Raw genomic sequence first — 115,343 nt, 5'->3', positions numbered from 1 at the left:
AGGCCGAGTTCTTCCGCATGCTCGGACATCCGGTGCGGATCAGGGTCCTGGAGCTTCTCCAGGAGGGGCCCACCTCGGTGCGGGACCTGCTGGCGGAGATCGAGGTGGAACCGGCGGCGCTGTCGCAGCAGCTGGCGGTGTTGCGGCGCTCCGGCATCGTCACCTCGCGGCGTGAGGGAACGACGGTCGTGTACGCGCTCGCGGGCGGGGACGTCGCCGACCTCATGCGGGCCGCGCGACGCATCCTGACCGAGATGCTCGCGGGCCGGAACGAACTCCTGGCCGAGCTGCGGGAGTCCGAGGTCGCCGAGGGATGAGCGGCACCTCCGCCACCCGGTCCCTGGTGGGCCGGGTCGTCTCGCTGATGCCCACCCGTTCCGATGTCGCGGAGATGGGGCGCTCCCCACGCCGCGACCTCATCGCCGGGCTCACGGTCGCCATCGTGGCGCTGCCGCTCGCGCTCGGCTTCGGCGTCTCCTCCGGGCTCGGCGCGGAGGCGGGGCTCGCCACGGCCGTGGTGGCGGGTGCGCTCGCCGCCGTCTTCGGCGGGTCCAATCTCCAGGTGTCGGGGCCGACCGGCGCGATGACCGTCGTCCTGGTCCCGATCGCGGCGCGGTACGGCCCCGGTGGCGTGCTGACGGTCGGGCTCGTCGCCGGCGTCATGCTCGTGCTGCTGGCGGCGGCGCGCGCCGGCAAGTACATGCGGTACGTTCCCGCGCCCGTCATCGAGGGCTTCACCCTCGGCATCGCCGGCGTCATCGCCCTCCAGCAGGTGCCGAGCGCCCTCGGCGTGGAGCCACCGGAGGGCGAACAGGTCCTCGTGGTGGCCTGGCGCGCCGTCGAGGAGTTCGCGAAGTCACCGAACGGGACGGCCGTCGGCCTCGCCGTGGGCGTGGCCGCGGTGATGCTCGCGGGGGCGCGCTGGCGGCCCACCGTCCCGTTCTCCATCGTCGCCGTGATCGCGGCCACCGTCGTCGCGCAGGTCTTCCATCTGGACGCCGCGGCGCCCATCGGCGACCTGCCCGCCGGGCTCCCCGCGCCCTCGCTCGGATTCCTGGACCTGGGCGCCCTCGGCACGTTGCTGCCCTCGGCCGTGGCGGTGGCCGCGCTCGCCGCGCTGGAGTCGCTGCTGTCCGCCTCGGTCGCCGACGGGATGACGGTCGGCCAGAAGCACGATCCCGACCGGGAGCTGTTGGGGCAGGGCCTGGCCAATGTCGCGGTTCCGCTCTTCGGCGGCGTGCCCGCCACCGGCGCCATCGCCCGCACCGCCGTCAACGTCCGCGCCGGGGCCTCCTCGCGGCTCGCCGCGCTCACCCACGCGGCCGTCCTCGCCGTGATCGTCTTCGCCGCCGCGCCACTCGTGTCGAGGATTCCCCTCGCCGCGCTCGCCGGCGTGCTGCTGGCCACCGCGATCCGCATGGTCGAGATCGGGTCCGTGCGGGCCATGGCCCGCGCGACCCGCGCCGACGCGGTCGTCCTGACCCTGACCGCCGCGGCGACCCTCGCCCTCGACCTGGTCGCCGCCGTGATCATCGGCCTGGTCGTGGCCGGCGTGCTCGCCCTGCGCGCGGTGGCCATCGAGGCCAGGCTGGACGAGGTGCCGCTCGACCGCGGCGACCACAGCGCCGAGGAACACGCCCTGCTCGCCGAGCACATCGTCGCCTACCGCATCGACGGCCCGTTGTTCTTCGCCGCCGCGCACCGCTTCCTGCTGGAGCTGAGCGAGGTCGCCGACGTCCGGGTGGTCATCCTGCGGATGTCCCGGGTGACCACCATGGACGCCACCGGCGCGCTGGTGCTCAAGGACGCGGTGGACAAGCTCGAACGGCGCGGCATCGCCGTCCTGATGTCGGGGATCCGGCAGCGGCAGGTCCTCGAATCCGTCGGAGCGCTGCCGGCGCGGGGCGAGTACCCGACCACCCGCGACGCCATCCAGGCCGCCCGCCAACACCTCAGCCGCGCCGGCCTGTTGCCCGACAGCTCCGGCGGTTGAGCGGCACCTCGGGGAGCCCGGCGCGCGGCGACGCGGCCGAGGCGGACCCGCCCGGACGCGTCGCGCGCACCACTGCCCCGCCGCACATACCGGCGGCCCCCGGCGTCCTGGCGGGACGGCGGGGGCCGATGCGGTGGGTGGGTCAGCTGGCGGGTGTGCCGACCACGTCCGGGTGCTCCTCAAGCCACTCGGCCACGCCGGCGGCCGGGTCGTCCGGGTGCTGGTTGACCACGAGGTCCTCCAGCGCGCCGTACTCCTCGTCGGAGAGCTGGATGCTCTCGATCCACTCGGCGACCTCGGGGAACTCCCCGGCGAAGCCGTCCTTGCCCAGGAAGTGCAGGGCCTCGGCCTCGCCGAGCGCGCCCTCCGGGTCCTCCAGGTCACGCACGTTGTACTCGGCGTTCGCCCAGAACGGACGCCAGAGCGTGACGACGATCTCCTCCTGCCCGTCGATCGCGTTGCTCAGCTCGGTGAGCATCGTCGAGGTGGAGGACGTCGCCAGGGAGAAGCCCGCGTCATCCAGGCCGTAGGTCGGGAACACGCTCTCCTGGGTGGCCTCGGTCAGGCCGGCGCCCGGCTCGATGCCCACGATCCGGCCGTCGAGCTGGTCCACGTAGTCGGGCAGCTCGGCGATCGAGGTGATCTCGCTGTACTCCGGCACGGCGAAGGTGAGGATGGCGTTGTCGTAGTAGGCGCCGATGTCCTCGATCCGGTCCCCGTACTGCTCCATGTAGGAGGCATGGGTGACCTCGGGCCACGCCGAGGGGAACATGTCGACATCGCCCTCGGCGAGCGCGGTGTAGAGCACACCGGCCTCGCTGATCTCCTCGTGCTCGACCGTGTAGCCGGCCTCCTCAAGGACGTGCTCCAGCAGGTAGGCGGTGCTCAGGCCGTCCGTCCAGGACGGGATGTAGCCGAGGGTGATGGTGCCACCCGCACCGGAGCCACCGTCGCCACCGCCGTTGTTGTCGCCGTCGTCGTCGTCCGAATCGCCACAGGCGGCCAGGGTCAGGCCGAGCGCGGTGACAACGGCCACGGCGGCCAGCTGGCGACGGCGAGAGGTGGGGGTTCTCATGAGATCTCTTCTCTTGTCGGCAATAGGGAGGGTCAGGCCGCTGTCACGGCCTGGGAGTTCTGCTGTTCGTCCGCCGCGCGCCGGGTCGCCGTGCGGCGACGACGCAGCAGGGCGCTGAGCGAGCGCCCGGTGGGCTGCCCGATGGCCGCGGTGCTCCGGTCCAGGAAGATGGCCAGGATCACGATCGCCAGACCGGCCTCGAAGCCGAGCGAGACATTGACGCGGGCGAGCGACTCGACCACGATCTTCCCGAGCCCGTCGGCGCCCACGAAGCCGGCCATCACGGCCATCGACAGGGCGAGCATGATCACCTGGTTGACGCCGGCCATGATGGTCGGCAGCCCCAGCGGCAGCTGGATGCCGCGCAGGATCTGCCACGGCGTGCCGCCGAAGGCCTCCCCCGCCTCCACCGTCTCCTTGTCCACCTGCCGGATGCCCAGCTCGGTGAGCCGGACGCCCGGGGCCATCGAGAACACGATGGTGGCCACCACACCGGGGGCGTACCCGATGCTGAAGAAGATCACCACGGGCACCAGGTACACCAGCGCCGGCATGGTCTGCATGAAGTCCAGCACCGGCCGGACGATGGCGCTCACCGTGTTGTTGCGGGCGGCGAGGATGCCGATCGGGATGGCGATGACCACCGCGATGAGGGTCGCGATGAGCACCATCGCGAGGGTCTGCATGGCCGGCTCCCACAGCTCCATGCTCACGATGAGGGCCATGCCCAGCAGCGCGAACACGGCGAACCTGACCGACCGGATCCCCAGGGCCAGGAGCGCGAAGAGGATGACGACGATCAGCGCGGGAAGCGTGAGCAGCCAGTCGCTGAGGCCCTCGACGAGGAACTCAAGGGAGTCCTTGATGCCGTCCAGCACCACGGACAGGTTGTCCTTGATCCACCGGATGCCGGTGTCCACGCGGTCCCCGAGGGGCAGATGCGGCAGCGTGTCCATCATCGGGTGCCTCCGGTGGTGGTCTCAAGGACGGGTCCGGCACCGTTGTCGCCCGGCTCCTCCGAACTGGGCGGCGTCAACGCGCTGAGCAGGGTCACCCGGGGGATGATGCCCACCAGCGCACCGGCCTCGTTCACCACGGCCAGCGGCGCGCGGTTGGCCGCCGCGTGCTGGAACAGGTCGGCGAGGAAGTCGTCGGGGCTGACCCGGGCGACTCCGTCCCGCTGGAGCGGCAGGGTCTCCGAGCCCGCGCGCACGGCGTCGGCGACGTCCTCCTCCCAGACCACGCCCTGCACCCGGCGGTCGTTGCTGACCACGAGCAGCGCCTGGGTCTGGTGCTCGCGCATCAGGCGGTGTGCGGCCTTGGGGCCGGTGTTGGGCTTGACCACGGCGACCGGCCGCTCCATCACCACGCCCGCGGTGAGCACCCGGGTCCGGTCCACGTCGGCCACGAACTGGGAGACGTAGTCGTTGGCCGGCTCGTTGAGGATCTCCTCGGCGCTGCCGACCTGGACGATCCGCCCGTCGCGCATCATCGCGATCCGCTCGCCGAGACGCATGGCCTCGTTGAGGTCGTGGGTGATGAACAGGATCGTCTTGCCGAGCTCGGACTGCAGTTCGAGCAGCTGGTCCTGCATCTCCTTGCGGATCAACGGGTCGAGCGCGCTGAACGCCTCGTCCATGAGCATGATGTCGGTGCCGGCGGCCAGGGCGCGGGCGAGACCGACCCGCTGGCGCATGCCGCCGGACAGCTCGGAGGGCATATAGCCGCCCCAGCCCTTGAGCCCCACCATGGCGAGGGCCTCATCGGCGGTCTTCTGCCGGTCGGCCTTGTTCACCCCGCGCAGCTGGAGGGCGTAGGCGGCGTTCTCGCCCACGGTGCGGTGCGGCAGCAGGGCGAAGTGCTGGAACACCATGCTCACCTTGTTGCGCCGCACCTCCCGCAGTCCGGCCGGGGAGAGATGGGTGACATCCTCGCCGTCGATCCGCAGGGTGCCGTCCGTCGGCTCCAGCAGACCGTTGATCATGCGGATCAGGGTCGACTTGCCAGAGCCTGACAGGCCCATGACGACGAAGATCTCGCCGGGCTGAACGTTGAACGTGGCGTCGATGACCGCTGCGGTCAACCCCTCCCGGCGCAGCTGATCGCGGTCGGCGCCCTCAGCCAGCATGCGCACACCACGCCGTGGCTTACGGCCGAAAATCTTGGTCAGGCCTGTCGCTTCTATGACGGGCACGATGCTCCTGGGTCGGGGTCATGGACAGCCGCACCTCACGCATCACACGCCGGGGCGGTGGCGTCGCGGGCTCTCAGAACCGGTGACCGGCGGGCCCGGCGACGCCGTCTACCCTTACATGTGCGCCGCATAAGATGCACATTGTGGGGTTTCGAGGCCGTAACGATCGCTCCCTCATGCGGCGGGGAGGGCACACGCGCGGTGGCCGGCGGCAAACAGGCCGGCGTCCTCGGACTGCCCAGTGTACTCCTGGGTTCACACCACCTTGACAGCGGGTCCATGATCGGAGCCTCTGAGCGACGCCGACGCCTACCGCTTGCGCAGCAGGTCGGCCCGGCCTGTCGGGCCCCGCATGGGGACCCTCGCCAGACAGCCGACGAGGAAGAACCCCAGCACCCCCGCGACCAGTGCCGCGATCCCGGCCGGGGCGAGCCAGCCGGCGAACGGGCCCAACCGGTCGTCCTCCAGCGCCAGACCGGCCGCCGTGCCCAAAATGCCGACAAAGGTCAGCAGCCCAGGAATCCAGCCGAACCGGTGGATCGCGAGCCCGCCCATCAGGCAACCGATCAGCAGCGGAACGAGAACGGCGAGACCGGCCACCGCCACCCCGGCGATCAACAGCCCCCACACCAGGTTCCACCGCGGGTCCTCTTCCGCGACATCGCCGTCGAGGATCCCGCCGAGGCCAAGACCCGACAGCGCCAACGCAGCGCCCACCCCGAAGCCGACGAGGATGATCACCGTCAGCCGCTTCTCCCAGCGCCGGATGACATCGGGGCCGAATCGGTAGGGGTTCGACGAACGGTTGGCACCACGCCTGCGTTGGGACATGGGACTGACCATAGAACTGACCACTGGAGCCCGGTGGAGGACGCCCGCACCGACGTACATGCCTGGTGGCGGAACCGCTGCCCCCGCGGAGGGACCCGCGCGCGGCACACCGGACGAGAGGGCCGCGCACCGACGGCCGGTGACACCGCGTCACCACCAGCGCCCTCCCGGCCGGAAGTCCGTGCGGGAGCGGCGGCCAGTGCGTCACGGAGTGTCGTCGCGGCAGTAGTATCTGGCGGGTGAGCGAGAAGGTTACGCTGCGGGATGTCGCCGCGCACGCGGGTGTGTCGCGGGCGACGGCGTCGCTGGTGCTCCGGGGCACGGGCCGGGTCTCGCCCCGGACACGGGAGCGGGTCCTCGCGTCCATGGCCGAGCTCGGCTACATCTACGACCAGGTCGCCGCCTCGCTGCGCACCCGTCACGCACGGGTCGTCGGCGTCGTGGTGACCAACATCGGCAACCCCAACCTCGCCGAGGTCATCCTGGGCCTGGAGGCCGAGTTCCGGCAGGCCGGCTACCTGCCGCTGCTGACGGTCACCCGCGATGACGCCACGCAACAGGACGAGGCCCTCGCCGCCCTCCAGGAGCACAAGATCGCCGGTCTCGCGATGGTCCCGGCCAGCGGTACGGACCCCGCGCTCACCGACCGCCTGACGGCGAGCGGCCTCGGCCATGTCTTCGTCACCCGCTATGTCGAGGGCGCGCGGACCAGCTTTGTCGGCACCGACGACGTTCGCGGGGGCGAGCTCGCGGGGGCGCACCTCATCGAGCGGCACGGCTGCCGGCGGCTGGCGTATCTGGGCGGTCCCGCGTGGATGCTGTCGCGGCACGAGCGGCTGTCGGGGGTACGCCGGGCGGCGGACGCCTCGGGCCGCGTCGAGGAGTTGATCGACCTGCCCAGCGAGACCAGTGGTGGCGGCGGCCTGGCGGCCGGGCGCGAGCTGCTGGAGCGCGGGGAGTTGCCCGACGGCGTGGTGTGCCACAGCGACTCCGTCGCCTTCGGCCTCTACCGGGCGCTGCGCGAACGCGACGGCGGCGAGGGGGTGCGGGTGATCGGATACGACGACATCCCCGGGGCCGCCCTGTGGGAGCCGCCGCTGACCAGCGTCGCCGTACACGGCCGCCGCCTGGGGCAACGCGCGGCCCGCCTGCTGCTCGACCGGATGACGGACCCGTACGCCGCCCCCGTCGTGCACCGCTCCGCGCCGGAGCTCGCCGTCCGCGAGTCCTGCGGATGTCACACCTCTTGACATCACCGAGGGTGAAGTATTTCATTCTGTCGACTTGCTAGATCGATCTAGCACCACAGACCGTTACTGCTAGATCGATCTAGCATGTGGTGTCGAATGTCTGCGAGGGAGCAGCAATGAATCGTCGTACATGGCTGAGGCTCGCCTCAGGCGGTCTGGTGAGTCTGCCGCTTGCCGGATGCGGCCTCGACCTCATGGCCTCTTCAGGGGACAACCTGACCATCTACGCCGCCAGGCCCGAGGCCATCACCGATGGGGTCATCGCCGCGTTCGAGGAGAGCCACCCGCACTGGCGGGGCAAGGTGCGCATCCTCACGATGGGCGCTCAGGAGGTGGTCGCCAGGATCGGCGCCGAGAAGGCCAGGCCCCAGGCCGACATCTGGTGGGGCGGCACCCCGCAGCAGTTCGAACAGGCCGTGGCCGAGGAGCTGTTGACCCGCACCGCCGGGGATGTCGTCGAGGGGATCCCGGCGGAGTTCAGGGGCGAGGACGACCTGTGGCTCGGCGAGATGCGCGTGGTCCAGATGATCTTCTACAACCCCGAGATGCTCACCCCTGACCAGGCGCCGAGGGACTGGGACGATCTGATCCGCCCCGAGCACCGGAACAACATCCTCATCCGTGACGTGGCGTCCTCCGGCACGATGCGCGGCATCCTCTGCGCGATGATCTGGCGCCTGGGGCAGCCCGACGGCGACCCGGGCCCCGGCTACGAGTGGCTGCGGCAGCTGGACGCCAACACCAAGGCGTACACGGCCAATCCCACCGACCTCTATCTGCGGGTGAACCGCCAGGAGGCGGCGATCAGCGTCTGGAACCTCCAGGACACGCTGGTCCAGCGCGACCTCGGCATGTCGATGGAGCCGGTGATCCCCGCCTCGGGCGCCCCGATGCTCCTGGACGGGGTGGGGAAGATCCGTGGCGGTCCCAACAGCGAGGGCGCCGACGAGTTTCTCCGCTTCCTGATGAGCCCGGATGTACAGCAGGGCCTGGCCGACAACTCCTTCCAGTACCCCACCATTCCGCTGGAGCGCACACCCCAGTGGCTGGACGACCTCGATGTCACGGAGATGCCCGTGGACTGGACGGAGATCAACCGCCATCAGGACGAGTGGTTCGCGTACTGGGCCGAGAACATCCAGGGCCGGGGCTGATGAGGCCGGCGCCCCGCCACGGGCCTTGGCCGCCCGCCCGCTCGAAGCCGCCGCTCCCCGCGCCCGTCCCCCCAGGGCCGGCACCGGCACAGACAGACAACGGTTCATCGGTTTCCCGACGCGCACACGTCGTCACACGCACCCCGGAGCACGCATGATTCCCGTCCGACTCGACCATGTCACCAAGGTGTACGGGGAGGATTCCCCACCGATCTCCATGGACCTGACCATCGGCGCGGGTGAGTTCTTCACCCTCCTCGGCCCGTCGGGTTGCGGCAAGTCGACGATGCTGCGGATCATCGCCGGCTTCGTCCAACCGTCCAGCGGGCGGGTGTTGTTCGGCGACCGCGACCTGACCCGGATACCGCCCAACAAGCGGGACACCAGCATGGTGTTCCAGAACTACGCGCTCTTCCCGCACCTGTCGGTGGCGCAGAACGTGGCCTACGGGCTGACCGTCCGCAGGGTCGGCAAGCAGGAGAAGGCGGACCGGGTGGCGCGGGCGTTGGCCGATGTCGGGCTGACGGGGTACCAGGACCGGCGGATCAACGAGCTGTCCGGCGGCCAACAGCAGCGCGTCGCGCTGGCCAGGGCCGTCGTGGTGTCCCCCTCGGTGCTCCTGTTGGACGAGCCGCTCTCCAACCTCGACGCCCAGCTGCGGGAGGAGACCCGCGCCCAGATCCGGCGGGTGCAGGGCGACGCGGGCATCACGGGGGTCTATGTGACCCACGACCAGGCCGAGGCGATGGCCATGAGCGATCGCATCGCGGTGCTCGACGCGGGCCGGGTGCACCAGGTGGACACCCCGCAGGAGATCTACCACCGTCCGGCGACCGCGTTCGTGGCCCGCTTCATCGGGCGCAGCAACGTGCTGCCGGCCGAGGTCACGGCGGTGGGCGAAGAGGGGGTCACGGTCGCGCTGCCGGGCGGTTCGGGGGTGAAGGTGTCCCGCCGCGACGATCTGGAACTGGCCGTCGGCGACCGCACATCCGTCTCCCTGCGCCCCGAGACCCTGCGCTTCGTCCCCGCCGACGCGGGGGTGCTGCGCGGCACCGTGGCGAGTCGGGAGTTCAACGGTGCCACCAGCTCCTATGACGTGACCGTCGGTGCGCACACGGTCCATGTCACCATCCCCGACCAGTCCGCCGGTCCTCGTCCGGGTGACGAGGTCTCCCTCGCGTGCGAGGCGACCAGGGCCTGGCTGGTGACCGCGTGACGACCGTCGACTCCTCCCCCCGCACGCCCGACTCCCCGCCCCGCCCGGCCGGTTCGGGCCGGCGGCGCCCTCGGCGGATCTCCGCCGCGAGCGACCGCTTCGTCTATGTGCTCGCCGCGCCCGTGGTCTTCGTGCTGCTGCTGTTCGTGGTGGTGCCCATGGCCGCGACGGCCGTGACGAGCCTCAGTGGCGAGGGTCCCGGGGAGAACTACGGCTCCTTTCTCTCCGGTGCCACCCGCGACGCGCTGCTGATGTCGATCGGGATCTCCCTTGGCTCCGTGGTCACCTGCGGGGTCATCGGCACGCTGCTGGCGGTGCTGCTGTCGCGCTTCGACTTCCCTGGGCGACGTGCGCTGGAGATCTTCGCCATCCTGCCGATGGCGCTGCCGCCGCTGATCGGCGCCGTCTCGTTCGTCCTGCTGTACAGCGAGACGGGCATCGTGCCGCGCACCCTGGACTCGTGGTTCGGCATCGCGCCCGCCTCTGTGGCGGTGAGCGGCGTGGCGGGGGTGCTCGTCGTCCACACCTTCACGATGTACCCCTTCTTCTATCTGACGGTGCGGGCGGGCCTGGCCGGGCTCGACTCGTCGTTGGAGTCGGCGGCGGCCAACCTCGGGGCGGGCCGGGCACGGGTGTGGTGCACGGTGCTCCTGCCGATGTTGACGCCGGCGCTGGTCTCAGGCGCGCTGTTGACGTTCATGATGTCGATGGCCTCGTTCACCGCTCCCCAGCTGTACGACGTGGGCACCCTCACCATGCGGATCGTCTCCACCAGGACCTCGGGCGACAGCGAACTCGCCGCCACCCAGGTCACGGTGCTCTCCCTGGTGTCGATCATGTTCCTGGTCGCGATGCGCTGGTACCAGGGCCGCCGCAGCCACCACAGCATGTCGCGCGGGGTGCAGCGGGACCGGGCCGTGAGCCGGGGGCCCGCGCGGTTCGCGGCGTTCCTGGGGAGCGCGGTGCTGAGCCTGATCCTGATGGCGCCGGTGCTGGTCATCGTCCTGGTGTCGTTCTCCGTGGACGGGGCCTGGACCACGCAGGTGCTGCCGCCCGACTACACCTTTGACAACTTCCAGCGGATCTTCTCCGAACGCGACAGCCTGCTGCCGATCTCGGTCAGCGTGCAGATGAGCTTGTTGGCCACCTGTGGTGCGATTCTGATCGGTGCCGCCGCGGCCTGGGTGATCGCCCGGTGGCCCACGCGGGGCAGGACCGTGCTGGACATCATGATCATGTTGCCGTGGGCGCTGCCCGGCACGGTGATCGGCGTCAACCTGGTGCAGGGCTTCAACGAACCGTCCGTCACCAACCTGGGTCTGCCGCTGGTCGGCACCCTGCTGATCCTTCCGGTGGCGTACTTCGTGCGGTATGTGCCGCTGGTGTTCCGCTCCACGTCGGCGTCCCTCGACCAGATCGACCCCTCCCTTGAGGAGGCGGCCAGGAACCTGGGGGCCTCGCCGCTGCGGGTGCTGCGGACGATCACCTTCCCGCTGGTCGCGAAGGGGGTGATCGCCGGTGCGCTGCTGGCGTTCGTGGACGGCGTCGGGGAGTACGTGGCCTCCGTGGTGATCTACCCGGCCGGCTACGCCCCGATCTCCGTGGAGATCTACAACCGCATCTACTCCTCGGAGTTCGGCACGGCCGCGGCCTATGGCACGTTCCAGATCGTCCTCATCTTCCTGGTGCTGGCGGTCTCGAACCGGATCGAGTCCGGGCGGCGCGGCAAGCGCGGCTCGGCGGCCACCACCGCCTCCCTGACGGCGGCTCCGACGGGCTGACGACAGGCCCGCGGGACACCCATCGACCACGCAGTTGACTAAGGCGGAATACGCATGACGTGCCGTTTCACGGCAGGACGAGTACCGGCGAGCGGGCTGGCCGAGCTGTTCGACACGGAGCGGCGGTGGCAGCGGTGGCTTGAGGTGGAGGCGGCGCTGGCCCACTGCCAGGCCACGGCGGGGCTGATCCCCGCCGAGGCGGCGACCGCCATCGTCGACGCCTGCCATCTCGAGAGGCTGGACCTCGACCGGGTTCGCGCGGACGTGGTGCGGATGAGCCATCCGTTGATGCCGCTCATCACGGAGCTCGGCAGGGCCGTGGGTGATCCGCACGGCGGCTGGGTGCACTGGGGGGCGACCACGCAGAACATCACCCAGACCGGGGATGTGCTGGTGCTGCGCGACGCGCACGGTCTGCTGCTCGGCACGCTCGCCCGGGTGCTGGGCTCGCTGGCCGACCTCGCCGAGCGCGGCGCCGACCTCCCCATGGCGGGCCGCACTCATGGACAGCACGCCGTGCCGATCACCTTCGGTCTGAAGGTGGCGAGTTGGATCGACGAGATCGACCGGCATGTCGAGCGCCTGTGGCAGTCGCGCCCTCGGCTGACCATGGCGATCCTCGGCGGAGCGGCGGGCACGTTCGCGTCGTTCGGCGACCACGGGCCGCAGCTCCAGGCGGCGGTGGCCGACCGTCTCGGCCTGACGCCGATGGCCGTCCCGTCCCGCGCGGTGACCGACCATCTCGCCGAGTTCGTCTGTGTGCTCGGGCTGCTGGCCGGCAGCTGCGGACGGATCGCGCGGGAGGTCTACGCGCTGATGTCGACCGAGCTCGGCGAGGCGGAGGAGCCGGTCCCCCTCGGGACGGTCGGCAGCTCCACGATGCCGCAGAAGCGCAACCCGCAGCTCTCCCAGGACGTGCTGAGCATCACGGCGGAGATCCGGTCCCTGGTGCCGCTGGCCCTTGAGGCGATGCACAACGAGCACGAGGCCGACCACTCCCCCACCGCGATGTTCGCGACGTTGGCCCGCGCCTGTGTCCTGACCGGTGACAGCCTGGAGCGGCTCGATGTGATCGTCTCGGGGCTGCGACTGAATCCGCGCCGGATGCGGGAGAACATCGACCTGTCCGACGGCATGATCGGCGCGGAGGCGCTGATGCTGGAGCTGGGCCGGTTGATGGGCCGGCAGGAGGCGCATCACGTCGTCTACCAGGCGGCGCAGGCGGCGGCCTCGGAGGGACGTTCCTTCCGCGAGCTGCTGGCGGCCGATCCCCGGATCGTGGCCAGGCTCGACGCGGGCACCGTCGCGGCCCTGCTCGACCCTGACCGCCACACCGGGGCGTCGGCCGCCATGGCCCGCACCGCCGCCGCGACCGCTCGGCGGACCGCGGCCGGCACGCGCGTCCGGCTGGCGCGGGGAGCGGGGTACCCGGCGGCGTAGGCGCCGGCTGACGGCAACAAGCGGACTCCCCGGCCCCGGATGGAACCGGCAAGCGGGTCCGCCCCGTCTCACGGCCTGTTCGGCACCCGCGCCAAGCGCGGTGCGCAGCAGTGTTGTTCGGGGGGATCCAAGGGTGTCAAGCGAAGAGGACCGCCAACCGGCGCCGGACGGGACGGCGGCGCCGGGGCGCCGGGCCAGACGGTGGGTACCGTTCGTCATCGGGGTGCTGCTGGCCTTCCTGGCCGGTTCCGGCGGTACCTGGTTACTCAGCCGGGAGGAGAGCGCGGACGTCGTCCTGGACACCGAACTGGAGCTGCCCGAGCTGGCGTTCCCCGATGCCGAGGCGCTGAACTACGCGGAGGGCCCGGAGGCGTTCTGCGCCGCCGTCACCGAGACGATGGCGGAGCGCAACTACCTGTTCCTGGAGGCCGAGGAGAGCAGGGACGGCATCGCCTGCACCTATGGCACCCCGATCGCCAGCAGGACCGAGGACGGCTCCTACGAGCTGTTCGCCACCCTCTTCGCCGTCCAGGGCGACACCGCCCACGACCGCTACGAGGAGCTGCTGCGGAGCGCCGACCAGCAACGCTCGTCGGACCTGCCGGTCGCCTTCGGCCCGCTGCACGCCTTCCCGGTCGGCGACGCCGGATGGGTCCGCCACGGGAGCGACCGGCACCGCCCCGGGGGCCAGGTCCAGGCGGCCTTCCGATCGGGGAACACGACCTACCACCTGGCCGTCAGCGGGTGGCAGCTCCAGCAAGGCGAACCGTTCGACATGTTCTCCGAGGCGAGTGGGCTGGCCGAGGTCTCCGGCATCGTGACCGCGCTCGGCGGCGAGGGCGTCCCGAGCGATCCGATGATCAACCGCTTCGCGGGCGACGCGTACCCGGGGCTCGGCAGGTTCGGCGACCTGACGCTGCCGCTGGCGGACCCCGACCGGTGTGCCGCGCTGACGGAGGTATTGGAGGCGGAGCGGCCCGTGCGGTTCGAGAGCGGAGGCGACCCGGTCGAGACGGACGCGCTCATCGTTGAGTTCGGCTGCCTGTTCGAGCCCGAGGACGGGGTGCACGAGGCGAGCAGCACCGACGAGATCATGCGGGTGTCCATCCGTGTCGAACGGACCGATCAGGAGGGGCGGCGGCCCCCTGAAGTCCTGCTCAACGGGCATTTGGCGGACCAGTTGGAAAGGCCCGGCACCCAGCTCTACGCGCCGGCCGCCGGTTCCCGGGGCTATCTGGTCACCCGGGAGGACGACACCTTCCGAGGGCGTTCCTTCCTACAGGCCAGCCACCTCGCGGGCGACGACCTGGTGACCATCGAGATCACCGCCTACCACGACGACGCCGCCTACACGGTCGTCCCCGAGGAGACCATGGTCGAGACCCTGCGACTGGTGCTGGAGGCCATGTCGGACTGATCACGAATCGCGTTCGCCATCGATGAGTTGACAGCCGAGTTCCAGGGGGAGACCGCCGTGTCCGGCCCGTACCAGAACCTGCCCGTGCCGCCGTCCGTGCCACCGTCCGTGCCGCCCACCAGCTCCGCCGGAGGGCGGCGGAGGAGGGCGGTGATCGTCGTCGGGCTGCTGCTCGCCGTCCTCGCGGCCGGTGGCTGGTTTCTCACCAGGGACGACGGGGAGGCGACCGCCCTCACCCCGCACCCCGACCTGGCGGAGCTGCCGTTCCCTGACGTGGAGGCCCTGGGCGCCCCGGACGGTCCTGGGTTCTGTGACGGCGTCACGGCCGTCCTGACGCATCGCCAGTACCTGCTGAGGAGGTACGGGGAGGAGAACCTGTTCTGCGGGTGGGAGTCCTCGGTGGCCAGTCGGCTCTCGGACGACTTCCATCTCCTCGACCTGGAACTCTCCGTGCACCAGGGCGAGGCGGCGGCCGACCAGTACGCGAGCCTTCTGCGGAGCGCCGAGTTGCGGCGTGAGCGGGACAGTCCCGAGACCCCGGGGCCGCTGTACGCGTTCCCAGCCGGTGAGGAGGGGTGGGCCGTCCATATCACCGACGAGTCCGGGTCCCGCGCGGAGACCAGTGCGGCCTTCCGGTCCGGCGACACCACCTTCGAACTGACATTGGGAGGGGGGCGGCAACGGGACGGCGCGGAGCGGACGGCGCTCGCCGAGGAGGACGGACTGGCGGAGCTCGCCGCCATCGTGACCGTCCTGGCCGGCGAGGACGCCCCGGGGGAGGCGCTGTTGACCCCGCTCGCCGCCGAGCGGCACCCGGGGCTCGGCACCTACGACAACCCCTCGCTGACGGCGGAGGTCACCGACCGGTGCACCGCGCTGACGGACGCCCTGAAGCCGACCTGGCCGGTGCGGTTGGAGCCGACGGGGGAAGCGGGGGAACTCAACGCCGAGGTCCGGCAATTCGGCTGCGGCTACAGCTCGGAAATGTCGTCGTCCGCCGACCGGGACGGCGAGGAATGGCTCACCCTGGCCGTCATCGTCTGGGAGGCGGTGGACCGGGAGCGGCCCGACCATGTCACGGCCGGGATACTGGACGGACTGCTGGAGTCCGATTCGCAGAACGAGAGCACCAGGTTCCACGCCCTGCCCTCGGGCGACGACGGCTTCGTGGCCGTGCGGCTGGACCCGGACGGGGAGCTCCAGACGCTCCAGGCCCGCTACCGGGTGGGCCCCGACATCGTCCAGATCACGATCAGTGGCTCAGTCGTCGACGGCTATGCGAGGGCCCCGCTCCCGGAGGAGCGCGCGGTCGAGGCCCTGGACCGGACGCTCACCGCGATGTCCGGCTGACACCGGGCCCGGCCCTCCCGACGGCCACGGGAACCCGCGGGTTCCCGTGGCCGTTGCGCACGATCACGGTGTGGCTGGTGTGAAGCCCTCGGCGGGTGGGGAAGGCTTGACCGAGTTGGCAGGTACACATGGGGGTCGGGGCGGGAGCGGCGGCGATCCGTGCGCCCTCTCCTGTGGTCCAGGAAGGGGGGCGGATGAAGCACTTCAGGCTGCTCGTGCTCGGCAACGGCATATCCGCGTACGGCAGTTATCTGAACATGGTGGCGCTGAACGTCTTCGTCTACGACGTCACGGGGAGCGCGCTGGCCGCCGGGCTCTTCATGGCGGTGCGGCTGGGCACGAGCGTGGGTGCGGGCTTCGTCGCCGGGCGTCTCGTCTCGGCGTACGACCGCAAGCGGCTGATCGTCGGCGCCGATCTCTGCCAGGCCGTCGCGCTGCTGGTGCTGCTGCTGGCACCGGACGCGAGCCGGGTCGTCCTGCTGTACGGACTCGCCGTGGTGACCGGGAGTTGCTCGACGCTCTCCCAGGTGGCCCTGCGCAGCAGCATCCCGGAGATCGTGGGGGCCGAGCACCGGACGCGGGCCAACAGCTGGCTGGTCACCGGCCGTTCGTTCGCCATGATCGCGGGCTTCTCCTCTGCCGGCGTCGTGGTGGCGCAGCTCGGCTACTCGGCGGCGTTCGCCCTGAACGTGAGCACGTTCGTGGTGTCCGCCTCGATCCTGCTGGCGCTGCCGATCCGCACCAGGGCGCTGGCGAGGAAGGACGGGGACGCCGACGAGGCGGCGGACGCGGCGCGTTGGTCCGTGCGGCTGCTGCTGGCCACCGCGCCGGTGCTGATGGCGATGATCGCGCTGCGGGCGGTGGACGGCCTCGGCTCCTCGTCGCACAATGTCGCGCTGCCGGTGTACTCCAGTGTGCTGGACCCGGATCATCCGGCCACGTTCATCAGCCAGTTCTGGGCGGTCTGGGCGGCCGGGGTCATCATCGCCCAGCAGGTGCTCGTCCGTTACACCTCGCGGAGCGGGCGCACCCCGGGCGAGCGGGCGTTCGCGATCGGCTCCATCGTCATGTCGGCGGCGTTCATCGTCGTGTTCAGCGGGCTGCCCACCGTGCCCACGCTCGCCGTCGCGCTCATCGCCGGCGCGGCCGACGGCGTCACCGAGGTCATCTATGTGTCCCGGCTCCAGGCCGTCCCCGACGAGCAGCGGGGACGGCTCTTCGGGCTCTCCGCCTCCGCCGAGAACGCCGGCTTCGGGCTCGGCATGCTGGTCAGCGGTTCGCTGTTGGAGGCCTTCTCCCCGCTGACGGTGGTCGCCTCACTGCACGGCCTCGCCATCGTCCTGTGTCTCGCCCTGCTGGTGGTGCTGGTGGTCCGAAGACCCCGGCAGCGGCGGGAGGAACCTGAGGAGCCAGGGAGACCCGAGCGGGACACCGGCACCGTCCGGGAGGGGAGCGGCTGATGGGCGGCGAGGGGAAGGACCCGCGGATCGCCGTGATCGGGACGGCCTTTCGGCTGCCAGGCGCCGATACACCGGAGGAGCTGTGGCGCCTCGTCCAAGCGGGCGAGGACGGTTTCACGCGGTTCACGGAGGCCGAGCTGAGCGCGGCGGGCGTGCCGGAGGAGCTGTACCGGCGCGAGGACTTCGTCGGCGCCTCCGCCGTCCTGGACGGTATCGACGGCTTCGACGCCCGGCACTTCGGGATGACGGCGCGGGAGGCCGCGCTGACGGACCCGCAGCAGCGCCTGTTCCTCGAATGTGCCCAACACGCCCTGGAGAACGCCGGGCACCCGGACGAGCGGGACGGCGGCCGGATCGGGGTCTTCGCCAGCACCGGCTACCACCTGTACCAGTTGCAGACGTATCTGCAGAACAACGTGCTGCCGAACGAGGACGTCGGCGACTGGCTGGCGGGCCTCCAGGTGCTGGTGGGCAACCTCACCGACTTCAACGCGACGCGGGTCGCCTACCGCCTCGATCTGACCGGCCCGGCCGTCAACGTGCAGACGGCGTGCTCCAGTTCGCTGGTGGGGGTGCAACTGGCCGCCCAGTCGCTGCTGATGGGCGACTGCGACATCGCCCTCGCGGGCGCGGTCGCCGTCCATGTGCCGCAGGTCCTCGGATACCACCATGTCAAGGGCTCGATCCTCTCCAGGACCGGCCGGCTCCGCGCCTTCGACGCGAGCGCGAACGGAACCGTCGGCGGCACCGGCGTGATCGCCGTGGCGCTGAAGCGGCTCGATCGCGCGCTCGCCGACGGGGACACCGTGCACGGCGTCATCAGGGGCTGGGGCATCGGCAACGACGGGGCCGACAAGAAGGCGTTCGCCGCGCCCAGCGCACGGGGTCAACAGACCGCGATCCGGCGGGCGTTGGACCACGCGGGCGTCCATGCCGACACCATCGGCTATCTGGAGACCCATGGCACCGGCACGCTCAAGGGCGACCCCATCGAGCTGGCGGGGGCCACCGCGGCATACCGGGAGGACACCGACCGCACCGGCTACTGCGCCCTGGGCGCGGTCAAGGCCAACATCGGGCATCTGGACGCGGCCTCGGGTCTGGCCGGGCTGCTCAAGGCGCTGCTGGTGCTCCAGCACGGGGTGCTCCCGCCGATCGCCGGGTTCGCCGAGCCCAACCCGCTGCTGGAGCTGGAGAACAGCCCGTTCTATGTGCCCCGCTCCCCCCGGCCGTGGCCGGCGACCGGGACACCCCGGCGGGCGGGGCTCACCTCGCTCGGGGTGGGCGGCACCAATGTGCATCTGATCCTCGAACAGGCGCCCGCCCCCGCGCCCCGCGTCGCCTCGCACGCCCCGCCCGATGTGCTGCTGGTCTCGGCGAGCTGCCGGGAGGCGCTCGCCGACAACGCCCGTGCGCTGCGCGACGCGTTACGCGTCCGGACGGAGCTGCCGCTGGCCGACCTCGTCACGACCACGGCTCTCGGCCGCTCCCACGGCCGGCACCGGATCGCCGTGCGCGGCGGCACGCCGGCGGCGTTGGCCGACGCCCTCGACGGCTGGCTCGCCGGCCCCCCTCCGCCGGATGAGCCCATGGACGGGCCCCCGGAAATCGTCTTCCAGTTCACCGGGCAGGGCTCCCTCCACCCGGGAGCGGCGGCGGAGCTGTACGGGCGGTTCGCCGTGGTGCGGGAGGTGCTCGACGCCTGCGAGGAACAGCACCGCCGGAGCACGGGCGCGCCGTTGCTGACCGGTCTGCTGACGGGCGAGGGACCGCCGGCGACCTGGCCGCCGGAGATCGGTCAGCCGGCGCTCTTCGCCCTGCAGTGCGCCCTGGTCCGGCTCTGGGCCGAGGCGGGCATCACCCCGGCGGCCGTGACGGGCCACAGCGTCGGCGAGTACGCGGCACTGTACGCGGCCGGCTCGCTCTCCCTCGCGGACGGCCTCGAACTCGTCATGGCCCGGGGGCGGTTGACGCGGGAGCTCTGCCCGCCGGGCGCGATGGTGGCGGTGGCGGTGGAGAGGGAAGCGGCCCTGGCGCTGGCCGCCACGGAGCCGGGTCTTGAGCTGGCCGTGGCCAACGGCGCGAACTCCCATGTCCTGGCCGGTCCGGTGGCCGACGTGGACCGGCTCCGCGCCGGGCTCGACGAACGCGGCCTGCCGCACCAACCGCTCGCCGTCGACCGGGCGTTCCACACCGCCCTGGTGGAGCCGATGCTCGACCCGTTCGGCACGGCGCTGGAGAAGACGCCGTTCACGCCGGCACGCGTCCCGTTCATCAGCGCCGTCGACGGCCGGCGCCGTCCGCCGGGATGGTTTCCCGACCGGGACCACCTGATCCGCCACGCCCGCCAACCGGTGCGCTACGACGAGGCGTTGCGCACCGTCGTCGACGGGCGGCGGGTCGTCCTGCTGGAGATCGGCCCCGGCAGCACGCTCAGCAATCTGGCCAGGGGCGCCCTGCCGCCCGGCGCGCGGGCGATCCCCTCGCTGCGCCGGGGCGCGAGGCTGACCGCGCTCTTCGGCGCGGCGGCGGCCCTGCACCGCGCGGGGGCCGACGTCCGCTGGGAACCGTTCCTGGCCGGCACCGGAGGGCGGCGCGTCCCGCTGCCCGGCTACCGCTTCCAACACCGTTCCCACTGGATCGGGGCCCCACCCAGGCCCCCCGCTCCCCCGGCACCCCCCGCAACGGCGAGATTGGAACGCACCATGACGACGGACAGCACCACGACCGCGCCCCTCGGATGGCCAGCACCGGCGGCGGAGGCAGGGCCGGCGGGGGGAGGCGGGCCCGTTCTGGAGGGCATCCTGGGCGTGCTCGCCCGAAGCCTGGGCGAGGACCCCGCCTCGGTGCCGGCGGACGCCACCTTCTTCGAACTCGGCGCCGACTCCCTCCTGATGATCAATGTGCTCCGGGAGATCGAGCAGGAGCACCAGGTCAGGGTCACGATGCGGGAGCTGTTCGAGGAGACGGGCACCCCTCGGCTCCTCGCCGGCCTCATCGCCACCCGGCTGCCGGCGGCCCCGGACGTCCCACCCGCGCCGCCCGTCCCACCCGCGCCGGCCGCCGTTGACGCCGTCGACGCCGTTCACGCGGTTGACGCCGCCGACGCCGCCGAGGGTGCCGCGCTGGTCACCCGGCAGGAGCTGCGCGAACTGGCGCTTCGCGTCCAGCAGATGTCGCAGATCCAGGTCCAGATGATGACCCAGCTCAGCCAGTTGCTCGCGCTCCAGAACACGGCGGCGAACGCCGGTCAGGACGAAGGGGTGGGCCGGTGAGCGACCAGGAGAGCCTCACCGCCGCGCTGGACCGGGATCTGGCGGCCATGGCCGGCCTCGCGCGGCGCATCACGGAGCAGTTGGAGACCACCCGGCCCGAGGCGTCCGGGCCGCCGCGCGCCCACGGCCCGCGCGTGGAGGTCGCCCCCGGCAGCGGCATGGTGCGCCCCTCCTCGCCCCGCCGCCAACAGGAGCATCTGGACGACCTGGTGCGCCGCTACACCGCGAGGACCGCCGCCTCCAAGCGGCTCGCCCAGCGCCACCGGCGGCGGCTCGCCGACAGCAGGGCCGTGGTCGGCTTCCGCGGGTCGACCAAGGAGATGCTCTACCCGGTGGCGGCCGAACGGGCCGCGGGCGCCCGGATCGAGGACATCGACGGCAATGTCTACACCGATATCACCATGGGTTTCGGAGTGCTTCTCTTCGGCCATGAACCGGACTTCGTCCAGGAGGCCGTGCGCGAACACCTCTCCCGGGGCATCCGGCTCGGCCCCCGAAGCGTCGAGACCGGCGAGGCCGCCGAACTGCTCACCGAGCTGACCGGGTTGGAGCGGGTGGCCTTCGCCAACTCCGGTACGGAGGCGAACGCGGCGGCGATCCGGCTCGCCCGCGCCGCCACCGGGCGCGACCGGATCGTCACCTTCCAGGGCGCCTACCACGGCCACGCCGACCAGGTGCTGGGTCGCGTCGCCGGCCGGGGCACCGAGGAGCGGACCGTCCCCGTCTCCCGGGGCATCCCCCAGAGCGCCGTCGCCGAGCTGACCGTGCTCACCTACGGCAGCGAGGAGGCGCTGCACGCGATCGAAGGGGACGCCGAGCGGATCGCGGCGGTCATCGTCGAACCGGTGCAGAGCCGCAACCCCTCGCTCCAGCCCGTGGAGTTCGTGCGCCGGCTGCGCGAACTGACCAGCCGGCACGGCATCGTCCTGTTGTTCGACGAGATGCTGACGGGGTTCCGCCCGGCGCTGCGGGGCGCGCAGGAGCTGTATGGCGTCACCCCGGACCTGGCCACCTACGGCAAGCTCATCGGCGGCGGGTTCCCCGTCGGCGCGATCGCCGGCCGCGCCGACATCCTGGACGGGGTCGACGGCGGGTACTGGACCTACGGCGACGACAGCGTCCCGCCGGCCGACACCACGTTCTTCGGCGGCACCTACCTCCAGCACCCGGTGTCGATGACGGCGGCCCGCGCCGTCCTCACCCATCTGAAGGAGCGGGGCCCGGGGCTTCAGGAGCGGCTCAACGCCCGCACGGCGGAGCTGGCCACCTCGCTCAACGGCTTCTTCGAGGCCGAGGAGTTCCCGCTGCGGATGCGCTGGTTCGGCTCGCAGTTCCGCTTCGAGCACCACGCCGACCTGGAACTCCTCTACTACCACCTGATGTTGCGCGGGGTGCATGTCTGGGAGTGGCGCAACTTCTTCCTGTCCACCGCGCACACCGACGGCGATGTCGAGCGGATCGCCGACGCCGTTCGGGGGTCGCTGCGGGATCTCAGGGCCGGCGGCTTCTTCCCCACCGACCGCGTGACGCCGGCCCGGCCAGCCGCCGCCCCGGTCCCACGTGCGACGGCCCCGGTGGTGAAGCAGCGCCGCGCGGACCTCGGGCTCTACTTCTTCGGCGACTATCCGGAGAACGAGGCCGAGGAGGGGCGCTACGAACTCCTCATGGAGGCCGCCCGGTTCGGGGACCGGCACGACTTCAGCTCGCTGTGGATGCCCGAGCGCCACTTCAACTCGTTCGGCGGCCTCTTCCCCAACCCCGCCGTGCTGGCGGCGGCGCTGTCCCGCGAGACCGAGCGGATCCGGCTCAACGCCGGCTCGGTGGTCCTCCCGCTGCACGACCCGATCCGGGTGGCGGAGGAGTGGTCCATGGTGGACAACCTCTCCGACGGGCGGATCGGCCTCGGGGTCGCCAGCGGCTGGAACGCCGACGACTTCGTCTTCTTCCCCGACCGCTTCGGGCGGCACAAGGAGGAGCTGTACGAGCAGTTGGAGCAGGTGCGGGCCCTGTGGCGGGGCGACGCGCTGCGTCGCAGGACGGGGGACGGCGAGCGCGAGATCCGGCTCTTCCCGCGCCCCGTCCAGCCGCTGCCGCCCTGCTACACGGCGGTGGTCGGCAACCCGAAGTCGTATGAGGGCGCCGCCGAGCACGATCTGGGGATCGTCACCAACCTGATGACCCAGTCCGTCGACCAGCTCAGGGAGAACATCGCGCGCTACCGGGCCGCCCGGGCGCGGCACGGGTTGGATCCGGCCGCCGGGCGGGTGGCCGTCCTGCTGCACACCTATCTGGGCGAGGACCACGACACCGCCCGCGCCGAGGCGTACCAGCCGATGGCCCGCTACATGCGGGCCTCGCTCGCCCTGTTCAGCGGCGTCACCAACAGCCTGGGGCTGACGACGGATCTGCGGTCGCTGAGCGAGGACGATCTGGATGTGGTGTTCCGGCGGGCCTATGGCCGCTACTGCGACCAGCGGGCCCTGATCGGCGACGTGGACTCGGCCCTCGCGGTGGCCCAGGCGGTGGCCGACGCGGGTGCCGACGAGATCGTCGCGCTGGTGGACTTCGGCGTCACCCCGGAGCAACTGCGGGCGGGACTCCCCCGGTTGGACGAGCTGCGCCGCCGACACCGGGACCTGGACCGGCCCGCGCCCACGCCCGCGCCCGGCGCCGACGCCCCCCTTTCGCCCGGCCAGGAACGGATCTGGTTCCTGGAGCGGTTGCTCCCCGGACGCACCGCCTACAACGAGGTGAAGGCGATCCGGCTGCGCGGCGCCCTGGACACCGGGGCACTGCACGCGGCGCTGCGCCGGCTGATCGCACGGCACGAGGGGCTGCGCACCGTCTACCACCCCGCGGGCGAGTCGGCCGTGCAACGGGTGACGGACGCGGTCGATCCCGACTTCGCGGTGGTGGACGGCACCGGGCAGCCGGAGGAGACCGTCCGGGAGGCGCTCGCGACGGAGAGCGCCCGCCGCTTCGACCTGGAACGTGGCCCGTTGTTCGTCAGCCGCCTGGTGCGCACGGGGACCGATGAACACACGCTGGTCCTGTCCTTCCACCACATCGCCGTCGACGCGGCGTCCGCCACCGTACTGAGCCGGGACCTCTCCGCGTTCTACCGGGCGGAACACGACGGCACGCCCGCCCGGCTCCCCGCCCTCACCCTCAGTTACGCCGACTACGCGCGGGAGCGGCGGGCCGCCGGCGAGAGCGCCGCCGGCGCACGGGATCTGGAGCACTGGACGCGCGCCCTCGGCGGGGACCTGCCCGTCCTCGCGCTGCCTACGGACCGGCCCAGGCCCGCGCGGATGACCTCGGACGGCCGTGCGACCTTCCACGCCCTCGATCCCGAACTGTCGCGGGCGATAAGGGAGTTGGCGCGGCGCCAGCGGGCCACCCCGTTTATGGCCCTGCTGGCCGGCTGGGCGGCGATGCTGCGCCGGGTCACGGGGCAGGACGAGGTGATCGTCGGCGTGCCCGTGTCGGAGCGGCCGAGGGAGGCGGAGGACCTCGTCGGCTTCTTCGTCAACACCGTCGCCCTGCGCGTCGACCTCTCCGGCGACCCCGGGTTCGCGGCGCTGCTTGAGCGGGTGCGCGGGACCGCGCTGGACGCCTACGACCACGCGGGGACGCCGTTCGAGCGGGTGGTGCGCGCGCTCGCGCCCCCGCGCGGGACGGACCGGACGCCGGTCTTCCAGACCTGTGCGGAGTTCCAGTCGGCGGAGCCGTTCCGCTTCGACCTCCCCGGCGTCGAGGCCGTCCCGCTGGACGCGGGCCCCGACAAGGCGCTGACGGATCTGACGGTCTACTTCACGGACGGTCCTGACGGCGTCCGCTGCCATCTGGAGTACAACGCCGACCTGTTCGACCCCGGCACCGTCGACGGGTTCTTCGCGGTCTTCCGCGATCTGCTGGCCGCCGCGACGGCCGCGCCCGACACCCCGCTCTCCCGGCTTCCCCGACCGGCGCCCACGGCGGTGGCCGAGGGCGACGAGGTGCCGGAGAGCTGGGAGCTGGGCCCGGTGCGGCCGGTCGCCGACACCACCGTCCACGCCTGGTTCGCCCGGCTGGCGGCCCAGCGACCCGGGCAGCCGGCGGTGCTGGCCGACGACACGGCGCTGACCTACGGGGAGTTGGACGAACGGGCCGAACGGCTCGCCGCCGCGCTCGGGCGGCGGCCCGGCGGGGTGGTCGCCGTGTGGCTGCCCCGCTCAGCCGACCTGGTGGTGGCGCTGCTCGCGGTGCTGAAGGCGGGCGCGGCCTATGTGCCGCTCGACCCGTCGCTCGGCGCCGCCCGCGCCGCGCGGGTGATCGAGGAGAGCCGGGCCCACACGGTGATCAGCGACCTGGCCGGCGCCGCCGCGCTGCGGCTGCCCGCGTCCGTGGCGGTGCTGGCGCCGGACGCGCCCGCCCCGGCGGGGGACGCCGAGGCACCGGCCGGGACGGGCGGCGGAGCCCCCGCCTGTGTCGTCTACACCTCGGGCAGCACCGGGGTGCCCAAGGGCGTGCCGCTCACCCACCGGAGCCTCGTCGACCTCTGCGCCTGGCAGCACGAGCGCTTCGCCTTCACGGCCGGGGACCGGAGCGCCGTGGTCTGCGGGCAGAGCTTCGACGCCTCCCTGCTGGAGATCTGGCCGGCGTTGACGGCGGGCGGCACGCTGGTGGTGGCCGGGGAGGCGGTCCGCAGGGACCCGCGCGCCCTGGCCCGCTGGTACGGGGAGCGGGACATCGCCTTCAGCATCCTGCCGACGGCGCTGGGCGAGCAGCTGCTGCGGCTGCCGGCGGCGGACCAACCACCTCTGCGCCACCTGCTGTTGGGCGGCGAGACGATGCGGGTGCGGCCCCGGGCCGAGGCCGTGTACGAGACGGTCAACGTCTACGGTCCGACCGAGGTGACGGTGCTCTGCCTGGCCGGGACGGTGGCGCCGCCCACAGAGGGGGACGAGGAGGTGATCGCGCTCGGCCGTCCGGTCGACAACGTGCGCCTGCGGGTGGTGGACGACTCGGAGAAGCCGGTGCGGGTGGGCGCGGTGGGCGAACTGCTGGTGTCGGGCCCCGGGGTGACGGCCGGCTATCTGCACCGCCCCGACCTCACCGAGGGGCACTTCACCATCGATGCCGGGGCCCGTTACTACCGGACGGGCGATCTGGTGCGCTGGACCACGGACGGGCGACTCGCCTTTGTGGGCCGGGTCGACGACCAGGTCAAGATCCGTGGGTTCCGGGTGGAGCCGGAGGAGGTGGCCCAGCTCCTCGGCCGGCTGGACGGGGTGCGCCGGGCGGCCGTGGTGGGCCGGCGCCGGGAGAGCGGCGAGACCGTCCTCGACGCCCATGTGGTCCCGGTGACCCCCGTCGGCAACGGTGGACGACGGGCCTGGGCGGGCCGGCTGGCGCGCCAACTGGCCGACCGGCTGCCGGAGTACATGGTGCCGCGCGCCTGGGGCGTCCTCGCCGAACTCCCCCTGACGGCCAACGGCAAGCTGGACCGGGAGCGGCTGCCACCGGCCGACCTCCGCGTCTCCCCCGACGACGCCCCGGCTCCCGAAGCCGAGGCTCACTCACCGGAACGGGGCGCGCGGCTGCGGGAGTTGTGGGCGGCCGAGTTCGATCTCGAACCGTCGGAGGTCGATCAGGACGCCTCCCTCTTCGATCTGGGTGGGCACTCGATCACCGTGATGCGGCTGGTGAACCGCTTCCGGGAGGAGTGGGGCGTCGAGTACCCGCTCTCCCACCTCTACCAGGAGCCCACGCTGCGGGCGGTGACGGAGTTCCTGACCGGCGGCGCCTCCGGGAGCCCAGCCGCCAGGAGGGTGGTGCGCCGGGGCCCGGTCACCGAGCAGCAGACCAGGTTCGCCACCATCCACTCCCGGCACTCCAGGCCCCAGGTCCTCAACGTGGCCCTGCGGATCACCCTCACCGGCGCGTTGGACCCCGAGGCGCTCCGCGCCGCGCTGGACGGGGTGACGGCACGTCATGAGTCGCTGCGCACCCGCCTGGTGCGGGCCGACGCCGACTCCTGGCGGCAGGAGGTGCTGGAGCCGATCCCCCTGGAGCTGCCCGTCCGGGACCTGACCTCGCGGCCGGCGGCGGAGCGGGACGCGCTGGTGCGCCGCCTCGCGTTGAAGGCGGCGGACACCCCGCTCGACCCGTTCGCGGGGGATGTCCTCGCGCCCTCGCTGCTGCGCGTCGGCGCCGAGGAGTGGGTGCTGCTGCTGGTCCTGCACCACTGCACCTGCGACGGCTGGGGCCTGACGGTGCTGCTGAAGGACCTCGCCGCGCTCTACCGCGCGGCCCTCGCGGGGACGGCGGACCACGGCCTGCCGCCCGAGCCTCCCCAGCAGGTGGAGTACGCGCGCTGGCAGGCCGAACATATCCGGGCGACCGGTGAGCGCCGCACGGAGTTCTGGCTGGACGAGCTGGTCGACGCGCCCTTCGCGGTGGACCTGCCCCTGGACCGGCCCAGGCCCAAGGCCCTGAGCGGCCAGGGCGGGGTGGTCGAGTTCACCGTCCCCGCCGAGGTCCGCTCACAGGTGGAACGGCTGGCCGCCCGCCGAAGGACCACGCCCTTCGTGGTGACGGCCGCTGCGCTCGGCCGGCTGCTGGCCGAGAAGGCGGAGCGCTCCGAGGTGCTGCTGAACATCTCCTACGCGGGACGCGTCAACCACGCGTTCGAGTCGCTGGTGGGCTGCACCGCCAGCGGCTTCGCCCTGCGGGTGCGCGACGCCAGGACGGGCTCGTTCACCGCGTTGACCGACCGGGTCGGCGGCTCCGTCCTGCGGGGCATGGAGCACGCCATGCCGCCGCGCCGGGTGGCACCGTTCATGCGGGAACGCCGGGGCGTGGAGATGCCGGACGCCCTGCCGTTCGGCCTGGCCTACGAGAGTTCGCTGGACACCGGGATGGACCTCCCCGGGGTGACCGCCCTGGTCGACGACATCGCCCCGGCCGCGTCCCGGGCGGAGTTCATCATGATACTGAGCCCGACCGACGACATCCTGAAGGGCGCCGTGGAGTACTCGGCCGACCTCTGGGACCGGGAGACGATCGCGTCCTGGACCGAGGACTACGTCGCGCTCCTGCGCGACGAGACCGGAAAGGCCCTCGACGAGGAGCCCCGCTGATCCTCCCGGGGGTGAGGGCCAGGCCGCCGCCGGCGTGGCCCTCACCCCGACGTCACAGGAACGCCTGGTCCTCGCCGCGGTAGGTGGGGGCTTCGGCGACGATCCGGTCGTCGTCGACCAGGTGGAACGCGTCGACGTGTTCGGCCAGTTCGCCCGCCTTGGCGTGGCGGAACCAGACGCGGTCGCCGATCCGCAACCGTCGGGCGGCGGGGCCCAGCAAGGGGGACTGGACCTCGCCGGCGCCCTCCATGGCGCGGAAGCGCAGGCCGGCGGGGAACACCGGCAGCGGCAGCCGGTCGGGGCCGGGCGGCCCCGACGCGGTCCAGCCGCCGCCGAGCACCGTGGCGACATCGGGGGCGGGCCGGCGCACCACGGGCAGCGCGAAGTAGGCCGCCGGGCGCGGCCGGAACGCGCGGTAGCCGTCGAAGAGGGCGGGGCCGTAGAGGCCCGAGCCGGCGGCCACCTCCGTCACCGCCGGCTCGGCCGCGGTGCGCTCCAGGCTGCCCGTGCCGCCGCCGTTCACGAACTCGAGGTCGGCGACCGCGCGGACGGCGGCCACCACCGCGGCGCGGCGTTCGCGCAGCTCCGTGGCGGACGCGCGCTGCATCGCCCGCACGGCGAGGCCGCGCAGCGGGGATCCGGGCGGGGCGTCCCCGACGCCTGCCGTCTGCGACTCGTAGGCCATCAGCCCGACGAGCCGGAACTCGGGGCGGTCTGCCACCGCGCGGGCCAGCGACAGGGCCGAGGCGGGGGTGTGGACGGGGGAACGGCGCGCCCCGATGTGCAGTCGGTCGCCGAACAGGCGTAGCGACGCGTCGAGTTCCAGACAGAGACGCAGCGGAAGGTTCGGGGTGGGGCGGGCGGCCTCCCGCAGGAAGTCGAGGTGTTCGACCGAGTCGACCATCAACGTCACCCGGCGGGCGAGCAGTTCGTCCCCGGCGAGGCGTCGCAGGGCGGCGCGGTCGGCCGTGGGGTAGCCGACCACCACATCCTCGTGGTCGGAGGCGAGCCAGAGGGCCTCCGGCAGGGTGAAGGCGAGGGCGCCCCGGAAGCCGCGCCGGGCCAGGACGCGTTCGGTCAGGGCGCGGCAGCGCAGCGATTTGCTCGCCACCCGGATCGGCTTGCCGAGCGCCCGGCGGGCGAGGTCGGCGGCGTTGGCGTCGTAGGCGGTCAGGTCCACGACCGCGAACGGCGGTTCGAAGGCGGCCGTGGCGCGTTCCAGCCGTTCGTGGGTCTCGTCGCCGACGGCCCCCTGCGGCATAGTGGCGGGTGCGCTCATCCGGGCCTCCGGTCCTGGCCGTGCACCGGCGACGGTCGGCCGGATGCCGACCACCGTAACGGTGTCGCCGCCAGGGGGAACCCGTGGTGCGGCGCGGAACCTCAAGGAGGAGCGGGAGATGACGGCTGCGACCGGGTGGCGGAACTGGTCGGGGACGGCGAGCGCGCGCCCGGCGCGGGTGGAACACCCGGCCACGGTCGAGGAGTTGTCGCTGGCCGTCCGGCGGGCCGTCGGCGAGGGGCTGCGCGTCAAGGCGGTGGGCAGCGGCCACTCGTTCACCGGGGTGGCCGTCACCGACGGGGTGCTGCTGCGGATGGACGCGCTGGACGCCCCGATCGACGTGGACACCCGCTCCGGGCTGGTCACCGTCGAGTCGGGTATGCCGCTGCACCGGCTGAACACCGTGCTGGCGGCACACGGCCTGGCCATGACCAACCTCGGCGACATCGACCGGCAGACGGTGTCGGGCGCCATCTCCACCGGCACGCATGGCACCGGGGCCCGTTCGGGCGGCCTGGCGGCGCAGGTGCGGGCGCTCCGGCTCGTCCTCGCCGACGGCTCGGTCGTGCGGTGCTCGGCGGACGAGCGGCCCGACGTGTTCGCCGCCGCCCGCGTCGGCCTCGGCGCCCTCGGGGTGATCGCGAGCGTCACCCTCCAGTGCGAGCCCGCCTTCGTGCTGCACGCCGCCGAGGGGCCCATGCGGCTGTCGGACGTCCTCGGCGGCCTCGACGAACTCCTGGAGCGGAACGAGCACTTCGAGTTCTACTGGTTCCCGCACACCGATCTCGCCCTCACCAAGCGCAACAACCGGCTCGCCGAGGGCGAGCGGCCCCGTCCGCTGGGCCGGGCGCGGGCCTGGTTCGACGACGAGTTCCTCTCCAACACCCTCTTCGAGGCGGTCTGTCGGCTGGGCTCGGCGGCGCCACGGGCGATACCCCGGCTCAACGCGCTCAGCGGCCGGGCGCTTTCGGCGCGCGCCTACACCCAGGAGTCGCACCGCGTGTTCGTCTCCCCGCGCCGCGTCGTCTTCCGCGAGATGGAGTACGCCGTCCCCAGGGAGTCGGTGACGGAGGTGGTGCGGGCGATCCACCGCTGGGTGGCGGACAGCGGCGAGCGGATCGCGTTCCCGGTGGAGGTGCGCTTCGCGCCGGCCGACGACGTCTGGCTCTCCACGGCCTACCGGCGCGACACGGCCTATGTGGCGGTGCACCAGTACCACCGGTTGCCGTACGAGCGGTACTTCCGCGCCGTCGCCGCCATCGCCGACGCGGTGGGCGGCCGGCCGCACTGGGGCAAGCTCCACTGGCTCGCCGCCGACACCCTGCGCGGGCGCTACCCGCGCTTCGACGACTTCCGGGCCGTCCGCGACCGCCTCGACCCGGCCGGCACCTTCGCCAACCCCTACCTCGACCGGGTCCTCGGGGCGGCGCCGGATCAGCGGGGGCTGACGTAGTCCCCGCTGATCGCGAGGCCGGCGCGGTGCATCCGGATGGCGATCAGCGGGATGCGGGGGCGCAGCAGCCGCTCGGACGGGGCGGCGACGGCGATGGCGGCGATCGGCGCCCGGGTGTGGTCGCGGATCACGACGCCGACGGCCGACACGTCCTCGGCGCTCTCCCCGTGGTTGGTGGCGTAGCCGACGCGGGCGACGGTGGCGAGATGTCGTTCGATGTCCTCCAGGCTGGCCAGGGTGCGGCCGGTGAGGGTCTGCACCCCGCGCGGGTAGAGGGAGCGGACCTGCTCGGGCGGGAGGGCGGCGAGGATGGCCTTGCCAGCCGAGGTGGAGTGGGCCGGCAGGACCATGCCGATCCGCAGCCCGACCCGCAGCGGCTGGGCGCTCTCCACCCCGTCGACGAAGCGGGCCCCGTTGCCCTCAAGCACCACCAGGTGCACCGTCTCCCCGGTGTCCTCGGAGAGCGCCCTGAGATGGGGTTTGGCCACCTGCCGCAGGTCGAGGCGGCCCAGGGCGCGCAGTCCCGCGTCCGCCAGCGCGGGTCCCGGGCGGTAGACGTGGCCGCCGGCGCGGGTGGCGAAGCCGCGGAAGGTGAGCGTGGACAGCAGCCGGTGGGCGGTCGACCGGGCGACGCCGAGCAGGTCGGCGGCCTCGTAGACGCGGAGTTCGCCGTGCTCCCCCAGGGCGTGGATCAGCCGCAGGGCGTTGTCCACCGAGGTGAGGCTGTAGGGCGGCGGGGCATCCTCGGCGGTGCCGTCCCCCGCGCCGTGCGAGGGGGGTGACCCCTCGACGGAAGGGGGGCGTCCTGGCGTGGCTGACACGTCACTCCTGTCGGTTGACGAGGTCCTTGTCATAGGCGGCGACCTTCTTGTAGCCGTCCGAGATCGCCGCCATCTCCTCGGTGCTGATGACGTCCTCGATGCGGTCGAAGGGACGGTCGCCGGTGCGCTCGTAGACCTCCTTGAGGATCGTATCCGGCGGCCTGATCCGGTTGGTCCTGACCACGGAGGTGGTGGCCGGCAGCCGTTCGGCCTCGTAGTGGCGCAGCGCGGCGCGGGGGTCGCCGGGGTTGTTCTCCAGTGCCAGGCGCAGGGCGTGGGCGTCGAGGACGGCCTGTCCGGCGCCGTTGGAGCCCCGGGGCACCATGGGGTGGGCGGCGTCGCCGAGGAGGGTGACGGCGCCGAAGGTCCAGCGCGGCAGCGGGTCCTGGTCGACCATCGGGTACTCCAGGATGGTGTCGGCCCCCCGGATCAGGCCCGGCACATCGAGCCAGTCGAAGCGCCAGTCGGCGAAGACGTCGATGAAGTCGGCCAGGCGCCCCGAGCGGTTCCAGTCGCGGCTGACCCGCTGGGGGCGTTCCACCTCGGCGACCCAGTTGACCAGCTGGTTGCCCGCCTGGTCGGCGCGGTCCCTGACCGGGTAGATGACCATCTTCCCCGAGGCGAGCCAGCCGGCGCGCACCATGCTGGCGCCGGTGAGGAACGCCGGCCAGGGGGTGACGCCGCGCCACATGGTGACGCCGGAGTACCGGGGGGTGCCCTCGTCGGGGTAGAACTGCGCGCGGACCGCCGAGTGGATGCCGTCGCAGGCGATGACGACGTCGGCGCGCTCGGTGCCGGTGGCGCCGGTGGTCGCGTCCGTCACGGTGACCGCGACGTGGTCCTCCCGGTCGGCGACGGCGGTGACGCGCCGGCCCAGCTCGACGGCCCCCTCGCCGAGCCGTTCGCGGACGGCGGCCAGCAGGCCCAGCTGTGCGTCGCCCCGGTGGATGGATATCTGGGGCTGCGCGTAGCCCGCGTGCCGGCCGACCGGCTCGCGGTAGACGAGCTGGCCGAAGCGGTTGAAGAAGACCGACTCGCGGGTCTCGACCCCGGTGGCCTCCAGGCTTTCGGCGATGTCGAGCCGGGCGAGGTCGCGCACCGCGTGCGGCAGCAGGTTGATGCCGGCGCCGATCGGCTGGATCCGCGGCGCCGCCTCCAGGACGCGGCAGGGGATGCCGGCCTGATGGAGTTCGAGGGCGAGGGTGAGTCCCCCGATGCCCGCGCCGACCACGAGAACGTTCATGGGCTTTGCCTTTCTTGGTCACGACCACGGTGGCGGTCGTCCGTGCCGCGCGCCGTGGGGGCCACCACAGGGGGTGACCGTTTCCCCTTCTGGGGGGTGCGTGGCCGGTGACGTCGCCACCCGCCCGCTCGCGGCGGGGAGTGGCCTGCCAGGCTCGTCTGCTGATCCTGATTCTTCCTTGCGGAACGGACGGATTGTCCCCGTCCGGCCCGGGATCTCAGCTGTTGCAGCAGTAGATCGGCTTCTGAGACTACGGCTCCGCACCCCGGCGACCGGCTGGCGGAAAGCCAGATTCGTCATAGAAGAATCCTGATGGCAGAAACCCCCGAGGTGTCGTGGCGCACTTATGTTGCTTGGACCCGCACCAGCCCATCGCGGTGCGTGACGTTGGAGGTGCTCCACGGTGAACGACACAGCGGTCGTGGGCCGTACCGGCTCGGGTCTCCCCGGAGGGAGAGCCACGGTCGTGACCGGGGGCACCCATGGCCATCGCCTCCTCCACCGTGCACCTGGGGGGACCTCCCCTCGCCCGCGAGACCGGGCGGGACGGCGGTACCGCCTGGCCTCCGTGACATGGCACGCCGAACCCGGCGGCCGGTGGGGCCTGTTCGACCAAGACGGAATCGACCTGGACACGCTCCTGCCATGAGGCGCCGCGCGGCCCGTCCACGGACGGCCGCCGCGCCAGGGCTCGGGACGGCCCGGAAGGAAGGAGACAACGATGAGACACCACACCCTACGAACGGCGGTGGCCGCCGGCGTGCTGCTCTGCGTGGGCGCCTGCGGCGCCTCGACGGGGCCGGACGCCTCGGGAGGCGAGGGGGAGGGCTCCGGCGGCGTCATCAGGATCGGCGAGACGGACGGCGTTCCCTCGGCGTTCCTGCGGTTCGGCGTGCAGCAGGGCGTCTTCGAGGAGCACGGCATCGAGCTGCGGATCGACGCCTCGGCCGGCGGCGCGGCGGCGATACCCGCGCTGGTCGGCGGCAACCTGGACATCGCGGGGTCCAACGTCGTCAGCGGCCTGCTGGCGGCGGAGCGCGGCCTGCCGCTGCGGATGATCGCGCCCGGTACCTTCGCCACCGACGACCCGACGGCCGACTTCTCGGCGGTGCTGGCCGCCGAGGGGTCGGGCATCGAGGCGGCGGATGACCTGGCCGGCGCCTCCATCGCGGTGAACACGCTGGAGAACATCGGCGACATCACCATCGAGGCGGCGCTTGAGGAGCGCGGCGTCGACACCTCGGGGGTCGAGTTCGTCGAGCTGGGCTTCCCCGACATGCTGCCGGCGCTGGCCAACGGGCAGATCGACGCGGCCTGGGTCATCGAGCCGTTCCTGACGATGGGCGTCAACGACGGGCTGACGCCCGTGCTGTGGCCCTATGTCGAGTCCATGGAGGGCCTTCAGATCGGCTCCTACCTCACCACCCAGGACTTCGCGGAGCGCGACCCCGAGGCGGTGGCCGCCTTCCAGGCCGCGATCGCCGACACCGCCGAGCTGGTCACCGAGGACCCGGACGCGTTCCGGCAGGCCCTCCCCGAGATCGAGGAGCTCGAACCGGCCATCGCCGACGCCATGATCCTGCCGGGCTTCCACAGCGAGGTGGACGTGGCCTCGCTGGAGTTCCTGGCGGACCGGATGGTGAGGAGCGGATTCGTCGATGACGAGATCGACCTCGACGCCCTCCTCGGCCGCTGAGCGGGCGCGGACTTCACCATGACCGAGACGACGACCGAGACGACGACCGAGACGACCGAGACGACCGTGGTGCGCGAGGCGCCCGAGGACGCGCTGCTCGTGGTGGTCGACGTGCAGAACGACTTCTGTCATCCGGCGGGCACCATGGCCGCCGCCGGCCGGGACCTGACCGCCGTACACCGGGCCGTCGACCGGATCGAGGTGCTGGTCGACGCGGCCCGCGGGGCCGACGTCCCCGTGGTCTTCGTCCGCACCGAGCACGGCCCCGGTCTCGACTCGGCCGCCTGGCGGCACCGCCTCGCCCCCGGCATCGGCCCCGGGTTCGAGCCGGCCGGGCCGAACTGTCGGCGCGGGGGCTGGGGCGCCGAGTTCTACCGGGTGGCGCCACGGCCGGGCGAGTGGGTCGCGGTCAAGCACCGCTACAGCGCGTTCACCGGGCCCGGCTTCGTGGAGCGCCTCGCGGGCCACGGGCGGCGTTCGCTGCTGTTCTGCGGCGTCACCACGGACGTGTGCGTGGAGAGTTCGCTGCGCTCGGCGGTCGACCACGACTATCTGGCGACGCTGGTCGAGGACGCGTGTGCCGCCTACACCGAGGCGGAGCACGCGGCCTCGGTCGCGGTCGTCGAGCGGAGCTTCGGAAGGGCCGTCGCCACCGACGCGCTGGTCGGCCGGTGGCGGAGAAGAAGCTGAAGACATTGGAGAGAAGGGGTGAATCGTGATGGCTGAGCCGAGTGCCACCCACCATCCGTACCCGGTCGAGGGAAGCGGGCGCCGCCCATGACCACGACCGTCGCAGATCCGGCGCCGGCCCGCCCGACGGGCGCCGTCCGGCGCGGGCGCCCCGCGCGTCCGCCGCACCGAGGGCTGCTCGGACTCGGCGGCGTGGCCACCCTGGCCGCCGTCGTCGAGCTGCTGCCCCGCGTGGGCCTGGTCAACTCCCGTTTCATGCCGCCGTTCTCGGAGATGGTGTCCGCGCTGTCCGACCGGGTGGGCACCGCCGACTTCTGGCGGGCGCTCGGCGAGACCCTGACCACCTGGGGCATCGGCCTTTCGATCGCCGTGCTGGCCGGCACCCTGCTGGGCATGGTGATCGGCTCGGTCGGGTGGCTGCGGGAGACCACCGCCTCCCTGATCGAGTTCCTGCGTCCGATCCCCTCGGTCGCGCTGATCCCGCTGGCCGTGCTGCTGTACGGCACCGGCCGGGAGGCCACCCTGCTGCTGGTGATCTACGCCAGCTTCTGGCAGGTGCTGCTCCAGGTGCTGGCCGGGGTCAGGGACATCGACCCCGTCGCCAGGGACACCGCCAGGTCCTACCGGTTCCGGCGGCTCACCACGGCCACCCGGCTGGCGTGGCCGACCACGCTGCCGTACGCGGTGGTCGGCTTCCGGCTGGCCGCGAGCGTGGCGCTGATCCTCACCGTGACCGGCGAGTTGATCATCGGCACGGACGGCATCGGCCGGCTGATCGCCGTGGCGCAGACCTCGGGCGCGGTGGCCTCCATGTACGCCCTGATCATCGTCACCGGCCTGTTGGGCGTCGCCGTCAACCTCCTGGCGCGCCTGGTGGAACGCCGTCTGCTGCGTTGGCACCCCTCCGTGCGACAGGAGTCCGCCTCATGACCGCCGTCATACCCACGCGTTCCGCCAGGTCGGCCACGCGCCGTCGGCGGGGCGCCGGCCGGGGCGCGCTGGCCCTGGGCCGTTCGCTGCTCGTCACCCTGGGCCTGCCGGCGGTGGTGGTCGCCGTGTGGTGGGTGGTGTCGGAGGACTTCAACAGCTTCTACTTCCCGCCGCTGCGCGAGATCCTGGAGGTGTTCGGACCCACCTGGTTCGAGGGCCGGATCACCAGCGAGCTGCTGCCCTCGCTCGGGCGGCTGAGCGCCGGCTACGCGCTGGCCCTGGTGCTCGGGATCGCCCTCGGCGTGCCGATCGGATCGTCGGCGCGGCTGCGGGCGTTCGTCGAGCCGGTGTTGGAGTTCTTCCGCGCCATCCCGCCGCCGGTGATGGTGCCCGTCCTGATGCTGTTCTTCGGCATCGGCACCACGATGAAGATCGTGGTGATCGCCACCGGGGCGCTGTGGCCGATCCTGCTCAACACGGTGGAGGGTGTGCGCGGCATCGACCCGCTGCTGCGGGACACCGCCCGCACGTACCGGCTGCGCCCGGTGACCCGGCTGCGGACCGTGATCCTGCGGGGCGCCAGCCCGCAGATCTTCACCGGAGCCCGCCAGGCGCTGTCCATCGCGATCATCCTGATGGTGATCTCCGAGATGTTCGCCGCCAACAACGGGCTCGGCTTCACCATCATCCAGTTCCAGCGCAGCTTCTCCCTGCCGCAGATGTGGACGGGAATCCTGCTGCTCGGACTGGTCGGTGTCCTGCTGTCCCTGCTCTTCCGTGCCGTCGAACGCGTCGTTCTGGCCTGGTACCGGGGACAGCGCCAGTCGCAACGAGGAGGTTCCTGATGACCGTCGACACCCCACGCACCGACCGTCCCCCCGTCCGCGCCGACCTGTTGCGGGTGTCGGGCCTGAACAAGGTGTACGAGTCCTCCGCCGGCTCGACCGAGGCGATCCGCGATCTCACCTTCTCCGTCAGCGACGGCGAGATGGTGTGCATCGTCGGCCCCTCGGGGGCGGGCAAGACCACCCTGCTGCGCTGTATCGCCGGACTGCTGCCCCCGACGCGGGGCGACGTCGCGCTGGAGGACACGGCCATCTCGGGCCCGCCCGAGGGCATGGCCGTCGTCTTCCAGGACTACGCCCGCAGCCTGTTCCCCTGGCTGACGGTGGCCGGGAACGTCGATCTGCCGCTGCGGGAGAAGGGCTTGGGCAAGGCGGAGCGGCGCCGCCTGGTCGACGAGTCCCTTGAGGCCGTCGGCCTGGCCGACGTGCCGAACTCCTACCCGTGGCAGCTGTCCGGCGGGATGCAGCAGCGCGTCGCCATCGCCCGCGCGGTGGCCTACGAGCCGGACATCCTGCTGATGGACGAGCCGTTCGCCGCCGTCGACGCCCAGACCAGGGCCGATCTGGAGGATCTGGTCCGGCAGCTGTGGCACCGGCTGGGGATCACGCTGCTGTTCGTCACCCATGACATCGACGAGGCCATCTATCTGGGCCAGCGGGTGCTGGTCCTCTCCGGACGGCCCACCGTGATCATGGAGGACGTCACCGTCGATCTGCCGAACGAGCGCGAGCAGTTGGGCACCCGCAACCTGCCGAGGTTCGCCGAACTGCGCACCCATGTCCATGAACTGGTGCAGAAGGCCAAGCGGGGCCACCGCCCCGACGAGCCGAACGACCTGACGAAGGGAGCGACCCGATGACCGTCGACGAACCACCCGCGGGACACGGTTCGGTCGCCAATGCCATGACAGCGGGCGACAGTCCTGAACTCGACCAGCTCTACCGGGACTTCGCCTCGGCGAACCTGGTTCCGCTGTGGACCCAGCTCGGCGATCTGATGCCGATGCACCCCGCGCCCAGGGCCGAGGCCCATGTGTGGCGCTGGAACGCGCTGTACCCGCTGGCCAGGCGGGCCGGCGATCTGGTGCCGGTCGGCCGGGGCGGGGAACGCCGCGCGATCGCGCTGGCCAACCCCGGGCTCGCCCCCAGCGCCTACGCCACCCCCACCCTCTGGGCCGCCATCCAGTACCTCGGCGCGCGCGAGACCGCGCCCGAACACCGGCACTCCCAGAACGCGTTCCGCTTCGTGGTGGAGGGCGAGGGCGTGTGGACGGTCGTCGACGGGGACCCCGTCCGGATGAGCCGGGGCGACTTCCTGCTCACCCCCGGCTGGCACTTCCACGGCCACCACAACGAGACCGACCAGCCGATGGCATGGCTCGACGGCCTGGACATCCCCTTCTCCCACTACACCGACGTCGGCTTCTTCGAGTTCGGCTCGGACCGGGTCACCGACTACGCCACGCCCAACTTCTCCCGTGGCGAACGCCTCTGGTGCCACCCCGGGTTGCGTCCGCTCTCCGGCCTCAGGAACACCGTCTCCTCGCCCATCGGCGCCTACCGCTGGGAGCACACGGACCGGGCGTTGAACGAGCAGCTGCTGCTTGAGGAGGAGGGGCAGCCGGCCACCGTGGAGCAGGGCCACGCCGCGGTCCGGTATGTCAACCCGACCACCGGTGGCGATGTGATGCCCACCATCAGGGCCGAGTTCCACCGGCTGCGCCCGGGAGTCGCGACCGCCACCCGCCGGGAGGTCGGCTCCAGCGTCTTCCAGGTGTTCGACGGCAGGGGCCGCGTCCTGCTGGACGGCACCCCGCACGATCTCGGCACCGGCGACCTGTTCGTGGTGCCGTCCTGGGTCCCGTTCTCGCTCCAGGCCGAGACCGGCTTCGACCTGTTCCGCTTCTCCGACGCTCCGATCATGGAGCGCCTGCACTTCGCCCGCACCCATATCGAGGGAGACGACCGATGAGGTTGGCCACCATCCGACTGCCGCAGGGCGGCACCGCAGCGGCCCGCGTGACCGGGGACACCGCGACCGAGCTCGGGTACCCGGACGTCGGCGCCCTGCTGGCGGCCGGCGGCCTCGCGTCCGCCCGCACCGCCGACGGGCCCGTCCACGCCTGGGCCGATGTCCCGCTGGCACCCGTGGTGCCCCGGCCGGGGAAGATCCTCTGCGTCGGGCTCAACTACCGCACGCACATCCTGGAGATGGGCCGGGAGCTGCCCACCGCCCCCACCGTCTTCAGCAAGTACCCGGAGGCGCTGGTCGGCCCGCGCGACCCGGTCGTCATCCCGCCGGAGTCCCAGCAGGTGGACTGGGAGGGCGAGTTGGCCGTGGTGGTCGGCGAGACGGTGCGGCGCGCCGACGCGGCGACGGCCCAGGCCGCCATCGCCGGCTACGCGGTCCTCAACGACGTGACCATGCGGGACTGGCAGTACCGCACGCTCCAGTGGCTGCCGGGCAAGTCCTTCGAGTCGAGCACCCCGTTCGGCCCGGTGCTGGTCACCCCCGACGAGTTCGCCCTCGGCGGCGCGCTGGTGACCGCCGTCGACGGCGTGGAGGTGCAGCGCACCACCACGGACGATCTGGTGTTCGGCCCCGCCGAGCTGATCTCCTACCTGTCGACCGTGATGACGCTGCGCCCCGGCGACGTGATCGCCACCGGCACCCCTGGCGGTGTGGGCCACGCCCGCAAGCCGGCCCGCTATCTGACGCCGGGGCAGATCCTCACCACCACGGTCGAGGGGATCGGCACCCTCACCAACCGGGTGGTGGCCGAGGCCCTCCCCCTCGACGCCACGGCCGAACCCGTGGTGTCCCGGACATGACGGGCGGCGATCTGGCCGAGGCCCGCGCCGCGCTGCGGGCCAGGCAGGGCGCGGGCGCCCGCTACGACGCGCCGAACGCGCCGGCCACGGAGCTGGCCTGGGCCAGGGCCGGCACGGCGTTCTTCGCCCGCGCGCTTGACGGGCTGACCGACCGGGATCTGGCGGGCCCCAGCCGGCTGCCGGGGTGGAGCCGCGCCGCGCTGGTGGCCCATGTCGGATACAACGCGCGCGCCCTGACCCGGCTCTGCGAGTGGAGCAGGACGGGCGTCGAGCGGCCGATGTACGCCTCGGCCGACCAGCGGGCCCGGGAGATCGCGCTCGGCGCCTCGCTCCCGGCGCGGGCGCTGCGCTCCCTGTTCGCGCACTCCGAGACGCATCTCGACGTGGAGTGGCGGGATCTGCCGGACGCGGCCTGGGACGCGGAGGTGGTGACGGCCCAGGGCCGTACCGTTCCGGCGCGGGAGACGGCGTGGATGCGGACCCGTGAGGTGTGGGTGCACGCCGTGGACCTGGGCGGCGGCGCCCGGTTCGCCGATCTGCCGCCCGACCTGCTGGACCGGCTGGCGGACGATGTGCTGGCCGCCTGGCGGCGGCGCGGCGAGGCGGCGCCGCCGGCCCTGGTGCCGACCGACCGGGCGGCCCGGCCCGGGGGCGACGGGGGCGTGGGCCCCGCGGTCAGCGGCCGGATGAGCGATCTGGTCCGGTGGCTGACCGGACGGGGTGCCAGGCGGCTCGACGTGGCGGGGCCGCTCCCGGACCTGCCCCGCTGGCTGTAGGCGGGGGCCTGGTCTAGAGGGCCGCGGTCAGCTCCCTGGCCGCCTCGCGGCCGGCGCGGTTGGCGCCGACGGTGGACTGGGAGGGACCGAAGCCGATCAGATGGACGCGCGGCTCGGCCGCGACCCGGGTGCCGCGCATCGCGATGCCGCCGCGCGCGTTGCGCAGCCCCAGCGGGTCCAGGTGCCGCAGTGCGGCCTTGAAGCCGGTGGCCCACAGGATGGCGTCGAGCGCGGTGAACGAGCCGTCGGCCTCGCGGACGCCGAGGGGTTCGATCGAGGTGAACATGGGGCGCCGCCGCAGGGCGCCCCGCTCCTTGGCCGCGACGGCGTAGGACGTCCAGCCCAGGCCCGTGTAGGAGACGACGCTGCCGGTGGGGTTGCCCGCCGCCACGTCGGCGCTGACCCGTTCGATGGTCCGCCTGCCCTCCTCCTCGGGGCGGAAGTCGCCGTCGAGGAAGACCGGTTCGCGGCGGGTGTACCAGAGGGTGGTGGCCACCCGGGAGATCTCCTCCAGCTGCTGGACGGCGGAGATCCCGCCGCCCACCACCGCGACGCGCCGCCCGGCCAACTCGTCGGCCGACACGTAGTCGCGGGTGTGCAACTGCCGGCCCTCGAAGGTCTCCTGGCCCGGGTAGTAGGGGCGCACCGGGTTGGTCCAGGTGCCGGTGGCGTTGACGATCGCCCCGGCGCGCCAGCGTCCCGTGGAGGAGGCGACCAGCAGCTCGCCGTGCGGGTCGGCGTCGGCGCGGGTGACGGCGGTGACCGTGACGGGGCGGAGGATCGGCAGCCCGGCGGTGCGCTCGAAGTCCTCGAAGTAGCGGGGCACGGCGGCGCGGCTCGCCTCGTCGGGGTCGATCGGCGGCTGGGGGAAGCTCGGCAGGTCGAAGATCCCGTTGACCGTCGCCATCCGCAGCGACTCCCAGCGGTGCCGCCAGGCGCCGCCGGCGCCGCCCTCCGCGTCCAGCATCACGAAGGTGCGGGCCGCCCCCGGGTCGGTCAGGGCGCTGGCGAAGCCACGTCGCCTCAGGTGGTATCCGGCCGAGAGGCCGGCCTGGCCGGCGCCGATGACCAGCACGGTGGCGCGGCGCTCAGCGGTGGTGGGCACGGCGGTCAGCCGAACTGGACCGACCGCTTGGCCAGTCCCATCCAGAAGCCGTCGATGACGCTGCGTTGGGTGGTCAGTTCGCCCGCGGCTTCGGCCGCGCCCATCGTGACGAAGAGCGGCGCGAAGTGTTCGGTGCGCGGGTGCGCCAGCGTCCCCGAGGGGGACGCGTGGGCGAAGTCGAGCAGCGCGTCGGCGTCTCCGGCGTCGAGCGCGCGGCGCCCCCAGTCGTCGAAGTCGGCGGACCAGGAGGGGATGCCGCCCTCCTTGAGCGCGGCGAGGTTGTGGGTGAAGAAGCCGGAGCCGATGATCAGGACGCCCTGGTCGCGCAGCGGCGCGAGGCGGCGGCCGACGTCCATCAGCCGTTCCGGGTCGAGGGTGGGCAGGGAGATCTGGAGGACCGGCACATCGGCCTCCGGGTACATCTCCACCAGCGGGACGTAGGCCCCGTGGTCGAGCCCCCGCTCCGGCACGTCCTGTACCGGCATCCCGGGGGAACGGAGCAACTTCCGGATGTCGGCTGCCAGTTCGGGGGCACCGGGCGGGGCGTAGCGCACCTGGTAGTAGCGTTCGGGGAAGCCCCAGAAGTCGTAGACCAGCGGCGTCGGGCGGGTGGCGCCCAGGGCCAGCGGAGCCTCCTCCCAGTGCGCGGAGACCATCAGGATCGCCGTGGGCCTGGCCAGCGCCCCTGACCAGGCGGCGAGCTGGTCCGGCCAGAGCGCGTCGTCCGCCAGCGGCGGAGCGCCGTGGGAAAGGTAGAGCGCGGGCATCCGTCCCGGGTGAGGTGCGAGCGACACGGGAACCTCTCCTAACGCCTCGACTGAATCCTCGGAACATCCTGGAACACCCTTGAATGTTCTTGAATGTTCAACCACTTCCGTGTCCCAGCCTACCTCCCGGCCGGAGCGTACGGGACCGCGGGCGGTCGGCGGTCAGAGGTCGGCGGCCAGGCGGGTCAGGGTGTGGGCGATCGGCTCCGCGCGCGCCTGGCGGTGGCCGGTGCCCGCCCACAGATGGATCAGGTCGGTGTCGCCCGCCCCGGCGGCGGCCCGGCGCAGCGGGGCGGTGAGGTGGTGCAGGGCGGGATAGCCGAGCGGCGCGGCCTGGCCGTAGCGCTCGGTGAAGCGGTTGCGCAGGGCGCGGGCCGGGCGGCCGGTGAAGGCGCGGGTGAGCACGGTCCCGGTGAACGCCGGGTCGGCGAGCGCGGCCCGGTGGGGCGCCGAGGCGCCGCTCTCGTCGGTGCGCAGCAGCACGGTGCCGACCGCCGCCGCCTCGGCTCCGGCGCGGAGCGCGGTGGCGACGTCGGCCGGGGTGGCAAGACCGCCGGTGGCGATCAGCGGGAGCGGCGTCGCCCGGCGGACGGCGGCGAGGAGATCGGGCAACGGTGTCCCGGCGAGGGGCCGCCCGGGGGTGAGGGTGGCGGAGTGACCGCCGGCGGCGGTGGCCTGGACGACGAGGCCCTCGACGCCGACCTCGGCGGCGGCGCGGGCCTCGGCGGGCGAGGTGACCGTCTGGAGCACGGTGCTGCCGGCCGCCCGCAGCGCCGCCACCACGCCGGGCTCGGGCAGGCCGAAGGTGAAGGAGACGACCGGCACCGGATCGGCGCGCAGCAGCTCGATCTTGGCGGCCCAGTGGTCGTCGTCCTCGTTGACCGGCGACGGGGTGAGGCTCACCCCGTGGCGCCGCGCCTCGGGGCGCAGCAGCTCGGCGTAGGCCCGGTACGCGTCCTCGGGGACGGGCACCGGGTTGGGCGCGAAGAGGTTGACGCCGAACGGGAGCCCCGCCGGGCGGACGGCGGCGAGCTGGGCGGCGAGGTCGTCCGGGGTCCGGTAGCCGGCGGCGAGGAAGCCGAGGCCACCGGCGCGGGCGGTGGCCAGGACGAGGTCCGGGGTGCTGGGGCCGCCCGCCATCGGGGCGGCGACCAACGGCAGGGTGCGGCCGAGGTGGTGGAGGAGGGGCATGGCGGCGGCTCCTGGGTGGCGCATGGCGGTCGTCGTGGTGCGAGTGTGCCGGATCGGCCGACGCCCGGGACGCACAGGGGGTCGGCCCGTTCAGCCGCCGCGCAGCACCCGGGACAGGCCGAGGGCCGCGGTGCGCACCGCCGGGGCGAGCTGGGCCGGGCGGAAACGGGCCCTGGGAACGGCGACCGAGAGGGCGGCGACGGCGCCGCCCGAGCCGAAGACCGGGGCGGCTATGCAGCTGACGCCGAGCGCCGCCTCCTGCTCCTCGTAGGCCAGGCCGGCGGCCTGGGCCTGCTCGACCGCGGTGCGCAGCCGGACCGGGTCGGTGATCGAGTGGGGCGTCAGCCCCGGCAGCGGCGCGGCGAACACCTCTTCGGCCAACTCGGCGCTGGAGAAGGCGAGTAGCGCCTTGCCCACGCCCGTGCAGGTCAGCGGGAGGCTGCCGCCGATCCGGGACGGCAGGGGCAGCACGTCATGCCCGTGGATGCGTTCCACGTACACCACCTCGTGGCCCTCCCGCACGCCGAGGTGCACCGTCTCCCTGGTGGCCTCGAACAGGTCCTGGAGGAACGGCAGCGCGGCCTCCCGCAGCGCGCGGCGCCGTGGCACACGGGCGCCCAACTCGAAGAGCTTGCCGCCGAGTTGGTAGTGGGTGCCGGAACGCTCCAACCAGCCGATGGCCATCAGGTCGGCGGCCAGCCGATGGACCGTCGCCTTGGGCAGCCCCGTGCGGTTGGCGAGTTCCGTCAGACGAAACGGCCCCCCGGTCGGCAGAAAGCATTCCAGCAGGAAAGCTGACTTCTCCAGCATGCTGCTGCGCTCTTCGTTCCGTGTCACGGAACGAAGCTTGCCCGACCTCGGAGGCCACGTCTATACCGGGGGCATCGTCCGTCCCAGCGGAAGGAACGCCTCCATGTCCCACCCCCCGACGCCGCCGCCCGTGGCGCCAGCCCCCGAGGACGGAGGGGACCCGGCCGTGGCGCGGGCCGCCGACCTCCTCGCCGAGGCGGCCCGCAGCGGCGTCCCCTGCCCTCCCGTGCGCACGCTTCTCGCGGGTGGCGACGCCGAGACCGCGTATGCCGTGCAACGTCTGGGCACCGCCCGTGGGCTCGCCGCCGGGCGGCGGATCGTCGGGCGCAAGATCGGGCTCACCTCCCCCGCCGTCCAGCGGCAACTCGGCGTCGATCAGCCGGACTTCGGCGCCCTGTTCGCCGATATGGCGGTGCCGGACGGCGGGCTGGTCCCGGCCGGCCGGCTGCTCCAGCCCAAGGTGGAGGCCGAGGTCGCCCTGGTGCTCGGCCGGGATCTGCCGCACGCCGCGTGCACGGTCGCGGATGTGCTGCGGGCCGTCGACTTCGCCCTGCCGGCGCTGGAGATCGTCGACAGCCGGATCGCCGGCTGGGACATCACCTTCGCCGACACCGTCGCCGACAACGCCTCCAGCGGACTGTTCGTGCTGGGCGGCACCCCCGTCCCGCTGACCGGCCTCGATCTGCGCGGGGTGCGGATGACGCTGACCCGGGGCGGCGCCGAGGTCTCCACCGGGAGCGGCGCCGACTGCCTGGGCAGCCCGCTCAACTCCGCCGCCTGGCTGGCGTCCGTGCTGTCCGGGGCGGGTGACGCGCTGCGTGCCGGCGACATCGTGCTCACCGGCGCCCTGGGGCCGATGGTCCCCGCAGCGCCGGGCGACTCCTTCGAGGCGCGGATCTCCTCGCTCGGCGCGGTCCGGGTCTCGTTCGGCGCCCAAGGGTCCGGCGTCGGGGAGTCCGGCGCTGAGGGGGGCCGGCGATGAGCGCCCACTCCCCCGCCGCGCGCACCGGGGTCGCGGTCATCGGATCGGGGAACATCGGCACCGATCTGATGATCAAGGTGCTGCGGCTCTCCGAGACCCTGGAGATGGTGGCGATGGCCGGCATCGACCCGGACTCCGACGGCCTCGCCCGCGCCCGGCGTCTGAAGGTCGCCACCACGCACGACGGCGTCGAAGGACTGGTCGCCCTGGACGAGTTCGCCGATGTGCGGCTGGTCTTCGACGCGACGTCCGCCGGCGCCCACCGGCACCACGACGAGGTACTGCGGAACCACGGCAGGACGGTGGTGGACCTGACCCCGGCCGCGCTCGGCCCCTATCTGGTGCCCCCGGTCAACGGGGACGCCCATCTCGACGCGCCCAACGTCAACATGGTCACCTGCGGTGGGCAGGCCACCATCCCCGTCGTGGCCGCCGTCTCGGCCGTCACCCCCGTGCACTACGCCGAGATCGTGGCCTCCATCGCCTCCCGCTCGGCCGGCCCTGGCACCCGGGCGAACATCGACGAGTTCACCGAGACCACAGCCGCCGCCATCGAGCGGGTGGGCGGCGCGGCGCGCGGCAAGGCGGTGATCGTCCTCAACCCGGCCGAACCACCGCTGATCATGCGTGACACCGTGCACTGCCTGGTCTCCGACGCCGACCGGGAGGCCGTCGGCGCCTCGGTGGCGGCGATGGTGGCGCGGGTCCGCGGCTATGTGCCCGGCTACCGGCTCAAGCAGGACGTGCAGTTCGAGTCCGTGGCCCCCGACGACCCGCTGCGCGGGCTGCTGCCAGCGGCCGGCGGCGACGCCACCAAGGTCTCGGTCTTCCTGGAGGTGGAGGGCGCCGCCCACTACCTGCCGGCGTACGCCGGGAACCTCGACATCATGACCTCGGCCGCGCTGCGCACCGCCGAGCGCATGGCCACGCACGCCAACTCCCGTGAGGCGGACCCCCGATGACCGACGAAGGGACCCCCAGGACGGCCGGGCCCGCGCTCTATGTCCAGGACGTCACCCTGCGGGACGGCATGCACGCCCTGCGGCACCGCTACACCACGGGGCAGGCGCGGACCATCGCCGCCGCCCTGGACGGCGCCGGTGTCGCGGCCATCGAGATCGCCCACGGCGACGGCCTCTCGGGCTCCAGCATCACCTACGGGGTGGGCGCCCACACCGACTGGGAGTGGATCGAGGCGGTCGTCGGCGCGACCCACCGCGCCGTTCCCACCACGCTGCTGCTGCCCGGCATCGGCACGGTCGGCGATCTCAGGCGGGCCCACGCGCTCGGCATCCGCTCGGTGCGGGTGGCCACCCACTGCACCGAGGCCGATGTCTCGGCCCAGCACATCGCCGCGGCCCGCGAGTTGGGCATGGACGTGGCGGGGTTCCTGATGATGTCGCACCTGGCCGAACCGGCCGAACTGGCCCGGCAGGCCAAGCTGATGGAGTCCTACGGCGCGGCCTGCGTCTATGTGACGGACTCCGGCGGCCGGCTCACCATGGACGGCGTCCGCGACCGGCTGCGCGCCTACCGCGACGTGCTCGACCCGGCGACCGAGTTGGGCATCCACGCCCACCACAACCTGGGCCTGGGCGTGGCGAACACCGTGGTCGCCGTGGAGACGGGGGTCACCCGGGTCGACGCCTCGCTGGCGGGCCAGGGCGCCGGGGCGGGGAACTGCCCGCTGGAGGCGTTCGTCGCGACCGCCGACCTGATGGGCTGGGACCACGGCTGTGAGCTGTTCCCGCTGATGGACGCGGCGGACGACCTGGTGCGGCCCCTCCAGGACCGGGAGGTGCGGGTGGACCGGGAGACCCTCACCCTCGGCTACGCGGGCGTCTACTCCAGCTTTCTGCGGCACGCGGAGGCCGCCGCCGCCCGGTACGGCCTGGACACCAGGTCGATCCTGGTCGAGGTCGGCCGACGGGGCCTCGTCGGCGGCCAGGAGGACATGATCACCGACATCGCCCTTGACCTGGCGGCGCGTTGGGCCGATAGTCGTTCCACCCCATCGCTATGAATGTATTGATTACAGTGATTTCCTGTTCCATACTCTCGATAGCCGGAAGGACATCCCCGCATGAGTGAGTGGACCATCGAGAGCACCGTCGACGAGCTGCTGCGCCGAGAGCGGGAGCGCACGGACGGCGGCCGGATCACCGACCGGTGGCCGGGACTTGACCTGGAGACGGCCTATCGGGCCCAGGACGCGCTGCTCGCCCGCAAGCAGCGGGCCGGGGAGCGGGTGGTCGGCGTCAAGCTGGGGCTCACCTCCGAGGCCAAGCAGCGCCGGATGGGCATCGACTCCCCGCTCACCGGGTGGCTCACCGACGCGATGGTGCTGCCGGTCGGCGAACCGGTCAGGATGGACGAGATGATCCACCCCCGGGTGGAGCCGGAGATCGTCTTCACCATGGGCCGCCGGCTGGCCGGCCCCGAGGTGACGGTGGAGCAGGCGCTGGACGCGGTGGCCACGGTGCACGCCGGGTTCGAGGTCATCGACAGCCGCTACCGGGACTTCAGCTTCGCCCTGCCGGATGTCGTCGCCGACAACGCCTCGTCCTGCCGCTTCACCGTCTCCGCCGAGTCCTTCGCCCCCGACGGGCTCGATCTGGTCGGCGAGATCTGCCAACTCTCCGTCGACGGCGACCTGGTGGACACCGCGACGGGCTCGGCCGTCCAGGGCCATCCCGCCCAGGCGCTCGCCCTCGCCGCCAACGACCTGGCCCGCCGGGGGCTGGCCATCGAGGCGGGGTGGACCGTGCTCACCGGCGGACTCACCGACGCCGTATTCGTCGAACCCGGCCGGACGATCTCCGCCGCGTTCACCACGTTGGGCAGCCTGGCGCTGACCGGGAAGCGCTGAGGACACCCCTCCGAGGCCGCCTCCCCGACCCACGTTCCCCGCCTACCTCGGGGCCGCCCCGCCGGCCCCGCCCACGGTCCGCTCCGCGTCTCGGCGCCGCGGCCTGGTTCCCGCCTCGGGCGCGTCGTCGCGTCCACTGGCGGCCCGCACCATCCATCGCCGTCGCCCCAGGGCGGTCATCAGCAGCGTCTTTCCCGGAACATGGAGTGTCTGGCATGCCGTTTTCCTGTCGCCCCAAAGGACTCGCCGCGGTCGCGGCCACCGCCGCCCTCGCCCTCACCTCGCTGACCGCCTGCGGCTCGGACGGAGGCGGCACCGACTCCGGCTCCGGCTCGGGTCCGGACGAGATCACCCTCGGAGTGATCCCGATCATCGACATCGCCCCGATCAGACTCGGCATCGAGCAGGGCTTCTTCGCCGATCGCGATCTGGACCTCACCCTCCAGGAGTCGCAGGGCGGCGCGGCGATCGTGCCGGCCGTGATCAGCGGGGACTACCAGTTCGGATACTCCAACCTCGTCAGCCTGCTGATCGCCAAGAGCGAGAACGTGCCGGTGGAACTGATCTCCGTCGGCGCCCGCGCCTCCGACGACCCGATGGACGACGGCTCCGGCCAACTGATGACGACCGACCCCGGCATCACCGAGGTCGACGACCTGCGCGGTACGACGATCGCCGTGAACACGCTGCTCGGCATCAACGAGGTGGCCGTGCGCTCCACCCTGGAGGCCGGCGGCCTGGAGCGCGACGACGTCACCCTGGTCGAGGTGCCCATCCCCAACATGCCGGCGGCGCTGGCCTCGGGCGATGTGGACGCGGCCATGATGAGCGAGCCGTTCATCACCGTCACCGAGGAGCAGGGCGGCCACGCGCTGCCCGTCAGCTACGCCGCCATGGGCGACCAGCTGCCGTTCGCCGGATGGTTCGCCTCCGAGTCCTACGCGGCCCAGAACCCCGAGGTCGTCGAGCGTTTCCAGGCGGCCCTTGAGGAGTCCCTGCGCTACGCCGAGGAGCACCCCGACGAGGCGCGGGCCGCGCTCAACACCTATCTGGACCTGGAGGACGGCATCAGCGAGGCGGTCACGCTGCCGGGTTGGGACCCGACGACCGACCGGGACGAGATCGAGCGGCTGGCCCGACTCAGCGTCGACGCCGGCCTGATCGAGAACCTGGACCCGCTGGATCGCCTGCTCGGCGACTGAGCGTCCGCCCCCGAGAGACAGGCCCGAGCCCGACCCGTCGGAGATGATGTGAGTACTCAGCAACGCAGCGGCGCCGGGCGGCCGGCCGCGCCGCCGCCCGTGGCGGCCCGGCCGCCCGACCCCCCGGCCGCCCCCGCCGCAGAACCGGCCGTGCCCCGCGCCGGGGGCCTTCGCTCGTGGCTCGGGTCGCTGCCCGACGCGGTCTTCGGCGTGCTGGGCGTCCTCCTGTTCGCCGGCCTGCTGGAGGCGCTGCCGCGCGTCGGCGTGGTCTCCGCCGACTATCTGCCGCCGTTCAGCGACATGATCGGCGCGCTCGCCGAGGAGGCGGGGGAGAGCGCCTTCTGGACCGCGCTCCTGGACACCCTGCGGGGCTGGGCCTACGGGCTGGCCATCGCCTCCGCGCTCGGGGTGCTCCTGGGGCTGCTGATCGGGAGCTTCGACCTGCTGCGCAGGATCACCGCCTCCACCATCGAGTTCCTGCGGCCGATCCCCTCGGTCGCGCTGATCCCGCTGGCCGTCCTGGTCTACGGCACCGGGCTTGAGTCGACACTGCTGCTGGTGGTCTACGCCGCCCTCTGGCCGGTGCTGCTCCAGACCCTCGCCGGGGTGCGGGACGTCGATCCGGTGGCCAGGGACACGGCGGCCAGCTACGGGTTCACCCCCTGGGCGCGGCTGCGGTACGTGGTGTGGCCGACCGCCCTCCCCTACCTCATGACGGGCCTGCGGCTGTCCGCCTCGGTGGCGCTGATCCTGGCCGTCAGCTCGGAACTGATCATCGGCAGCCCGGGGTTGGGCAGCGAGATCGCCCGCGCCCAGTCGAGCAACGCGGTCGCCAGGATGTACGCCCTGGTCCTGGTGACGGGCGCGCTGGGGGTCTGCGTCAACGTGCTGGCGCGCGTCCTGGAGCGGCGCGTCCTGTCCTGGCACACCTCGGTGCGGACGGAGGCCGCGACATGAGAGCGCTGCGCGGCGGCGCCAAGGCGCTGCTCTTCCAACTCGGGCTGCCGGCGGTGCTGATCGGGCTGTGGTGGCTGCTCGCGGCCCGCAGCACCAACTTCTACTACCCGACGCTGGACGAGATCCTGTCGGCGTTCCGCGAGACCTGGTTCTCCGACCGGTTCGTGGACGACATCCTGCCCAGCCTGGGCCGTCTGCTGGCCGGCTATCTGGGCGCGGTGGTCATCGGTGTGGGGCTCGGTGTGCTGCTGGGCTCCCGGCGTCGACTGCGGGCCCTGCTGGAACCGGTGTTGGAGTTCTTCCGCGCCGTTCCGCCGCCGGTGTTGATCCCGGTGCTGATGCTGTTCAGCGGCATCGGCGACACCATGAAGATCGTGGTGATCATCACCGGAGCCGTCTGGCCGGTGCTGCTCAACACGGTGGAGGGGGTCCGGGCGATCGACGACGTGCTCGCCGACACCGCCCGCTGCTACGGGCTCGCGGGGCCGGCGAGGCTGCGACGGCTGGTGCTGCCCGCGGCCAGCCCGCAGATCGTGGCGGGCATGCGGCAGGCGCTGTCGATCTCGATCATCCTGATGGTGATCGGCGAGATGTTCGCCAGCTCCAGCGGACTCGGGTTCGCCATCGTCCAGTTCCAGCGGAGTTTCGCCATCCCCGAGATGTGGAGCGGGATCCTCCTGCTCGGCCTGCTGGGGTTCGGCCTCTCCCTGCTCTTCGGCCTTTTCGAGTCCCGCGTCCTGCGGTGGCACCGCGGCCTCCGCCAGTCCCAAAGAGGAGAGAAGTGAGCAGCAACGACAGCGCGTCCGCCGCGACCGCGGAATCCGGCCTGCTCGATGTCCGGGCCGTGCGGAAGATCTACCAGGGGTCGGGCCGGACCGTCGAGGCCGTGCGCGATCTGACGTTCCGGGTCGGCGCCGGCGATCTGGCGTGCATCGTCGGCCCTTCGGGGGCCGGCAAGACGACGCTGCTGAAGTGCGTCGCCGGCCTGCTGGCGCCCACCTCGGGCGAGGTGCGGCTCGGCGGCCAGCCGGTGCAGGGCCCGCCGCCGGACATGGCGGTCGTCTTCCAGGAGTACGGGCGCAGCCTCTTCCCCTGGATGACGGTCGAGGGGAACGTCGATCTGCCACTGCGGCAGAAGGGCGTCGCCAGGGGCCGCCGTGCCGAACTGGTGGCGCGCTCCCTGGAGTCGGTGGGTCTGAGGGATGTGCCGGACGCCTATCCCTGGCAGTTGTCCGGCGGCATGCAGCAGCGGGTGGCCATCGCCCGCGCCATCGCCTACGAACCGGCCGTGCTGCTGATGGACGAGCCGTTCGCGGCGGTCGACGCCCAGACCAGGGCCGAACTGGAGGATCTGACCCGGTCGTTGTGGCGTGAGCTGGGCATGACGGTGCTCTTCGTCACCCATGACATCGACGAGGCCGTCTATCTGGGGCAGCGGGTCCTGGTGCTCTCCGCCTCTCCGACGGTGGTCATGGAGGATGTCGTGGTCGACCTGCCCGAGGAGCGGGAGCAGCTGACGACCCGGTCGCTGCCGCGCTTCACCGAGTTGCGCGCGCGGGTCTACGGCCAGGTGCAGCGTGCCAAGACGTTCCACGCCGAGGCGGCGGCGGAAGGGGCCGGCGCGTGAGCGCGGGGCCGGCCGGCGCGCCGGCGCCGCGTCCGGATGTCCTCGCCGACACCCTGGCCGAGCTGACCTGGTACGAGGTGGAGGCGGCGGCCAGGCGGGGCGCCGTCCTGCTGTGGGCGTTCGGGGTGGTCGAGCAGCACGGGCCGCACCTGCCGACCGGCACCGACGTCTATGTGCCGAGCGCCCGGCTGCGCGAGGTGAGACGGCTGCTGGCCGAGCGGGACGTCGAGGCGCTGATCGTGCCCGCCTACTACTGGGGCGTCAACGTGGTCTCCGGCAGCTTCCCGGCGTCCTGGGGGGTCCGGCCCGAGCTGATGGAACAGGTGATGGCCGATCTCCTCGCGGGAATGGCGAGGGACGGGTTCGGGCATGTCTTCTGCTTCTCCGGGCACGGCGACGCGCTGCACAACCGGACGGTGCACGCGGGGGTGCGGGCCGGGCGCGCGCGCTCGGGCATCGACATCAGCTTCGTGCTGGAGCCCGAGTTGGCCGAGCGGCTCGGCCTGGATCCCGACGATCCCTGTCTGACCCGGCACGCCTCCCCGCCGCCCTCTCCCACCAGCGGTTCCGGGGAGGTCGACGTGCACGCCGGACGGTGGGAGACCTCGCTGATGATGCACGCGCACCCAGGGCTCGTCCGCGAGGACGTCCGGGCCCAGCTGGCCCCGACCGGGCTTGGGCCCGACCAACTGGCCGTGTGGCGGCGCGGATACGACGAGGCGCGGCGCACCACCCCGCTCGGCTACCTAGGCGATCCCGCCTCGGCCGGCCGGGAGGAGGGGCAGGAGACCCTGCGGACCGGCGCCGAGCTGGCGGCCGACGCCATCGAGGCCCGGTTGCGGAGCCAGGGTCACCGAGGCTGACGGCATTCCCGACCCACCCCCTACAATCAATGTAATCATTACACTGGTTTTCAACTCAGGAGCAGCGGAGGAGAGATGGCAGAGATCAGTCTGGCCCTGGCCGCGAGCCACACCCCCGGACTCACCGGCTGGTTCGACAAGGCCCCCGAAGCCGACCGCCGCGTCGTCCGGCGGGCCTATGACGCCATCCACGAGGCGGTCGTCGCCTCGCGCACGGATGTGCTGCTCGTCATCGGCAACGACCATGTGGCCAACGCGAAGGTGAGCGACTACGCGGACTTCACCTTCGGCCTCGCGCCCCGACACACAGGACCCGACGAGTGGTTCAAGCCCTGGCTGCGGGTGGACGACTACACCCTGCCCGGCGCGCCCGAGGTCGCCGGCACCCTGTTCGAGGCGGTCAGGGACAGCCCGCTCGCCGTCCGGGCCGAGACGGCGAACCTCAGGTTCGACGACAACCTCTCGGTGCCGACCGCGATGGCCGATCTGGTCTCCACCGGGGTGGCCGTCGTCCCGGTGCTCCAGAACTGCACGGTGCCGCCCGTCCCGGACGAGCGGGCCTGCTACACCTTCGGCGAGGCCATCGGCGACGCCATCCGCACCCGGCTGCCCGAGGGCCTGCGGGTGGGGCTGCTGGGCTCCGGCGGGCTCAGCCACGAGCCGGGCGGCCCCCGATACCTGGAGATAGACGAGAAGTTCGACCGCTGGTGGCTCGATCTGATGGAGGCGGGGGACCACTCCCGGGTGCTGGCCGAGGCCACGTTCGACCGCATGGAGCAGGCCGGCTCCGGGGGCACCGCCGAACTCCTCTCCTGGATCGTCGTGATGGGCGCGATCGGCCCGCGCCCCTGCACCTCCCTCGGCTACGCGGCGGTCGACCAGTGGCGTTGCGGCGTCGGCGCCGTCCAGTGGCACCTCTCCTGACGCCCGCTCTCACCCGGAAGGACGAACCCCATGGCGCTCGACCATTTCAACCCGCTCCTGCGGACCAACGACCTTGTCCAGGAGCTGAAGTGGGACCGTGAGCTGCGCACCCGCTTCGAGACGTCGGAGGCGGAGGTGCTGGCCGCCTACCCGCTCACCGACGAGGAGCGCACCGCGATAGCCGGCCGGGACTTCCGGCGGCTCTACGCGCTGGGCCTGCACCCCTACCTGCTCTCCCAACTCGCCCGGCTGATCTACGGCACCGGCGAGAAGGCCGGCACCTCCGAGGCCGCCACCGCCCTGATCCGCTCCCTGCTCGGGGACGAGTACGAGAAGTACATGGCGGATCGAGGTGAGTGACCGCTCGACGGGTGCGGCGACACCCGGCACCGCGCCGGTCGTCGACATCCACACCCACGCCATGCCGCTGCCCTTCCTGCGCCAGCTGGAACGGGAGGGGCTCGCCGACCTGTCGGGCATCGGGGACCACGTCCTGACACTGGATCAGGCCCTGTGCGGGCTGCCCCCGGGCGCCCCCGTGCCGCTGGCCCCCGAGCAGTACGACATGGAACGGCGGCTGGCGCAGCTGACGGCCTCCGGCGTCGACCACCAGGTGGTCGCCGCTCCCCCGTTCCTGTTCGCCTCCGAGTCGGACGACGAACGGCTGGTTCTCGACATCACCCGGCGTTCCAACGACGCGCTGGCCGAGTTCGTCGCCGGCTCGGGCGGCAGGCTCTCGGGGCTGGCCACCGTGCCGGTCGGGATCGCGGGCGCCGCCGACGAACTGGCCCGCTGCCTGGACGTGCTCGGGCTGGCCGGCGCCACCATGGGCACCTTCGGCGGCCGGCGCGAACTGGACGACCCGGTCAACGAGGAGCTGTGGCGGGCCCTGGCCGAACGCCGCTGCTTCACCTTGCTGCACCCCAGCCGGGTCTCGGCCCGCGACCGGCTCTCCGACTACCACCTGGTGCAGCTCCTGGGCTATCCGGTGGAGACGGCGCTGGCCGCCTCCCGGCTGATCTTCGGCGGCGTCCTGGACCGGCACGACCTCGCCCTGTGCCTGGCCCACGGCGGCGGCTGCGCCCCGGCCGTCGGGGCCCGTCTCGACCTGGGCTGGCACCGCAAGCCGGTGGCGCGGGTCGTCAGCCGGCCGCCCACCGACTACCTGCGCCGACTGCTGTACGACACCGCCGTGTTCGACACCAGGGCGCTGGGCCGGCTGGTGGAGGACGTGACCGCGCGCAACGTGCTGCTGGGCACCGACACACCGTTCGACCTGGTCGACCACCGGCCGCTGGAGACGGTGCGGCGGATGGGGCTCGGCCCCGGCGAGGAGGCCGCGATCCTGGGCGGCAACGCGGCAAGGCTGCTGCCCGCCCTGGCGCTTTCCCCCGCCCCCTCCCCCGCCCCCGAACCGGCGGATGTGCCGGGCCGTCAGACGCTCGCTAGTCTCGCGGCGGCCCCATCCCCTCCAGCCGAAGGACCCCAGACATGAGCACCGAGGAAGCAACGGACGAGCTGCGCCGGTCCTCCCGGGCGGAGGCGGTCGCCAAACGGATCGAGGCCCGCATCGCGGAGCAGTCCCTCGCCAGCGGCCACCGGCTCGGCACCAAGGAGAACCTGCGCCGCGAGTTCGACGTGGCCGCCGCGACCTTCAACGAGTCGGTGCGGCTGCTGGTCTCCCGAGGCACCATCTCGGTACGCCCCGGGGTGAAGGGCGGACTCTTCGTCGCCTCGCCGCCCGCCCTGGTCCGCCTGGGGCGCAAGATGCTCGAACTCAGCGGCGACTCCGTCTCGGTGTCGGACTGCCTGGTGGTGCGCGACACCCTGGAGCCGCTGGTGGCCCAGGAGGCGATGCGCCACCGCACCGAGGCCGACCTGGCCGATCTGCGGCGGCTGGCCGAGGCGATGGCGGCCGAGGGGCTGTCCGCCGCCGGCTATCTGACCGCCAACTGGGCGCTGCACCTGCGGATCGCGGAGATCACCCCCAACCAGATCCTGCGGCACACCTATGTCTCGCTGCTGGAGTTCGTGGAGAGCCGGCTGCGCGGGGTCACCGCCGACGAACCGGCCTGCGGCAACCCCGCGGGGCCCGCCGTGCACCGGGAGCTGGTGGAGGCCATCGCCGCCGGCGACGCCGCCCGGCTGGAAGCGGCGCAGAACGCCCACACCGCACTCACCGTCGCCCGCCGGGAGGCCACATGACGACCGGCCAGGACAGCGCGCTGCTGCTGATCGACATCCAGAACGACTACTGCCATCCCGAGGGTGTCTTCGCCGCCGCCGGACTGCGGGTGACCGACCCCGACGCACTGGTGGAGCGCGTCAACACCCTGACGGCGGCGGCCCGTTCCCACGGCCGACCGGTCATCTGGGTGCGGATGGAGTGGCCCGACGACGACAGCGTGGGCCTGCTCGCGGAACGCAGCCCGTTCCTGCGCTCGGCGGGACTGCGCCGCGGCACCTGGGGCGCCGCCTTGCTGGACGGCCTGGTCGTGGCGCCCGGCGACCACACGGTGGTCAAGTCCCGCTTCAGCGCGTTCCACCGGACCGCGCTGGACGAGCTGCTCGGCGACTTGGGCGTCGGCACCCTGGTGCTGGCCGGCGTGCGGACGGACTTCTGTGTCGAGTCCACCGTCCGGGACGCCTTCTTCCGCGATCTGCGCGCGGTGGTGGCCGGCGACGCCGTGGCGGGCTACTTCGAGGACCTGCACCTGGCCAGCCTGCGCCTGATGGGCACCGTCTTCGCCGAGATCGTCCCCACCGACGAGGCGGCGGCGCTCCTCGCCGGCGCCACCCCGCCCGCCGACGAGCGCGCACCGGAGAGGAGCCACACCCATGCCCCTGGTCGAAGTGACGCTCGTTGAGGGCCGGCCCCCCGAGCAGCTCCGCGCCCTGATCACCCGCGTCACCGACGCGGTCGAGGAGACCATCGGCGCGCCACGGGCCACCGTCCGCGTCATCCTCCGCGAAGTGCCCGCCGCGCACTGGGCCGCCGGAGACGTGACCATCGAGGAAAAGAGAAACAAGGACCATGGATCTCATCCCACACCTCATTGACGGCCGGGAGACCGAGTCGCGCTCCGGTGCCCGCTTCCCCACCGTCGACCCCTGGACCCGGCAGCCCTGGGCCGAGGTCGCGCTCGGCGGGGCCGAGGAGGCCGGCGCTGCCGTGGGCGCGGCCCGCCGCGCGTTCGACGAGGGGCCCTGGCCCCGGATGGGCTTCGCCGAACGCGGCGCGATCCTGCACCGGCTCGCCGACCTGATCGACGAACGCCGCGACGAGCTGGCCATGGCCGACACCACCGACATGGGCAAGCCGATAGCGGACAGCACCGCCAAGGACGTGCCCCGTTCGGCGCTGAACTTCCGGTTCTTCGCCGACCACGCCCGGCTCTCGGCGGGCGACGCGCTGCCGATGGACAGCGGCCACCACGCCTACAGCCGCTTCGAGGCGGCCGGTGTGGTCGCCGCGATCGCGCCGTGGAACTTCCCCCTGATGCTGGAGACCTGGAAGATCGCCCCGGCGCTGGCCTGGGGCAACACGGTGGTGCTCAAGCCCGCCGAGGACACCCCGGCCTCCGCCGCCCTCCTCGCCCGGCTGGCCGTCGAGGCCGGTATGCCGCCCGGCGTGCTCAACGTGGTCAACGGCTTCGGCCCCGAATCGGCGGGCGAGGCGTTGACCACCGACCCCCGGGTGGACCGCATCACGTTCACCGGCGAGTCGGGCACCGGGCGCGCCATCGCCAGGGCAGCCGCGGCCAACCTGACCCCGGTCAGCCTGGAGTTGGGCGGCAAGGGCGCCAACCTGGTCTTCGCCGACGCGGATCTGGAGTCGGCCGTCGCCTGGTCGATCAAGGCCATCTTCAGCAACGCGGGCCAGGTCTGTCTGGCCGGCAGCCGGCTCTATGTGCAGCGCGAGGTCCACGCCGAGTTCCTGGCGCGCTTCACCGAGGCCGCCGAGGCCCTCGTCATCGGCGACCCCAAGGACCGGGCCACCCAACTCGGCCCGCTGGCCTCCGAGGAGCACTTCCGGAAGGTCCGCTCCTATCTGGAGGGGGTGCCGGCGGACGGCGGCACGGTGGCGACCGGCGGTCTCGGCGACGGATGGACGGTGCGCCCCACCGTGATCACCGACGCGCCGCCCACCGCCCGGGTCTGCCGGGAGGAGATCTTCGGCCCGGTCGTGGTGATCACGCCCTTCGACACCGAGGCGGAGGCCGTGGCCGCGGCCAACGGGACGCCCTACGGGCTGAACGCCATGGTGTTCACGGAGAACCTCTCCCGGGCGCACCGCGTCGCCGCCGCGCTGAAGGCCGGCACGGTGTGGGCCAACTGCTTCTTCGTCCGCGATCTGCGGGCCCCCTTCGGCGGCGTCGGGGACTCGGGTGTGGGGCGCGAGGGCGGCAACTTCAGCCGGGAGTTCTTCACCGAGCCCAAGGCCGTGGTGATGGCCATCGACGCGGCCTGAGGCCCCGCCGGCCAGCTGGGGCGGCGGGGTGGCTCGTCCAGGCTCGTCACGCTCCTCCGGTGACGCGGAAGAGGAAGCCGAACTCGGCCGGGGCGACCGTCAGATGGTACTGGGGCAGCGGGGCGGGACCGCAGGACTGGCTGCCGATGCCGTGCTGCGCGTGGTCGAGGTTGACCCAGACCGTGTCGCCAGGGGTGAGGTCGACCGTGTGCTCGGCGGCTGCGAGCTGTTCGCTGGTCCAGCGGCGTGCGGTGAACCAGAACGGCCGGTCGCCGGCCTCGACCCGCAGCCCCACGCCGTCGTCCGTGGCGAGTTCGGCCCACCGCACGTCGGAGCGGGCGCCGTTCTCCTGTGGGCGGACGTAGTCCGTCCGCAGCTCGTCCACGGGCGCGGTGAACCGGCCCAGCCTGGACGCCTCCCCGGTGTCGGGGTAGGACTCGTCGGGGCCGCCGCCGTACCAGGTGGCGTGGCCGAACGCGGCCGGCAGGCCGAGGCGGACGCCGAGCCTGGGCAGCGGGCACGACCAGGTGCCCGCCGGCCGGACGGAGACGGTCAGCCGCAGCGCGTCCTCGGCGTCGGCGGTCCAGCGGTAGACGGTGACCAGGGCCGGATCGAGGGAGAGCGGGGCGACCCTGGTGCGCACCGTCAGGGCGTCCGAGGCCAGCTCCACGGCGTTCGTGCGGTGCCGCATCCGGTGCAGCCCGTGCCGCTCCCACTCCACGCTGATCTGGGCGTCCTTCTCCCAGTGCATGCCCCGGTCGTTGTCGGTCGGGGCGCGGAAGACGTCCAGCCGGGGGCCCTCGGTCAGGGGCAGCCCGGCGAGGGCGGTGAGCCGGCCGCTCCTGGCGTCGAAGGTCGCCGGGCCGAGCACGATCCGCTCGCCCTCCAGGCGAGGCGCGACCAGCGGGCCGCGCGCCGGGGTCGGCGCCGGCCTGGGCACCGCGGTCAACTGGCCCCAGGCCACCTCGTGTCCGGCCTCCGCCCAGGCGGTGGCCGCCGCCAGCCGAGCACGCACCGTCCAGACCGCCTCGCCGGCCGGGGCTTCGGCCGGCGCCCGGGGCAGCGCCAGCTCGGTCAGCTCGCCGGGTGCCAGCGGTGGGACGGGGAGGTCGCCGCGCGCGATCTCCTGCCCTTCGACGGCGTAGCTCCAGGTGAAGGCGAGGTGGCCGAGGTCGGCGAAGTCGTGGCCGTTGCGGATGGTCACCGTGCCACCGGCCGCGTTGCCGGCGATCCGGACCGGCTCGATGACCTTCTTGTACTCCAGCAGCCCCGGGGTCGGGGTGCGGTCGGGCAGCAGCAGTCCGTCGCAGACGAAGTTGCCGTCGTGCACCTCCTCGCCGAAGTCGCCGCCGTAGCCGAAGTAGGGCCGCCCGTCCTCGGTGCGGGTGGCGAGGCCGTGGTCGATCCACTCCCAGACGAAGCCGCCCTGGAGTCGTTCGTAGGTCTCGAACAGCCGCTGGTAGTCGGCGAGTCCGCCGGGTCCGTTGCCCATCGCGTGGGCGTACTCGACCTGGAGGAAGGGCAGCGAACGACGGTGTGCGTCCCGTTCCGGATCGGCCAGCGGCTCCTCCTCGCGGCGGCCGATCCGCTCCACCTCGGCGTGCGGCGCGTACATCCGGGAGTAGATGTCGCTGTCCGGGTAGTCGGCGTCGTTCTCGTAGTGCACCGGGCGTGACGGGTCGCGGTCCCGGATCCAGGCGGCCATGACGGACAGCCCCTCGCCCCTGCCGCACTCGTTGCCCAGCGACCAGATGACCACCGAGGGGTGGTTCTTGTCCCGTTCCACCATCCGTTCGGCCCGGTCGAGCAGGGCCGGGTTCCAGCGTGCGTCGGCCACCGGGTTGCCCCGCCAGCCGGGCATCCAGCAGAAGCCGTGGGTCTCCAGGTCGCCCTCGTCGATGACCCACAGGCCGAGTTCGTCGCAGAGGTCGAGGAGCGCCGGCTGCGGCGGATAGTGGCTGGTGCGCACGGCGTTGATGTTGTGGCGCTTCATCAGCACCAGGTCCCGGCGCATCGTCTCCAGGTCCACGGCGCGCCCGGTCTCCGGGTGGAAGTCGTGCCGGTTCACCCCGCGGAAGAGCACCCGCCGGCCGTTGACCTTCAGCAGCCCGTCCTCGATCCGCACGGTGCGGAAGCCGAGGCGCAGCGGAATCCGCTCCCCCTCGGTGACCAGCTCGCCCGCGTAGAGCCTGGGGACCTCGGCGGACCACGGCTCGACGGGCACGCCCGCCTCCTCGCCGGTGGCGAGGTCGAGGCCCAGCTCGGGCACGAGGACGCGGCCCGGCACGTCGCACGCGACGCGGAGCGTGCCGAGCCCGGTGGTGTGGTCGTAGCCGGCGTGCGCGAAGTAGTCGGTGGGCGCGCCGTCGGGGCGGTGGAGCAGGGTGACGTCCCGGAAGATGCCGGGGAGCCACCACATGTCCTGGTCCTCCAGGTAGCTGCCGGCCGACCACTGGTGGACCCGGACGGCGAGCACGTTGCCGCTAGGGCGCAGCAGGTGGCCGACGGCGAACTCGTGCGGGAGCCGGCTGCCCTGGAAGGTGCCGAGCTCGGTGCCGTTGAGCCAGACCCTGGCGCAGGAGTCGACACCGTCGAAGCGCAGCACGCTCTCGCCGCCGGCCGGCCAGTCGGCGGGAAGGTCGAAGACCCGGCGGTGGTCCCCGGTCGGGTTCTCGTCGGGCAGCCGGGGCGGGTCCACGGGGAAGAGGTAGGCGACGCCGGTGTAGGCGGGGGCGCCGTGGCCCTGGAGCACCCAGTGGCCGGGGACGGTGATCCGGTCCCATCCGGCGGTGACGGACGGGTCGTCACTTGGGAACGTGGGCCCGGTGCCCTCGGCGGTCGGGGCGAGGCGGAAGTCCCAGTCGCCGTTGAGGGAGTGGCGGGCGGCGTCCGATGTGGCCCACCAGCCGCGGGCGGGGAGCGTGCCGGGGGCCGGGTTGGGGTTCTCGTGGTACGGCAGGGCGGAGAAGGGCGCTTGGCCATGGGGCCGGTGGTGCATGTTCTTCCTCTTCCGGCGCGGTGGACATGCGCGGGTCCTGCCGGTGGCGGTGACGGTGACGGTGACAGTGGCAGTGGCAGTGGCAGTGGCGCACAGCGATGTTGGCTTTCCCTCAAAACCTATGCGGCCCCAGATGGGCTGTCCAGAGCGCCTGTCGCCCGCCGAGCCGCCCAAGATGCTGTTGCATCGGAATCAATGGGCGGAAACCTGTTGGAAGCTGTTCAGACAGTTTCGTTTTTGCAACGGTCTACGCGGCGGCCTGTCACGGCTGTTGACCCCGCACCGCCGAGCGCCAAGAATCCCGGCCCGGGCGGCTCGCCCAACGCCCCGCTCAGGGGCGTCCCGAGAGAGGGAGCGACATGTCCCCAGGTCTCAGATCGCGCCGCGTCCGTGCGGCCACAGCGGGCGGGGCGCTCTGCGCCCTGCTGGTCGCCGGATGCGGCGGCGGCTCTTCGAGCGGGGGCGGCGACGGCGCGAGCGGGACCGACACCCTCGTCGTGTTCAGCGGCGCCTCGACCGACTTCCAGGCGAACTTCAACCCGTACTCCCCCACCAAGCTGGAGGGCGCGGGCACCATCTTCGAGCCGCTGTTCTTCCTGAACACCGCGCGCCAGGAGGACCCGGTCCCGCTGCTGGGCACCGCGTACGACTGGAACGAGGACGGCACGGAGCTGTCGATCTCGCTCCGTGAGGGCGTGGAGTGGTCCGACGGCGAGGAGTTCACCGCCGACGACGTGAAGTTCACCTTCGACATGCTGCGCGAGCACGACGCGATCAACAGCATCGGCTTCGACGGCGAGACCACCGTCGTCGACCCCACCCGGGTCACGGTCGCCTTCGACGCGCCGGCCTATATGAACGTCGCCAACCTGCTCGGCCGGACCTGGATCGTTCCCGAACACATCTGGAGCGACGTCGAGGACCCGTCCACCGACACCATGACGGAGCCGGTCGGCACCGGTGCCTACACCCTCGGCGAGTTCAAGCCGCAGGCATTCATCCTGAACGCCAACCCGAACCACTGGGACGGCGAACCCGCCGTGCGGACCGTCAGGTCGGTGGCGCTCTCCGGCAACCAGGCGGGGGCCGACGCCCTCAGCGCCGGCGAGGTCGACTGGCTGACCAGCCCGGTGCCCAGCCTCGACCGGGTCGAGGAGGTCTACCCCGGCTACTCGGCGCTGGTCGCCAACACCTTCCAGGTGGTGCTGGGCGCCTGCGCCAGCGAGGAGCTGGGCTGTAGCGGCCCGCAGACCGACCCGGCCGTGCGGCAGGCGATCTTCCACGCGATGCACCGCGACCACATCAACGCGCTGGCCTTCCAGAACATCGGCGCCCCGATGTCGCCCGGCTTCGGCCTGCCGGAACGCGACTATGTCTCGGCGGACCTGGAGAACCAGGTCACGCCCATGGAGTCCGACGTCGACCAGGCCACCGCGATCCTGGAGGCGGCCGGCTGGCAGCGCGACGGCGACGTCTACGAGAAGGACGGCGAACGGCTCGCGATCAGCGTCCGGGTGGTCTCCGGGTGGACGGACTACATCGCCACGCTCCAGACGCTCACCGAGCAACTGGCCGAGGCCGGCATCGAGTTGACGGTTGACCAGTCCTCCTGGAACGAGTGGTCCGACGCCAAGAGCCGGGGCGACTACGAGCTGATCATCGACTCGCTCTCCCCGGGGCCGACCGCCGACCCGTACTGGCAGTACACCTACTTCTTCTCGGAGATCAACACCGCACCGGTCGGCGAGACCGCGAACACCAACTTCGCCCGCTATGTCGACGCCGACGTGGAGCGGGCGGTCGAGGAGCTGAGCCATCTCGACCCGACCGACGAGCGGGCGCGCCAACCGCACCTCGACGTCATCCAGACCACCGTCGAACGGGACATGCCCTATATCCCGGTCCTGTTGAACGGCACGGTCAGCGTCTGGCAGTCGGAGAAGTTCACCGGCTGGCCCGCCGAGGACGACCTGTACGCCTTCCCCGCGCTGTGGCAGAGCCCGGACAGCAGCCAGATCCTCAAGAACCTCAGGCCAGCCGACGGGACCTGACGGCCCTGAAGGGCGGGGCGACACTAGAGTCGCGGGATGCGCATCGTCTCGCTGCTTCCGGCCGCCACCGACATCGTCGCCGAACTCGGGCTCGCCGCACGGCTGGTGGGTCGGACGCACGAGTGCGACTGGCCGGCCGAAGCGGTCGCCGGGGTGCCGGTGGTGACCCGTGCCGATCTCGACCAGGAGACGCTCAGCAGCCGGGAGATCTCGGACGCCGTCGGCGGCTCGGCGCACTCGGGGTCGTCCCTCTACACCCTCGACACCGAGGCGCTCGGGGCGCTGCGCCCCGATGTGCTGCTCACCCAGGACCTGTGCGACGTGTGCGCGGTCTCCTACGCGCGGGTGAGCCGGGCCGTCCGGCTCCTGGACGCGGAGGCCCGGGTGCTGAGCCTGGAACCCCGCACGTTGGCCGACGTGTTGGAGAACCTGGTCACCGTAGGCGAGCTGCTCGGCGTGCGGGCGGCGGCCGAGCGGCGGCGCGGCGAGCTGACGGACCGGCTCGACGCCGTCAGGGCGGCGGTCGCGGGCCGGGCGCGGCCAGGGACCGTGGCCGTGGAGTGGCTCGACCCGCTCTGGCCGGCCGGGCACTGGGTTCCCGAACAGATCACGGCCGCCGGCGGCGATCCGCTGCTCGCCGGCCCTGGCGAGCACACCGGCCCGATGACCTGGGACGCGGTGCGGGCCGCGGCACCCGAGGTGCTGCTGGTGCTGCCCTGCGGCTTCCCGCCCGAGCGGACCCTGCGGGAGACCGAGCTGTTGACGGGCCTGCCGGGGTGGGAGGAGCTGCCGGCCGTGCGGGCCGGGCGCGTCTGGGTGCTCGACGGCCCCGCGTACTTCAACCGTCCTGGACCGCGCGTGGTCAGGGGCGCCGAGGTGTTGGCCCAGCTGCTGCACGGGGAACGGGTCGGCGCCCCGATGACCGCGGACGAGGCGCGCCCGTTCCCCCCGCCGGCGCGGCGGGCGTGAACTACCAGAGGGCGCGCCGGAGTCGGGCGTCCAGCAGCAGGGCGCGCGGGGAGCCAGGCGGCAGGGCGTCCCTGGCGGCCTGGAGCATCTCGACATCGTCGGCGTGCTCCGGCCTGGCCGTCCACGCCACCAGCAGCTCGGCGTCGGCCCGTTCGCGGAGCACCGCGCGCAGCGCGCACTCGAGATCGGTGCGCGCCTCGACGACGCCCGGCGCCTCGGAGCGCGGCAGCAGCGGGCCACGGTAGCGGTCCAGGGCCCGGCGCAGCGCGCCCTGGGCGATCAGCTCCCCGACCTCGTCGGCGTCCACGCTGACCGGCACCGTCAGCCGGTAGGGCCGGGACGCCACCAGGCCAGGACCCAACAGCCGGCGAATCCTGGACAGTTCGGCGCGGACCGTGACCGGAGCCGCCTCGTCGGCGCGCAGTTGGGCCGCCAGCGCCTCGGCCGTCAGTCCACCGGGCCGGCGCGCCAGCAGGCAGAGGATCTCCGAGTGGCGCGGGCTCAGCTCGCACCGGCCGCCGGCCCAGCTGAACGCGGCCTGGTCACGGCCCAGCACCTCAAGTCTGGCCGGCGCGCCCTCGGGAGGCGGCGCGGCGCCCGGCACCCGCAGCAGCCGCAGCTCCGCCTCCACGGCGGCGACGGTGGCGCGGACCAGGGAGAGCGCGTGCGGCGCCGCGATATGGTCGCCGCCGGTCAGGTCCAGCACGCCGAGCACCGCGCCGCTCGCCGGGTCGCGCACCGGCACGGCGGCACAACTCCACGGCTGTACCGAACGGTTGAAGTGCTCGCTGGCATAGATCTGGACGGGTTGGCCGAGGGCGAGCGCGGTGCCGGGCGCGTTGGTGCCGGCGGCGCCCTCGGCCCAGTTGGCGCCCTCGGCGAAGCCGATGCGCTCGGCGCGGGCGAGCAGCGCCGGGGAGCCCTCGACCCACAGCAGCCGGCCGCTCCGGTCGCCCACGGCGGCGACCTGGTCGTCCTCCCGCGCCGTCTCCACCAGCAGCCGGCGGATCACGGGCAGCACGGCGGCCAGCGGGTGTTCCCGCCGGTACGCCCGCAGTTCGGCCCCGGCGATGTGGTCGGGCGGGGCGGCGGCGTCCGGGTCGACGCCCAGGATTCGGGACCGCTGCCAGGAGTCGCGGACCACGCCGCGCAGCGGGCCCGTGGGCCAGCCGGTGGTGAGAAACGCCTCGTGCGCGGTGGCCACCGCGCGTCGAAGCCCCGCCGGGTCAGCCCCTGGCGGCAGTGCCACATGGCCGAACGTCATCACCGACCCTCGATTCGAGGCTGGTGCGGAGCGGCGGGCCGCGCGCCCCCGACCAATGTAGGGCGCGGCGGCGGGTCGCGCGAGGGAGCCGTGGGGATCGGCCGCCGCAACGTGGCCGCAACGTTCGTTCCCCTACGGTGCGCGAAACCCCGCTCAGCGGCGAGCGGGGGGACGGAGTGAGAGGGGTGCGGCCATGACCCGCTACGCCAACCCGGGAACCGACGGCGCGCTGATGGCGTTCGAGGCGCGCTACGACCACTGGATCGGTGGCGCCTATGTCCCGCCGGCGCGCGGCCGGTACTTCGAGAATCCCAGCCCGGTGACGGGGCGACCGTTCACCGAGGTCGCCAGGGGCACCGCCGAGGACGTGGAGGCGGCGCTGGACGCGGCGCACGCCGCGGCGCCCGGCTGGGGGCGGACCCCGCCGGCCGAGCGGGCGCTGACGCTGAACCGGATCGCCGACCGGATGGCGGAGCACCTCACCGAGCTCGCGGTGGCGGAGAGTTGGGACAACGGCAAGCCGGTCAGGGAGACCCTGGCCGCCGACCTCCCGTTGGCCGTCGACCATCTCCGCTACTTCGCCTCGGCCATCCGCGCCCAGGAGGGCGGCCTGGCCGAGCTGGACGCGGACACGGTGGCCTACCACTTCCCCGAGCCGCTGGGCGTGGTGGCGCAGATCATCCCGTGGAACTTCCCGATCCTGATGGCGATCTGGAAGGTCGCCCCGGCGTTGGCGGCCGGCAACGCGGTGGTGCTCAAGCCGGCCGAGCAGACGCCGGCGTCGATCCACTACTGGCTGAGCCTGGTCGGGGAGCTGCTGCCGCCCGGGGTGCTCAACGTCGTCAACGGCTTCGGCGTCGAGGCGGGGAAGCCGCTGGCGAGCAGCCCCAGGGTGGCGAAGGTCGCGTTCACCGGCGAGACCACCACGGGCCGGCTGATCATGCAGTACGCCAGCGAGAACCTCAACCCGGTCACCCTGGAGCTCGGCGGCAAGAGCCCCAACCTGTTCTTCGACGACGTCTCCGCGGCGCGGGACGACTTCTACGAGAAGGCGCTGGAGGGGTTCGCGCTCTTCGCCCTCAACCAGGGCGAGGTCTGCACCTGTCCGTCCAGGGCGCTGATCGGGAGCGGCCACTACGGGGAGTTCCTGGAGGCGGCGGTGGAACGCACCAGCCGCATCGCGCACGGGCACCCGCTGGACACGGACACCATGATCGGGGCGCAGGCGTCCAACGACCAGTTGGAGAAGATCCTCTCCTATCTCGACATCGGTCGGCAGGAGGGCGCCAAGGTGCTCATCGGCGGTGAACGCGTCCGGCTGGAGGGAGAGTTGGCCGAGGGGTACTACGTGCGGCCCACGATCCTCGAAGGCGAGAACGGGATGCGGGTCTTCCAGGAGGAGATCTTCGGCCCGGTCGTCGCCGTCACCTCGTTCGACGGCTTCGACGACGCGGTCCGGATCGCCAACGACACGCTCTACGGCCTGGGCGCCGGGGTGTGGACGAGGGACGGCGCGACCGCCTACCGGGCGGGCCGGGCCATCCAGGCGGGCCGGGTATGGACCAACTGCTACCACGCCTATCCGGCGCACGCGGCGTTCGGCGGCTACAAGCAGTCGGGGATCGGCAGGGAGAACCACAAGATGATGCTGGATCACTATCAGCAGACGAAGAACCTGCTGGTGAGCTACTCCCCGAAGACCATCGGCCTGTTCTGACCGGAGGCGACCACAGATGACAGCGACGGACAGCGGGCCGGTGCGGGTGGCGGTGACGCCCGAGGCGGCTGCGCTGCTGGCCCGGCTCCACGAGGAGCACGGCGCGTTGATGTTCCACCAGTCGGGCGGCTGTTGCGACGGCAGTTCCCCCATGTGCTTCCCGGTGGGCGAGTTCAGGACCGGTGCCGCCGATGTGCTGCTCGGCGCGCTGGAGGTCGCCGGCGTGCCGCGCCCGGTGGAATTCTGGATGTCGGCCAGCCAGTTCGAGCGGTGGCGGCACACCCATCTCACGGTCGACGTGGTGCCGGGCCGGGGCGGCGGCTTCTCGTTGGAGGCCCCCGAGGGCGTGCGGTTCCTCATCCGCTCACGGCTGCTGGACGCCGAGGAGCTGCGCCGGCTGGACGAGGCGGGCGCGCCGTAGGGCGGGCGCGGACGGCGGTCGCCATCGGCCGATCGGCCGATGGCGGCCCTGGCCGATCGGGGGATGTGCCACGCCGGTCGCCGGGGAGAGGCTCGACCCCATGACGATCATCGAAGTCGACGGGCTGCGGAAGGTCTACGACGGCCGCGCCGTCGTGGACGGGGTCAGCTTCGCCGTCGCCGAGGGGGAGGTCTTCGGCATCCTCGGCCCCAACGGAGCGGGGAAGACGACGACCGTCGAATGTGTGGCGGGCCTGCGGGTGCCGGACGGCGGGCGGGTGCGGGTGGCGGGGCTCGACCCGGTCGCCCGGCACCGGGAGGTCACCGAAGTCCTCGGCGTCCAGCTCCAGTCCAGCGAGCTCCAGGCGAAGCTCACCGTCCGGGAGGCCCTGGAACTGCACAGCGCCTTCTACCGGCGCCCCGCCGACTGGCGGACGCTCGCCGAGCGGCTCGGCCTCGCCGACCGGCTCAAGGTCCGCTTCGCGGCGCTCTCCGGCGGCCAGCGGCAGCGGCTGTTCATCGCGCTGGCGCTGCTGGGCGACCCGCGCGTGGTGGTGCTCGACGAGCTGACGACCGGGCTGGACCCGCACGCCCGCCGCGCCACCTGGGAGTTGGTCGAGGAGATCAGGGACGCGGGCGTCACCGTGGTGCTGGTCACCCATGTGATGGAGGAGGCGCAGCGGCTCTGCGACCGCGTCGCCGTCATCGACGGGGGCCGGGTCAGCGCGGTGGACAGCCCGACCGGGCTGATCCGTGGCCGGCCCGGCACCGTCACCATCACCTTCGTCCCGTCCAGGGTGCCGGACGCCGCCGAGTCGGCGGAGCTGGCGGCGCTGCCCGGCGCGGTCGGCGTCGACGGCACCGGGCGGGAGGACGACCGGGGCGGCCGGATCGAGGTGCGCGGCGGCGAGGAGACCTCGCCCGCGCTCTTCTCGCTGCTGGCGCGCCGCGGGATCACCGCCGGGCAGCTGCGGGTCACCGAGTCCACCCTCGACGACGCCTATCTGGCGCTGACCGACGACACGTTCCCGCCGGGCGGGAAGACGGAGGAGCGGCGATGAGCGCGTCGACGGCGCTGCTGCGGACGGAGGCCCGGCTCTTCGGGCGCGAGCCCGGCAGCGTGTTCTGGATCCTGCTCTTCCCCCCGCTGCTGCTGGGAGTGCTGGGCCTGGTCCCCGGGTTCCGCGAGGCGAACGAGGACTTCGACGGCCGCCGGATGGTCGACGTCTACGTGTCGGTGGCGCTGCTGGCGTCGATGGTCGTGGCGGCTCTCCAGTCGATGCCGGTGGTCCTCAGCGGCTACCGCGAACGCGGCATCCTGCGGCGGCTGCACACCACCCCGGCGCGGCCCGGCGCGCTGCTCACCGCCCAGCTCGTGGTGCACGCCGTGGCGGTGCTGGCCACCGCCGCGCTGGTGCTGGCCCTGGGCCGGTTGGCGTTCGACGTGCCGATGCCGCGCGAGCCGGTGGGCTACACGCTGACGGTGCTGCTGGCGGTTCCGGCCGCACTGGCGACGGGCGCCCTGGTCAGCGCCGTGGCCCGCACGGTCAAGGCGGCGCAGGCGCTGGGCATGACGCTGTTCTTCCCGATGCTCTTCGCGTCCGGTGTCTATCTGCCGATCCCGGCCCTGCCGGACGCCGCGCAGTACGCGGTGGCCTGGACGCCGTTCGGCGCCGCCGCGCTGGCCCTGGACGAAGCGGCCCTGGGGAACTGGCCGGGGTGGCCGTATCTTGGGGTGCTGGTGGCCTGGACCGTGCTGGCCACCTCGGCGGCGGCCCGTTGGTTCCGCTGGGAATGAGCGGGAGGGTGCCGGCCGTGCGGGACGAGAACGTGGTGGACGACGGCGGCGGCCCGCACGCGGACACCGGCCGGGCGTTCTTCCACTGGGCCCCCTACCCGCTGTTCGCGCTCGCCGCGCTGCTCTCCTTCCTCGGCGCGGACGCGCTGATGTCCCCCGGCGAGCAGCGGCTGGCCTGGCCGTTGGGCGCGCTGGCTCTGGCCGAGCAGATCCGGTGGACGCTGCGGAGCCGCCTGGCCGGCCCCGGGGCGGCCGGCGGCACGTTCCACTACGTCGTGCGCGGCGCCCTGGCGGCGGCCCTGACCTGGCTGAACCCGCTCTTCGGCGTCTACGCCACGCTCGGCTACTTCGACGCGCACCGGCTGCTGCCGCCGCGTCGGGTGTGGCTGGGCCTGATGGCCACGGCGGTGACCATGGCCGGCTCCCAGTCCGGTGGGCTGCCCCCGTCGGGAGGGCTGGGCTGGGTGCTGTTCGGCACGCTGCTGGCCGTGCACATCGGGCTGGTGCTGTTCCTGCACCGCTTCACCCTCAAGGACGCCGAACGCACCCGGGCCAACGAGGCCACCATCGCCGAACTCGGCCGCGCCAACGCCCGGTTGGCCCAGACGCTCGACGAGAACGCGGGCCTCCACGCCCAGCTGCTGCTCCAGGCCAGGGAGGCCGGCGTGCTGGACGAACGCCGTCGGCTGGCCGCCGAGATCCACGACACCCTGGCCCAGGGGCTGGCCGGCATCGTCACCCAGCTGGAGGCGACGGCGGACGCAGGCCCCGCGGAGAAGGACCAGCGCATCGAGCGGGCCGCCACCCTGGCCCGCGACGCGCTGGCCGAGGCGCGCCGCTCCGTGCACGACCTCGGCCCGGTCGCCCTCGAACAGGACCCGCTGCCCCGCGCGTTGGCGAACACGACCGCCGCGTGGTCGCTGGCGGCGGGCGTGCCGGCGGCGTTCTCCGTCACCGGTCCCGCCGAGCCGCTGCACCCCGAGGTGGCGGCCACGCTGCTGCGCATCGCGCAGGAGGCGCTGACCAATGTGGAACGCCACGCGGCGGCCTCCCGGGTGGGGGTGACGCTGTCCTTCATGGACGACGAGGTCAGCCTCGACGTGCGGGACGACGGCCGGGGGTTCGTCCCACAGGACCCGGTGGGAGAGCCGACGGGGCGGGCTCCGGGGCACGGCTTCGGCCTGCGCGGCATGCGGTCCCGCGCCGAGCGGCTCGCCGGCGGGGTCGCCGTCGAGACGGAGCCGGGCGCCGGCACCGCCGTCTCGGCCAGGGTCCCGCTGGTGCGCCGTGGCTGAGCCGGCGGCGGCGATCACCGTGCTGATCGTGGACGACCATCCCGTGGTCCGGGACGGGCTGCGCGGCATCCTCGGCTCGGCGCCGGGTTTCACCGTGCTGGGCGAGGCCCCCGACGGACCCACCGGGGTCGAGCTGGCCCAGCGGCTCCGCCCCGATGTGGTGCTGATGGACCTGCGGATGCCGGGCGGCGGTGGCGTGGAGGCGATCGCCGCGATGACCGCGCGGGGGCTGCCGTGCCGGGTGCTGGTGCTCACCACCTACGACAGCGACGCCGACACCCTGCCCGCCATCGAGGCGGGCGCCACCGGCTATCTGCTGAAGGACGCGCCGCGCGAGGAGCTGTTCGCCGCCGTGCGGGCCTCGGCCGAGGGGCGCACGGTGCTCTCGCCGGCGGTGGCCTCCCGGCTGATGCACCAGGTGAGAAATCCCGGTGGTCCCGCCGAACGGCGGCCGTTGAGCGCCAGGGAACGCGAGGTCCTCGTGCTGGTGGCCCAGGGCACGCCGAACCGGGAGATCGCGCGGCGGCTCTTCATCAGCGAGGCCACCGTCAAGACGCATCTGGCCCATCTGTACGCCAAGCTCGACGCGAACGACAGGGCCGCCGCCGTCGCCACGGCCTACGAGCGGGGCATCCTGGGCTAGCGGGGTCTACCACCTCGGCCGTCCGGCGCTGGGCGAGTGGTGGCGCCTCACAGGCGGAGGATGACCAACGCGGTGTCGTCCTCGGTGTCGTCGCCCGGCAGCAGGTCGGCCAGCAGGGTGTCGGCCAGCGACTCGGCGGGCCGGTCCCGATGGCGGGCCAGCGAGGTGGCGAGCCGCTCCAACCCCTGGTCGATGTCCTCGTCGCGCCGCTCCACCAGCCCGTCGGTGTAGACCACCAGCACGTCCCCGTGCTCGAACGACACCGCGGCCTCGACCGCGCCGCCGCGTTCCGGAAGCGTGCCGAGCGGCGGGTTGGTCGCCCGGTCCATGAACTCCACCCGGCCCCGCCCACGGGCCAGCAGGGGCGGCAGATGTCCCGCGCAGCTGTAGGTGAGGACCTGGGCCCGCCAGTCGACGTGGATCTTCACCACCGTGCTGGACTGCGCGCCGGTGACCGAGCGGGAGTAGAGGTCGAGCACCTCCAGTGCCTGGGCCGGCCCGGCGGCGACCCGGGCCAGGGCGCTCAGCGCGCTGCGCAGCTGCCCCATCACCCCGGCCGCCCCCAGGCCGTGGCCGACCACGTCGCCGACGGCCACCGAGGTGCGGTGGGCGTCCAGGTCGATCAGGTCGTACCAGTCGCCGCACACGTTCATCACCGCGCTGGCCGGCCGGTAGCGCACCGCCGAGTCCCGGGGCACCAGCAGGTCGGGCGCGGGCAGCATCGCCTCCTGGAGCGCCAGCGCCACCTGCCGCGACCTGGCGTGCGCCTCCCGCAGCTCCTCGTTGACATGCTGCAACTCGCCCGCTCTGGCGAGGAGATCGGACTCCAGCCGGCGAACGTGGTCCCTGGCCTCGGGGGGATGCCCCCGGCCCCGCGCCTCGACCAGCTCGGTGACCTCCTCGATCCGGTTGAGCAGCAGCGCCACCTCGCCGTCGGGCCCCAGCACGGGGGTGTTGACGATGCTCCAGTAGCGTTCGGCCCACTCCCCCGAGCGCTCCCCGCACTCCACGTCGTACCGCTGGACGGCCATGACGTCGCGTTCCCGGGTGGCCAGCACCCGCTCCATGGACTGCCGCAGGTCGTTGGTGCCGCTGGTCCGCTCGTCGCCCGGGTTGTCGGGGAACGCCTCGTAGGCGAGGCGCCCGATCACCTCGTCCTTGGTGCGGCCGGCCGCCTCCAGATAGACGTCGCTGGCGTCGACGAACCGCAGATCGGTGGTGAGCAGGGCGATCGCCGCCGGAGACGACCGAAAGACCGCCGCGTAGTCGATCGGGATGTCCGTCATGCTGGCCCGCCTGTAGCTCGTGTGCCCCTGGCGCCACCATAGGGCCAGGCAGCCGTGCCCGGCGCGTATGCCCTGTCCAACGGGGTGATGCCGACGGGGGCGGGCCCCGCGGGCAGCGCGCCGGGGCGCGGAGCGCCGTCCGTCCGCCCTTCCGGCGGGGGGCCCGGCCGACGTTCGGGTCGGGCCGAAGGTCTAACGTCGCGGCGTGAGCACGACGCTGGTCTCCCCACTCGCCGAACCCTCCGCCGTGCCGGCCACCACACCCCGGCGCCATGAGCCCTCGGGGCCGCTGCCCGCCGTCCCCTCCTGAGGAGCCCCGCCTTGTCCCCGTCACCGTCCCCGTCCCCGTCATCATCGTCGTCGTCACCCGCACCGTCGTCAGCCGGTCTGGTCGCCGGCATGGAGCGGCATCAGGTCGCGGTCTATGTGGGGGCGTTGGCGGCCGGCGCCCTGGTGGGCCTGGCCGCCCCCGGCGCCGGCCCGGGGCTTGAGCACGCCATCAACCCGGTGCTGGGCGCCCTGCTGTATGTGACCTTCCTCCAGGTGCCGGCCGCCGAGCTGGTCCGCTCGCTGCGGGCCAGCCGGTTCCTGGCCGCCGCGCTGGTGGTCAACTTCGTCGCCGTGCCGCTGGTGGTCGCGGCGATGTTCGTCTTCCTGCCCGACGACCGGGCGCTGCGGCTCGGGGTGCTGCTGGTGCTGCTCGCCCCCTGTGTGGACTATGTGATCGTCTTCTGCGGACTGGCCGGCGGCAGCAGCCAGCGGCTGCTGGCCGCCACCCCGTTGCTGCTGCTCGCGCAGATGCTGCTGCTGCCCGGCTTCCTCTTCCTGTTTCTGGGGTCGGAGCTGGCGGATGTCGTCGAGGCGGGCCCGTTTGTCGAGGCGTTCGTGGTGCTGATCGCCGTTCCGCTGACCCTGGCCTGGCTCACCCAGGCATGGGCGGCCCGCCGCCCGGTCGGGCGGCGGACGGCGGACGCGCTGGGCACGGCGATGGTGCCGCTGATGGCGGCGACGCTGCTGACCGTGGTCGCCTCCCAGGTGCCCAAGCTGGACGAGAGCCTCGCCGACGTGGCCGCCGTGGTGCCGTTCTATGTGCTGTTCCTGCTGGTGATGGCGCCGGTCGGGGTCGGCGTCGCCCGGCTCTTCCGGCTGGAGCCCGTGGCCGGCCGCGCCATCGTGTTCACCGGGGCGACCCGCAACTCCCTGGTCGTCCTGCCGCTGGCCCTCGCGCTGCCCGACGCGTTCGCCATCGCGGCCGTGGTGGTCGTCACCCAGACGCTGGTGGAGGTGGTCGGCATGGTCATCTGCGTCCGGGCCGTCCCCCGGCTGCTGCCGATGCGCTGAGCGGCGGGCCACCTCGGCCCGGGCTGAACCGATGCCCTAGGGGGCTCTACGGGTAGCTGGGGCCGGGCGGTGGCGTCGACGATCGTCCTCCAGGGACGGAACGCCGGCCAGCGGCGTTTTCCGCGCGCGACGAGGGAGGCACTCGGCGCCATGACGAGTGATCTTGTGAACGGTACCGACGCCATCGCCATCACCGGCCTGTCGTGTCGCCTGCCGCAGGCCCCCGACGGGGGCGCGTTCTGGGAGTTGCTGCGCGCCGGGCGCAGCGCGATCACCGAGGTGCCGCCCGGCCGTTGGGACGCGGACGCGCTGCTGCCCGACGCGCCGGAACGGCACCGCGCCGCCCTGCGGCACGGCGGGTTCCTCGACGAGGTGGACCGGTTCGACGCCGGGTTCTTCGGGATCTCGCCGCGCGAGGCGGTGGCGATCGATCCCCAGCAGCGGCTCTTCGCCGAGCTGGCCTGGGAGGCCCTTGAGGACGCGGGCATCGTCCCCGGGACGCTGCGCGGCACCGCGACCGGCGTCGTCGTCGGCGCCACGGCCGGCGACTACGCGGCGCTGGCGGCGCGCGGCGGCGCCGTCACCCAGCACTCGCTGCCCGGTCTCAACCGGGGCGTCATCGCCAACCGGGTGTCGTACGCGCTGGGCCTGCGCGGGCCGAGCCTGACGGTGGACTCGGCGCAGTCGTCGTCGCTGGTCGCCGTGCATCTCGCGGTGGAGAGCCTGCGTCGGGGCGAGAGCACGCTGGCGCTGGCCGGCGGTGTGGCGCTCAACCTGGCGCCGGAGAGCGCCGAGGTCGCCGGCAGGTTCGGCGGGTTGTCCCCTGACGGGCGCTGCTTCACCTTCGACGCGCGGGCCAACGGCTATGTGCGCGGCGAGGGCGGCGGGGTGGTGGTGCTGAAGCCGCTGGCGCACGCGGTGCGCGACGGGGACCGGGTGTACGGGGTGATCCTGGGCGGCGCGGTCAACAACGACGGAGCCACCGAGGGCTTGACCGTGCCCAGCGCCGAGGCCCAGGCCGAGGTGGTGCGGCGGGCCTGCGCGGACGCGGGCGTGGACCCGGCGCTGGTGCGTTATGTGGAGTTGCACGGGACGGGCACCCCGACCGGGGATCCGCTGGAGGCGGCGGGTGTCGGCGCGGTCTACGGGCGGGCGCGCCCGGCGGGTTCGCCGGTGATCGTCGGCTCGGCCAAGACCAACGTGGGCCATCTGGAGGGCGCCGCGGGGATCGTCGGACTGATCAAGACGGCGCTGAGCCTCCGGCACCGGGAGATCCCGGCGAGCCTCAACTACGCGGCGCCGCACCCGGAGATCGATGTCGAGTCGCTGAATCTACGCGTCCAGACCGAGGCGGGTCCCTGGCCGGACGCGCCGCTGGTCGCCGGGGTCAGCTCGTTCGGCGTGGGCGGCACCAACTGCCATCTGGTGCTCGCCGAGGCCCCCGAGGTGACGGCGCCGACGGGGGCGGCGGGTGGGCCGGCGGTGCCGCTCACCCCCTGGCCGGTGTCCGGGCGCACGGACGCGGCGCTGCGCGCGCAGGCCGGGCGGCTGCGCGAGCGCCGGGGAACGGACGCCGACCCGTTCGACGTCGGCTGGTCGTTGGCGATGGGCAGGACCCACTTCGAGCGTCGCGCCGTGGCCATAGGGCCCGACCACGACGCCCAGTTGGCGGCGCTGAGCGCGGGCGAGGCGGCCCCGGGGCTGGTCACCGGGACCGTCGGCGAACACGGCGGGATCGCGCTGGTCTTCCCCGGACAGGGCTCCCAATGGGCGGGCATGGCGCGGGAGTTGCTGGCCACCTCGGCGGTCTTCCGGGCGTCGGTCGACGCGTGCGAGGCGGCGCTCTCCCCCCATGTGGAGTGGTCGCTGGCCGAGGTGCTGGCGGGCGCGCCCGACGCGCCGCCCCTGGACCGCGCGGATGTGCTGCAACCGACCCTGTTCGTGGTGATGGTGTCGCTGGCGCGGGTGTGGGAGTCGCTGGGCGTGCGCCCGGACGCGGTGGTCGGGCATTCGCAGGGCGAGGTCGCGGCGGCGCATATCGCCGGCGCGCTCGACCTGGCGGACGCGGCCCGGATCGTCAGCCTGCGCAGCAGGACCATCAGGCGGCTGGCGGGCACCGGGGCGATGGCGTCGGTGCCGCTGCCGGCCGACGAGGTCGCCCGGTATCTGGCCCCGTTCGGCGAGGCGGTGAGCGTCGCCGCCGTGAACGGGCCCGGCACCACCGTCGTGGCCGGCACCCCGGCCGCGGTCGCCGAGGTGGTGGCGCGGGCCCAGGAGGACGGGGTGCGCGCCAAGGCGGTGCCGGCCGTGGACTTCGCCTCGCACTCGCCGCACATGGAGGCCATCCGCGAGCCGCTGCTGGAGCAGCTGAGCGGGGTGGCCCCGCGCGCGGGCGGGACCACGTTCTACTCGACGGTGACCGGGACGCCCCAGGACGGTGCCGGCCTGGACGCCGACTACTGGTATACGAACCTGCGGCAGCCGGTGCTCTTCGAGGCGACGCTCCGGGCCATGGCGGACGCCGGGTTCGGCACGTTCGTCGAGGTCAGCCCGCACCCCGTGCTCACCCAGGGGCTGCGCGAGACGCTGCCGGAGGCGCTGGTCGTGGGGTCGCTGCGGCGCGAGTCGGCGCCCTGGCCGCGCCTGTTGACCTCGCTGGCCGAGCTGCATGTGCGCGGAGTGCCGGTGGACTGGTCGGGTGTCTTCGCCGGGCGGACGCCGGACCGGGTGCCGTTGCCCACCTACGCGTTCCAACGCGCCCGCCACTGGCCCGAGTCCGTGGCACCGACGGCAGCGTCCGGCGCGCCGCTGCCCCCGGTGGCGGCGCCCGAACCGGTCGAATCCGAGCGCGCGAGCTGGCCGGAGCGGTTCGCCGGGCTCGCGGCCGAGGGGCGGGCCAGGGCCGCGCTCGAACTGGTGCGGCTGCGCACGGCGTTGGTGCTGGGGCATCTGTCCTGGGAGGACGTGGACGCCGACCGGGCGTTCCGCGATCTCGGCCTGGACTCGACGCTGGCGGTGCAGCTGCGGCAGGAGTTGGCCGAGGCCACCGGGCTCGCGCTCCCCGACAGCCTGGTCTTCGACCATCCCAGCCCGACCCGGCTGGCCCACAGGCTGGCCGAACTGGCCCTGGGCGAGGAGCCGTCGCGGATTCCGGCGGCTCCGACGGCGCCGCCCGCGCCGGTGGCCGACGATCCGATCGTGATCGTCGGGATGGCCTGCCGGTTCCCCGGCGGCGTCGGTTCGCCCGAGGAGCTGTGGCGGCTGGTGGAGGACGGGGTGGACGCGATCTCCTCGTTCCCGGACGACCGGGGCTGGGATCTCGACGGTCTGTACGCGCCCGAGCCCGGCGTCCGGGGGCGGACCTACACCCGCCATGGCGGCTTCCTCGACGATGTCGCCGCGTTCGACGCGGAGTTCTTCGGCATCAGCCCGCGCGAGGCCACCGCGATGGACCCGCAGCAGCGGCTGCTGCTCCAGGTCGCGTGGGAGGCGTTCGAGCGGGCCGGGATCGCCCCCGACGGGCTGCGCGGCAGCGGCACGGGCGTCTTCGTCGGCGCGATGTCGCAGGAGTACGGCCCCCGGCTGCACGAGGGCGACGAGGGGCTCGGCGGCTATCTGCTCACCGGCACCACGGCGAGTGTCGCCTCCGGGCGGCTCGCCTACACCTTCGGCCTCCAGGGCCCGGCGGTGACGGTCGACACCGCCTGCTCGTCGTCGCTGGTCGCGCTGCACCAGGCGGCGCAGGCGCTGCGCGCCGGGGAGTGCTCGCTGGCCCTGGCGGGCGGCGTCACGGTGATGGCGACGCCGGGGATGTTCGTGGAGTTCGGGCAGCAGCGCGGGTTGGCGCCCGACGGCCGCTGCCGTTCGTTCGCCGCCTCGGCCGGCGGCACCTCCTGGGGTGAGGGCGCCGGCGTGGTGCTGCTGGAGCGGCTGTCGGACGCCCGCCGCGCCGGGCACCCGGTGCTGGCCGTGGTACGCGGCTCGGCGATCAACCAGGACGGCGCGTCCAACGGGCTGACCGCGCCCAACGGGCCGGCCCAACAGGGCGTCATCCAGACCGCGTTGGCCGGTGCCGGGCTGAGCCCCGACCAGGTGGACGCGGTCGAGGGGCATGGCACCGGCACCTCGCTCGGCGACCCGATCGAGGCCCAGGCGCTGCTCGCCACCTACGGCCAGGGCCGCTCCCCCGACGAACCGCTCTGGCTCGGCTCCCTCAAGTCGAACATCGGCCACGCCCAGGCGGCGGCCGGGGTGGCCGGCGTCATCAAGATGGTGCAGGCCATCCGGCATGGCACGCTGCCGAAGACACTGCACGTGGACGAGCCGAGCCCGCGTGTCGACTGGGACGCGGGCGGCGTCCGGCTGCTCACCGAGGCCAGGGCCTGGCCGGAGACGGGCCGTCCGCGCCGCGCCGCGATCTCGTCCTTCGGGATCAGCGGCACCAATGCCCATCTGATCCTGGAGGCCCCGCCCGCGCCTGAGGAGCCCGCCGCCGCGCCCACGCCGGCGGGCCACCCCGTGCCCTGGGTGCTGTCCGCCGCCTCGGCCGAGGCACTCGGGGAGCAGGCCGCGCGGCTGCGCGCCGGGCTGGCGTCCCAACCGGGCCTCGCCCCCGGCGCGATCGGCCACGCGCTGGCCAGGGGCCGGGCCCGTCTCCCCCATCGCGCCGTCGTGGTGGCGGCCGACCGCGCGGAGTTCGACGCCGCGCTGACGGCGCTCACCCGTGCCGAGCCGACCTCCGCTCTGGTGCGCGGCACCGCCAGGGACGGCGCGACGGCCTTTCTCTTCACCGGTCAGGGCAGTCAACGCCTGGGCATGGGCCGTGAGTTGGCCGAGACGTTCCCGGTGTTCGCGGCGGCGCTCGACGAGGTCTGCGAGCTGCTGGGGCCCGAGGTCCGGGCGGTGATGTGGGGCGACGAGGAGGCGCTGGGGCGCACCGAGTTCACCCAGCCGGCGATCTTCGCCGTGGAGGTGGCGCTGTTCCGGCTGTTCGCGTCCTGGGGCGTGCGGCCCGACGTCGTCGCCGGCCACTCGATCGGCGAGCTGGCCGCCGCCCAGGTGGCGGGCGTGTTCTCGCTGCCGGACGCCGCCCGGCTGGTGCGCGCCAGGGGCCGGTTGATGGGGGCCCTGCCGCGCGGCGGGGCCATGGTCGCGGTGGAGGCCACCGAGGAGGAGGTGCTCCCCCTGCTGACGGCAGGGGTGGGTCTGGCCGCCGTCAACGGGCCGGCGTCGGTGGTCATTTCGGGCGTGGCGGACGAGGTCGACGCCGTGCTGCTGCGGCTGGGCGAACGTCGGACCAACCGGCTCACCGTGTCCCACGCGTTCCACTCGCCGCTGATGGACCCGATGGTGGCGGAGTTCCGCGAGGTGGCGGGCCGCATCGCCTACGCACCGCCACGGATCCCCGTGGTGGCGGGCGGCGAGGTGACCGATCCGGAGTACTGGGTGCAGCATGTGCGCGCCACGGTGCGGTTCGCCGACACCGTCACCCGTCTTGAGGCGTCGGGCGTCACCCGTTGTCTGGAGCTCGGCCCGGACGCCGTGCTCACCCCCATGGCCCGCGCCGCCCTCGCCGCCGGGCCCCGACCCGCCACGCTGGTGCCCACCCTGCACCGGGACCGGGCGGAGCCACGGGCGGTGTTGACGGCCCTGGGCCGACTGCACGCGGACGGGGTCGCCGTCGACTGGGCGGGCGTGTTCGGCCCGGGCCCGGCTCCGGTGCTCGACCTGCCGACCTATCCGTTCCAGGAGCGGCGCTACTGGCTTCGGACGCCGAGGCCGACCGGTGGCGCCGACGGTCTCGGGTTGACCGCGACCGGCCATCCGCTGCTCACCACGGCGGTGGAACTCCCCGACTCCGGCGGCCTGTTGCTCACCGGACGGATCGCCGCCGCCGATCCCGCCTGGGTGCCCGACCACGCCGTGTTCGACACCCCCGTGCTGCCGGGCGTCGCGTTCCTGGACATGCTGCTGCACGCCGCCGCCCGGGTGGGCAGCACCCGCGTCGCGGAGCTGACCCATCACGCGTTCCTGGCCCCGCCCCCGCGCGGCGCCCTCCAGCTACGGGTGCATCTGCGACCGGCGAACGACGCGGGCCTGCGGACCTTCGCCGTCCACGCACGGCCCGAGGGCGCCGATCCGGATGCGGACTGGACCTGCCATGTCACGGGCACGCTGGGGGCCGCCGACGAGCCGGCGGAGGTGGCGCCGGCCCCGGCGGCCTGGCCGCCGCCCGGGGCCCATGCGTTGGACACCGAGGGCTTCTACGCCTGGATGGCCGGGGCCGGGCTCCGTTACGGGCCGGCGTTCCAGGGCCTCAGGGCGGCCTGGCGGGACGGCGACACGCTCTATGCCGAGGTCGAGCTGCCGGCCGGCACGGGCCCCGGCGGCTATGGCGTCCATCCGGCGCTGCTCGACTCCGCGCTGCACCCGCTCGCCCTGGCCGCCGTCGACACGGAGTCGGACGGCACGCTCCAGGTGCCGTTCGCGTGGAGCGGGGTGACGCTGCATGCCGGCGGCGCCCGCGCGCTGCGGGTCCGGCTGGCCAAGTCGGGCCAGGAGAGCGTCGCGCTGCTGGTCACCGACCAGGACGGCGCGCCCGTCCTCTCGGTCGACTCCCTCGCGATGCGGGCCGTCAGCCCCGACCGGTTCGCCCCCACCCCGGCCACCGACCGGGACGGCGCGCTGCACGAGGTCGTCTGGCGTGCGCTGCCGGCGGGTGCGGCGGAGGCCGGTTGGGAGGTGCCGGCGCTCGGCGCCGGGCCGGTGCCGGTCGCGCCGGGGGTGTTCGCCGCCTGGTGCCTGCCCCAGACGGACACCGATCCCGTCCAGGCCGCCCATGACGTGCTGCGCCGCACCCTCGCCCTGGCCCAGGAGTTCCTCACCGGCGAGGAGACCGACGCCCGCCTGGTGTTGCTCACCCGGGGCGCCGTCTCCACCGACACACCCGACCTGGCCACCGCCGCACTCTGGGGCCTGATCCGCTCCGCCCAGTCCGAACACCCGGGCCGGTTCACCCTGCTCGACCTGGACGATTCGGCGCCCTCGCTGGTTGCCGCCCCGGGAGAGCCCCAACTGGCCCTGTGCGACGGTCAGTTCCTCGTCCCCAGGATCGCCAGAACGCCGGCGGGGACCAGCGCGGAAGGGGCGACGTTCACCCCGGGACGGACCGTGCTGATCACCGGCGGCACCGGCGCCCTGGGCGCACTGCTGGCCCGCCACCTCGTCACCCGACACGGCGTCGACCACCTCCTGTTGACCAGCCGCAGCGGACCCGAAGGCGCCGGCACCCTCGCCCAGGAACTCACCGACCTCGGCGCCCACATCACCATCACCGCCTGCGACACTACCGACCCCCACGCCCTCACCCAACTCCTGGACACCATCCCCGACGAGCACCCCCTCGGCTCCGTCATCCACTGCGCCGGCGTACTCGACGACGCCACCCTCACCACCCTCACCCCCGAACGCCTCACCACCGTCCTACGCCCCAAGATCGACGCCGCCTGGAACCTCCACCACGCCACCAAACACCTCACCCTCGACACCTTCATCCTCTACTCCTCAGCCGTCGCCACCCTCGGCTCCCCAGGCCAAGCCAACTACGCCGCCGCCAACGCCTTCCTCGACGCCCTCGCCACCCACCGCCACACCCAGGACCTCCCCGCCACCTCCCTCGCCTGGGGCCTCTGGCAACACGGCATGGCCACCACCCTCAACCCCCACGACCTCCACCGCATGACCCGCAACGGACTCCACCCCATGCCGGCGGAGCAGGCGCTGGCGCTCTTCGACGCGGCGCTGAGGAGTGACCGGGCGGTGCTGGTCCCGGCCAGCCTGGGCGGCGACCCGACCAAGGCCAGGCCCCTGCTCGCCGAGTTGGCGCCCGCGCCCAAGCCGAGGAGCGACGAGCGGAACGACCGGCGGGACGACCCGGGCGCGGACGCGCCGCTGCGCCAGCGGCTCGCGGCGCTGCCCGAGGCCGACCAGCGCGAGGTGCTCCTCACCTTCCTCGGGGTGCACGCCGGCGCCGTGCTGGGCCACGAGGGTCCGCTCGCCATGGACCCCGAGAAGCCGTTCAAGGAGCTGGGGTTCGACTCGCTCAGCGGCATCGAGCTGCTGATCGTGCTGAGCGAGGAGACGGGGCTGCATCTGCCGTCGACCATGCTCTTCGACCACCCCACGCCGGAGGCGTTGATCAGCCATCTCAGGGACGCACTGGTCGAGGAGGCCGCGGAACCACCCGCCCCCGCCCCCGCGCCCGTCGCGTCGGCAACGGTCGTCGAGGAGCGGATCAACGAGCCGATCGCGATCGTCGGCATGGCGTGCCGGTTCCCCGGTGGGGCCAACTCCCCCGACGCGCTCTGGCAGTTGGTGATGGACGAACGGGACGCGGTCGGCCCGTTCCCCGACAACCGGGGCTGGGACCTCGACCACCTCTTCGACCCCGACCCCGACGCCCGAGGCCGCACCTACGCCAGCGAAGGCGGCTTCCTCTACGACGCCGACCGCTTCGACCCCGAGTTCTTCGGCATCAGCCCCCGCGAAGCCCTCGCCCTCGACCCCCAACAACGCCTCCTCCTCGAAACCGCCTGGGAGACCTTCGAACACGCCGGCATCGACCCCACCCCCCTACGCGGCTCCGCCACCGGCGTCTTCGCCGGGGTCGTCACCCAGGAGTACGGCTCCCTGGTCCATCGGGGCGACGAGCCCGTGGACGGCTTCCTGTTGACGGGGACGACGGCGAGTGTGGCGTCAGGCCGGATCGCCTACACCCTCGGCTTCGAGGGACCAGCCGTCACCATCGACACCGCCTGCTCCTCCTCCCTCGTCGCCCTCCACATGGCCTGCCAAAGCCTCCGCAACAACGAAAGCACCATGGCCCTGGCCGGCGGCGCCACCATCATGGCCAACCCCGGCATGTTCCTCGAATTCAGCCGCCAACGCGGCCTCGCCCCCGACAGCCGCTGCAAATCCTTCTCCAACACCGCCAACGGCGTCGCCTGGGCCGAAGGCGCCGGCATGATCCTCCTCGAACGCCTCACCGACGCCCAACAACACGGCCACCCCATCCTCGCCACCATCCAAGGCACCGCCATCAACCAAGACGGCGCCTCCAACGGACTCACCGCACCCAACGGACCCGCCCAACAACGCGTCATCCACACCGCACTCACCAACGCGGGACTCACCCCCAACGACATCGACGCCATCGAAGCCCACGGCACCGGCACCCCCCTCGGCGACCCCATCGAAGCCCAAGCCCTCCACCACACCTACGGCCAACACCGCACCCCCAACAACCCCCTCTACCTCGGCTCCCTCAAATCCAACATCGGCCACGCCCAAGCCGCCGCCGGCATCGGCGGCATCATCAAAACCATCCAAGCCATCCGCCACGCCACCCTCCCCAAAACCCTCCACATCAACCAACCCACCCCCCACATCGACTGGACCAACACCCCCCTCCAACTCCTCACCCACACCCAACCCTGGCCCCACACCAACCACCCCCGCCGCGCCGCCGTCTCCTCCTTCGGCATCAGCGGCACCAACGCCCACATCATCCTCCAACAAGCACCCCCGGCAGAGCCCGAAACGACCGCCCCGGACGGCGATCAGCCGGTCCCGGACGGCGCCGCGCTCGCGTGGGTGCTCTCCGCCCGAAGCCAGGACGCGCTTCGCGCCCAGGCGGAGCGGCTGCGCCAGCACCTCACCGCGCACCCCGAGGCGCGCCCGGAACAGGTGGGGCAGGCCCTCACCACCGGGCGTTCGCTCCTCCCTCAGCGGGCCGTGCTGATCGCGGACGGGCCCGAGGGGTTCGACCGGGCCCTCGAAGCCCTCGGCCGCGGCGAGCCCTCCCCCGCGCTGGTGCGCGGCGCCCCCCGGCCGGGCAAGACGGCGTTCCTCTTCACCGGTCAGGGCGCCCAACGCGCCGGCATGGGCCGCCAGTTGTACGACACCCACCCCGTCTTCCGAGAGGCGTTCGACGAGGTCTGCGCCGCCCTGGACCACCACCTGGACACCCCACAGCCGCTCAAGAAGATCGTGTTCGGCAACGACCAGGAGCGACTGAACCAGACAGGGCACGCCCAGGCGGCGCTCTTCGCCGTCGAGACCGCGCTGCACCGACTGGTGGCTTCCTTCGGCATCACGCCCGACTATCTCGCCGGGCATTCGGTGGGCGAGATCGCCGCCGCGCATGCCGCCGGGGTGCTCTCCCTGGACGACGCCAGCCGCCTGGTCGCCGCCCGAGGCACCCTGATGCAGGCCCTCCCACCCGGCGGCGCCATGGTCTCCCTGCGCGTCGGCGAGGACGAGGTCCTCCCGCTGCTGGCGGGCCGGGAGCACGAGGTCGCGCTGGCCGCCGTGAACGGGCCCGCGTCCGTCGTGGTCTCCGGCACCGGGGCGGCCACCGCCGAGATCGCCGAGGCGCTGGCCGAACGGGGCGTCAGAACACGCCGGTTGGCCGTCTCGCACGCCTTCCACTCGCCGCTGATGGAACCCATGCTGGCGGAGTTCGCCCGCGTCGCCGGCGAACTGGCCTTCCACCGGCCGAACGTTCCCGTGGTCTCCAACCTCACCGGGCGGCTCGCCGAGCCGGGCGAGATCGCCGACCCGGCGTACTGGGTGCGGCATGTGCGGGAGGCGGTGCGCTTCGCCGACGGTGTCACCACCCTCCACGAGTTGGGCGTCCGGCACTTCCTTGAGCTCGGCCCGGACGGCACCCTCACCACGATGGCCCAGGACAGCCTCGACGAGGACGCGTCCGAGAGCACCCTGGTCGCGTCGCTGCACCGGGAGCGGGACGAGGACCACACCTTCCTCGCCGCGTTGGGGACGCTGCACGCCCATGGGGTGCCGCTCTCCTGGGCGCCGCTCTTCGGCACCGGCCGACGGCCCGTCCTCGATCTGCCGACCTACGCCTTCCAGCGCCAGCGCTACTGGCTGGACGCGTCCGTCCCGACGGTGGGCGCCGGTGGCCTCGGGCTGACGGCGACGGGCCATCCTGTGCTCAGCACGGTGACCGAACTCCCGGACGGGGGCGGGCACTTGTTCACCGGGCGGGTCTCCGGATCGAATCCGGCATGGGTGGCGGAGCACGCCATCTTCGGCGCGATGATCGTGCCGGGGGTGGCCTTTGTGGACCTGCTGTTGCATGTGGCCGGCCAAGTGGGCTGCGACCAGGTCGAGGAGCTCACCCACCACGTCTTCCTCGCCGTGCCGGAGCGCGGCGCGCTCCAGCTCCGGGTGCTGGTGGAGTCCGCCGACGAGACCGGGCGGCGCCCGCTGGCGGTGTACTCGCGGCCCGAGGTCGCGCCGGCCGAGACCTCGTGGACGTGCCATGCCACCGGGGCGCTGGCCCCGGGGCGGCGGGAGGCCCCCGCGACGATCGACACGCTCGCCGACCAGGCATGGCCGCCGGCCGCCGCCGAGCCCGTCGACACGGCGGAGTTCTACCGGCGGATCGTCGACGCGGGGTTCGGCTACGGCCCGCTCTTCCGCAGCCTCGACGCCGCCTGGCGGGACGGCGATATCACCTACGCCGAGGTCGCGCTGCCCACGGACGCGGACACGGACGGCTATGGCATCCACCCGGGCCTGCTCGACTCGGCGCTCCAGCCGGCGGCCCTGGTCGCCGGGGACGCGGGCACGGCGGACACCATCCGGGTGCCGTTCTCCTGGAGCGGCGTCTCCCTGCACGCGACGGGGGCGCGGGCGTTGCGCATCCGCCTCGCCTGGGCCGCCCAGGACACCCTGACGCTGGTCATCTCCGACCAGACGGGCGCCCCGGTGATGACGATCGACGCGCTGGTGATGCGGGCGGTCGGCGCCGACCAGCTCGCGCAGGCGCGGGCCGCCGACGCGGGCGAGCTGTTCGCCGTCGACTGGGCCTCCGTCCCGGCCCCCTCGGGTGCGGCGGAGGCCGGTTGGGAGGTGCCGGCGCTCGGCGCCGGGCCGGTGCCGGTCGCGCCGGGGGTGTTCGCCGCCTGGTGCCTGCCCCAGACGGACACCGATCCCGTCCAGGCCGCCCATGACGTGCTGCGCCGCACCCTCGCCCTGGCCCAGGAGTTCCTCACCGGCGAGGAGACCGACGCCCGCCTCGTGTTGCTCACCCGGGGCGCCATCTCCACCGACACACCCGACCTGGCCACCGCCGCACTCTGGGGCCTGATCCGCTCCGCCCAGTCCGAACACCCCGACCGGCTGGTGCTGGTCGACCTGGACGAAACACCGGACTCACTCGCCGCCGTCCCCGCGTCCCTTGCCACCGAGGAGCCCCAACTCGCGCTGCGCGACGGTCATTTCCTCGCCCCCAGGATCGCCAGAACGCCGGCGGGGACCAGCGCGGAAGGGGCGACGTTCACCCCGGGACGGACCGTGCTGATCACCGGCGGCACCGGCGCCCTGGGCGCACTGCTGGCCCGCCACCTCGTCACCCGACACGGCGTCGACCACCTCCTGTTGACCAGCCGCAGCGGACCCGAAGGCGCCGGCACCCTCGCCCAGGAACTCACCGACCTCGGCGCCCACATCACCATCACCGCCTGCGACACCACCGACCCCCACGCCCTCACCCAACTCCTGGACACCATCCCCGACGAGCACCCCCTCGGCTCCGTCATCCACTGCGCCGGCGTACTCGACGACGCCACCCTCACCACCCTCACCCCCGAACGCCTCACCACCGTCCTACGCCCCAAGATCGACGCCGCCTGGAACCTCCACCACGCCACCAAACACCTCACCCTCGACACCTTCATCCTCTACTCCTCAGCCGTCGCCACCCTCGGCTCCCCAGGCCAAGCCAACTACGCCGCCGCCAACGCCTTCCTCGACGCCCTCGCCACCCACCGCCACACCCAGGACCTCCCCGCCACCTCCCTCGCCTGGGGCCTCTGGCAACACGGCATGGCCACCACCCTCAACCCCCACGACCTCCACCGCATGACCCGCAACGGACTCCACCCCATGCCGACCGAACAAGCCCTCGCGCTCTTCGACGCGGCGCTCGACACCGGGCGACCGGTGGTCGTTCCGGCGAAGTTCGACCTGGCCGGGCTGCGCGCCCGGGCCTCGTCCGCCCCGGTGCCGGCGCTCTTCCGTGGGTTGGTGCGCGCGCCGGTGCGCGGTGCCGCCCTGGCCCAGGGGTCCCGCGCGGCGGGCGGCGGTCTGCGGGAGTCCCTCGCCGGGCGCCCGGAGCGGGAGCAGATCCGGGTCATCGTGGACTTCCTCCGTGGCCAGATGGCCGGCGTGCTGGGGCACGGTTCGCCGGACGCGATCGATGCGGCCAGCTCCTTCCGGGAGCTGGGCTTCGACTCGCTCAGCTCCGTTGAGTTGCGGAACGCGCTCAACAAGGCGTCGGGGATGCGGCTGCCGTCCACGCTGCTGTTCGACTACCCGACGCCCGCCGTGCTGGCGCGGCATATCCAGACCGAGTTGGCGGGGGCCGAGCAGCCGGCGGAGCGCGCGCCCCGGGCGCAGGTCACGCCGCGCACCGCGCCGGACCCGACGCACGCGAACGAGCCGATCGCGGTGGTGGGGATGGCGTGCCGGTTCCCCGGTGGGGCCAACTCCCCCGACGAGCTCTGGCAGTTGGTGATGGACGAACGGGACGCGGTCGGCCCGTTCCCCGACAACCGGGGCTGGGACCTCGACCACCTCTTCGACCCCGACCCCGACGCCCGAGGCCGCACCTACGCGAGCGAAGGCGGCTTCCTCTACGACGCCGACCGCTTCGACCCCGAGTTCTTCGGCATCAGCCCCCGCGAAGCCCTCGCCCTCGACCCCCAACAACGTCTCCTCCTCGAAACCGCCTGGGAGACCTTCGAACACGCCGGCATCGACCCCACCCCCCTGCGCGGCTCCGCCACCGGCGTCTTCGCCGGGGTGGCCGCGGGCGAGTATGTGTCGTTGACGCACCACGGCGGGGAGCCGGTCGAGGGCTATCTGTTGACGGGGACGACGGCGAGTGTGGCATCAGGCCGGATCGCCTACACCTTCGGCTTCGAGGGACCAGCCGTCACCATCGACACCGCCTGCTCCTCCTCCCTCGTCGCCCTCCACATGGCCTGCCAAAGCCTCCGCAACAACGAAAGCACCATGGCCCTGGCCGGCGGCGCCACCATCATGGCCAACCCCGGCATGTTCCTCGAATTCAGCCGCCAACGCGGCCTCGCCCCCGACAGCCGCTGCAAATCCTTCTCCAACACCGCCAACGGCGTCGCCTGGGCCGAAGGCGCCGGCATGATCCTCCTCGAACGCCTCACCGACGCCCAACAACACGGCCACCCCATCCTCGCCACCATCCAAGGCACCGCCATCAACCAAGACGGCGCCTCCAACGGACTCACCGCACCCAACGGACCCGCCCAACAACGCGTCATCCACACCGCACTCACCAACGCGGGACTCACCCCCAACGACATCGACGCCATCGAAGCCCACGGCACCGGCACCCCCCTCGGCGACCCCATCGAAGCCCAAGCCCTCCACCACACCTACGGCCAACACCGCACCCCCAACAACCCCCTCTACCTCGGCTCCCTCAAATCCAACATCGGCCACGCCCAAGCCGCCGCCGGCATCGGCGGCATCATCAAAACCATCCAAGCCATCCGCCACGCCACCCTCCCCAAAACCCTCCACATCAACCAACCCACCCCCCACATCGACTGGACCAACACCCCCCTCCAACTCCTCACCCACACCCAACCCTGGCCCCACACCAACCACCCCCGCCGCGCCGCCGTCTCCTCCTTCGGCATCAGCGGCACCAACGCCCACGTCATCCTCCAACAAGCACCCACCTCGGAGGAACACCAGGAGCACGGCGCGGAGTCGGCGCCGCGGGGCCCGGTGCCCTGGGTGCTCTCCGCCAGGAGCGAGGACGCCCTGCGGGCCCAGGCGCGGCGGCTGCTCGACCATGTGACGGAGCGTCCCGAGCTGCGTCCGGCCGAGGTCGCCCACGCGCTGGCCACCTCCCGCACCACCTTCGAGCACCATGCCGTCGCCGTCGGCGGTGACCGGGACGAGCTGCTCGCCGGGCTCAGGACGTTGGCGTCCGATCCGACCGCCGATCTCTTCCCGTCGGGCCCCCGGGCGGAGGGGGTCGCCTTCCTCTTCACCGGCCAGGGCGCCCAACGCGCCGGCATGGGCCGCCAGTTGTACGACACCCACCCCGTCTTCCGGGAGGCGTTCGACGAGGTCTGCGCCGCCCTGGACCACCACCTGGACACCCCACAGCCGCTCAGGGACATCGTGTTCGGCGACGACCAGGAACAGTTGGACCAGACCGGGCACACCCAGCCCGCGCTCTTCGCCTTCCAGACGGCGCTCTATCGGCTGGTGGCCTCCCTCGGCGTCATCCCCGGTCAGGTGATCGGCCACTCCGTGGGCGAGATCGCCGCCGCGCATGCCGCCGGGGTGCTCTCCCTGGACGACGCCAGCCGCCTGGTCGCCGCCCGAGGCACCCTGATGCAGGCCCTCCCACCCGGCGGCGCCATGGTCGCCGTCGAGGCGACCGAGGAGGAGGTGGCCGCGCGCCTCACCGACGGGGTGAGCGTCGCCGCCGTCAACGGCCCCCGGGCGCTGATGGTTTCGGGTGACGAGGCCGAAGTGGCCGCGATCGCCGACGAGTTCGCCGCGCTGGGGCGGCGCACCAGGCGGCTGCGGGTGAGCCACGCGTTCCACTCCCCCCGGATGGAGCCGATGCTGGACGCGTTCCGTGCGGTCGCCGAGGAGCTGACCTATCGGGCGCCCGAGATCCCGTTTGTCTCCACCGTGACGGGACGGGCCGACGCCGAGCCGACCAGCGCCGCCTACTGGACCGAGCAGATCCGCGCCACCACCCGCTTCCACGACGGCCTCGTCGCCTTGCAGGGCGAGGGGGTCAACGCCTTCCTGGAGATCGGCCCGGACGCGGTGCTCACCGCGCTGGCCCGGGAGGCGCTGCCCCAGGCGGCGGCGGTGCCACTGGTCCTCCGGGGCCAGGACGAACCGGCCGGGCTGGTCCGCGGGCTGGCCAGGGCGCACGCGCACGGTGTCGCCCTCGACTGGTCGGCGCTGCTCGCGGGGGGCGGGGCGCGGCGTGTGGACCTTCCCACCTACGCCTTCCAGCGCCGCCGCTACTGGCTGGAGCGGCAGGCCCCGGCCGGCTCGCCCGGTGGTCTCGGCCTGGAGGGCACCGCCCATCCGCTGTTGGCCACGGCCACCGAACTGCCGGACGGCACCCATCTGTTCACCGGACGGGTGGCGCTGTCGACGCATCCGTGGCTGGGCGACCACGTGGTGATGGGCACCGTGATCCTGCCGGGCACCGCCTTCGTCGAGCTGGCGTTCCACGCCGCGCTGGCGGTCGGCCAGGACGAGATCGCCGAGCTGGTGCTGAACGCGCCCGTCACCTTCGGATCGCGGGGCGCGGTGCTGCTCCAGGTCGTGGTGGGGCCCGAGGACCGGGCGGGCGGCCGGACGCTGACCCTGAGGTCCCGGGCCGAGGAGGACCACTCCTGGACGGAGAACGCCACCGGCACCCTGGGCGGTCTGGTCCCCGCGACCTGACGGAACCACCCCTGAGGGCCGGACCCCGAGAACGGGTCCGGCCCTCGGCCATGTCGGGCCGGCACGGCCAGGTGGGCGGCACAGACGGCGCCGCCCCGTCCCGGCTCGGGGCCGGGGCGGGGCGGCGGGTCGGTGGGTCAGGCCAGGCGGCGGGGGGTGAAGGGCGCCGCCGCCTCGGGCGGGGCGGTGTCGGTGAGGTGGGCGACGACGGCCGCGGCGGTGACGGGGGCCAGTTGGACGCCCATCCGGAAGTGGCCGGCGGCCAGATACACGTCGGGCACGGCGGTGGGCCCGATGAGCGGCAGGTCGTCGGGCGAGCCGGGCCGCAGCCCGGCGCTGACCTCGGCGAAGCGGAGGGCCCCGACGCCGGGGATGACCTCGGCGGCCCGGGTCAGCAGGCTCCGCGTGGCGTCGGCGGTGACGGTCTCGTCGTAGCCGCGCTCCTGGTAGGTGGCGCCGACGACGAGCTCCCCGTCGAGGCGGGGCACCAGATAGAGGGAGGAGCCCCGGACGAGGGCGCGGGCGGTGACGTCGAGGAGCGGCGGGTCGGAGTGCAGGCGCAGGATCTCGCCCTTGACCGGGCGGATCTCGGGCACCGCGCCGGCGGGCAGCCCGGCGATCCGGTGGGTCCAGCAGCCGGCGGCCAACACCAGCCGGTCGAAGGGGACTCGGCTGGTGTCGTCGAGGACGACGGCGTGGTCGTCGACCCGGGCCACGGCCCGGTGGAGCACGGTGCCGCCCAGCGCCTCAACGGCGGTGAGCAGCGCCGAGGTGAGGGCCCGGGGGTCGACGGCGCCCTCGTCCGGCGAGAAGAGGCCGCCGACGGTGGGGGCGAACGCGGGTTGCAGCTTGGCGCAGTCCTCGGGCGAGAGGCGTTCGGTGCGGATGCCGTGGGCCTCCTGGAACGCCCGCTGCCGCGCGAGGGCGCGCAGCCCCTCCTCGTCGAAGGCGGCGTCGAGCACCCCGTCGCGCCGGAAGCCGGCGGGGGCGAACTCCTCCAACGCGGCGACGAAGGACGGGTAGCGGGCTCGGGAGTCCAGGCAGAGACGCAGTAACTCCGGCTGGTCGTAGAGCTGTTCGTTGACGGCCGGCAGCATGCCGGCGGAGACGTGGGACGCCTTGCTGGCCGGGGCCGGGTCGAGCACCGTGACGGTGAGCCCCCGGCGGAGCGCCTCCCAGGCGGTGGCCAGGCCGATGACGCCCGCACCCACGACGACGGTGTTCATCGTGCACTCTCCCTGACGAGTCGGCGCAGATGGGCGGCGAGCCCGGCGGGCGTCGGATGGTCGAACGCGAGGGTGGCGGGGAGCCGGCTGCCGACGCCGGCGGAGAGCCGGCGGCTGAGTTCGAGGTTGCCGATGGAGTCCAGGCCGACCGAGCCGAACTCCCGGTCGGGGACGACGTCTTCCGGTCCGTCGAAGCCGAGCACGGCGGCGACCGCGGTGCGGACGAACTCCAGGACGGCCGCCTCGTGTTCGGCCTCGGGCAGTTCGGCGAGCCGGCCGCGCAGCGTGTCGGTCGCGGTGGGCGGTCCCGGGCGGGCCGGCGCCAGCTCGGCCAGCACCGGCGGCACCTCGCCGGTGAGACGGGCCTCGTTCAGCCGGACGGGGGCGAGGAGCGCCTCGTCGGTGGCGAACGCGGCGTCGAGGAGTGCCAGGCCCTGCTCGGGGGCGAGCGGCGCGAGTCCTGAGCGGCCGATGCGGGCGAGGTCGGAGGCGGAGAGCGCGGCGCCCATGCCGTCGTCGCCCTCCCACAGGCCCCAGGCCAGGGAGACCCCGTGCAGCCCGAGGGTGCGGCGGTGGTGCGCGAGCGCGTCCAACACGGCGTTGGCCGCCGCGTAGTTGGCCTGCCCCTGGTTGCCGATCAGCCCGGCCACCGAGGAGAACACGACGAACGCGCAAGCGGGGTCGGAGATCAGCTCGTGCAGATGGAGCGCGGCGTCGACCTTGGGGCGGAGCACCTTGTCCAGCCGGCCGGGCGTCAACGTCTCCACGGCCGCGTCGGCGAGCGTGCCGGCGGCGTGGATGACGGCGGACGGCGCGGGGAGGTCGGCGAGGGCCCTCTCCAGGGCGGTCCGGTCCGCCACGTCGCAGGCGACGAGGGAGACCCGGGCGCCCGACGCGGTGAGTTCGGCGCTGAGTTCGGTGGCGCCAGGGGCTTGGGGGCCGCGCCGGCTGAGCAGCACCAGGTGCTCGACGTCATGCGCGGTGACCAGGTGCCGGGCGACCAGCCGGCCGAGGGCGCCGGTGCCGCCGGTGAGCAGGACGGTGCCGGTGAGCGCGGGGCGTTTGGCCGGCGGCTGGCTGCGGGCCAGCCGCGGCCGGAGCAACGCACCCCGTCGCACGGCGAGTTGGGGCTCGCCGCTGGCCACGGCTGCGGCGAGGGAGCGTTCGGCGTCCTCGGGGTCGTCGATGTCGACCAGGACGAAGCGGCCCGGGTGTTCGGCCTGGGCGCTGCGGAGCAGGCCCCAGACGGCGGCGCCCGACACGTCGGAGAGGGGGTCGTCGGCGCGGGTGGCGACGGCGCCGCTGGAGACCAGGACGAGCCGGGCCGTGGCGAGGCGGTCGTCGGCGAGCCACTCCTGCACCAGCATCAGGGCGCGTTGGGCCACCGCCTGGGCGGCCGAGTCCTGATCCGTGCAGGACACGACGAACACGTCGGGCACGGGGGCCTTGGCGCGGAGCGCGGCGTCGAGGGCGCGCAGCGAGGGGAAGGAGTCGAAGGGCCGGGGCATGGCCTTCAGCGCGCCGGTCAGGCCGATGTGGTCGGTGCCGAGGAACGCCCAGCGCCGCTGGTCGGCGCCGGCCGCCGGCTGTTCGACGGGCTTCCAGCGGACGCGCAGCAGCTGGGTGCGGCGGACGGCGGCGTCGAGCTGGTCGGCGGTGACGGGCCGGCGGACCAGGCTGGCGACGGTGGCGACGGGGTCGCCGTCCTGGCCGGTGAGGGCGAGGGAGACGACCCCGTCGTCGCCCGGCACGGTGTGGACGTTGACGGCGCGGGCGCCGGCCCGGTGCAGGCGCACCCCGCGCAGCGCGAAGGGCAGGAAGGTGCTGCTCTCGCTGTCCAGGCCCGGGACCAGCGCGGACTGGAGCGCCGCGTCGAAGAGCGCCGGGTGCAGGTGGTATTCGCCGTCGCCGCCGCGCTGGCCGTCCAGCTCGGCCTCGGCGTAGACCTCGTCGCCGTGCGACCAGACGGCGCGCAGGCCCCGGAAGGCGGGGCCGTAGCGCAGGCCGCGATCGGCGAGCCGGCGGTAGATGTGGTCGATGTCGACCCGCTGGACGTCCTCGGGCTGGCCTGACCTTTCCGTGTTGCTCATCGTCGCTTCCTCCGCTGCGCCCGGTGGTCAGTTCGTCGGCGGGTTGGTGATGGCGGCGGCGATCTCCCCGGTGCTCTCGCCGCCGTGCTCGTCCCAGTAGCGGCACAGGGTCCGCAGGATGATCAGGGGGTCGCGCAGGTCGTTGCCGTCCCACTCGGCGATGTCGACGATCTCGATCTCGCCCCGGAAGTGGCGGCCCCGCATGGCGCTGCGGAAGCTGCTGCGGAAGTCGGTGATGAACACGTCGGCGAGCTGCCTGGTCCAGAACTGGTCGAGCGTCCAGTGGGAGAAGGGCGCGACGAGCGACTCCTTCACGGACTTGGCCATCAGGTAGTAGGCCATCTGGTTGAAGCAGATGTTGAACTCGACGGAGTTGAAGTGCCCGGTGTCGTCGATATAGCAGGACTCGGGGATCAGGAACGTGCAGGCGGCGCCGAGACGTCCGCCGTCGCGTGGGTCGCCCTTGGCGGTGACCGTGGCCGAGGTGAGGTACTCGCACCGCTTGGCCCGGTAGGGGGTCAGCACCCGGTGCAGCAGTTCCTCGTCGGTGGTGTGGACGCGTTCTCCGGTGTCGTCGAGCAGCTGGGTCATGTGGGTTCTCCCGATCGTTGCGCGGTGCGGAGGAGTTCGGCCAGGCTCATGCCCTGGATCTCGGCGGCGCGGTCCGCCCCGTCGTCGGCCGTCTCCTGGGCGGGCTCGGGCTCTTCGGCCGCCAGTTCGTCCAGCAGGTGGCGGGCGAGGGCGAGCGCCGTGGGGTGGTCGAAGACGAGGGTGGCCGGCAGGCGTTCGCCGACGGTCTCGCTGAGGGCGTTGCGGAAGCGGACGGCGGCGAGCGAGTCGAAGCCCATGTCGCGGAACGACCGTTCGGCGTCGACCTCGTCGGCGCCGGCGAAGCCGAGGGTGGCGGCGGCCTGGGTGCGGACGATGTCGAGCAGGGCGGCCTCGCGGCGGGCCGGCGAGAGCCCGGCGAGCCGTTCGCCGAGGCTCTCGGCGGGTTCCTGGGTGGCGGTGGCCTGGTCGGCGGCGCGGCGGGCGGGCCCTCGCACCAGATCGCGCAGCGGATAGGGCACGTCCGCGCGGCGCTGTCCGGTCAGGTCGAGCCGGATCGGGGCGAGGAACGCGCGGTCGCTGGCGCCGGCCGCGTCCAGCAGCGCCAGGCCCTCGGCGGAGGCGATGGGCAGCACTCCGTCGCGCCGCATGCCGGCGATGTCGGCGGCGGCGAGCGCGCCCGTCATGCCGCTGGCCTCGGCCCATAGGCCCCAGGCGAGGGACTGGGCGGCGAGCCCGTGGGCGCGGCGGTGCGCGGCGAGGCCGTCGAGGAAGGTGTTGGCGGCGGCGTAGTTGCCCTGGCCCGCACCGCCGGTGACGCCGGCGGCCGAGGAGAACAGCACGAAGGCGGAGAGGTCCTGGTCCGCGGTGAGCTGGTGCAGGTTCAGCGCCGCGTCGACCTTGGGCCGCAGCACGGTGGCCAGCCGCCCCTGGGTGAGCGAGGTGATGGTCGCGTCGTCGAGGACGCCCGCGGTGTGCACGACGCCGGCGAGGGTGCGGCCGGCGAGGGTGGCGGCCAGCGCGGCGCGGTCGGCGGCGTCGCAGGCGACCACCTCGACGCGGGCGCCCAGCGCCGTGAGTTCGGCGGCCAGTTCGGCGGCTCCCGGCGCCTGGGGGCCACGACGGCTGGTGAGCAGCAGATCGGTGACGCCGTGCGCGGTGACGAGATGGCGGGCGACCAGCGCGCCCAGGGTGCCGGTGCCGCCGGTGATCAGCACGGTGCCGGGCCGCTCCCCGAAGACGGTGGCGGGGCTGCCGCCGGCGTCGGCGGCCCGGACGAGGCGCGGGCGGTGCGGGACGCCGGCGCGGAGCGCGAGCTGGGGTTCGCCGGTGGCGAGGGCCGGGCCGAGATCGGGTTCGGCGGGGTCGTCGTCGGCGGGATCGAGGTCGATCAGCACGACACGTCCCGGGTGTTCCGTCTGGGCGCTGCGGACCAGCCCCCAGACGGCGGCGCCGGCCAGGTCGACGACGTCCTCGCCGGCGACGGAGACGGCGCCCCTGGTGACGACGGCGAGCGTGGTGTCGTCGTCGGGCCCCTCGGTCAGCCAGTCGGCCAGCCGGGCCAGCACGGAGGCGGTCGTGGCGTGCACCGCCTCCGCTGTGGTGCCGGCCGGGGGGCGGTGCGTCACGGCGGGGCGGGCGGGGCCCTGCGGGCTCGCCGGGGTCCAGACCAGTTCGAACAGGTCGTCACTGCCGGAAACGGGGGGCTGGCCCTCGTCGACCGGCCGCAGGACGAGGGAGTCGACGGTGGCGACGGGCCGGCCGGCGGGATCGGTGAGGCGCAGCGTGTACGCGTCCTCGCCGAGGCGGGTCATCGTCAGCCGGAGCTCGGCGGAGCCCGAGGCGTGCAGGTCGATCCCCGTCCAGGCGAACGGGAGGGTGACCCGTTCGGGGTCGGTGGCCAGCAGGGCGGTGGCGTGTAGCGCGGCGTCGAGCGCGGCCGGGTGCAGGCCGAACGCGGCGGCGTCGGCGGCGACCGGCTCGGGCAGCGCGATCTCGGCGTGGACGGAGTCGGCGGACCGCCAGGCGGCGCGCAGCCCCTGGAAGGCCGGCCCGTAGCGCAGGCGTTGCTCGGCTGACGGCGTGTAGAGGCCGGTGAGGTCCACGGGGTGGGCGTCGGCGGGGGGCCAGGGCGTGGGGGACGGCACCGGGTCGGGTCCCGCGTCGCCGATGGTGCCGTGGGCGTGCCGGGTCCAGGGGATGTCGGGCGCGGCACCCTCCGGCCTTGAGTGGATCGAGACGCCGGTCAGCTCGGCGTCCACCACGGCCTGGATGGCGACGCCGCCGCGTTCGGGGAGGACGAGCGGCGCCTCAAGTGTGAGCTCGGTGACCCGGCCCCGGCCGACCTCGTCGCCCGCGCGGACGGCCAGCTCCACGAAGCCGCTGCCGGGGAAGAGCGCGGCGCCGTCGACGCGGTGGTCGGCGAGCCAGCGCTGGGCGGCCAGCGACAGCCGGCCGGTGAGCAGCACGCCGCCGGCGCCGGCGAGAGGCACGGCCGAGCCGAGCAGCGGGTGGTCCGTCGGCAGCTGGCCGAAGTCCACCGCGTCACCGGCGCGTTCGGTGACGTCCAGCCAGTAGCGGCGGCGCTGGAACGGGTAGGTCGGCAGGTCGACGCGGCGGGCGCCGGCTCCTTCGAAGACCCCGGCCCAGTCGACGCCGGCGCCCCGCACCCACGCCTCGGCGAGCGCGGTGAGGAACTGGCGGGGGCCGCCCGCGTCGCGGCGCAGGGTGGCGACCAGCTGGGCGGCGACCCCGGCGGACTCGGCGGTCTCGCCGAGCCCGGCGAGCAGCCCGGGGTGCGGGCTGGCCTCGATGAAGATCTCGAACCCGTCGGCGAGCAGCGCCCTGCTGGTCTCCTCGAATCTGACGGGCTGCCGCAGGTTGGCGTACCAGTAGCCGGCGTCCAGGCCGGCGGTGTCCAGCGGCCCGGCGGTGACGGTGGAGTAGAAGGGGACGGTCGCGGTGCGGGGCGTCAGCTCGCCCAGCTCGGCCAGGAGCCGTTCGCGTATCTCCTCGACGAAGACCGAGTGGGAGGCGTAGTCCACGGGGATGCGGCGGGCCTGGACGCCGTCGCCTTCCAGGCGGGCCCGCAGGGCGTCGACGGCCGCCGGGTCGCCGCACACCACGACGGAGGAGGGGCCGTTGACGACGGCCAGTTGGAGGCCGAACGCGTCGAGGTGTGGGGTGACGGCGTCGGCTGAGAGCGCGACGGACAGCATGGCGCCGCGCCCGGCGAGGTCCTGCCGGATGACGCGGCTGCGCAGTGCGACGACGCGGGCGCCGTCCTCCAGGGACAGGGCGCCGGCGACGCAGGCGGCGGCGATCTCGCCCTGCGAGTGGCCGACGACGGCGGCCGGTTCGACGCCGGCTGCGCGCCAGGTCTCGGCCAGCGAGACCAGCACGGCCCAGAGCACGGGCTGCACCACGTCGACGGCGTCCAGCGGCGGCGCGCCGGGGGCGGCGCGCAGCACCTCGACGAGGTCCCAGGAGACATACGGTTCCAGGGCCTTGGCGCACTCGCCGATCCGGGTGGCGAACGCCGGCGAGTGGTCCAGCAGTTCGAGGCCCATGCCGGCCCACTGGGAGCCCTGCCCCGGGAAGAGGAGGACGGCCCTGGGGTCGCCACGCCGCGCGCCGCGCACCACGTTGCCCGGGGTGGCGCCCGCGGCCAGCGCGTCGAGCCCGGCGAGCAGCCCGGCGCGGTCGGCGTCGACGATCACGGCGCGGTGTTCCAGCGCGGCGCGCCCGCCGGCGAGGGAGGCGGCGACATCGAGTTCGTCCGGCTCGTCGTGGTCGCGCAGCTGGGTGGCGAGGAGCGTGGCCTGGGCGCGCAGCGCCTCGGGGGTGGCGGCCGAGACGGTCAGCGGCAGGATCGGCGGCCGGGCGCCCCGTGGTTCACGGGGGCCCGCGGGCGGGGCCTCCTCGACGATCACATGGGCGTTGGTGCCGCTGACGCCGAACGAGGAGACCCCGGCGCGGCGCGGGTGACCGTTCGGGGACCAGTCCCTCGGCTCGGTGAGGAGCTCGACGGCGCCCTCGGTCCAGTCGATGTGCGGGGACGGCGTGGCGGCGTGCAGGGTGGCGGGGAGCACGCCGTGCCGCAGGGCCTGCACCATCTTGATCACGCCGGCGACGCCGGCGGCTGCCTGGGTGTGCCCGAGGTTGGACTTGATCGAGCCGAGCCACAGCGGGTCGCCGTCCGCCCGGTCCTGACCGTAGGTGGCCATCAGCGCCTGGGCCTCGATCGGGTCGCCGAGGGTGGTGCCGGTGCCATGGCCCTCGACGGCGTCGACGTCGGCGGTGGTGAGCCCGGCCTGGGCCAACGCCTGCCGGATGACGCGCTGTTGGGCGGGCCCGTTGGGGGCGGCCATCCCGTTGGACGCGCCGTCCTGGTTGACGGCCGAGCCGCGCACCACGGCGAGCACCGGATGGCCGGCGCGGCGCGCGTCGGAGAGGCGTTCCAGCAACAGCAGCCCGGCGCCCTCGGCCCAGCCGGTGCCGTCGGCCGAGGCCCCGTACGCCTTGCAGCGGCCGTCGGCGGCGAGGCCGCGTTGCAGGCTCATGCCGACGAAGGTCTCCGGGGTGGCCATCACGGTGACGCCGCCAGCCAGCGCCAGGGAGCACTCGCCCTGGCGCAGGGACCGCATCGCCCAGTGCAGCGCGACCAGGGAGGAGGAGCAGGCGGTGTCGAGGGTGATCGCCGGACCTTCGAGGCCGAGGGTGTAGGCGATGCGGCCCGAGGCGACGCTGCCGAGGGTGCCGGCGGCGGTGAAGCCGGCGAGGTCCTCGGAGACGGTGCCCGAGCGCGGCGCCCAGTCGTGGTACATCACGCCGGCGAAGACGCCGGTGGGGCTGCCCTTCAGCGAGGTCGGGTCGATCCCGCCGCGTTCGACGGCCTCCCAGGCGACTTCGAGGAGGAGGCGCTGCTGGGGGTCCATCGCCTGGGCCTCCAGCGGGCTGATGCCGAAGAAGGCGGGGTCGAACGCGGCGGCGTCGTGGAGGAACCCGCCGTCGCGGGTGTAGGTGCGGCCCTGCCGGCCGGGTTCGGGGTCGTAGATCTCCTCGGTGTGCCAGCCCCGGTCCTCGGGGAACGGGCCGATCGCGTCGGTGCCCTCGGCGACCAGCCGCCACAGGTCCTCGGGGGAGCTCACCCCGCCGGGGTAGCGGCAGGCCATCGCGACGATGGCGATGGGTTCGTCGGTCGTCGCCCGGGCCGCCGTCCTGGTTCTCGCGGCGGTCGGCTCGGGCTGGTCGCCGGCCTTGGCGAGGACATGGGCGGCGAGGGCCCGGGGCGTCGGATGGTCGAAGATCAGGGTGGAGGTGAGCCGGAGTCCGGTGGCCGAGCTGAGCGCGTTGCGCAGTTCGACGGCGGCGAGGGAGTCGAAGCCCAGCTCGGTGAACGCGCGGTCGGGATCGATCGCGGTGGCCTGGTCGTGGCCGAGGACGGTGGCGATCCTGGCGCGGACCAGGTCCAGGACGGTGCGGGCGCGTTCGGCCTCGGGCTTCCCGGCGAGGCGGGCGGCGAGCCCGCCGTCGGCGCCGGCCGGCGTGGTGGCCGCGGCCTGCCGGCGGGCGCGGGCGCGGACCAGGCCGCGCAGCAGCGGCGGCACCCCTTCGGGGCGGGCGCGGAGCGCGACCGGGTCCAGGCCCAGCGGCACCAGCACGGGCGTTTCGGTGGCGAGGGCCTGGTCGAGGAGGGCGAGGTTGTCCTGGGCGCTGAGGGCGGGCAGTCCGGAGCGTTCGGCGCGGCGGAGCGTCACCTCGTCGAGGCGGGCCCCCATGCCGGCGTCGCCGGCCCACAGGTTCCAGGCCAGCGAGGTCGCCGGCAGGCCCTGGGCGGCGCGGTGTTCGGCGAGCGCGTCGAGGAAGGCGTTGGCCGCCGCGTAGTTGCCCTGGCCAGCCGACTCCAGGGTGCTGGCGGCCGAGGAGAACAACACAAAGGCGGCCAGGGGCAGTTCGCTGGTCAGCTCGTGCAACTGCCAGGCGCCGGCCGCCTTGCCGTGGAAGACGGCGTCGAGCTGGGCGGGGGTGAGTGTCTCGATGAGCCCGTCGTCGATGACGCCGGCGGCGTGCACCACGGCGGTCAGCGGATGCGCGGCGGGGATGGCCGCCAGCAGCGCGGCGAGGGCGTCGCGGTCGGCGATGTCGCAGGCGGCGACGGTGGGCTCGGCGCCCGAAGCGGCCAGCTCCGCCGCCAGTTCGGCGGCGCCTGGCGCGTTCGGGCCGCTTCGGCTGGTGAGCAGCGGCCTGCGCACGCCGTGCCGGGTCACCAGGTGGCGGGCGACGAGCGCGCCGAGGCCGCCGGTGCCGCCGGTGATCAGCACCGTGCCGTCCGGGTCCCAGGGGGCCGGCCCTGGCTCGTCGGGCTTCGGCGCCCTGACCAGCCGAGGGACCGTCACCGTACCGTCGCGCAGGGCCAGTTGTGGTTCGCCGGTGGCGAGCGCGGCGCGGAGTTCGCCCTCCGGCACGTCGCGGTCGGTGTCGACGAGGACGAAGCGGCCCGGGTGTTCGGCCTGCGCGGCGCGCACCAACGCCCAGGTGGGCGCGAGCACCGGGTCGCCGGTCGCCCCGCGGGTGACGATCGCCAGCCCGCTGTCCGCGCGCAGCGCGCCCCGCAGCAGGTCAAGGACGTGTCGGGTGGCGGCCAGCGCGGCCTCGGGCGGGCTGCCGGGGAAGGTCAGAGGCAGGTGCGCCAGGGGGATCGGGTCCCCGGGGAGGTCGGCGCGCGGCGGGGTGCGGGGCGCGGTCCACTCGACGCGCAGCAGAGCGCCGGCGGGCGCGCCGGGCGCCGGCACCGCGTTCGCGCCCAACGGCCGCTGCACCAGGGAGCGGACGGTGGCGACGGGCGCCCCGCCGGGGTCGGCCAGCCGGACGGAGACCGTGTCGGGGCCTGTCCGCACCACATGGGCGCGGACCTCGGTCGCTCCGGTGGCGTGCAGTTCGACGCCGAGCCAGGCGAAGGGGAGCCGGACCCCGCCGTCGTCCGTGGGCTCGTCGAAGGCGTGCAACGAGGCGTCCAGCAGCGCCGGATGGAGCCCGAAGCGGTCGGCCGCCCCCTCGTCCAGGGCGAGTTCGGCGAACACCTCGTCGCCCCGGCGCCAGGCGGCGCGGACCCGGCGGAACGCGGGCCCGTAGCCGTAGCCCTGTGCGGCCTGGCGGGCGTAGAGACCTTCGACGTCCAGCGGTTCGGCGCCGGGCGGCGGCCAGTCGGTGAACGGCTCCTGGGCTTCGGCGCCCTCGGTGGCCCCTTCGGCGCATTCCGCGTGTTCCGCGTGTTCGGCGAGGACGCCGCCGGCGTGCCGGGTCCAGGGCTGCCCGCCGCGTGCGGCGCGGGAGTGGATCTCCACGGGGCGGCGGCCGGCGGCGTCCAACGCGCCGACGACGACCTGGAGTTCGGCCTCGCCTTCCGGGGCGAGGGCGAGCGGCGTCTCCAGGGTGAGCTCGTCGAGCACCCCGTGCCCCGCCTCGTCGCCGGCGCGGATGGCGAGCTCGACGAGGGCGGTGCCGGGCAGCAGCACCGTTCCGGCGATCACATGGTCGGCGATCCAGGGCTGGGCGCGGACGGAGAGCCGGCCGGTCAGCACCAGCCCGTCGGCGCCGGCGAGGCTGACGGCGGTGTCCAGCAGCGGATGCGCGAGGCCGTCGGGCCGGCTCGACCCGCCGTCCAGCCAGTAGCGCCGGCGCTGGAACGGATAGGTGGGCAGCTCGATCCGGCGGGCGCCGCGCCCGGCGAAGAACCGGTCCCAGGCGACGGGCACCCCGTGCGCGTGGGCGACGCCGAGGGCGGTGACCAACTGGCGTTCCTCGCCGTGCCCTTCGCGCAGCAGCGCCGCGAACGCGATGCCGGAGCCCTCCGGCTCGTCGTCGGAGAGGGTGTCGCGGGCCATCGCGGACAGCACGGCGTCGGGGCCGAGTTCGAGGTAGGCGGTGGTGCCCTGGGCGGCCAGCCAGCGCACGCCGTCGGCGAACCGCACGGGTTCGCGGACATGCCGCACCCAGTGGTCGGCGTCGAAGGACTCGACGGCGCCGCCGGTCAGGTTGGACACCACGGGGATGCGCGGCGGGGCGTGGTCGAGGGTCTCGGCGACCTGGCGGAACGCGTCGAGCATCGGGTCCATCAGCGGTGAGTGGAAGGCGTGCGACACGCTCAACGCGCGGGTCCTGCGCCCCTGTTCGGCGAAGCGGGCGGCGACGGCGTCCACCGCGTCGGCCGCGCCGGTCAGGACGACCGCCCTGGGGCCGTTGACGGCGGCGAGCGCCACCTCGGCGGAGAGGTGCTCGGCGATCTCGTCCTCGGTGGCCTGGACGGCGACCATCGCGCCGCCGGCCGGCAGCTCCTGCATCAGCGTGCCCCGCGCGCCGACCAGCAGCGCGGCGTCGGCGAGGGTGAGGACGCCGGCGGCGTGCGCGGCGGCGATCTCGCCGACGGAGTGGCCGGCGAGCAGCGCCGGGGTGACGCCCCAGGACTCCAGGAGCCGGAAGAGCGCGGTCTCCACGGCGAAGAGCGCGGCCTGGGCATAGCGGGTCAGGTCGAGCAGGGCGGCTTCGGGGCTGCCGGGTTCGGCGAAGAGCACCTCGCCGAGCGGCACGTCGAGGTGGGGGTCGAGATGGTCGGCGGCCAGCTGGAGCGCCTGGGCGAACACCGGGAAGGCGCGGGCCAGTTCACGGCCCATGCCGGGGCGTTGGCTGCCCTGCCCGGTGAAGAGGAACGCGGTGCGGCCGGTGGCGCGCGCGGTTGCGGTGCGCAGCCCGGGGGCGTCCTCGCCGAGGGCGAGGGCGGTCAGCGCCCGCCGCAGCTCGGCGCGGTCGGCGGCGACGACGGTGGCCCGCTCGCGCAGCGCGGCGCGCCCGGTGGCGGCGGTGTAGGCGAGGTCGAGCGGCGCGGCGGTGTCGACGGTGGCCAGCAGGCGGCTCGCCCTGGCGCGGAGCGCGTCCCGCCCCTGGGCGGAGAGCACCAGGGGCAACGGCCGCTCCCGGCCTTCGGGTTCGGGGGTTCTCCTGGCCTCGGCCGGGGGCTCCTCGATGACGACGTGCGCGTTGGTGCCGCTGGCGCCGAAGGAGGAGATCCCGGCGCGGCGCGGGTGCCCGTTCGGGGACCATTCCCTCGGCTCGGTGAGGAGCCTGACGGTGCCGGCGGACCAGTCGACATGGGGGGTCGGCGCGTCGACGTGCAGGGTGCGCGGCAGGGTCGAGTGGCGCAGGGCCTGCACCATCTTGATGACGCCGGCGGCGCCGGCCGCCGCGCCGGTGTGTCCGATGTTGGACTTCACCGAGCCGAGCCAGAGCGGCGTCTCGGGCGAGCGCCCTTCGCCGTAGGCGGCGACGAGCGCGCCGCCCTCGACCGGGTCGCCGAGCGTGGTGCCCGTGCCATGCGCCTCGACGGCGTCGACATCGGTCGGCGTGAGCCGGGCATCGGCCAACGCCCGCCGGATGACGCGCTGTTGGGCGAGACCGTTGGGGGCGGTCAGCCCGTTGGACGCGCCGTCCTGGTTGATGGCGGTGCCCCGGATCACGGCGAGCACCGGGTGCCCGTCGCGCTGCGCGTCGGCGAGGCGGGCCAGCACGAACACGCCGGCGCCTTCGGCGAAGCTGGTGCCGTCGGCGCCGGCGGCGAACGCCTTGATCCGCCCGTCGGGGGCGAGTCCGCCCTGGCGGCTGAAGGTGGTGAAGGTGCCGGGGCTGGAGATGACGGTGACGCCGCCGGCCAGCGCGAGGCCGCACTCGCCGCCGCGCAGCGCGCGCACCGCCAGATGGAGGGCGGTGAGCGAGCCCGAGCAGGCGGTGTCGACGGTGAGCGTGGGGCCCTCAAGGCCGAGGGTGTAGGCGACCCGGCCCGAGACGACGCTGGGCAGGTTGCCGGCCATCAGATAGCCGTCGATGCCGTCGGGCGCCTCGTGGGTGCGGGGCCCGTACTCGTGTGGTTCGACGCCGATGAAGACGCCCGACGAGGTGCCGCGCAGCCGGTCGGGGTCGATGCCGGCGCGTTCCAGCGCCTCCCAGCAGGTCTCCAGCAGCACCCGCTGCTGCGGGTCCATGGCCAGGGCCTCCTTGGGACTGATCCCGAAGAAGTCGGCGTCGAAGTCGGCGGCGTCCGGCAGGAATCCGCCGCGCCGCACGGAGCTGGTGCCGGGCGCCCCCGGGTCAGGACCGTGCAGGCGGTCCAGGTCCCAGCCGCGGTCGGTGGGGAAGTCGCCGATGGTGTGGGTGCCGTCGGCCAGCAGCCGCCACAGGTCCTCGGGCGAGGTCACCCCGCCGGGGAAGCGGCAGCCGATGCCGACGATGGCGATGGGCTCCGTCCGACTCCCGGGCCCCCGCGCCTCGTCGGAGGCCCCGTCCGCCAACTCCACGGACGGCGCGCCCAGTTCGGCCGGCTCGCCCGGCTCGCCCGCGAGGTGGCGGGCGAGGGCGGCCGGCGTCGGATGGTCGAAGCCGACGGTGACGGGCAGCTCCACGCCCAGCTCGGCGGTGAGCCGCCGGTGCAGTTGCACCAGGCCCAGCGAGTCGAGACCGGCCGCCAGGAACGGGCGGTCGGCCTCGACGGGGGAACCGTCCTCGTACGCTTCGGGGTCGGTGGCGCGCAGCACGGCGGTGGCCTGCGCCAGCACCAGTTCCAGCATCGCTGCCCTGGACTGCTCGGTCATCTGCGGTACTCCGGAGGCGATAAGGAGGCGGGGGCACTCGGGCGTTGTCGGCGCTCAGGCGTTCGGGGTGCTCAGGCGGCGGGCGCGTCGAGGCCGGCGCCGGTGGCCAGCGCGGCGCGGTCGACCTTGCCGTTGACGGTCAGCGGGAACTCGTCCACCACATGGAGGCCCTGCGGGATCATGTAGGCGGGCAGCGCGGTGCGGCAGAACCCGATGAGTTCCTGGGTGTTGGGCTTGGTGCCGCCGGGCGCGAGGGTGACGAAGGCGTGCAGCTGAGGGTCACCGTCCGGGTGCGGCAGCGGCATCGCCACGGCGCCGGCGATATCGGGGAAGGCGCTGATCCGCCGCTCCACCTCACCCAACTCAACGCGGTTGCCTCGGAGTTGCACCTGGGAGTCGACGCGGCCACGGAAGTGGAGATCGCCGTCGGGGCCACGGGACGCCAGATCGCCGGTCTTGAGGACCAGCCGCCCCGATCGGGGGTCGAGCGGGTCGGGGACGAGGACGGCGGCGGTGGCGGCGGGGTCGCCCCAGTAGCCGGAGAAAAGGGAGGGGGTGCGCAGATGGATCTCGCCGATGACGCCAGGGTCGTCGACGGGCCGCCCGTCGGGTCCGATGAGGCTCATCTCGGCGCCGGCGACCGCCCGGCCGATGGAGAGGCGGGTGACGTCCGCCGGCAGCGGGTTGGGCACCTCCGTGATGGAGGCGGCCATCGACTCGGTCGCACCGTAGCCGTTGGTGAAACGGGTCTTGGGCAACAGTGCCTGGAGCGCGCGCAGCTCCTCCAGCGGGAAGTTCTCGCCCGAGAAGACGATGCGTCGTGGCAGGCCCGACTCGCCCCATTCGGCGAGGAGTTCGGGCTCGTGCCGCAGCACGGGGCGCCAGAGCGAGGGGACGCCGTCGACCTGGGTGGCGCCGGTCTCCCGCAGATACGCCAGGAAGCGGCGCGGCCAGCCGAGTTGGGTGCGTGGGACGGGGATCAGGGTGGCGCCGTGGCTGAGGGTGAACCCGATGTCGAAGAGCGCGAAGTCGAACTGGAGCGGCGAGGTGCCGGCGACCCGGTCGTCCTCGGTGATGAGCTCCTCGGCCTGGGCGCCGCGCAGAAAGGCGATGACGCCCCGGTGGCTCATGACGACGCCCTTGGGCCGTCCGGTGGTGCCCGAGGTGAAGACGATGTACGCCGTGTCGACGGGGGTCACGGTCGTGCGTCGGCGGACCCGGGGCTTCGGCGGGCGTTCCACGGTGAGTTCGCCGGTGGCGAAGCGGGCGGTGCCGACGGACTCGGGGATGCCGGCGCGCCGGCCCCGGGCTGCCTGGAGGTGGAGCGCGGGTTCGGCGCTGTCGATGATGGCCCGCAGCCGTTCGTCCGGGGTCTCCGGGCTGGTGGGGATGAAGGGCAACCCGAGGGTGGCGCAGGCCAGCAGCGCGGCCAGCGCGTCGGCGTCGGTGTCGGACTCCAGGACGACGCGGTCGCCGACCTCCAGGCCGAGCGCGTCGAGCTCCGCGACGTAGTGGTCGGCGCGTCGCTCCAGCTCGCCGTAGGTGACGGTCTCCAGGCCGCCGCCCTCGGCCGGCTGGATCACCGCCGGCCGCTCGGGCGCCCTTCGGGCGGCGGCCAGCAGATAGGTCCGCAGATTGTCCACGGAGGCATGTGCCCGGGCGGGACGCCCTCCATCGGTTCTCATAGGACTTTTGTAACAGGGCGCTTTTGCCGGCCACAAGAATCCTTGTGGCAGCGGCCGGCGGTTAGGGGGCGTTAGGGGTTATGCCGGTGTCTTTGCGGCACAAGACTGGCTGGAAATAATGGGACCGGCCACGCGGTTTTTCGCCGCCGGCGGCACCCGCGAAGGACTCGGCGAATGGGAGATCATAACCATGCCTGGAGAGTCGGCGATTGTCTTTCCCGGAATCGGTCCGACGCGTTTCGCGGACTCCGCGCGTTTTCTGGTGGCACATCCGGTGGCGCGGCGTCTGGTCGCCGAGGCGGACGGGGCGCTGGGGTATCAGCTGGTCGATCGCTGCCGGCGGGCCGAGGAGCGCGGCGATGCGGGCGCGTTCCCCGAGCCGACGCGGGTCGCGTTCCTGGTGGCCTGTCTCGCGGTGGCGGAGTGGACCGTCGCCGAGCGTGCGGTGGCGCCGGTCGCCTGCGCGGGGGCCAGCTTCGGCGGCACGGCGGCGGCGGTCAGCGCCGGTGCCCTGCCGTTCGCCGACGCGGTGCGGATGACGGCCGCCTGGGGGCGGCGGGTGGACGCCTACTTCGCGCGTGAGCACGGCGACATCGTCACCCAGTCGTTCGCCCGGGTGCCGTCGGAGCGGCTCGCCGAGATCCGCGCCGAGCTGGCCGCGCGCGGCGAGTGGAACGAGGTGGCCTGCCAGGTGGACGAGGACTTCCACATGCTGTCGGTGCGTCAGGGCACGGTGGAGTGGCTCCAGGGCCGGCTGCGGGCGGCGGGCGGGCTGCCGCTCTATGTGATGCGTCCGCCGATGCACTCGCCCCTGTTCGGCGCGCTGCGGGCGGAGATGGCGGCCGAGGTGGTGGCGGATGTGGCGTTCACCGATCCGGCGATCCCGTTGGTCTCGGACCACGACGGCGCCCTGGTGACGACGGCGGACGGCGTGCGGACGCTGCTGCTCGACGCGGTGACCCGCCCGGTGCGGTGGCCGGCGGTGGTGGCGCGGCTTCGGGAGGCGGGCGTCGGGCGGGTGTACGTCACCGGCGAGGACGGCCTGTGGGGCCGGGTGCGGGGCATGACGGAGGCGTTCGACGTGGTGGCGGTGCGCCCGGAGACGGCCATGCGACCGCGCCGGCGCAGCGCGATCGCCTAGCGGGTGCCCCGCCTCCTCAGCGGGCGGCGGAGACGGTTCTCCAGAGCGTCGCCGGGGTGGCGAAGTTGTCGATATGGAGGGCGTCGTCGACAAAACGAATTCCGTAGTTCTCCTCCAGCGAGGAAAGCAGCGCGACCATTCCCATGGAATCGAGACCGAAATCCCGAAGGCTCAGGTCGGGAGTGATCGGGTCCTCCGGTTCCAGCAAGGAAAGATGCTTACGAAGCACTGTTTCGAACGGCTCGTCCCACATGCGGTCTCCCGTGATGTTCCGGCGTTCCCCGAATAGTCCACTTCGCGGCCAATCTAGGGCGTGCGCCGTATGGTCGGCACCCCTATCCACCCCTCTTCTCTTCTTTCCCGGAGGAAGGACCATGAGCGAGACACCCGTTTCCGGACACGGTCTGCACGAGCGGTTCCTGCGCGGTCTCGCGCTGGCGCCGAGCCGGACCGCGGTCCGGGTGGACGGCGAGAGCCTGTCCTATGAGGCGGCGCACGAGCGGGCGCTCGGCCTGGCCGGCGCGCTGCTGGCCGTCGGCGCCGAACGGCCGCGCGTGGTCGCCGTGTTGGCGGACAAGAGCCCGACCGCCTATGTCGGCATCCTGGCCGCGCTCTACGCGGGCGCCACGGTGGTGCCGCTCAATCCGAGGTTCCCCGTCGAGCGCACCCGCCGGATGCTGACGGTGGCCGGCGTCGAAGCGGTGGTCGCCGACCCGGTCGGCCGGGCCGCGCTGGCCGGCACCGGGTTGGCGCTGCCGGTGCTGGCGGACGGCGGGTCCGCCGCGCCGCTGGACGCGCCGCTCGCCGTCCTGCCGTCCGACATCGCCTATGTGCTGTTCACCTCCGGCTCGACGGGCCGGCCCAAGGCGGTGCCGATGACCCATGGCGCCAACCACGGCTACTTCACGCTGCTGGACGGCCGCTACGACTTCGATCCCGAGGACGTGTTCTGCCAGAACGTGGGGCTCAACTTCGACTGCGCGATGTTCGAGCTGTTCTGCGCCTGGGGCAGGGGGGCCGCCGTGCACGCGGTGCCGCCGGCCGCCCACCGCGATCTGCCGGGTTTCCTCGCCGAGCGGCGGATGACGGTGTGGTTCTCCACGCCGAGTGGCATCTCGTTCATCCGCCGGATGGGCGGGCTGACGCCAGGGGCGATGCCCACACTGCGCTGGAGCTTCTTCGCCGGTGAGGCGCTGCTCTGCGCGGACGCGGCGGACTGGCAGCTGGCCGCGCCGCGCTCCAAGGTCGAGAATCTCTACGGGCCGACGGAGTTGACCATCACCGTCACCGGGCACCGCTGGTCGCCCGAGACCTCCCCCGCGCTGGCGGTGAACGGCGTCGTACCGATCGGCCGGCTGCATCCGGACCATGAGCAGGTGCTGCTCGACGGGGAGAAGGAGTCGGCCTTCGAGGGCGAGCTGTGCGTCACCGGGCCGCAGATGACGCCGGGCTATCTGGATCCGGCGGATGACGAGGGCCGCTTCCTGGAGCGGGACGGGCGCCGCTGGTACCGCACCGGGGACCGGGTGCGGCGGCTGGCGGACGGCGAGTTGGCCTATCTGGGCCGGCTGGACGCCCAGGTGCAGATCCAGGGCTTCCGGGTGGAGCTGGCGGAGGTCGACCACGCGGCCCGGCGGTGCCCCGGGGTATGGAACGCGGCCACGGTGACCCGCCCGGCGGCCGACGGGGGCCTGGAGCTCGTGCTCTACTACACCGGCGAACGGGTGCCGGCGGCGACGCTGCGGCGCGCGCTGGCGGCCGAGCTGCCCGAGGCCATGGTGCCCAAGACCTACCGGCGTGTCGCCGAGTTCCCGTTGAACGCCAACCGCAAGGTCGACCGGGGGCGGCTGGCCAGGGAGGCCGCCGCCTCGTCAGACGGCCGTCCCTGAGCCGGCGCGGCGCACGTCCTCCACGACCGTCCGCAGCGCCTCGGCGAGCGAGGCGCCGGTCGGGGCGTGCTGGGGGTCGATGATCCACTGGGTCATCACCCCGCTGAGCAGCGCGTGGTAGAACTGGCCGACGGCCCGCTCGGTCTCTGGGGGCAACTCCCGGCCGCTCAGCAGGAGTTCCACGAGGCCCTGCTGGGCCTGGCGCTGCGCCTCGACATAGAAGCGGCGCACCTCGGGAACGTGGTCGAGCTGGGCGAGCGCGTCGAACTGCGCCGCCCACACCGGGCGGTGACGTTCGAAGAGCTCGATGACCCTGGTCCAGGTCTGCTCGAACCGGCCGATCGGATCGCCCGGCAGGTCGGCCGCGTCGTCGAGGGCCCGCTTCAGCTCCTGGGCCCACTCCTCCAGCGCCTCCATCATCGCGGCGTTGAGGAGCGCCTCCTTGGTGCCGTAGTGGTAGCCGATCGAGGCGAGGTTCGCCCCTGACGCCTCGACGATGTCCCGCGCGGTGGTGCGGGCGTATCCCTTCTCTGACAGGCAGCGCCTGGCTCCGACCAGCAGGTCCTCTCGGTGTCCCATGAGCGGGAGTGTAGCCACCGCACTGAGATTCGTCTTGTACACACGTACTAGACGTTTGTCTTAGACAGAATCTGACATAGACAGATTACTTATACAGATCTAGAGTGGCGGCCATGAGCAGTCCCCAGCGCGCGACCCGCAAGGAGTGGATCGGCCTCGCCGTCCTCGTCCTCCCCGTCCTCCTCCTGTCGATGGACATGACGGTGCTGTACTTCGCGGTGCCGTTCCTCAGCGCGTCCCTGGAGCCCAGCGCCACCCAGCAGTTGTGGATCGTCGACATCTACGCGTTCATGCTCGCTGGTCTGCTCATCACCATGGGCACCATCGGTGACCACATCGGCCGCCGGAAGCTGCTGATGATGGGCGGGGTCGCGTTCGGCGCCGCCTCGTTGGCCGCCGCCTATGCCAGCAGCGCCGAGCTGCTGATCGTGGCCAGGGCCGTACTCGGCCTGGCGGGCGCGGTGTTGGCGCCCTCCACCCTCTCGCTGATCCGCAACATGTTCCATGACCCGCACCAGCGCCGCACCGCCATCGCCGTGTGGACGGCCGGCCTCTCCGGCGGTGCGGCGCTCGGGCCGATCGTGTCCGGGCTGCTGCTGGAGAAGTTCTGGTGGGGCTCGGTCTTCCTGATCAACATCCCGATCATGGCGCTGCTCCTGGTGCTGGGGCCGATGCTGCTGCCCGAGTCCCGCTCCCCCTCGCCGGGCCGCTTCGACTTCCTGGGCGCCGTTCTCTCGCTGGGCGCCGTGCTGCCCGTCATCTACGGCATCAAGGAGCTCGCCGAGGACGGCTTCGCCTGGTCCTACGCCTCCATCACGGCGGCCGGGCTGGTCATCGGGGTGCTGTTCTTCGTCCGGCAGCGCACCGCCCCCAACCCGCTGATCGATCTGGGCCTGTTCCGCAGCCGGGGGTTCAGCGCCTCCATCGGCGTCAACCTGGTGGCGCTCTTCGCGATGGTCGGCTTCCTGCTGTTCTCCACCCAGTGGATCCAGCTGGTCTACGGGCTGAGCCCGCTGGAGGCGGCGCTGTGGACGCTGCCGGCGCCGGTGGCGGTCGCGGTGTCGACCTCGGTGGCCGCGGTGCTGGCCAAGACGGTGCGCCCGGGCAACATCATCGGCGTCGGCATGGTCATCGCCTCCGTCGGCTTCGCCATCATGACGCAGCTGCGCGCCGATTCGGGCCTGGCCACGGTGGTGATCGGCGCGACGGTGCTGTCGGCCGGCGTGGGCATGGCGATCCCGCTGACGGCGGATCTGATCGTCTCCACCGCCCCACCGGATCGGGTGGGCGCCGTCTCCGCGCTGCCGGAGACCAGCAACCAGCTCGGCGGGGCGTTCGGCGTGGCGATCCTCGGCAGCATCGGCGCCGCCGTCTACACCCGCGAGGTGCGGGACGCGACGGAGTCACTGCCGGCGGAGGCCGTCGACGCGGCCGAGGGGTCGCTCGGCGGCGCCACCGAGGTGGCGCGGCATCTGCCGCCCGAGGCCGGCGCCTCCCTGCGGGAGGCGGCGGGCGAGGCGTTCACCAACGGCATGAACATCGCGGCGGCGGGTGGCGGCGCCGTGATGCTGCTGGGCGCCGTGGCCGCCGTGGTGTTGATGCGCCATGTCCGGACTCCCGCCGGCACGCCGCCGGATGAGGAAGCCACCGGTGGGGAGACCGAGCGGGTCCCCGCCGCAAGTCCCGAGTGAGGGCAGCCACCCCTCCCCACGGGAAGGAGTCCCTGCGCGACCGGTCGCGCAGGGACTCCGTGCGTTCCCCGGTCAGCGGCTGAGCCGCACCGGCAGGGTGGCGTAGCCGGTGAGGCCCAGGATGGCGCGCCGCTCGGGCGTGCCGGCCAGCTCGATCTTGGGGAACGTGTCGATCAGCTGCGGGAAGAGCTCGGCGCCCTCCATCCGGGCGAGGCTGCCGCCGAAGCAGTAGTGCGCGCCCGCGCTGAGGCTCAGATGGGCACCGTCGTCACGGGTCAGGTCCAGGCGGTGCGGATCCGGGAACTTGGCGGGGTCCCGGTTGGCGGCGGCGAGCAGCGCCAACACCAGGGAGCCCTCGGGGATTTCGGCGTCGCCCAGCCGCACCGGCTTGGTGGTGAGCCGGCTGGACGCGGTGGTGTGGGTGGTGTGCCGCAGCAGTTCCTCGACGGCCGGGTCGGTGATGCTCTTGTCCTCGCGCCAGCGGCTCAGCTCGTCCGGGTGTTCGACGAGGGCGACCACGCCGCTGGCGATGAGGTTGGTGGTGGCGGCGAAGCCCGCGGTGAAGAGGAAGAGGATCAGCGCGATCAGCTCGTCCTCGTCGAGCCGCCCGCCGTCGGCGGCCTGGACCAGCGAGGAGAGCAGGTCCTCCTTGGGATCGGCCCGGCGGACGCGGACCTTCTCGCGGAAGTAGCCGCCCAACTCCTCCGCCGCGGTGTCGGCGCGCACCAGATCGTCCTCGGGGTAGATCCCGGCGAAGACCCGGGACCAGTCGTCGGCCAGCTCCCAGAGGCGCTTGCCGTCCTCGTAGGCGAGGCCGAGCAGTTCGCTGATGACCGCCACGGGGAACGGCATGGCCAGAAGGTCGACGAGGTCGACGGCCTCGCCGTCGGCCGACCGTTCGACCAGCTCGTCGACGAGGCCACGGGTGAGCCGCTCCACCGCGGGGCGCATCTTCTTGATCTTCGCGGGGGTGAAGACGCCGCTGGCCAGTCCGCGCACCCGGGCGTGGTCGGGCTGGTTGAGGGTGACCATCGAGTTGAGATAGAGCCGCAGCGAGGGGTGGTCGGCCCAGTCCTGGCGCCTGAGGGCGGCGGCGCGGGCGCCGCTGTGGGTGTCGGGGCGACGCAGGAACTCGGTGACCTCGTCGTACCCGGACAGCGCCCAGGCGCCGAGCGCGGCGCTCTGGTGCACGGGGTTCGCGGCGCGCAGCGTCTCGTAGAGGGGAAAGGGATCGTCCGGGTAGGGCGGCGTGAGCAACGTGACCAACGCTTCGTCGGCCGACTGCGGCGTGCTGGTCGCTTCGGTCGTCATGGGTGGCTCTCCTCGGGTGGGTGATGGTCCGGCCGGCGCGTGACTACCGCGCGGACCGGGGGTCAAGCTCGTCGTCGAGGACGTCGAACAGCTCGTCGGCCGTGAGCGCCCGCAGATCCGTTCCGTCGTCGCCTTCGTCCACGCGGTGGGTCTCGGCCCAGCTGGCGGTGAGGGCGCGCAGCCGCTCCCCGACCCGTTCGTAGTCCGCCTGGTCGGGGGTGGCGGAAGCCAGCGCCGCCTCCAGGCGGGCCAGTTCGGCCTCCAGGGGCGAACCGGCCGGCTCGGGCGGGCCGCCGAGTCCCGCGCTCAGCTCGGCGGCGATGGCGGCGGGCGTCGGATGGTCGAACACCAGGGTGGCGGGCAGTTTCAGCCCGGTCGCCTCGCGCAGGCCGTTCCGCAGCTCCACGGCGGTGAGCGAGTCGAACCCGAGGTCCTTGAACGGCCGGTCGGCGCGGACGGCGTCGACGCCGTCGTGGCCCAGCACGGTGGCGACCCGGCCGCGCACCAACTCCAGCAGCAGCGCGGCACGTTCGGCTTCGTCGGTCAGGGCGGCCAGCCGCCGGCGCAGCTCCGCACCGGGGTCGACCGCCACGGGACCGGTGCCACGGCGCCGTGGGGCGGGGAGCAAGCTGCGGAGCAACCCCCGGAGCAGAAGGGGCAGTTGGTCGGCAGGGCGGGCGCGCAGCGTGGCCTCGTCGACGCGGAACGGCGCCAGCGCCGGCTCCCGGGTGCGCAGCGCGTCGTCCAACAGGGCCAGCCCCTCCTCGGGGGCGAGCGCGGGCAGGCCCAGGCTCCGCATCCGTCGCAGGTCGGCCTCCGCCAGCTCGCCGAGCCCGGTGTCGGCGGCCCAGAGGCCGAACGCCAGCGAGGTCGCGGGCAGTCCGGCGCGGTGACGGTGGCGGGCGAGCGCGTCCAGGAAGACGTTGGCCGCCGCGTAGTTGCCCTGCCCGGCGGCCAGCAGCAGCCCGCCGACCGAGGAGAAGAGCACAAAGGCCGACAGCGGCCGGTCGGCGGTCAACTCGTGCAGGTTCCAGGCCCCTTGGACCTTGGGCCGCAGCACGGCCGCCAGGCGTTCCGGCGTCAGCCCGCGCACCAGGCCGTTGTCGACGACCCCGGCGGCGTGCACCACCGCGTCGACCGGCCGACGGGCCAGCAGCTCGGCCAGCGCGGCGCGGTCGGCGGCGTCGCAGGCGACCACCTCGACGCGGGCGCCCAACGCGGTGAGCTCCGCGGAGAGTTCGGCGGCTCCCGGCGCCTGGGGGCCGCGTCGGCTGGTGAGCAGCAGATCGGTGACGCCGTGGACGGTGACGAGATGGCGGGCGACCAGCGCGCCCAGGCCGCTGGTGCCGCCGGTGATCAGCACGGTGCCGGCCGTCGCCCAGGGTTCGGCGGTCGCTGCCACCGCCGCGGCGGGGACCCGGGCCAGCTCGGGCACCAGGAGCCGACCGTCCCTGACGGCGTACTCGGGCCCCTCCCCCAGCGTCGGCGGCACGGGGGCCTCGGCGTCCAGGTCGAGCAGCGCGAACCGGCCGGGGTTCTCCGCCATGGCGGCCCGGACCAGCCCCCAGACGGGCGCCTGGCGGAGGTCCACGTCCTCCCCGGAGACCGAGACGGCCCCCCGGGTGACCACGGCGAGCCGCCCCTCGGTCTCGTCGTCGAGCCACCCCTGAAGGCGGGCCAGCATCTCTTCGGCGGTGGCCCGCACCGCGTCGGGGAGGTCGCCGTCCGCCGGCGGCGACACCTCATGGACCGTCACGGACGTTGTCTGCGACGGGAGTTGCCTGCCCTCCGTCCAGGCGAGGGTGAAGAGCGAGGAGCGGTGCCGGCCTCCGGCGCGCAGCTGTTCGGCCGCCACCGGGCGGGCGACGAGGGCGGCGACGGAGAGGACCGGGGTCCCCGTCTCGTCGGCCACCAGCAGCGCCCCTTGGGAGAGCCGGACGCGGAGCGCCGGGCCTCCCGGCGCGTGTGCGGTGACGCCGGCCCAGGAGAACGGCAGCTGCGGCGCCGCGTCGTCGTCGTCCGCCAGCAGCCCGGCGTGGGCGGAGGCGTCCAGCAGCGCGGGATGCACCTGGAACCCGGCCGCGTCGGCGCCCTCGGGGAGCGCCACCTCGGCGAACACCTCGTCGCCGAGTCGCCAGGCCGCGCGCAGTCCCTGGAACGTCGGCCCGTAGTCATAGCCCCGGGCGAGGAGGCGCGAATAGGCGTCACCAACGGGGAGCGGGGTCGCGCCGCTCGGCGGCCAGACCGTCAGATCGCCGGACGGCGGCGTGCCGGCCGGCTGGGCGCTGCCGGTGGCGTGGCGGGTCC

Annotated in this window: 73 protein-coding genes (2 of these 73 running past the window's edge); 50 read left to right on the top strand and 23 right to left on the bottom strand. The window is 73.4% G+C overall.

Annotated elements, in window-relative coordinates; all coding sequences use genetic code 11:
• Both K4G22_RS30190 and K4G22_RS30185 read left to right on the top strand, forming a co-directional pair.
• Positions 1 to 317 carry the 3' portion of an ArsR/SmtB family transcription factor gene (locus K4G22_RS30190; protein WP_228083646.1) on the top strand. The gene continues 25 nt to the left of window position 1, outside the view, so only the last 317 of its 342 coding nucleotides appear in the window; its start codon lies off the left edge, out of view; its stop codon occupies positions 315 to 317.
• Positions 314 to 1,993, top strand: a complete 1,680-nt coding sequence (locus K4G22_RS30185; RefSeq protein WP_228083645.1) for a SulP family inorganic anion transporter — start codon at positions 314 to 316, stop codon at positions 1,991 to 1,993. The genes K4G22_RS30190 and K4G22_RS30185 overlap by 4 nt, the downstream gene beginning before the upstream one ends.
• Before the next feature lie 142 nt (positions 1,994 to 2,135).
• Here the strand turns inward: K4G22_RS30185 and K4G22_RS30180 are convergent, their stop codons facing one another.
• From K4G22_RS30180 to K4G22_RS30165, 4 genes are all read right to left on the bottom strand, one after another.
• Entirely contained in the window at positions 2,136 to 3,068 is a 933-nt protein-coding gene (locus tag K4G22_RS30180; RefSeq protein ID WP_228083644.1) for a glycine betaine ABC transporter substrate-binding protein, read from the bottom strand.
• 32 nt (positions 3,069 to 3,100) lie between these two features.
• The gene (locus tag K4G22_RS30175; RefSeq protein WP_228083643.1) at positions 3,101 to 4,027 is read right to left on the bottom strand and encodes an ABC transporter permease; all 927 of its coding nucleotides are present in this window, start codon (positions 4,025 to 4,027) and stop codon (positions 3,101 to 3,103) included.
• Positions 4,024 to 5,196 carry a quaternary amine ABC transporter ATP-binding protein gene (locus K4G22_RS30170; protein WP_425336767.1) on the bottom strand — a complete coding sequence of 391 codons (1,173 nt, stop codon included), beginning with the start codon at positions 5,194 to 5,196 and terminating at the stop codon, positions 4,024 to 4,026. The genes K4G22_RS30175 and K4G22_RS30170 overlap by 4 nt, the downstream gene beginning before the upstream one ends.
• 375 nt (positions 5,197 to 5,571) lie before the next feature.
• Positions 5,572 to 6,093, bottom strand: coding sequence for a hypothetical protein (locus tag K4G22_RS30165; RefSeq protein ID WP_228083641.1), 522 nt, complete (start codon positions 6,091 to 6,093; stop codon positions 5,572 to 5,574).
• A 239-nt stretch (positions 6,094 to 6,332) separates the two neighbouring features.
• Between K4G22_RS30165 and K4G22_RS30160 the strand changes: the two genes are divergently transcribed.
• The 10 genes from K4G22_RS30160 to K4G22_RS30115 all read left to right on the top strand — a co-directional run bounded on the left by K4G22_RS30160 (position 6,333) and on the right by K4G22_RS30115 (position 27,560).
• Positions 6,333 to 7,343: a LacI family DNA-binding transcriptional regulator gene (locus K4G22_RS30160; RefSeq protein WP_228083640.1), complete on the top strand. Its 1,011-nt coding sequence runs from the start codon at positions 6,333 to 6,335 to the stop codon at positions 7,341 to 7,343.
• A gap of 194 nt (positions 7,344 to 7,537) precedes the next feature.
• Positions 7,538 to 8,497: an extracellular solute-binding protein gene (locus tag K4G22_RS30155; RefSeq protein ID WP_228083639.1), complete on the top strand. Its 960-nt coding sequence runs from the start codon at positions 7,538 to 7,540 to the stop codon at positions 8,495 to 8,497.
• Positions 8,498 to 8,651: 154 nt separating this feature from the next.
• Positions 8,652 to 9,713 (top strand): ABC transporter ATP-binding protein, encoded by a 1,062-nt coding sequence (locus K4G22_RS30150; protein ID WP_228083638.1) that lies wholly within the window; start codon positions 8,652 to 8,654, stop codon positions 9,711 to 9,713.
• A complete protein-coding gene (locus tag K4G22_RS30145) occupies positions 9,710 to 11,494 on the top strand; it encodes an ABC transporter permease (RefSeq protein ID WP_228083637.1) in 1,785 nt (594 codons plus the stop codon). The genes K4G22_RS30150 and K4G22_RS30145 overlap by 4 nt, the downstream gene beginning before the upstream one ends.
• 54 nt (positions 11,495 to 11,548) lie before the next feature.
• Entirely contained in the window at positions 11,549 to 12,934 is a 1,386-nt protein-coding gene (locus K4G22_RS30140; RefSeq protein WP_228083636.1) for a class-II fumarase/aspartase family protein, read from the top strand.
• Between the two features lie 133 nt (positions 12,935 to 13,067).
• Positions 13,068 to 14,351, top strand: a complete 1,284-nt coding sequence (locus K4G22_RS30135) for a hypothetical protein (RefSeq protein WP_228083635.1) — start codon at positions 13,068 to 13,070, stop codon at positions 14,349 to 14,351.
• A 27-nt stretch (positions 14,352 to 14,378) separates the two neighbouring features.
• Positions 14,379 to 15,701: a hypothetical protein gene (locus K4G22_RS30130; RefSeq protein WP_228083634.1), complete on the top strand. Its 1,323-nt coding sequence runs from the start codon at positions 14,379 to 14,381 to the stop codon at positions 15,699 to 15,701.
• 194 nt (positions 15,702 to 15,895) lie between these two features.
• Complete coding sequence (locus K4G22_RS30125) at positions 15,896 to 17,161, top strand: MFS transporter (protein WP_228083633.1); 1,266 nt, start codon at positions 15,896 to 15,898, stop codon at positions 17,159 to 17,161.
• Positions 17,161 to 20,436, top strand: coding sequence for a type I polyketide synthase (locus K4G22_RS30120; RefSeq protein ID WP_228083632.1), 3,276 nt, complete (start codon positions 17,161 to 17,163; stop codon positions 20,434 to 20,436). Before K4G22_RS30125 ends, K4G22_RS30120 begins: the two co-directional genes overlap by 1 nt.
• Positions 20,433 to 27,560: a non-ribosomal peptide synthetase gene (locus K4G22_RS30115; protein WP_228083631.1), complete on the top strand. Its 7,128-nt coding sequence runs from the start codon at positions 20,433 to 20,435 to the stop codon at positions 27,558 to 27,560. The genes K4G22_RS30120 and K4G22_RS30115 overlap by 4 nt, the downstream gene beginning before the upstream one ends.
• A gap of 52 nt (positions 27,561 to 27,612) precedes the next feature.
• On the opposite strand, the gene K4G22_RS30110 is transcribed toward K4G22_RS30115, so the two are convergent.
• Entirely contained in the window at positions 27,613 to 28,839 is a 1,227-nt protein-coding gene (locus tag K4G22_RS30110) for an amino acid deaminase/aldolase (protein ID WP_228083630.1), read from the bottom strand.
• Positions 28,840 to 28,957: 118 nt separating this feature from the next.
• Between K4G22_RS30110 and K4G22_RS30105 the strand changes: the two genes are divergently transcribed.
• Complete coding sequence (locus K4G22_RS30105) at positions 28,958 to 30,292, top strand: D-arabinono-1,4-lactone oxidase (RefSeq protein ID WP_228084275.1); 1,335 nt, start codon at positions 28,958 to 28,960, stop codon at positions 30,290 to 30,292.
• Here K4G22_RS30105 and K4G22_RS30100 read toward each other — a convergent pair.
• Both K4G22_RS30100 and K4G22_RS30095 read right to left on the bottom strand, forming a co-directional pair.
• Positions 30,274 to 31,113: an IclR family transcriptional regulator gene (locus K4G22_RS30100; RefSeq protein WP_228083629.1), complete on the bottom strand. Its 840-nt coding sequence runs from the start codon at positions 31,111 to 31,113 to the stop codon at positions 30,274 to 30,276. The two genes, K4G22_RS30105 and K4G22_RS30100, sit on opposite strands and share 19 nt — an antisense overlap.
• Position 31,114: 1 nt before the next feature.
• On the bottom strand, positions 31,115 to 32,356 hold the full coding sequence (locus K4G22_RS30095) for a flavin-dependent oxidoreductase (protein ID WP_228083628.1): 1,242 nt from the start codon (positions 32,354 to 32,356) through the stop codon (positions 31,115 to 31,117).
• A 721-nt stretch (positions 32,357 to 33,077) separates the two neighbouring features.
• On the opposite strand from K4G22_RS30095, the gene K4G22_RS30090 reads away from it, so the two are divergent.
• The 8 genes from K4G22_RS30090 to K4G22_RS30055 all read left to right on the top strand — a co-directional run bounded on the left by K4G22_RS30090 (position 33,078) and on the right by K4G22_RS30055 (position 40,125).
• A complete protein-coding gene (locus tag K4G22_RS30090; protein WP_228083627.1) occupies positions 33,078 to 34,052 on the top strand; it encodes an ABC transporter substrate-binding protein in 975 nt (324 codons plus the stop codon).
• An 18-nt stretch (positions 34,053 to 34,070) separates the two neighbouring features.
• Entirely contained in the window at positions 34,071 to 34,742 is a 672-nt protein-coding gene (locus tag K4G22_RS30085; RefSeq protein WP_228083626.1) for a cysteine hydrolase family protein, read from the top strand.
• 87 nt (positions 34,743 to 34,829) lie between these two features.
• On the top strand, positions 34,830 to 35,672 hold the full coding sequence (locus tag K4G22_RS30080) for an ABC transporter permease (RefSeq protein ID WP_228083625.1): 843 nt from the start codon (positions 34,830 to 34,832) through the stop codon (positions 35,670 to 35,672).
• Positions 35,669 to 36,517 carry an ABC transporter permease gene (locus K4G22_RS30075; RefSeq protein WP_228083624.1) on the top strand — a complete coding sequence of 283 codons (849 nt, stop codon included), beginning with the start codon at positions 35,669 to 35,671 and terminating at the stop codon, positions 36,515 to 36,517. Before K4G22_RS30080 ends, K4G22_RS30075 begins: the two co-directional genes overlap by 4 nt.
• Entirely contained in the window at positions 36,517 to 37,377 is an 861-nt protein-coding gene (locus K4G22_RS30070) for an ABC transporter ATP-binding protein (protein ID WP_228083623.1), read from the top strand. The genes K4G22_RS30075 and K4G22_RS30070 overlap by 1 nt, the downstream gene beginning before the upstream one ends.
• A 44-nt stretch (positions 37,378 to 37,421) precedes the next feature.
• Positions 37,422 to 38,489 carry a cupin domain-containing protein gene (locus K4G22_RS30065; protein ID WP_228084274.1) on the top strand — a complete coding sequence of 356 codons (1,068 nt, stop codon included), beginning with the start codon at positions 37,422 to 37,424 and terminating at the stop codon, positions 38,487 to 38,489.
• On the top strand, positions 38,486 to 39,349 hold the full coding sequence (locus tag K4G22_RS30060) for a fumarylacetoacetate hydrolase family protein (RefSeq protein ID WP_228083622.1): 864 nt from the start codon (positions 38,486 to 38,488) through the stop codon (positions 39,347 to 39,349). Before K4G22_RS30065 ends, K4G22_RS30060 begins: the two co-directional genes overlap by 4 nt.
• Positions 39,346 to 40,125 (top strand): maleylpyruvate isomerase family mycothiol-dependent enzyme, encoded by a 780-nt coding sequence (locus K4G22_RS30055; RefSeq protein WP_228083621.1) that lies wholly within the window; start codon positions 39,346 to 39,348, stop codon positions 40,123 to 40,125. Before K4G22_RS30060 ends, K4G22_RS30055 begins: the two co-directional genes overlap by 4 nt.
• 13 nt (positions 40,126 to 40,138) lie before the next feature.
• Here K4G22_RS30055 and K4G22_RS30050 read toward each other — a convergent pair whose 3' ends face one another.
• From K4G22_RS30050 to K4G22_RS30035, 4 genes are all read right to left on the bottom strand, one after another.
• Positions 40,139 to 41,230, bottom strand: coding sequence for an NAD(P)-binding domain-containing protein (locus K4G22_RS30050; protein WP_228083620.1), 1,092 nt, complete (start codon positions 41,228 to 41,230; stop codon positions 40,139 to 40,141).
• A gap of 5 nt (positions 41,231 to 41,235) precedes the next feature.
• A complete protein-coding gene (locus K4G22_RS30045) occupies positions 41,236 to 41,997 on the bottom strand; it encodes a dioxygenase family protein (RefSeq protein ID WP_228084273.1) in 762 nt (253 codons plus the stop codon).
• A 162-nt stretch (positions 41,998 to 42,159) separates the two neighbouring features.
• Positions 42,160 to 43,188, bottom strand: coding sequence for a nitronate monooxygenase (locus tag K4G22_RS30040; RefSeq protein ID WP_228083619.1), 1,029 nt, complete (start codon positions 43,186 to 43,188; stop codon positions 42,160 to 42,162).
• 90 nt (positions 43,189 to 43,278) lie between these two features.
• Positions 43,279 to 43,998 (bottom strand): IclR family transcriptional regulator, encoded by a 720-nt coding sequence (locus K4G22_RS30035; RefSeq protein ID WP_228084272.1) that lies wholly within the window; start codon positions 43,996 to 43,998, stop codon positions 43,279 to 43,281.
• A gap of 103 nt (positions 43,999 to 44,101) precedes the next feature.
• Here K4G22_RS30035 and K4G22_RS30030 point away from each other — a divergent pair, with 103 nt between their 5' ends.
• From K4G22_RS30030 to K4G22_RS29955, 16 genes are all read left to right on the top strand, one after another.
• Positions 44,102 to 44,980, top strand: coding sequence for a 2-keto-4-pentenoate hydratase (locus K4G22_RS30030; RefSeq protein WP_228083618.1), 879 nt, complete (start codon positions 44,102 to 44,104; stop codon positions 44,978 to 44,980).
• Entirely contained in the window at positions 44,977 to 45,942 is a 966-nt protein-coding gene (locus K4G22_RS30025; protein ID WP_228083617.1) for an acetaldehyde dehydrogenase (acetylating), read from the top strand. Before K4G22_RS30030 ends, K4G22_RS30025 begins: the two co-directional genes overlap by 4 nt.
• Positions 45,939 to 47,003, top strand: coding sequence for a 4-hydroxy-2-oxovalerate aldolase (gene dmpG / locus K4G22_RS30020; RefSeq protein WP_228083616.1), 1,065 nt, complete (start codon positions 45,939 to 45,941; stop codon positions 47,001 to 47,003). The genes K4G22_RS30025 and dmpG overlap by 4 nt, the downstream gene beginning before the upstream one ends.
• A gap of 60 nt (positions 47,004 to 47,063) precedes the next feature.
• Positions 47,064 to 47,849, top strand: a complete 786-nt coding sequence (locus K4G22_RS30015; RefSeq protein WP_228083615.1) for a 2-keto-4-pentenoate hydratase — start codon at positions 47,064 to 47,066, stop codon at positions 47,847 to 47,849.
• 215 nt (positions 47,850 to 48,064) lie between these two features.
• Positions 48,065 to 49,051, top strand: a complete 987-nt coding sequence (locus K4G22_RS30010) for an ABC transporter substrate-binding protein (protein ID WP_228083614.1) — start codon at positions 48,065 to 48,067, stop codon at positions 49,049 to 49,051.
• Positions 49,052 to 49,099: 48 nt separating this feature from the next.
• The gene (locus K4G22_RS30005) at positions 49,100 to 50,008 is read left to right on the top strand and encodes an ABC transporter permease (protein ID WP_228083613.1); all 909 of its coding nucleotides are present in this window, start codon (positions 49,100 to 49,102) and stop codon (positions 50,006 to 50,008) included.
• Positions 50,005 to 50,793 carry an ABC transporter permease gene (locus tag K4G22_RS30000; RefSeq protein WP_228083612.1) on the top strand — a complete coding sequence of 263 codons (789 nt, stop codon included), beginning with the start codon at positions 50,005 to 50,007 and terminating at the stop codon, positions 50,791 to 50,793. The genes K4G22_RS30005 and K4G22_RS30000 overlap by 4 nt, the downstream gene beginning before the upstream one ends.
• Positions 50,790 to 51,635, top strand: coding sequence for an ABC transporter ATP-binding protein (locus K4G22_RS29995; RefSeq protein WP_228083611.1), 846 nt, complete (start codon positions 50,790 to 50,792; stop codon positions 51,633 to 51,635). The genes K4G22_RS30000 and K4G22_RS29995 overlap by 4 nt, the downstream gene beginning before the upstream one ends.
• Positions 51,632 to 52,498: a creatininase family protein gene (locus tag K4G22_RS29990; protein ID WP_228083610.1), complete on the top strand. Its 867-nt coding sequence runs from the start codon at positions 51,632 to 51,634 to the stop codon at positions 52,496 to 52,498. Before K4G22_RS29995 ends, K4G22_RS29990 begins: the two co-directional genes overlap by 4 nt.
• Positions 52,499 to 52,573: 75 nt before the next feature.
• Positions 52,574 to 53,422: a DODA-type extradiol aromatic ring-opening family dioxygenase gene (locus K4G22_RS29985; protein WP_228083609.1), complete on the top strand. Its 849-nt coding sequence runs from the start codon at positions 52,574 to 52,576 to the stop codon at positions 53,420 to 53,422.
• Positions 53,423 to 53,452: 30 nt separating this feature from the next.
• Positions 53,453 to 53,782: an extradiol ring-cleavage dioxygenase gene (locus K4G22_RS29980; RefSeq protein ID WP_228083608.1), complete on the top strand. Its 330-nt coding sequence runs from the start codon at positions 53,453 to 53,455 to the stop codon at positions 53,780 to 53,782.
• Positions 53,775 to 54,917, top strand: coding sequence for an amidohydrolase family protein (locus K4G22_RS29975; RefSeq protein ID WP_228083607.1), 1,143 nt, complete (start codon positions 53,775 to 53,777; stop codon positions 54,915 to 54,917). Before K4G22_RS29980 ends, K4G22_RS29975 begins: the two co-directional genes overlap by 8 nt.
• On the top strand, positions 54,914 to 55,627 hold the full coding sequence (locus tag K4G22_RS29970) for a FadR/GntR family transcriptional regulator (protein WP_228083606.1): 714 nt from the start codon (positions 54,914 to 54,916) through the stop codon (positions 55,625 to 55,627). Before K4G22_RS29975 ends, K4G22_RS29970 begins: the two co-directional genes overlap by 4 nt.
• Positions 55,624 to 56,289, top strand: coding sequence for a cysteine hydrolase family protein (locus K4G22_RS29965; protein WP_228083605.1), 666 nt, complete (start codon positions 55,624 to 55,626; stop codon positions 56,287 to 56,289). Before K4G22_RS29970 ends, K4G22_RS29965 begins: the two co-directional genes overlap by 4 nt.
• A complete protein-coding gene (locus K4G22_RS29960; RefSeq protein ID WP_228083604.1) occupies positions 56,261 to 56,482 on the top strand; it encodes a 2-hydroxymuconate tautomerase in 222 nt (73 codons plus the stop codon). Before K4G22_RS29965 ends, K4G22_RS29960 begins: the two co-directional genes overlap by 29 nt.
• Positions 56,457 to 57,893, top strand: a complete 1,437-nt coding sequence (locus tag K4G22_RS29955; RefSeq protein ID WP_228083603.1) for an aldehyde dehydrogenase — start codon at positions 56,457 to 56,459, stop codon at positions 57,891 to 57,893. The genes K4G22_RS29960 and K4G22_RS29955 overlap by 26 nt, the downstream gene beginning before the upstream one ends.
• A gap of 46 nt (positions 57,894 to 57,939) precedes the next feature.
• Here K4G22_RS29955 and K4G22_RS29950 read toward each other — a convergent pair whose 3' ends face one another.
• A complete protein-coding gene (locus K4G22_RS29950) occupies positions 57,940 to 60,891 on the bottom strand; it encodes a glycoside hydrolase family 2 TIM barrel-domain containing protein (protein WP_228083602.1) in 2,952 nt (983 codons plus the stop codon).
• A 359-nt stretch (positions 60,892 to 61,250) separates the two neighbouring features.
• Here K4G22_RS29950 and K4G22_RS29945 point away from each other — a divergent pair, with 359 nt between their 5' ends.
• Both K4G22_RS29945 and K4G22_RS29940 read left to right on the top strand, forming a co-directional pair.
• Positions 61,251 to 62,942 carry an ABC transporter substrate-binding protein gene (locus tag K4G22_RS29945; RefSeq protein ID WP_228083601.1) on the top strand — a complete coding sequence of 564 codons (1,692 nt, stop codon included), beginning with the start codon at positions 61,251 to 61,253 and terminating at the stop codon, positions 62,940 to 62,942.
• A 36-nt stretch (positions 62,943 to 62,978) separates the two neighbouring features.
• Positions 62,979 to 63,911, top strand: coding sequence for a cobalamin-binding protein (locus K4G22_RS29940; protein ID WP_228083600.1), 933 nt, complete (start codon positions 62,979 to 62,981; stop codon positions 63,909 to 63,911).
• A 1-nt stretch (position 63,912) separates the two neighbouring features.
• Here the strand turns inward: K4G22_RS29940 and K4G22_RS29935 are convergent, their stop codons facing one another.
• Entirely contained in the window at positions 63,913 to 65,175 is a 1,263-nt protein-coding gene (locus K4G22_RS29935; RefSeq protein ID WP_228083599.1) for a GAF domain-containing protein, read from the bottom strand.
• Positions 65,176 to 65,368: 193 nt separating this feature from the next.
• On the opposite strand from K4G22_RS29935, the gene exaC reads away from it, so the two are divergent.
• From exaC to K4G22_RS29905, 6 genes are all read left to right on the top strand, one after another.
• On the top strand, positions 65,369 to 66,892 hold the full coding sequence (gene exaC, locus K4G22_RS29930) for an acetaldehyde dehydrogenase ExaC (RefSeq protein WP_228083598.1): 1,524 nt from the start codon (positions 65,369 to 65,371) through the stop codon (positions 66,890 to 66,892).
• Positions 66,893 to 66,908: 16 nt separating this feature from the next.
• The gene (locus K4G22_RS29925) at positions 66,909 to 67,313 is read left to right on the top strand and encodes a DUF779 domain-containing protein (protein ID WP_228083597.1); all 405 of its coding nucleotides are present in this window, start codon (positions 66,909 to 66,911) and stop codon (positions 67,311 to 67,313) included.
• A gap of 100 nt (positions 67,314 to 67,413) precedes the next feature.
• Positions 67,414 to 68,373 (top strand): ABC transporter ATP-binding protein, encoded by a 960-nt coding sequence (locus tag K4G22_RS29920; protein ID WP_228083596.1) that lies wholly within the window; start codon positions 67,414 to 67,416, stop codon positions 68,371 to 68,373.
• Positions 68,370 to 69,110, top strand: coding sequence for an ABC transporter permease (locus K4G22_RS29915; protein WP_228083595.1), 741 nt, complete (start codon positions 68,370 to 68,372; stop codon positions 69,108 to 69,110). The genes K4G22_RS29920 and K4G22_RS29915 overlap by 4 nt, the downstream gene beginning before the upstream one ends.
• A 17-nt stretch (positions 69,111 to 69,127) precedes the next feature.
• Positions 69,128 to 70,405, top strand: coding sequence for a sensor histidine kinase (locus tag K4G22_RS29910; RefSeq protein ID WP_228083594.1), 1,278 nt, complete (start codon positions 69,128 to 69,130; stop codon positions 70,403 to 70,405).
• Positions 70,398 to 71,048 carry a response regulator gene (locus K4G22_RS29905; protein ID WP_228083593.1) on the top strand — a complete coding sequence of 217 codons (651 nt, stop codon included), beginning with the start codon at positions 70,398 to 70,400 and terminating at the stop codon, positions 71,046 to 71,048. Before K4G22_RS29910 ends, K4G22_RS29905 begins: the two co-directional genes overlap by 8 nt.
• 47 nt (positions 71,049 to 71,095) lie before the next feature.
• On the opposite strand, the gene K4G22_RS29900 is transcribed toward K4G22_RS29905, so the two are convergent.
• Entirely contained in the window at positions 71,096 to 72,334 is a 1,239-nt protein-coding gene (locus tag K4G22_RS29900; RefSeq protein WP_228083592.1) for a PP2C family protein-serine/threonine phosphatase, read from the bottom strand.
• Between the two features lie 399 nt (positions 72,335 to 72,733).
• Here K4G22_RS29900 and K4G22_RS29895 point away from each other — a divergent pair, with 399 nt between their 5' ends.
• A complete protein-coding gene (locus K4G22_RS29895; RefSeq protein ID WP_228083591.1) occupies positions 72,734 to 73,675 on the top strand; it encodes a bile acid:sodium symporter in 942 nt (313 codons plus the stop codon).
• 150 nt (positions 73,676 to 73,825) lie between these two features.
• Entirely contained in the window at positions 73,826 to 90,235 is a 16,410-nt protein-coding gene (locus tag K4G22_RS29890; RefSeq protein ID WP_228083590.1) for a type I polyketide synthase, read from the top strand.
• 137 nt (positions 90,236 to 90,372) lie between these two features.
• Here K4G22_RS29890 and thiO read toward each other — a convergent pair whose 3' ends face one another.
• The 5 genes from thiO to K4G22_RS29860 form a co-directional block, all read right to left on the bottom strand.
• Positions 90,373 to 91,461 (bottom strand): glycine oxidase ThiO, encoded by a 1,089-nt coding sequence (gene thiO / locus K4G22_RS29885; protein WP_228083589.1) that lies wholly within the window; start codon positions 91,459 to 91,461, stop codon positions 90,373 to 90,375.
• A complete protein-coding gene (locus tag K4G22_RS29880; protein WP_265590256.1) occupies positions 91,458 to 93,551 on the bottom strand; it encodes a type I polyketide synthase in 2,094 nt (697 codons plus the stop codon). Before K4G22_RS29880 ends, thiO begins: the two co-directional genes overlap by 4 nt.
• A gap of 27 nt (positions 93,552 to 93,578) precedes the next feature.
• Positions 93,579 to 94,142, bottom strand: coding sequence for an FcoT family thioesterase (locus K4G22_RS29870; RefSeq protein WP_228083588.1), 564 nt, complete (start codon positions 94,140 to 94,142; stop codon positions 93,579 to 93,581).
• Entirely contained in the window at positions 94,139 to 104,740 is a 10,602-nt protein-coding gene (locus tag K4G22_RS29865; RefSeq protein ID WP_228083587.1) for a type I polyketide synthase, read from the bottom strand. Before K4G22_RS29865 ends, K4G22_RS29870 begins: the two co-directional genes overlap by 4 nt.
• A 71-nt stretch (positions 104,741 to 104,811) precedes the next feature.
• Positions 104,812 to 106,425, bottom strand: coding sequence for an AMP-binding protein (locus K4G22_RS29860; protein ID WP_228083586.1), 1,614 nt, complete (start codon positions 106,423 to 106,425; stop codon positions 104,812 to 104,814).
• 262 nt (positions 106,426 to 106,687) lie between these two features.
• Between K4G22_RS29860 and K4G22_RS29855 the strand changes: the two genes are divergently transcribed.
• Complete coding sequence (locus K4G22_RS29855) at positions 106,688 to 107,566, top strand: ACP S-malonyltransferase (RefSeq protein ID WP_425336766.1); 879 nt, start codon at positions 106,688 to 106,690, stop codon at positions 107,564 to 107,566.
• Between the two features lie 16 nt (positions 107,567 to 107,582).
• Here the strand turns inward: K4G22_RS29855 and K4G22_RS29850 are convergent, their stop codons facing one another.
• Positions 107,583 to 107,819 (bottom strand): acyl carrier protein, encoded by a 237-nt coding sequence (locus K4G22_RS29850; RefSeq protein WP_228083584.1) that lies wholly within the window; start codon positions 107,817 to 107,819, stop codon positions 107,583 to 107,585.
• A 121-nt stretch (positions 107,820 to 107,940) separates the two neighbouring features.
• Between K4G22_RS29850 and K4G22_RS29845 the strand changes: the two genes are divergently transcribed.
• Entirely contained in the window at positions 107,941 to 109,455 is a 1,515-nt protein-coding gene (locus K4G22_RS29845) for an AMP-binding protein (protein ID WP_228083583.1), read from the top strand.
• On the opposite strand, the gene K4G22_RS29840 is transcribed toward K4G22_RS29845, so the two are convergent.
• Complete coding sequence (locus K4G22_RS29840) at positions 109,438 to 110,034, bottom strand: TetR/AcrR family transcriptional regulator (protein ID WP_228083582.1); 597 nt, start codon at positions 110,032 to 110,034, stop codon at positions 109,438 to 109,440. The genes K4G22_RS29845 and K4G22_RS29840 overlap by 18 nt on opposite strands.
• Positions 110,035 to 110,147: 113 nt before the next feature.
• On the opposite strand from K4G22_RS29840, the gene K4G22_RS29835 reads away from it, so the two are divergent.
• Positions 110,148 to 111,725, top strand: coding sequence for an MFS transporter (locus K4G22_RS29835; protein WP_228083581.1), 1,578 nt, complete (start codon positions 110,148 to 110,150; stop codon positions 111,723 to 111,725).
• 72 nt (positions 111,726 to 111,797) lie between these two features.
• Here K4G22_RS29835 and K4G22_RS29830 read toward each other — a convergent pair whose 3' ends face one another.
• Positions 111,798 to 113,036 carry a cytochrome P450 gene (locus K4G22_RS29830; protein WP_228083580.1) on the bottom strand — a complete coding sequence of 413 codons (1,239 nt, stop codon included), beginning with the start codon at positions 113,034 to 113,036 and terminating at the stop codon, positions 111,798 to 111,800.
• 43 nt (positions 113,037 to 113,079) lie between these two features.
• Positions 113,080 to 115,343, bottom strand: the end of a protein-coding gene (locus K4G22_RS29825) for a type I polyketide synthase (protein WP_228083579.1). The gene runs 7,828 nt beyond the window's last position; the window shows 2,264 of its 10,092 coding nt (coding positions 7,829–10,092); its start codon lies beyond the right edge, outside the window; the stop codon is at positions 113,080 to 113,082.

Source organism: Streptomyces profundus (assembly GCF_020740535.1).
In the GTDB taxonomy this organism is placed as follows: Bacteria; Actinomycetota; Actinomycetes; order Streptomycetales; family Streptomycetaceae; genus Streptomyces; species Streptomyces profundus.
The sequence above is the reverse complement of the archived record's forward strand: the minus strand, read 5'-3'. Positions and strand labels throughout refer to the sequence as shown.

Excerpts from the sequence above, each read along its gene's own strand:
- K4G22_RS30185 (WP_228083645.1), top strand. The coding sequence starts at position 314 with ATGAGCGGCACCTCCGCCACCCGGTCCCTGGTGGGCCGGGTCGTCTCG.
- K4G22_RS30180 (WP_228083644.1), bottom strand. The coding sequence starts at position 3,068 with ATGAGAACCCCCACCTCTCGCCGTCGCCAGCTGGCCGCCGTGGCCGTT.
- K4G22_RS30175 (WP_228083643.1), bottom strand. The coding sequence starts at position 4,027 with ATGATGGACACGCTGCCGCATCTGCCCCTCGGGGACCGCGTGGACACC.
- K4G22_RS30170 (WP_425336767.1), bottom strand. The coding sequence starts at position 5,196 with ATGCTGGCTGAGGGCGCCGACCGCGATCAGCTGCGCCGGGAGGGGTTG.
- K4G22_RS30165 (WP_228083641.1), bottom strand. The coding sequence starts at position 6,093 with ATGTCCCAACGCAGGCGTGGTGCCAACCGTTCGTCGAACCCCTACCGA.
- K4G22_RS30155 (WP_228083639.1), top strand. The coding sequence starts at position 7,538 with ATGGCCTCTTCAGGGGACAACCTGACCATCTACGCCGCCAGGCCCGAG.
- K4G22_RS30150 (WP_228083638.1), top strand. The coding sequence starts at position 8,652 with ATGATTCCCGTCCGACTCGACCATGTCACCAAGGTGTACGGGGAGGAT.
- K4G22_RS30140 (WP_228083636.1), top strand. The coding sequence starts at position 11,549 with ATGACGTGCCGTTTCACGGCAGGACGAGTACCGGCGAGCGGGCTGGCC.
- K4G22_RS30125 (WP_228083633.1), top strand. The coding sequence starts at position 15,896 with ATGAAGCACTTCAGGCTGCTCGTGCTCGGCAACGGCATATCCGCGTAC.
- K4G22_RS30120 (WP_228083632.1), top strand. The coding sequence starts at position 17,161 with ATGGGCGGCGAGGGGAAGGACCCGCGGATCGCCGTGATCGGGACGGCC.
- K4G22_RS30110 (WP_228083630.1), bottom strand. The coding sequence starts at position 28,839 with ATGAGCGCACCCGCCACTATGCCGCAGGGGGCCGTCGGCGACGAGACC.
- K4G22_RS30105 (WP_228084275.1), top strand. The coding sequence starts at position 28,958 with ATGACGGCTGCGACCGGGTGGCGGAACTGGTCGGGGACGGCGAGCGCG.
- K4G22_RS30095 (WP_228083628.1), bottom strand. The coding sequence starts at position 32,356 with ATGAACGTTCTCGTGGTCGGCGCGGGCATCGGGGGACTCACCCTCGCC.
- K4G22_RS30090 (WP_228083627.1), top strand. The coding sequence starts at position 33,078 with ATGAGACACCACACCCTACGAACGGCGGTGGCCGCCGGCGTGCTGCTC.
- K4G22_RS30085 (WP_228083626.1), top strand. The coding sequence starts at position 34,071 with ATGACCGAGACGACGACCGAGACGACGACCGAGACGACCGAGACGACC.
- K4G22_RS30080 (WP_228083625.1), top strand. The coding sequence starts at position 34,830 with ATGACCACGACCGTCGCAGATCCGGCGCCGGCCCGCCCGACGGGCGCC.
- K4G22_RS30075 (WP_228083624.1), top strand. The coding sequence starts at position 35,669 with ATGACCGCCGTCATACCCACGCGTTCCGCCAGGTCGGCCACGCGCCGT.
- K4G22_RS30070 (WP_228083623.1), top strand. The coding sequence starts at position 36,517 with ATGACCGTCGACACCCCACGCACCGACCGTCCCCCCGTCCGCGCCGAC.
- K4G22_RS30065 (WP_228084274.1), top strand. The coding sequence starts at position 37,422 with ATGACAGCGGGCGACAGTCCTGAACTCGACCAGCTCTACCGGGACTTC.
- K4G22_RS30060 (WP_228083622.1), top strand. The coding sequence starts at position 38,486 with ATGAGGTTGGCCACCATCCGACTGCCGCAGGGCGGCACCGCAGCGGCC.
- K4G22_RS30055 (WP_228083621.1), top strand. The coding sequence starts at position 39,346 with ATGACGGGCGGCGATCTGGCCGAGGCCCGCGCCGCGCTGCGGGCCAGG.
- K4G22_RS30045 (WP_228084273.1), bottom strand. The coding sequence starts at position 41,997 with ATGCCCGCGCTCTACCTTTCCCACGGCGCTCCGCCGCTGGCGGACGAC.
- K4G22_RS30040 (WP_228083619.1), bottom strand. The coding sequence starts at position 43,188 with ATGCCCCTCCTCCACCACCTCGGCCGCACCCTGCCGTTGGTCGCCGCC.
- K4G22_RS30035 (WP_228084272.1), bottom strand. The coding sequence starts at position 43,998 with ATGCTGGAGAAGTCAGCTTTCCTGCTGGAATGCTTTCTGCCGACCGGG.
- K4G22_RS30030 (WP_228083618.1), top strand. The coding sequence starts at position 44,102 with ATGTCCCACCCCCCGACGCCGCCGCCCGTGGCGCCAGCCCCCGAGGAC.
- K4G22_RS30025 (WP_228083617.1), top strand. The coding sequence starts at position 44,977 with ATGAGCGCCCACTCCCCCGCCGCGCGCACCGGGGTCGCGGTCATCGGA.
- dmpG (WP_228083616.1), top strand. The coding sequence starts at position 45,939 with ATGACCGACGAAGGGACCCCCAGGACGGCCGGGCCCGCGCTCTATGTC.
- K4G22_RS30015 (WP_228083615.1), top strand. The coding sequence starts at position 47,064 with ATGAGTGAGTGGACCATCGAGAGCACCGTCGACGAGCTGCTGCGCCGA.
- K4G22_RS30010 (WP_228083614.1), top strand. The coding sequence starts at position 48,065 with ATGCCGTTTTCCTGTCGCCCCAAAGGACTCGCCGCGGTCGCGGCCACC.
- K4G22_RS30000 (WP_228083612.1), top strand. The coding sequence starts at position 50,005 with ATGAGAGCGCTGCGCGGCGGCGCCAAGGCGCTGCTCTTCCAACTCGGG.
- K4G22_RS29985 (WP_228083609.1), top strand. The coding sequence starts at position 52,574 with ATGGCAGAGATCAGTCTGGCCCTGGCCGCGAGCCACACCCCCGGACTC.
- K4G22_RS29980 (WP_228083608.1), top strand. The coding sequence starts at position 53,453 with ATGGCGCTCGACCATTTCAACCCGCTCCTGCGGACCAACGACCTTGTC.
- K4G22_RS29970 (WP_228083606.1), top strand. The coding sequence starts at position 54,914 with ATGAGCACCGAGGAAGCAACGGACGAGCTGCGCCGGTCCTCCCGGGCG.
- K4G22_RS29965 (WP_228083605.1), top strand. The coding sequence starts at position 55,624 with ATGACGACCGGCCAGGACAGCGCGCTGCTGCTGATCGACATCCAGAAC.
- K4G22_RS29960 (WP_228083604.1), top strand. The coding sequence starts at position 56,261 with ATGCCCCTGGTCGAAGTGACGCTCGTTGAGGGCCGGCCCCCCGAGCAG.
- K4G22_RS29955 (WP_228083603.1), top strand. The coding sequence starts at position 56,457 with ATGGATCTCATCCCACACCTCATTGACGGCCGGGAGACCGAGTCGCGC.
- K4G22_RS29950 (WP_228083602.1), bottom strand. The coding sequence starts at position 60,891 with ATGCACCACCGGCCCCATGGCCAAGCGCCCTTCTCCGCCCTGCCGTAC.
- K4G22_RS29945 (WP_228083601.1), top strand. The coding sequence starts at position 61,251 with ATGTCCCCAGGTCTCAGATCGCGCCGCGTCCGTGCGGCCACAGCGGGC.
- K4G22_RS29940 (WP_228083600.1), top strand. The coding sequence starts at position 62,979 with ATGCGCATCGTCTCGCTGCTTCCGGCCGCCACCGACATCGTCGCCGAA.
- K4G22_RS29935 (WP_228083599.1), bottom strand. The coding sequence starts at position 65,175 with ATGACGTTCGGCCATGTGGCACTGCCGCCAGGGGCTGACCCGGCGGGG.
- exaC (WP_228083598.1), top strand. The coding sequence starts at position 65,369 with ATGACCCGCTACGCCAACCCGGGAACCGACGGCGCGCTGATGGCGTTC.
- K4G22_RS29925 (WP_228083597.1), top strand. The coding sequence starts at position 66,909 with ATGACAGCGACGGACAGCGGGCCGGTGCGGGTGGCGGTGACGCCCGAG.
- K4G22_RS29920 (WP_228083596.1), top strand. The coding sequence starts at position 67,414 with ATGACGATCATCGAAGTCGACGGGCTGCGGAAGGTCTACGACGGCCGC.
- K4G22_RS29915 (WP_228083595.1), top strand. The coding sequence starts at position 68,370 with ATGAGCGCGTCGACGGCGCTGCTGCGGACGGAGGCCCGGCTCTTCGGG.
- K4G22_RS29900 (WP_228083592.1), bottom strand. The coding sequence starts at position 72,334 with ATGACGGACATCCCGATCGACTACGCGGCGGTCTTTCGGTCGTCTCCG.
- K4G22_RS29895 (WP_228083591.1), top strand. The coding sequence starts at position 72,734 with ATGGAGCGGCATCAGGTCGCGGTCTATGTGGGGGCGTTGGCGGCCGGC.
- K4G22_RS29890 (WP_228083590.1), top strand. The coding sequence starts at position 73,826 with ATGACGAGTGATCTTGTGAACGGTACCGACGCCATCGCCATCACCGGC.
- thiO (WP_228083589.1), bottom strand. The coding sequence starts at position 91,461 with ATGAACACCGTCGTCGTGGGTGCGGGCGTCATCGGCCTGGCCACCGCC.
- K4G22_RS29880 (WP_265590256.1), bottom strand. The coding sequence starts at position 93,551 with ATGAGCAACACGGAAAGGTCAGGCCAGCCCGAGGACGTCCAGCGGGTC.
- K4G22_RS29870 (WP_228083588.1), bottom strand. The coding sequence starts at position 94,142 with ATGACCCAGCTGCTCGACGACACCGGAGAACGCGTCCACACCACCGAC.
- K4G22_RS29865 (WP_228083587.1), bottom strand. The coding sequence starts at position 104,740 with ATGACCGAGCAGTCCAGGGCAGCGATGCTGGAACTGGTGCTGGCGCAG.
- K4G22_RS29860 (WP_228083586.1), bottom strand. The coding sequence starts at position 106,425 with ATGAGAACCGATGGAGGGCGTCCCGCCCGGGCACATGCCTCCGTGGAC.
- K4G22_RS29850 (WP_228083584.1), bottom strand. The coding sequence starts at position 107,819 with ATGTGGGACGAGCCGTTCGAAACAGTGCTTCGTAAGCATCTTTCCTTG.
- K4G22_RS29845 (WP_228083583.1), top strand. The coding sequence starts at position 107,941 with ATGAGCGAGACACCCGTTTCCGGACACGGTCTGCACGAGCGGTTCCTG.
- K4G22_RS29840 (WP_228083582.1), bottom strand. The coding sequence starts at position 110,034 with ATGGGACACCGAGAGGACCTGCTGGTCGGAGCCAGGCGCTGCCTGTCA.
- K4G22_RS29835 (WP_228083581.1), top strand. The coding sequence starts at position 110,148 with ATGAGCAGTCCCCAGCGCGCGACCCGCAAGGAGTGGATCGGCCTCGCC.
- K4G22_RS29830 (WP_228083580.1), bottom strand. The coding sequence starts at position 113,036 with ATGACGACCGAAGCGACCAGCACGCCGCAGTCGGCCGACGAAGCGTTG.